The organism is Moraxella sp. K02 (assembly GCF_041154755.1).
Taxonomy (GTDB): Bacteria; Pseudomonadota; Gammaproteobacteria; order Pseudomonadales; family Moraxellaceae; genus Faucicola.
In genome coordinates this window covers 403700-519042 of record NZ_AP031590.1, presented here as the reverse complement: position 1 = coordinate 519042, position 115343 = coordinate 403700, and the positions used below count along the sequence as shown (strand labels likewise).

Genomic DNA, 115343 nt, shown 5'->3' with positions numbered 1-115343 from the left:
TTTTTCATTTTTGCACAATGCGTAGCAACCGTGCTAGTAAGGAAAAATCCATGTCAAAAGCCATTCAGCAAAATCCCCCCAGTTCTCAATCTTTACCACAATCCTTGCCGCAACTGCTGACCCGTGCTGCTAGTCATGCAGGGCGCAAAGCGGAAAACCAAGACACCTTGACAATGCAAACATTGGTGCCAACAGGGGATAGCAGCGTCGCTCATCTTGCATGGCAAGTCACTGCTTTAGCTGATGGGGTCAGCAGCTGCGGACAGCCAAAGCTCGCTAGTCAATGGGTGATTGATACGCTGATCGACCAATTAAGCATGCACCAAGCTGACATGGTGACAACCCCTGTTACTAGCCCTATTACTAGCCCTGTTACTAGTGATTCATTGAATAACAACAGTGCCGAAACGCTGGCCCAAATGCTCACCAAAAGCGTGCATATTATCAATGATTTTTTGTATTTTAGTGATCACCATGACAGCTTTGATTCAGCCTCACAGCGGTATTTGCCCAAATTACTCTCAACCTTATCTGGGCTGCTGTTTACCGAGCCTTTATTATCCGAGCACTCGGCAATGTTATTCCACACGGGCGATAGCCGTATCTATCGGCTACGACACAACAAACTGCGCGTACTCACCCAAGACCACAGACACAAACGAGGGCGAGACAAAGGCGCCTTAGCCGCCGCACTTGGCGCAGATGCCCAAGTAGAATTACAACTTGCCCAAATTGATGTGTTGCCCGAAGATGTGTTTTTGATAATGACCGATGGCGTGTATGAATTTATCGGTGACGATGAATTATTGCTACTCACCCAATCGGCATTGGGCAAATTGTTGGCGCTGGATAATTCCACCACCCTAGACTTAGAAAATTTGCCAGAAACCTTGTGTCAGGTGGCATTGGAAAATGGCAGTAATGACAATGTCAGTTGCGTGATGATAGCCGTCTTGCCAAAAGTTGCGAGAATTTTGGCGAATGCAGATTTTGACAAAGCTGACCTTGCCGAACATACAGACAGTCGTCATGCGGTTACCCGTTTACGTATTCCGCCTGTGCTGACTGCCGGCGACAAGCTTGATCATTTTATCATTGACAAAGTGGTGCAAAACACGCCACGCAGTAGCGTGTATTTGGCAACCGACAGCACCGCTGACACAGCCGATAATCAGCGTATTATCAAAGTGCCATCTGCCTATTATGAAGACGATAGCGGATTTTTACGGCTGTTTTTAAAAGAAGAAAAAATAGGGTTAAGCCTCAATCACCCAAGCTTACTAAAATTTTACCCCAAGCCGATAAATAGCCAGTATCTGTACCATGTCACCGAATTTTTGCAAGGCATGAGCTTGCGTGAATTTATCGACATCCAGCCGCCGTTATCGGTTGCCCAAACTTTTGCTATTGTCAATCAAATCGGTATGGCGCTGCGAGCGCTGCACCGTAATTATCTGCTCCATCAAGATATCAAGCCCGAAAATATCATGCTTCTGCCATCGGGTCATATCAAGCTCATTGATTTTGGTTCGGTTGGCTCGTTGCTGTTAAGAACAGGACATACACCGCCTGTGGGCGATTTACATTATATTGCCCCCGAATATTTTAGCGATGCACCAAAAGGGGTGTATTCCGATATTTTCTCGCTGGGAGTGGTGACTTATGAGATGCTGACAGGGCTACAGCCGTTTGATGTCGATACCTTGACCACTGCGATGACCGCACAAACCACCCAAAAACTGGCGTTCAAAAACGTGCGACAATTGCGCACGGATTTGCCATTTTGGGTCAATGACGTGCTGATTCGTGCGCTGCAAGCAGATAGCAACCGCCGCTATCAGAGTATTGGCGATTTTCTCACCGACCTTGACCCCAAAAGCCATGCCGACGATAAAGCCAAGCAGCCGCTGATTGACAAACATCCTGTGCTATTTTGGCAACTGGTCAGTGGCATATTAACGGCGCTGTTGCTCATCACTTGGTTACTGGTTGCGTTAAATCACTAATAATGTGAGTTATTTTTCTTAATAGACAATTAACCTATATATTTTAACCCATTGAAATTTATAGTTAATTTAAATATTGGCATAAATTTTGCTTACATAGCAGTATAGAAAAACTTAGGATAATACACGCCAAAAGCCAGTCATTATCCTAGTCAAGAAGCCAATGTTTCGTTAGAAGGGATAAATACATGAAAAATCTCATTGTCATCGGTAACGGTATGGTCGGTCATCACTTTATCGAAAAAGCGATTGAAAAAAACTTGCACCAAATTTATCAGATTCATGTATTTAGTGCAGAAAAACGCCCAGCATATGATCGGGTGTATTTGTCCAGTTACTTTGAACATAGAGATGCCAGTCAATTAAACTTGGTGGATTTGGCGCACTATAAGCAAGCTGGGATTACCTTGCATTTAGGCGAAGCGGTTAACCACATTGATGCGCAAAGTAAAATCGTCACAACAATCAAGGGTAATGCGCTTGAGTTTGACAAATTGGTACTCGCCACTGGTTCTTATCCTTTTGTCCCGCCTGTTAAAGGCAATCAACATGCGCACTGTCATGTCTATCGCACCATTGAAGACTTAGATGCGATTTTAGCAACTGCGGACAATCCACGTGTTCAACGTGGTGTAGTGGTTGGCGGTGGCTTATTGGGATTAGAAGCCGCCAAAGCCTTGGTAACACTGGGTTTAACCACTTATGTAGTCGAGTTCGCACCCCAACTTATGGGCGTACAGCTAGATGCCGCAGGCGGAGAGTTGCTAAAGAAAAAAATCGAAGACTTGGGCGTTACGGTACTAACCGGTAAAAATACTCAGCAAATCATCGATAACCATGACGATGACGCTAGTTTTTTAACCATGCAATTTGCTGACGGCACTTTGCTTGATACCGATTTGATTCTATTTAGTGCTGGGATTCGCCCTGAAGATACTATGGCACGAGATTCTGGGCTAAAACTTGGCGAACGTGGCGGTATCGTCATTGATGACACATGTCAAACAAGCGAGCCAGATATTTATGCGATTGGAGAATGTGCCTTGTGGGATAACAAAATCTACGGGCTGGTTGCTCCAGGCTACACCATGGCAAGCGTGTGCGCCTCGCAACTGTCAGGCGAGCATGACAGCCTATTTGACGGTGCGGACATGAGCACCAAACTCAAACTGATGGGGGTGGATGTCGGCAGTATTGGCGATGCGCATGGTAAAATCAAAGACAGCCAAAGCTATGTCTACCAAAACCCCAAAACAGGCGTGTACAAAAAGTTGGTTACTACCCCAGACAGCAAACGCTTGCTCGGTGCGGTACTTGTCGGTGATACGGAAGATTACAGCAACTTGCTCCAGTTATTTTTAAATGGTATTGATTTACCATTACACCCAGAAAGCTTGATTTTACCAAATGTCGAAAAGCCCGTTATGGGCGTTGAAAATCTGCCCGATACCGCTACCCTATGCTCATGTTATAACGTCAGCAAAGGTCAAATCTGCGCAGCCGTGGACAATGGGGCCATGACTTATGAAGACATCAAGAGCTGCACCAAGGCCAGTACAGGCTGTGGCGGTTGTGCCCAAATCGTCAAAGATACCTTAGTGTCAGAACTCAAAAAGCGCGGTATCGAAGTTAAAAACCATATCTGCGAGCATTTTGCTTACTCTCGCCAAGAGTTGTATCACTTGGTACGAGTCGGTAATATCCACACCTTTGAAGAGATGATTGAAAGACACGGACACGGTGATGGCTGTGAAATCTGTAAACCAACGATTGGCTCGATTTTGGCGTCTTGCTGGAATGACTATATCTTAGATAAACCCCTGGTTGCGCTACAAGATACCAATGATGCTTTCTTGGGGAATATCCAAAAAGATGGTACTTACTCAGTCGTGCCGCGTATTGCGGGCGGTGAAATTACTGCCGAAAAACTCATCGTACTGGGCGAAGTGGCTCGGGATTTTGGACTTTACACCAAAATCACTGGTGGGCAACGTGTGGATTTATTTGGTGCACGTAGTGACCAATTGCCCGATATTTGGGAACGCTTAATCAACGCAGGTTTTGAAACAGGGCATGCCTATGGCAAGTCTTTGCGTACGGTCAAATCTTGCGTCGGTAGCACATGGTGTCGCTATGGGGTTGATGATAGTGTGGGACTAGCAATTAAACTGGAAAACCGCTACAAAGGCTTACGCTCACCGCATAAAATCAAATTTGGGGTGTCAGGCTGTACCCGTGAATGCGCTGAAGCCCAAGGCAAAGATATCGGTATTATCGCCACCGAAAACGGCTGGAACCTTTATGTCTGTGGCAACGGCGGTATGCGGCCTCGTCACGCTGAACTATTTGCCAGTGACTTGGACACAGCCACGCTGGTTAAATATATAGACCGTTTCTTAATGTTCTACATAAAAACAGGCGACCGCTTACAACGCACGTCAGTCTGGCGTGAAAAAATGGAAGGTGGTCTTGAGTATATTCAAGACGTGGTCATCAATGATAGCTTGGGCATTGCTCATGAGCTTGAAACCCAAATGCAAGCGGACATTGACGCTTACCAGTGCGAATGGAAAACCACCCTCTCTGACCCCGAGCGCCTTAAACGCTTTAAGCACTTTATCAATAGTGACAAAGTCGATGACAACGTGGTGTTTGTTGAAGAGCGGAGCCAAATTCGCCCTGCGACTGCGGAAGAAAAGTTAGTGCTTGGCTATGATGCAACTAAATTCTCAGCCGACACTGCAACACCTGCCTAACTTTAGTAAAATTCACCAAAGTGGGATGCTCAATGGGCATCTCATCGGGTAAAAATATGGAATCAAACCATGAATGAAATCTGTAAACTAGACGATATCATCCCAGAAACAGGCGTGTGTGCGTTGGTAAACGGTGAGCAAGTGGCTATCTTTCGTACCCAAAATGATGACGTTTTTGCCATGCACAACTTTGACCCATTTAGCAAGGCTAACGTCATTTCTAGGGGGCTACTTGGTAGCTGTGAAATTGACGGGCAAAAGGTGCGTTATGTCGCGTCACCTATGTATAAACAACGGTTTGACTTGGCAACAGGTAAGTGTCTTGATGATGAGCGAGTTTCGTTAAGATCGTATCCAGTTAAGGTCAATCATGGCGTGGTGTTTATTTAACTAAATGCCGACAATATATAAAGGGGTATAGAAATCATGCCCCTTTATCTTTACCCCAATCAAACTACACCACTAATTGTTGATAATATTGCCGACTGGCATTTAACTCATTATATAGTGATACGACTTCGCCCATGATCATCACTGCAGGGGAAGGCAGTTTGGCAATATTTTGTAGCGTTTGAATGGTATCAAGTGTCCCGATTAATACCTGTTCATTCTCTCGGCTGACATTGGAAATAATGGCAAATGGAGTATCGGCTGATTTACCTGCTTGCAACAAGCCTTGTGTCAGCGATGGCAAGGTATTTAACCCCATATAAAAAATCACCGTTTGATTATCCGCTAACAACTCAGCATATTGCTCATTCGGCGTATCCGTCTTTAAAAACCCTGTCACAAACTTAACGGATTGGGCATAGTCGCGGTGGGTCAATGGGATATTAACGCTATTGGCAACCGCTAATGCTGTGGTAATGCCTGCAATTGACTCACATGCAATGCCGGCGCTCACTACGGTCTGCATTTCTTCGCCACCACGACCAAAGATAAACGGATCGCCTGATTTTAGCCGAATGACGATTTTACCTTGCTTAGCAAGCGTTACTAACAAGCCATTAATATCTTGTTGTGGCATACTGTGCTTTGCACATTTTTTTCCAACGTAAATTTTCTCTGCTGTTGGGTTAATCGCCAAAATCTCATCACTAACCAAATTGTCGTAACAAATAACATCTGCTTGCAAGATGGTTTTATAGGCTTTGATGGTCAAGAGTTCGGCATCGCCTGTACCTGCACCAACCAGATACACTTTGCCCTGATTTTTTACAGATTTTGCATGTTTGGGGGCTGTAAGAAGGTCAAAACGATTTTCTTTCACGCTGTCATTGGGAAAAAATTCAACACTCACAGGGCTACTGATTGAAGGCATAGCAGTTTTCCAACATAATCAAACAAGATAATTTAAAAATGCAATTACCATGCCTAAATTTTAACTCATACCCTTAATTGATGAAATTATTTTATATCCTGTTAATGTGAATAATTTCCCAAAATTTAACCTATTTATCCTATATCATTGAGTGAGTTCAACGCCAAATCAAATTCATTTTTGGTATTAAAATTTGCTAAAGTTATCCATTCATTCGGCAATGCAGCGGTTTGTATTTTTTTATCCGCCAAAAACTTCATCACTGCGCGCTGCCCCTTATCCAAATAATCGTATAATTTTATTAATAAATCCGTACGATACAAACCCAACAATGGATAATCCTTGTCAGCTTTTAAATAAATCACCGCTTCATTATCGGTTACCGCATAATGCAACTTATCAAAAACTTGATGGGCATGAACCAAACTATCACAGCTTATCACCAGTAAATAATGGTAAGGAGACATGACTTGATTCATGGCACTTGCCATGGCTGATAACGCCCCTGCTCCTTTGCCATCTTGTTGATTTGGCACATAATCATCAATGATTTTGACGGTTGCATCATGACATAAGCGCTTACCATTATCCGCCACCATGACAGGGACATTTAAGCGTTTGGCATGACGAATATGAAAATCAAGCAAAGTTTCGCCATTTGGCAAGCTTAATAACGCCTTGGGCGAACCCATCCGAGATGATTCACCCCCCGCCAAAATCACCACCCCTGCCAATTTAATGGTCATGTTTTGGATTTTCACGCATCAGATGCGGCACAAAGTTACACGGACGGGTACGGTTGTCGAGCTGTTCTTTGATGATGCCTTCCCAGCCTGTGCGACAGGCACCCGAAGAGCCAGGTAAACAAAAAATCACCGTATTATTCGCCATGCCTGCTAGGGCACGAGATTGCAAGGTCGACATGCCGATTTCATCACGAGATAGCGCGCGGAACATCTCACCAAAACCTTGTACTTCTTTATCAAACAGCGGGCTTAGGGCTTCAGGGATTTGGTCACGGATATAAAAACCTGTCCCACCAGTGGTAATGATAGCGTGAATCGCAGGGTCAGCAATCCATTGACTCACGATCGCACGGATTTGATAAATATCATCGGTGCGTATGGCTCGCTCTGCCAGGGTATGCCCTGATTCGACAAGGCTATCGGCTAGGTATTGACCAGAGGTATCTTCTTCTAAACTGCGGGTGTCTGATACAGTTAAGATTTCGATATTAAGCGCAATAAAAGGTTTTTCAGGCTTGCTCATTGGGGTTTCCTCATTATTTGATGGGCATACAATTTTATGGGCATATCAAATATTGCCATACATTAGGCATTTGTTATAGCATTTTTGTTTGTAACGCATGTCTAGGCTGTGAATTAAGCCCATTGGTTGACTGCCTAGACGGGCATCAGCTTTGCGACGCTTGCACCCGTCTATTTATGTTAATCAAGAAAAACAATATTAGTCATCCTTAACCACCACGGGCGGACCGAGCAATAAATGCTCATCAATAAACTCATTTGCTGAATTATGCTCAGCAGACTCTGCCGTGATATACCATTGTTGATTACGGTACAAGGTCAATCTATCACGTGTCAGCCCTCGCCATAGACAATACATCATCACAAACACCACGATGGCAAACGGAAAGCCTGCAATAATCGCGACCGCTTGCAACGCAGATAACCCCCCTGCCACCAATAATACCGCAGCAATTACGCCTTGGCTCAATGCCCAAAATAACCGCTGGATTTTTGGCGGATTGGTATCGCCGCCTGCCGTGAGCATATCAATCACAAGGCTTGCCGAATCTGACGAAGTGACAAACCACAACATAATCATCGCCACAATCACCAGCGTCAAAGGCTTGGTTAAAGGATAATATTCAATCAGTTTAAAAATCGCACTACCATAATCAGCTTTGACTGCTTCAATAAGCCCATAATTGCCCATCAATTCCATATGTACCGCGCTGCCGCCAAAGGTGGTAAACCAAAAGAACAACAACAGCATCGGGATAAATAACACCCCAAAAATAAACTCTCTGATAGTCCGACCCCGAGAAATACGCGCCACAAAAATTCCCACAAATGGCGACCAACTCACCCACCATGCCCAATAAAAAATCGTCCAATTTGCCTGCCAATCCGTATTGCTATACGCCTCACTCCAAAATCCTAGTGGAATAAGTTGACTGACATAATTGCCGATATTTTCAATAAAACTATCGATGATAAACTGGGTCGGACCAAAAAATAACATAAAGCCAAGCAGCAACACAGTCAGCACAATATTGATATCGCTTAAGCGTTTAATCCCTTTATCTAGCCCCATCATCACGGATAACGTCGCCATCGCGGTAATAATCGCAATCAGACAAAGCTGTACCGGGATATTATTGGGAATACCAAATACATTGCTAAAGCCTGCATTGATTTGCATCGCACCCAGCCCCAAGGAGGTCACCACCCCAAACATCGTGCCAAACACCGCAAGCGTATCGACCACATGCCCCCATTTGCCATAGATTTTTTGACCAATCAACGGGTATAGCACCGAGCGAATCGACAACGGCAAGCCACGGCGATAATGAAAATACGCCAATGACAACGCTACGACACAATACAACGCCCACGCATGAATCCCCCAATGCAAAAACGAAATACTCATCGCTTGTTTAGCCGCTTCTACGGTTTCGGCTTGCCCCATCGGAGGCGACATAAAATGATATAACGGCTCTGCCGTCCCCCAATACAACAGACCTATCCCAATCCCCGCACTAAACAGCATCCCAAACCATGATAGTAAGCTATACTCAGGATGCTCTGTCTGATGCCCAAGCCGAATATCGCCATAACGACTCAAGGCAATATATAGGCTAAACACCACAGTAACATTCATCAAAATAATAAAAAGCCAACGAAAACGGTGGGTAATAAAAGACTGCAGTTGGTTAAAAACCTCACCTGCCAACTCACCAAATAATGAACCAAAAAGAATAAATCCGACAATCAGCAATGCGGAGGTAATAAAAACAGGACGATTAACCCGAGGGAAAGGGCCAAATTTTTCGACTTTCACAGAACTCATAAAGATATCTTTTCATTAGATTAACTGGAAAGCAACCTTAACAAATTATTTACAATATTTCAAATTACAGCAAGATTTCACAAGGCTTATATATTACAAAAACAAAACTAAGTTTTTGATTATAAATGATATATATCTTAACATACTGTAACATTTTAATAGCGTATACAAAATAGGATTAATTAATTTTGTTTAATAACTCAATATCATTATGAAGGGGTTAATCCAACATTCGTTACCTATTTATCTACTCTAATTTGGTTAATTGACTTCCTCGTCTAGGTTGCTACCCCCTTAGATAATCAGGATGCTTTCAATGACAAGCTTAGGGGAAAACGCATTGGCAAGTTGGTAGTGGAGCGATGAGGATATTGCGGCATAGCTCATGCAATAAAATCCGAGACTTTGTTGTTCGATTGCATGAATTTTGGTTGCCTGACAGCTTGTAATGAAATCCGCCTTTTAATTTTTACTGTACTTTTTCTATTTTAATCATTGGCTTTAATAATTGGCGGGTGACCCTAACAGACCGTCAGCCAAAATTTTTGCTCACAAAATCGTCATGTTTTGGTCACAAGCTTTTGGTCACGTTAGTTTTACTTAAATATTAAAAATAGATATCTTTTTAACTTAACAATCCAAACCAATTTTCAAAATAATATGAACAAAAAAATGTATAAAATAATATATTTTTTAAAATCAATAACTTGGTATAAAATTTAAGCGAAAAAAAACCTCAAATCAGGGGAGATTTGAGGCATAAAACTTAAAAAATTTTGTTTTTTAACACTTATCTTTTTATCAAAGAAAAAGTGGCGCAGCGGACGGGACTCGAACCCGCGACCCCCGGCGTGACAGGCCGGTATTCTAACCAACTGAACTACCACTGCACGGTAGCTGATGACGATGACCCAAACTTGTCAAATTGGTGGGTCGTGACGGATTCGAACCGCCGACATTCTGCGTGTAAGGCAGACGCTCTACCAACTGAGCTAACGACCCATCGTCTGTGGTGGGTATTATAGAGAATTTATTTTTGCTGTCAACGATTTTTTTTGGCAAATATTAAAATTTTTTAAAAATTTTACTGAGTATGTCATGTGGTTGTCACATAAAAACCCTATCATACCTACATGGCCAGCAAGGTCATAGCTAACAATAAGAATAATAAGATAACAATAATAACAATGTCTCTATCGCTTGTCACCCAAAGGATTTAATTCCCCCAATTAAATCCTTTTTATTTTTCTCTCTCCCGCCTTTTCTCACTTCTGCTCCAGTAGTGCTTTGATATCCGTCTCAAGGTCTTGGGGGGCTTTGGTGGGTGCAAAACGATCTACCACTCTGCCGTGTGTGTCAACTAAAAACTTGGTAAAGTTCCATTTGATGGCGTCGCCCAACATACCCTTGCCTTGTGGCTGTGATTTTAAAAACTGATACACAGGATGGGTGTCTTTACCATTGACGTCAACTTTCGCCATCATCGGAAAGGTGACGCCATAATTGATTTGGCAAAACTCACTAATTTGCGCTTCATCGCCGGGATCTTGCTGACCAAATTGGTTGCAAGGAAACCCCAATACCACCAACCCTTGGTCTTTGTAAGCTTGGTATAGCTTTTCTAAGCCCTCAAACTGTGGGGTGAAGCCGCATTTGCTCGCGGTATTCACAATCAATACGACTTTACCTCTAAGGGTGTCAAAATCAAATAGCTGACCCCGAATATCGGTTGCGGACAATTGGTAAAAATCTTCCATAGTAAATCTCCTTGTTGTTAGTTAAAAAATTGTAAGTTTTTCTTGCATTATTATGTTGACAAGCGTAATTTATTTGTTGGCAGTTATCTGCAGTATTTATACTTTAATTTTGTCAGTATTTCTGACAAAATATTGATAAAATTCATTAATATTCAACCGGAATTCCCCCGCTATGCTCACTGACGCTAAACTATCGGCTGGACAACGCTTGACGCAGCTGCGTAAAAGCAAAGGTTTGACCACTGCCGAACTCGCCGATTTAATGACCCAAGCTGGTGCTAAAGTTAGCCGTGCCGCCATTTCTAATTGGGAGCGCGGTTCCAATGGCATCGTGTCCAATAAACTGCCTGTGCTTGCCAGCCTGTTAGGGTGTAGCGAAAGCTATTTGCTATCGGGTACTGGGGTGGAAAGTCAAAGCGTCAGCACCCAAGCATTCGCACCGCATATGCTCAATGACACTACTGTAGCACAAGCATCGAGCGATGCCAATCAAGCGAACCCGTGGCAGGGTCAAACGGCTCAACCGATGACGCCTGCTGCTACCAATTTTCAACCCAACCATTCTAAACCTAATCCCGAACCCAATCCCAAACCTAGTAGTGATGTATCTACCATGAAAACTTTGAACAAATCCAACAAACTGCAAAACGTGTGCTATGACATTCGCGGTCCTTTGCTACAAACTGCCAACCGCATGGAGACACAAGGTCATAAAATCATCAAACTTAATGTCGGCAACCCTGCCCCATTTGGGTTTGAAGCACCGCAAGAGATTTTATCAGATGTGGCAATGAATTTGCCCAATGCGATTGGCTATTCAGACTCTCAAGGGATTTTTGCCGCGCGTAAAGCGATTTTGCAGTATTACCAAGCCAAAGGATTGTTAGAAGCGGTAGACGTTGCCGATGTGTATTTGGGCAACGGCGTCTCTGAACTGATTGTGATGACTATGCAAGCGTTACTGGATGATGGCGATGAAGTGCTGATTCCAATGCCTGACTACCCGCTTTGGACAGCGGCAACGAATTTGGCAGGGGGTAAAGCAGTTCATTATCTGTGTAATGAAGCCGACAACTGGCAGCCAGATATTGCCGATATCGAAAGCAAAATCAATGAGCGCACCAAAGGCATTGTGGTCATCAACCCAAACAACCCAACAGGCGCGCTTTATTCTACCGAAAATTTAAAAAAAATCGTGGCACTGGCAGAAAAACACGGGCTTGTGCTGATGGCAGATGAGATTTATGACCGCGTGCTGTATGATGATGCCGTGCATGTACCGATGTGCACCCTTGCCAAAAACTGCTTGGTTATCTCTTACAACGGCTTGTCAAAGTCGCACCGTATCGCAGGTTTTCGCTCAGGCTGGATGATGTTATCGGGTAAAAAACACCATGCGGCTGATTTTATTGAAGGGTTAACCATGCTATCATCGATGCGGCTGTGTGCCAACGTCCCCTCACAATACGCGATTCAAACGGCGATGGGTGGCTATCAAAGTATGCAAGCCTTGACCGCACCAACCGGTCGCCTGTATCAGCAGCGCAACATCGCTATCGAGCGCCTAAATGCCATTAAAGGTATCTCATGCACCATGCCACAAGGGGCATTTTATTGTTTCCCAAAAATTGACCGTGACATTTATCCAATCGAAGATGATATGCAGTTTATGATGGAATTGTTACTGCAAGAAAAAGTATTGATGGTACAAGGTACGGGCTTTAACTGGCATGCGCCTGACCATTTTCGTGTGGTATTTTTGCCCAATGCATCAGATTTGCATGAAGCGATGGATCGACTTGAGCGCTTTTTTGCCACAAAACGCCAAGAATATGGCACCGATTAATGTTTCAGTGAAAGAAAAAAACCCCGACAATTCGGGGTTTTTTTATTAGTCATGATGCTCTTCAGGGATATTTTCGAGTGGAAGGTCTGGGTTTTTCAGTAAGTGTAATGAAGACCAAATTAACCCCCCCCAAATAAATGCCATCGCAAACACCATCAAAATCATTGCTGAACCATTCATGATTTGTTCCTTATATCGTCAATCGATTTGTTAGTTACTTATGTTTCATGCTGCTCAATAGCATTGCACCCACAGCAAATATTGCAACTACGCCCCAACCAAAAATGGCTTGGGTCATCATCGGATATTCACCATAACCTTCAGTAAGCAAAGACTTTAAGGTCAAAATCAACGCCGCAATCAACGCAACTGGCGTGATTACAGTCAATGTAAATACCCACCCTTTACCCACTTTAAAACTTGAGATGCGGTTGATATGGTTGGTTAAAACAGGAATTAATGAGCGATTAAGCCAGAAAACCCAAATAATTGACAAGATTGCACCCAATACAATACCGATGTTATTGGCGAAATTATCAATGATATCGACAAAAGTAATTGCATTTTGAGTTGAGAACATCAAAATAGAAATCACAGCAGACACACCTCCGACAATACTCACTGCCTTGTTTCGAGACCAACCAAACTTGTCACGAAACGCCGAAATCGGTACTTCTAGAATACTAACCATTGAGGTTAAGCCTGCCACGGTCAACGACGCATAGAATAAGAAACCAATAATATTTCCCAAATCACCCATACTTGAGATAATTTTAGGATAGGCAATAAACGCCAAGCCGATACCACCACTTACGACTTCAGCAACTGGTTTACCTGATGCTTGTGCCATAAAACCTAACGCCGAGAAAATACCAATACCTGCAAGCAATTCAAATGATGAATTAGCGAAGCCAACTACCAAGCCAGAACCTGTCAAATTCGCATTACGTTTAAGGTAAGAGGCATACGTCACCATGATACCAAAGCCAATCGACATTGAGAAAAAGACATGTCCAAATGCCGCCAACCAAACTTTCGGGTCTGCCATTGCCGACCAATTTGGGGTAAAGAACGCATTAAGACCCTCTGTTGCGCCTGGTAAGCGTAACGACTGCACTACGAGAATAGTGAACATGACAACCAAAAGGGGAATAAAAATACGATTAGATAATTCAATACCTTTTTTTACCCCAGCGAACATAATAAACAATGCAACTAACCATACTAACACCAATGACCATAAGAGATTTGGCACGAAAGTAAAGTTCAATGTGTCTGCATTTTGCAAGAAAGTTTTGAAGAAAAACGCTTCTGTATCAGCACCCCATTGTTGTCCAAATGAGAAGAATACATAGCTGCCCGCCCATCCCAAAACACTAGCGTAATAAATGCCAATGATGGCACACACTAGCACCTGCCACCAACCAATTGGTTCAGCAGACTTGACCATACGTTTATATGCCGTTGGTGGCGCGCCGCGATATTTTTGACCGACCACATAATCCAAAAATAGCAAAGGAAATCCAGCTGCTATTAATGCTATTAGATAAGGCACCATAAATGCCCCACCGCCATTCTCATAAGCCACATAAGGGAAGCGCCATATGTTGCCTAACCCTACAGCCGACCCAATAGCAGCCAGAATAAATCCTGAGCGAGCCGACCAATTTTCACGCTGTTGAGTCATTTTTACCTCGAACGTATAAAGAGAAAAATATTTGTAAAAAATTGCAACGAGAATCTTGCAGTGTGTAGATTTTTCATGAATCAATAGTTAATGTCAAACTTTCTTTTCACAAAACCTAACCAAAAGTTATACAAGTAAGTTATTATTTTTTTTAATTTACATAAAAAATAATAAAATCAAATATTTATAGTGTCTATTTTTAAAATTCATTAAACGCAAATTATTTTTATACTAAATATTACTTTTTGGAATCAATAATTTTTTTAGCTATTTTATGGCGAATTGCTGGCAAAACCAAGCGGTTAATGTCAACGGTTTAAACTCGCACAATTGTAGGGATTTTGATAGCAATTTTTTGCTATTGAAGGTAAAATCTCATTTTCAAAAATTGCACGCCCAAACGTGCTGACCGTTCGCAGAATGATGACAAGGGACTTATTGATGACGCAGCCTTATAACGTGTTATTCCTATGCAAGCACAATGCTAGCCGTAGCCTAATGGCAGAAGCCATTTTGAATAAAATTGGCGGTGACCGTTTTGTAGCCTATAGCGCAGGCGTTGAGCCATCCCCTAGCGCGCATCCATTCACGCTTGAGGTATTAAAACAAGAAGGTTATGACGTCACAGGCTTAGCGCCTAAATCCGTCAAGCAGTTTTTACAAGACAACGCGCCAAAGATTGATTTGGTGATTGGGCTGTGCAATTCTTTACAGCAACATGCGGACATTGATGGCAAATTTCCGCTGACCGCACATTGGCATATCAATGATACTGACAGTGTATCAGCGGATAGTGAGGTGGAAAAAGCTGCCTTTAGTCAAGTATTACGCCAACTCTCTCAGCGTATTCATTTATTGACAAACTTGCCCGAAGATAAAATCGAACATTTGGCACATCCATCAGCGGATGCCTAACATCCCGATGAACGATTGACCACAAAAAAAGCCCAACTGTATTGGGCTTTTCTTTTTTCTATTTTTTTTCTTTGCCTCTATATATAGATGTGCCTCTATCAATCTATCTATGAATCAACTTTTTGCTGCATTAGCGCTTCAATCGCGTCCGTTGTTTTTGGTACGTCACGGGTGAGAACCAGCGGCTCACCTTCAGTAATGACCACATCATCCTCAATCCGAATACCAATACCCCGATATTTCTTGGGTATCAATGCATTGTCATGCGCAAAATACAAGCCTGGCTCTACGGTAATTACCATGCCTTTTTCAAGCTTTCTGGGTTTACCGTCGTCGCCAGTATAGCGCCCTGCATCGTGCACATCTAAGCCAAGCCAATGCCCTGTACCGTGCATATAAAACGGCAAGTAGGCTTTATCAGCAATCAACTCATCGACGTCGCCTGTCAAAATGCCCAACTCTATCAGACCTTGGGTCAGTACTTTGAGCGCAGTTTCATGATGAATTTTGCCATGTTCGCCTGCTTTTAGGCTGTTGATGGCGGCGATATTGGCATTTAGCACAATATCATACACCTGTTTTTGCACGTCGCTGAACTTGCCACTCACAGGAAAAGTACGGCTGATATCGCCGGCATAATGTTGGTATTCGGCGCCCGCATCTATCATCACCAAGTCGCCATCGTGCAGCGGTTGGTCGTTTTCGACATAATGCAAAATATTGGCATTGTCCCCGCCCGCCACGATACTATTGTAAGAGGGTACGCAGCCGTATTGGGCAAAAGCATAGTTAACTTCAGCTTCCAGCCGGCTTTCATTGCCCTGATTTTTCTGCATCAAAGGTGCCACGCTTTGCATGGCGCGAATATGCCCGTAAGCACTGATTTGGGCGGCGACTTTCATGCGTGCAATTTCACACTCATCTTTTATCAGCCGCATTTCATTGATAAGGCTGTCAATATTGGTGACGGTATCGACTACACCTTCGCCGCGCTGCAGCTGCTTGGCTTGATTAAGCCAGCCAATCAGCTCATTATTAAAGCGGGCAAACACGTGTTTTTTACCAAAAATCAGGGTCGGCATCACCTCATCAATTTTGCCAATGGCAATCGCTTTATCCGCGCCAAAATCTGCGGTTGCCCCCTCAAGCCCTACCCGTTTACCATCCCAAATCTCACGTAGTTTGTCTTTCTCACGTAAAAATAACGTGTAGTTGACGGCATGGTCAGTTTTTTCCAAAACCATAACGGATTCTGGCTCGGCAAAGCCAGTCAGGTAGAAAAAACTGCTGTCGGCGCGGTATTTATACTCAGCATCGTTGTTGCGGATATGCGCGGGAGCCGTTTGCAAAATCGCAATGCTATTGTTTGGCAAGGCTTCAGCAAGTTTGGCACGGCGTTTGGCAAATTGGCTTTGGGGGAGCTTGGGTAACAACTGTATGGTTAATTGATTTGACATGATATTTCCAAAAATTTTTAATGGCTGTCACAGCATTGTTGAAGAATTTGCTGTAAGAAGCTTTCGCATTTTGCCAATTGGTTTAGACTGACAAACTCATTGGCTTTATGGGCATTGCCAATATCGCCAGGTCCGCAAATCACCGTCGGAATACCTGCATTGGTAAACTGCCCGCCTTCGGTGGCATACGCCACTTTGTGACGCTGTTGTTCATCCACCAAATTTTCAATGAGCTGTTGCAAGGCTTGGCTATCTTTATCGGTCATCGCAGGGACATTTTCGTTGCGAGTTAGCTCAATGCCTGTGTCGCTGTCAATGGCGTGCATCTTAGGCTCAAGGGTTTTGATAAAGGCGCGAATCGGCTCAATCACTTGGCTTTCATTCATGTGCGGCAAATTACGGTAATCAAAGGTGAATTCGCACAGGTTAGGCACGATATTGGTTGCTGTACCGCCGCTAATAGTGCCCACTGACAAGGTCGAAAATGGTACGTCAAACGCCATATCTTGGTCGTTACGTTGTTGCAATTGTTCGGCAAGTGTATCAATAAAATTGATAATTTTGCTAGCATAGCTGATGGCATTGACGCCTTGCGGGGTCAGCGATGAATGTACTGATTTGCCATGCACGCGGCAGCGATACACTTGGATGCCTTTATGCGCGGTGACCATTTTCATCATGGTCGGCTCACCGACGATACAGTAATCAGGCTTAATCCCTTGGGCTTTTAAATCTGCAAGCAGTAATGGCGCACCCAAACAACCCACTTCTTCATCATACGACAGTGCCAGATGAATCGGTTTGCCCAGCCTCTTATCGCGGCTTGCTTGCACCACAGTGGGCAACAGGGTTAAGGCGCAAGCAATAAAGCCTTTCATATCACAAGCCCCACGCCCGTATAGCTTATCTTCCATAATGGTCGCCACAAACGGATCGGTATCCCATGCCTGCCCATCAACGGGCACCACATCGGTATGCCCGGAAAACACAAATCCCCCTGTCAGGACGCTATCACCCTTACCCATCGCAGGTACAGTCACAAAGAGGTTGGCTTTGGTACTATCAGCATTAAAAGTCAAACGTGGCGACAATCCCAACTGCTCACAATAGCCCGCCACATACTCAATCAATTGCAAATTGGAGTAGCGGCTGACAGTATTAAAACCAATCAGCTTTGTTAACCAGTCTACGGCGTTAGATGGATAGCCCATAGTCGTTCCATTTTTCTCAAATTTTAAACCATTAAAACAGCCTATCAGGGTAAATCTAGTCGAAATAGGGTGTTAGCATCAATTCGGCTTTTTACCGGTCATGGCATCTATGACCATATGGGTAACAAAATCATCATTGGTATCTTTTTCTGCTTCCCAATCGAGTTCATCATCACGTAGCTGCTCAATAAAATCCAAATGCGCCTCATCAACCTCTTGGGCTTTGCCTACAGGGCGATTCATGGCAAATCCTGCGATAAGCGGCAACTTGGCGACTGATTTACGCACTCGCCCTTGTGACACACTCACAGGAATCATGCGCACAAACTCAAGTAGCTCCATATATTCAACTTCGCCTTCAGCATTGTCTGTCCCTTGCAGCGCCTCATCATACACATCAACCCGCAGCGCGCCGATTTTTGCCAAGTCATTAAATAGGGTATTTTCTTCCGGGCGTAGCGCACTATCAGTGATGCCAAAGCCTGTCAAAAAGCCATTTGCCCAGTTCTTAAGTGCCATCAAACGCTCATACAGTGGATGGTCATCATCGGGCAAAAGCGGCATAAACTGATAGCTATCGGCATCATCGGTTAACACCGCCACCATATCCTCGCCCTCTTCGGTCACTATCTCTAACGCTTTTGGCTCAAGCTCGGTAAAGCTCAGCTCAGTCAGTAGCAGTTGCCACTCTTGCTCGGTTGGCGCATCACACACACTGAGCACCCCTGAAATTAGCCCATGTAACTCACTAATTGTGACGTCATGCCAATCCTCAAATGCTTGTGTCCAATCCTGCCAACCCGAAATATAATCATCCATCGCTTTACCCTTTTTTCACAAAAAATTATATCAACATTGAGATAATACTAGCCTTAATGCGGTCAACTATGGCATTATTAAAGTGGTAAAATAATATAAGTATCACTCAAATTTTAAGCCTTCACGCTATAGTTATACTAAAAAAACCTTTTGCTATTCATGTCAACGAGCGCCCATCATATCGCTCTTGATGATTCACTTGATTATTCACTTGATTATTCACTCGATTACTGACTAGACATCATATCATGAGCACCCTAATTGACCAACTGACCCAGCTACAAACCGCATTGACTAAGCTTCGCGATAAATATCAATTCGCCAGTAGCGAGCTAACCCGTATTAAAGCACAGCCAACCATTACCGCAGACCAACTGCAAGCGGTACAAGCTGAGCTCGATGCCAGCAAAGAACTGCAGCAAAATTTGCAACAACAACTTGCCAGACAAGCCGAAGAGTATCAAGCACTTGAGCAGCGGTATCAGTCACTTGCCGAATCTCACAACATGCTAAGTACCGAATACGAACAAACCCAAAACCAATTACAGATTTTTACCGCACAAAATCAAAAATTGATTGAAAAAAATCGCGTTGCGGCAGAGCATACCAAGCTTGTGTTAGAGCGCTTGGCAAAAATTGACAGCGAAAACTAACCCGCCCCCATAGCCAGCCTTAGTGATGTTTAAAACATTTGAATACGTTAGGAAAACCTTATGGCATCTGCCCAAAGCATTAAAAAAGTTGATATCCTGATCAATGGTCGTAGCTATACCATCAACTGCCCAGAATCTGAAGAGCCTGCGTTGCAGCGTGCGGCAAGCTATATTAACCAGTTTATGCAAGAGGTACGCCGCCAAGCGCCTCAGCTACCACAAGAACAATTATTGGTACTGTGCGCGCTGACCTTGTTTGAAAAATCAGAAAACTTACAACGCTATCAAGAAAACGAAAGCCAAGCGCAAGACCTGGTGAGTAAAATGTTAGAAGACGTTGCCCGTTTTGCCTAACGTCTTTAGTGTAAAATAAGTGTAAAATATAATTCGACTAATTTTGCGCGCGCTGGTATTGTTTGCCAGCATGAAAATCCGCTTGGTGTTGTTGATTACAAAAGAACTTATCCCCTTCTACAATCCCTCGCCACTCTGCTAAGGTATGATGGCAAAAATCACACGCTCGCAGCTCGGTACTCTCGCCTGGCTGCGGTCGCAAGTAGCCTTGCGGTGGTCGCGGATACATCCATTTCATCCCAACCCAGCTAAGCCCCATAATCACCAAAACCACAAAAATTGCGCTAAACATCGCTTCACCTCATTGTCTAATGAAAGTCTAATGAACGAATCATCGTTGCCAATTAACAATTATGACTGCCTGTTAATTAGCATTCTAAGGTTTGATTATACTGCAAAAAATCGCGCATTGATGGGTTATTCATGCTATGTTTAAGCTAATTTTACCAGTTGCAGCGTTTTTCGGTGGTAGCGTCTAAAGATTGCAATTGTAAACACATCATAAAGCGATATAATGTAGAATAATTTTATCTTGTAATGCCATCGCTGTTGCCACCCATAATTATAATAGCGGCATGATGCTTGCATACCGTTTTAGACGGATATGACTAAAGGGACGACCCCATAACAAATTTTTACTGAAGGATTTTTCATGTCACACCTTGATTTAACCCCAGATGATAGCGTACCAACGCAGCTGCCGAGTGAGTCAATGACCGCCGAAGCTACTACGCCAAGCCAAACAGCAAACCCACAGCCAGTTTCTCACAAACCTGCTCAGCCAACTTCTCAATCAGTTTCTCAGTCAAATTCTCAGCCATCAAGCCAACCGACTAGCCAACAGATTAGCCAAGCAGATTCTATGGTAGGGCTAAAAATTGCGGTGGCACAGCAGCAATTTATTGTTGGTGATGTCATCAACAATGCCAAAAAAATGGTAGAACTGGCTAAAGACGCCCGTGACAAGGGGGCTAATATCATTGTCTTCCCTGAATTATCACTGCTGGGTTATCCGCCTGAAGATTTGTTATTACGTCCAAGTCTTGCCTCACGCGTGAAACTTGCTTTTGAATTGCTCTACACGGTCAAAGACATCGTCATGCTAGTGGGTTATCCGCACATTGACCCCAATGGCACGTTTAACTCAGTGGCTATCATTCACAATGGTCAGCAAAAAGGCTTTTATCACAAACAATGCCTGCCAAATTATGGCGTATTTGATGAACGCCGCTATTTTAATACCGGTCACAACCAAGTGTTATTTGACTATCAAGGGCTGACCATTGGACTACTTATCTGCGAAGACTTATGGCAAGACGCTCCCATTCGCGCACTGAAAGAAAAAGGTGCAGAAATCATCATCAGCCTCAATGCCTCACCCTTTGAGCAAAATAAGCAAGAACAACGTAAGGCTTTATTAAAAAGTCGTGCGACTGAATACAATATCCCGATTGTGTATGCCAATAGCGTGGGCGGTCAAGATGACTTGGTGTTTGATGGCGGCTCGATGGTCGTCAACGCTCAAGGTAAAATCGTGCAAGAAGCACCAAGATTTTTGCAGCATACCCTGTATGTGGTTGCTCGTCACGATGCCCAAAGCGGTCAAGTGATATTATCAGAACAGCGCAAATCACCGCTTGCATTGAGCCAAATCGCTGAAACTTATCAAGCGCTGGTTGTCGGCTTGCGTGATTATGTCAATCATTCTGGCTTTAAAGGCGTATTGGTTGGGTTGTCAGGCGGGATAGACTCGGCGCTCACGCTATGTATCGCCGTTGATGCGCTGGGTGCAGATAAAGTTTATGCGGTCATGATGCCCTATGAGTACACCTCGCAAATCAGCCTACAAGATGCGCAGGCGCAGGCGCACCGACTCAACGTGTCTTATACCGTGTGCCCGATTCATGCCGCTGTTGAAGGCATGCGTCATACGCTAGAGCCGATGTTTAGCAACACCACCGCCGACACCACGGAAGAAAATATCCAAGCCCGTGCGCGTGGCATGATTTTGATGGCATTGTCCAATAAATTTGGTCATCTAGTCATCACCACTGGCAACAAATCAGAGATGGCCGTGGGCTATGCGACATTGTATGGGGATATGGCAGGCGGATTTGATGTCTTAAAAGATGTGTATAAAACCCAAGTGTATGCCCTCGCCAACTATCGCAACCGACTAGAAGAAACGCCGGTGATTCCTGAGCGTGTGATTACGCGTCCGCCTTCTGCCGAGCTTCGCCCTGACCAAAAAGACCAAGACAGTCTGCCTGATTATGATACCCTCGATAAAATGCTGGAGCTGTATATCGATCGCGACTTTGGCTATGATGCGATTGTAGAAGCCGGTTATGATAAAGACGTGGTGAAAAAAGTACTCAGTATGGTAGACCGCAATGAGTACAAACGTCGTCAAGCGGCGATTGGCACCAAGATTACCCACCGCGCTTTTGGGCGTGAGCGTCGCTATCCACTCGTCAACCACTGGTCGCTAGAGTTTCCAAAACTCTAATTTCCAAAGCTCTAAGACGGGACAATATAAAAAGACTGCGATTTGGCAGTCTTTTTTTTCATCTGTCGCAAAGCAGGTATCACAAAGCATATATAGTAAAACTTGCACGACAGTTAGGTCATTGTCACATCCAAATGCAAGCTTTCTTTAATCTCTTCCATCACAATCAAACTGTGGGTTTCTACCGCGGCTGGCAATTGTTTTAAGATATTGCCCAGTAACTTACGGTAAGAACTCATCTCTTTTAGGCGCGCTTTGACCAAAAAATCAAACTCACCCGAAATCAAATGACATTCCAGTATCTCTGGAATTTCTGACAGTTTTTTGCTCACTTGCTCAAAGACATCGCCCGACTTGGTAGATAGCTTTATCTCCAAAAACACCAACAAGCTTTTATTGACCAAATTTGGGTTTAACCGCGCATGATAACCTGTGATAATACCTTCACGCTCCAAGCGCTTAACCCTGTCTGAGCAAGGCGTGGTTGATAGGTTAACTTTGGCAGCCAATTCGCTGATAGAAATTCGGGCTTGCTGTTGCAAGATTTCAAGGATTAAACGGTCGGTACGGTCTAAATTACGCATAGCAAAATGAAAATCCTATTTTTTGATGATTGACATGATAAAACCGACAATATCAGCAAAATTCTAGCATAAAAACAGCAAAATTTACTGCAAAACTTTGCTTATACTAGCAAAATTAACTGATAATTAAGCAGATGTTTGGGGGTGAGTATGCGCGTATTGGTACTGGGTAGTGGCGTGATTGGGGTGACAAGTGCCTATTATTTAGCCAAGCAAGGCATAGAAGTCACGGTGATTGACCGCCAAGCGGGTGCCGCACAAGAAACCAGTTTTGGCAATGCTGGGCAAATCTCCCCTGGCTACTCTACCCCTTGGGCAGCCCCTGGTATCCCATTGAAGGCGGTTAAATGGTTATTCCAACAACACGCCCCTTTAGCCATCAAATTAGATGGTAGTTTGTGGCAGTTACAATGCATGCTACAAATGCTCAAAAACTGCAATGCCAAGCGCTATGCCATCAACAAAGAGCGTATGGTACGAGTGGCTGAATACAGCCGCGACTGTCTGCAGCAGTTGCGTCAAGACACCGGCATTCACTACGAAAACCGCTCACAAGGCACCTTACAAGTTTTTCGTAAACCCGCCCAGCTAGAGGCTGTACAGCAAGATATTAAGGTGTTGCAAGATTCAGGCGTGCCTTTTAAGCTGATTGACAACAGCAAGGCGTTGGCTGATATTGAGCCCGCGTTGGCAAATGCCACTGATAAGCTGGTTGGTGGATTGCATTTGCCGCATGATGAAACAGGCGATTGCTTTTTGTTTTGCCAAGCATTAGAGCAACAAGCCAAAGCGCTGGGGGTGAAATTTTTATACAATCAAACCATCGAAAAACTGGTAGTCGACGCTGGGGCGATTAAAGGGGTGGTGGTAAATGATGAGTTATTAACCGCAGACCAGTATGTATTGGCGTTGGGCAGTTACTCGCGGGCGCTTTTGCAACCGCTACAGCTTAATCTGCCTGTATACCCTGTCAAAGGCTATTCGCTGACTGTACCGATTATCAATGCTGATTTAGCGCCCCAATCAACGGTGCTGGATGAAACCTATAAAATCGCCATTACTCGCTTTGACAACCGTATTCGCGTGGGCGGTATGGCAGAATTAAGTGGTTTTGATGTAACGCTAAATCCCCAGCGCCGTGCTACACTCGAAATGGTCACGCAGGACTTATTCGCAGGCGGTGATTTGCCAAACGCAAGTTTTTGGACAGGACTACGTCCGATGACCCCAGATAGCACCCCTATCATTGGCGCGACTCGGTATCGCAATTTATTTTTGAACACAGGACATGGCACATTGGGTTGGACAATGGCATGTGGATCTGGCAAATTAATCAGCGATTTGGTGCTCGGCAGAACGCCTGATATTCGCATTGACGGCTTATCATTACAGCGTTATGCCTAGTATCTATTTGCTATTAGAAATCTCTGTAAATTGTTTCTGTAAATAGTATTTGTAAAAAATATGCATAAATAACATCTATCCGTTCACGAGGAAAACACCATGACCGCACAAATTCAACAATTTGATAGCAATGACTATCTAAGTGAAATTACCATTTTTAACCACGTGGTGTATCTCGCAGGACAAGTGCCCAATACCGACACTGCCGATATTCACAAACAAACCCAAGAGGTACTAGACAATATCGACACCATGCTCGCCAAAGCCAATAGCGACAAATCACGTCTGCTAACCGCTCAGATTTTTATCAAGGATTTGGCGGATTTTGCGGTGGTGAATAGCATGTGGGGCGACTGGTTAGCCGATTGTCCAAAGCCTACCCGTGCGACAGTCAAAGCTGAATTGGTTAATCCATTGTGGAAATTAGAAATTGTCGTAGTCGCAGCGCAAAATACCATAGACTAAATGGACCCATAACCGCTCAAAACGTTAAATAAAAAAGGTACCTGAATCGCACCTTTTTTTATTTGTTTAACCTCTACATTAATAGCTCACGTTTACCACTTTTCGTCATGCCGCTCACCAAGCCCGCCTCTTCCATGGCATCAACGATACGTGCTGCGCGGTTATAGCCGATACTAAATTTGCGCTGGATGCTTGATGCAGAGACTTTACGGGTTTCGAGCAAAAACGCCACTACATCATCATACAGCGGGTCTTCTTCACCATTGCTAGACCCACTAGCATCGCCACCACTTGGCGCTGAGCTTAACTCAAAATTATCAAACATATTATCAATATAATTAGGTGCGCCACGCTCGCGCCATGCATCACACACACGGTTGACTTCCGCATCGCTAATAAAAGCACCATGTACACGGTTTGGCTCGATTTGACCAGGCCCTAAAAACAGCATATCACCATGCCCAAGCATATCCTCTGCCCCACCGGCATCCAAAATGGTACGCGAGTCGACTTTTGAGTTGACGCGAAGTGCGGCACGGACGGGAATATTGGCTTTAATCAAACCAGTAATCACATCCACTGAGGGGCGCTGGGTCGCCAAAATCAAATGAATACCTGCAGCACGCGATTTTTGCGCCAAACGGGTAATCAATTCCTCCGCTTGTTTGCCTACCTGCATAATCATGTCAGCAAACTCATCCGCCACAATCACAATTTGCGGTAACGGTTTTAACTTTGGCGCTCTATCTTGGCTGACGCTGTCATTGGGTCGCCACAGTGGATCTAGTAACGGTTCACCACTTTGTTCGGCTGCCATGATTTTTTTGTTGAATTCATCAAGCTTACGCACTTTGAATAATGACATCAGCTGATAACGACGTTCCATCTCCGCCACACTCCATGCTAAAGCACTGGCTGCTTCGGTCATATCGGTGACTACAGGGGTGAGCAAATGCGGAATATCGCCATAGTTGGCAAGCTCGAGCTGTTTGGGGTCAATCAAAATCAATCGCAGCTGCTCTGGTGTGTATTTGAGCAGCATTGACAATAACAGCGAATTCACCAACACGGATTTACCCGAACCTGTGGTACCTGCGACTAGCATGTGTGGCGCTTTCGCCAAATCCGCAATAATCGGTCTACCTGCAATATCTTTGCCCATTGCCATACTGATTAAGCCATCGGGGTCTTGATAAGCTTCTGTTTTCAGCAGTTCGATGAGGCGTACCATTTGGCGCTGCGGATTAGGCACTTCAATACCGATATAAGGTTTTCCTGGAATGACTTCCACCACACGCACCGATGCCATAGATAGCGACCGAGCCAAGTCTTTGGCAATACCTGTCACCTTGCTTGCTTTAAGTCCTGGTGCTAGAGAGACTTCAAAGCGCGTCACCACTGGACCCATTTGCGCATTGACCACTTCTGCTTTGATATTAAATTCTTGTAGCTTGATTTCTAACAGTGCTGATAGCTGCTGCAACTGTTCGCGGCTGTAGCTTGGCTTGCGGTCGGGGTCTGGCAAATCAAGCAGCGATAACTCAGGTAACGGGCTTAAATTGGCACGATAAGCTGCGGTTTGCATGGCACGCGATTTATGACTAAACAGGCTATCGTCATTGATATCGAGCGGCTGGTTGACCTGAGTCGCTGCGGGCTGTTCGATTTGGTCGAGTAACTCAGATTCCACCGAACGACTATGGGTCGGTATTGAAGACGTTATCTGGTCGGTATCAATCTCGTTGCCAGCCATTTGGGTGACGGCTTGCGCTGGACGTGCTATTTGGGTTGGCATCGGACTTGCGGCAGGGGTTGAAAATTCCGCTACAACCGGTGCGGTGGCACTGTCATCTGATGGATTAGCCCTAGCTTGTGGTGGGACTTGTCGCATACCTAATAGCGATGCGACTGAGGTGGGCGGTGTTTCAATGCCTTCTACTTCAATACTTTTTGCTTCAAAGCCCTCTGTCTTAATGCCCTCGAATGGTGACTCTAGCACAGGATTTTGTGATAATTGATATCCAGTATTTATGCTATCCGCTAAATCATCCGAATTTGACAACCCAATAGCCGTGTCCTGTGCAGCCATCTCTACATCCGTCATCGGCTCAGAAATGTGTTTATCCGCTAACTCCCCTGTGCCTACGGCAGACATCCTAGATGCTTCATCCATAGTTGGCATAGCTTGCGATACATCTACACTATCTACACTAGGCTGCTTTGTCTGAGTTGGCTCAGTGAGTTGCGAGTCTACCTGTATCGAATGGGGTCTGTTCAAGGTAGGCATTTTAAACGGTTTTTTAATGATTTCACTTTGCAGTTTTTCATCGAGTTTTTTGGTCAGCTTGGTATTTGCCACATAGGTTGAGCTGACGGGTTTAAATGGATTAGTGGCATCGTTTTCTTCGAGCCATTCATAATCTTTGATTTCACTAAAGCCCGTTTCATCCAAAAACGCATCGAGTGGACTACCGACAAACGCCTCATTGTCCGCTAGATGACTACTGTCATAAGCGGTTTGTTCAGTGTCATGGGAGGCTAATGGCAAAGGCAGTTGCGCGGTGTCGTTTGGTTTTGCTTGGCTTGCTTCCTGAGCAGTTGCCTTGAATTCAGTATTGGTTTCTTCATCATCTGCGGCTTCAGCCTGTAGGCGGCTGCGAATAGCTTGACCTGATAAAATCTCATGCCAATGTAAATCAAAGGTAAACGTCACGGTGATGGCAATAAACACCAATAAAAACAACAAAGTCCCCCAGTAGGTTAATAAACTACTAAGTCCATTGCCGACGATTTGCCCGATCATGCCTTGCGCCAACCAGCCAAACGATAACACGCCTGTCAGCCCTGCGGTGGCAATGATTAAAAAAATATAACCCAAAAAACGTAACAAGCCATTAGGCTCTACGTCATGGCGCCATACATTCCAAGCTTCATAACAGGCAATGACGATGAGCCACCAGCTTGCCGCACCCAAAAACGCATACAAAATATCAGCCAGCCACGCACCACCCGTGCCTGCCAAGTTACTGACTTCATTTGCCGCACTACTGATATGCGACCAACTGGGATCATTGGCAGAATAACTGATGAGGGACATGACTAACAACAATGCCACGATTAGCCAGATAATCGTAAGCACACTTTGACGAATATAATAAGACAACGCAATTTACCTTTGAATTTGAACCTGCTTTGGATAAGCCGTAAGCCAACGCTTTGCTCAGCCATGACTGACTGATAATGATTGTGAAAAAACAATGATTTTGGGGAAACGTTGATTAAAATCACCCTTTTAATCGACTATCATATCAAATCTCAGTGGTGCGTTGCTGAGCTTTTTTTGCGAAAAATTGCTTTGTTAAATCAGTCAATTCAAGCCCTATGATAAATGCAGTTTGAGCCAACAAAGCCGAATGTTAGGGTATTTTTTTGATAACAAGCTAACGCCATTTTTGAGCGTTGCTTGAGCTTTGATTGCGCGATGAATCTGTTATAAAAATAACATTTACTTGCTATTTTCGATGTTAGCCCCTATCTTACTTATGAATCAAAAATTAGCCTATTTTATTATTTAGTTTATTATTCAGCGATTGTTAGGAAAGACGTATGTCAGAAATTATCCATCACCAGCTTATTATTTTAGGTTCAGGTCCAGCGGGTTATTCTGCCGCCGTGTATGCGGCGCGCGCCAATTTAAAACCGGTCATTATCACCGGTATGCAGACTGGCGGGCAGTTGACTACCACCACTGAAGTTGATAACTGGCCGGGCGATCCACAAGGCTTGACGGGACCTGACTTGATGGTACGCATGCAAGCCCATGCCGAGCGTTTTGGTACCCAGTTGGTGTATGACCATATCAACCAAGTGAACCTAACTCAGCGACCCTTCACCTTAGTGGGCAATAGTGCCACTTACACGTGTGACGCGCTCATTGTAGCGACAGGGGCATCAGCGCAATACTTGGGTCTGGCCTCTGAACAAAAATTTATGGGGCTTGGCGTCTCTGCCTGTGCGACCTGTGATGGGTTCTTCTATCGCGGCAAACCTGTGGTGGTGATTGGCGGTGGCAACACAGCGGTTGAAGAAGCTTTGTATCTATCAAATATCGCAAGCCACGTCACCCTAGTGCATCGCCGTGATAAATTAAAATCAGAAAAAATTCTGCAAGACCAATTATTTGAAAAACAAAAAAATGGCAATGTGACCATCGAATGGAACAGCCAAGTCAAAGAAGTGGTGGGTGATGATGCAGGCGTGACAGGTGTGGTGATTGAAAACCTGCAAGACCAGTCTACCAAAACCATCAACGCGCCTGGTATGTTCGTGGCGATTGGGCACAAACCCAACACCGATATTTTCCAAGATCAGCTTGAGATGAATAATGGCTATATCGTGGTCAAAAGCGGTCTAGATGGCAATGCCACGGCGACAAGTGTCGAAGGCGTGTTTGCCTGTGGGGATGTGGCAGACCATATCTATCGCCAAGCGATTACCTCAGCAGCTACGGGTTGTATGGCGGCGTTGGATGCAGAAAAATATTTAGATATCGTTAATCTAGCGAATGCCAATACCACGGTATCAGCCAATACCTCTGCTGTTTAGCTAATGCCTTGAACGATGCCATTGCCAAATCACCATCCCTTACAACGCCCTTTCGGTTGCCGTTATCAATTTCCCGACCCGATGGTGGCAGACCCTGACGGTGAAGGGCTGATTGCGTTGGGGGGTGATTTGGCAGCTGACACCTTAGTGTGTGCTTATCGCCAAGGCATGTTCCCTTGGTTTAATGAAGGCGAGCCCATTGCTTGGTGGTCGCCTGATCCGCGCTGTATTATTTATCCTAGCGATTTTTGCGCCAGTAAAACCTTAAAACGGCGTATCAAAAATGCAGGTTGGACATTTTCCCTCAATCTTGCCTTTGCTGAGGTCATTGCCGCCTGTGCTGATACCCGCACCTATGCCCAAGCTTCTGCATCAGCCACTTGGATCAGTCCCGCTATGATTGAAGCGTATAAGGCGCTCCATACCGAGCAAGTCGCTTACAGTGTCGAGATTTGGGATGATGATGAGCTGATTGGTGGTCTCTATGGGCTAAAGCTAGGACAAGCTTTTTTTGGTGAAAGTATGTTTCACCGAGTGACAGATGCGTCTAAAGCGGCTTTTTTTGTGTTAATGCAGCTGTGTGCACATTCCCAATTTGCTTGGGTGGACTGTCAGTTGCCTAACCCACATTTGCTGCGTTTAGGGGCATCCATCGTACCCAGAGCGGAATTTTTAGCTGGGCTCGCGCAACAATTATCGCTACCGAGTATTGATTGGTCATCGATTTGCGGTCAAAAATTGCCACTTAATCAACTGTTAAATGAGGATTTTATGACTTATTATCTATCTCCATCTGCTCGAATTTAGGTAAGTTAAGGGTATTTAAAAGCACCAATGACGTTAAAACCACCCCATCCTCTTACCAGTCTGGCACTGACCAGCCAATTGACGCCGCTACATCAATGTAGTTATTTGCCCGATCGTGCAGCACGTTTAGAACTGATTGAATTAGCAAAGGATGAACGTTTAGATACGCCTATTTTTTCTCAGTTCTCTCGGCTCGGGTATCGGCGTAGTGGACAACATTTATATCGCCCTGTATGCTTCCATTGTCAACGCTGTATCTCTACACGTTTAGTAGTTAACGAGTTTGAACCCAATCGTACCCAGCGCAAACTATGGCAAAAATCGCACGAGATGGATGTGGTAATTACTGCTTGTGATGATGCTGATGAATCGCATTTTATGCTATATGCTCGCTATATCTGCACTCGCCATAGTGATGGCGATATGTACCCGCCAAATCTGCAAGGGTTTAAACAGTTTCTACAATATAGCTTTACCCAGTCATTTTTTATGGAGTTTTGGCTTCATGACGAATTAGTCATGGTAGCAGTTTGCGACCAATTAGATGACGGCATATCCGCGGTCTATACTTTCTATGATCCCGATGCAACCATAAATAGTTTGGGCACCCTTGCGATACTTACCCAAATTGATTATGTTAAACGTCTTGGATTACCTTATTTATATTTTGGTTTTTGGGTACCAGATTCGGATAAGATGGCGTATAAATCGCGTTTTTATCCCAGTGAGTTGTTAATCAATCAACAGTGGCATCGCTTCGATGAGGCTGTCACAGCGGCGCAAGTTGAGCCACTGCTTCAACAGGCGATAAAAGCGCATTATCTAAACATGTGGAATACTACTTAGCGTTTAATGTAGCATTGAATTTGCGCTGCATAATTAACGCATGGGTTTTGGTCATGTCATGATTGTCGTAGTAATTTTTGCGAACGGCAATCTGTTCAAATCCATGTTTTTGATAAAATGCAATGGCAGCATGATTATCTTCTCTTACCTCTAATAGCACCCGCTCAGCACCCGCTACTTGGCACATTTGCGCCATAGCCGTTAACAATTGGCTTGCAATACCTTGCTGTTGATAATCAAGACAAGTTCCGATTCTTAAAATTTCACTATCTTCAAATATGTGGCTGTAAAAACAATAGCCGACCAATCGCTGATTTAGCTCGTCTGTCGCATAAATTATATGGTTAAATGGCTGCGCGAGCAGTGAATTGATTTGCGCAGCTGACCAAGCATCGTGGACAAAAAGCTCAGATTCAATTTGTGCCAGCTGCGCCATTACTTGCTGCGAAGCATTATCTTGTGTACTCGTTTTATCTAACTTATATGTTGATATCATCGTCATAATTTATTTCCTTGACTTCCTCCCCTCTCTATCATTCGGGGATTCCTGCTCCCAGACGGTCAAGCCCCACCGCAAGAATGTTCTGACTGGCATTGATATCTCTATCATGCCATGTGCCACACGAAGCACAAGTCCATTCTCTTATTCGCAAACCTGCTCTACCGCTCAAGCTACTGGACATAACGCCACAGCGCGAGCAAGTTTGGGTCGTGTATTTCTCATTCACGATTTCGAAACGGCAACCTGCGTTCTCGCATTTATAGGTCAGTTGTCGTTTGAGTTCAAACCAACCTGCATCATAGACGCTTTTGGCTAGTTTGCCTTTTTTACTGTTAAATTGTGTGGTTTTAACATCGCCAACCACGATTAAGGCATTGTCTTTGACTAAGTGGTTGGTGAATTTGTGTATGAGGTCTTGGCGTGTGTTTTTGATTTTGGCATGGATAGCTTTTACACGTTGCTTGTTTTTGGCACGTTGAGCAATGCCCAATTTTTTAGCCCATGCCTGTGTTTGCTTGATTTGTAATTTATCGCCATTTGAGGTGGTAGCACTATCTTTTAAACCTAAATCTATGCCTATGCTACCTGTACCACATGATTGTTTGGGGCAGTCTTTGACGGTGATACAGGCATACCAACGGTTACGGCTGTCTTGTACCAACTCGCAAGTATTTATTTGATATAGCGAAAGGTTGTAGCTGTCCCATAGGTCAATGATTAGCTTTTGTCCTTTGGCTAGACTAAGCTGCAAGGTTGATTTTAAGCCCTTTTTGCCTGTGGTATGAGTAGCGATGTGTTTGATGGCAGATTGTTTAAACGGTAGCCAACCTAAGTTTTTACGCTTTGATTTTGGGTTGTTGGTTCGCCATGACAGTTTAGCCTTTTTGAATTGTTTTCGGCTTTTGGCGTGGGTTTCATTAATGGCTTGAATGGTTTGAGAATGTAAACCAAGTAATTCACCACTACCTTTGGTATATTCGTTTAGGTCATAAGCTGAAAAGAATTTGCCGGTTTTTTGTAGGTGTTTATAACTCAAGTCATTGACATAGTTCCATACGAAATTGACCGAACCGCTTAACTTATTAAGCTTTGCTATTTGCTTATCTCGTATGCGTAACTTGAGTGTTTTCATGGGTTTATTCTAGCATGTTTTATATTCTTTGTGCGTGAATATGGTTGCTTAAGCTGCCTTATATCCACCGCCTGAAGTCGGTGGTTTTACGGCAACGAAGCATAAAAAAAGAGCCACCGAAGTGACTCTTTTGTATGCTTATTAACGATTAGTCGTTAACTTTAGCAACAACACCCGCACCTACAGTACGGCCACCTTCACGGATTGCAAAGCGTAAGCCTTGGTCCATTGCGATTGGGTGGATAAGCTCTACGTTCATTTCAACGTTATCGCCAGGCATTACCATCTCTGTACCTTCTGGTAATTGGATTGCGCCAGTTACGTCAGTGGTACGGAAGTAGAATTGTGGACGATAACCATTTAAGAATGGGGTGTGACGACCACCTTCTTCTTTTGATAGTACGTATACTTCTGCGTCAAATTTGGTGTGTGGTTTGATTGAACCTGGTTTAGCCAATACTTGACCACGTTGTACGTCTTCACGTTTGGTACCACGAAGTAGTACACCACAGTTCTCGCCTGCACGACCTTCGTCTAGCAGTTTACGGAACATTTCAACACCAGTACAGGTGGTTTTTGAGGTTGGTTTGATACCAACGATTTCAATTTCTTCACCAACTTTGATGATGCCTGATTCTACACGGCCTGTTACGACTGTACCACGACCAGAGATTGAGAATACGTCTTCGATTGGCATCAAGAATGGTTTGTCAATTGCACGTTCTGGTTCTGGGATGTAGCTGTCTAGGGTGTCAAGTAGTTCTAGTACGGCTGGTTCACCGTATTTGCCTTCGCCGCCGTTTAGGGCTTCTAGGGCAGAACCTTTGATGATTGGGGTGTCATCGCCAGGGAAGTCGTAGCTTGATAGTAGTTCACGTACTTCCATTTCGACGAGTTCTAGTAGTTCTTCGTCATCAACCATGTCACATTTGTTCATGAATACCATGATGTATGGTACACCTACTTGGCGTGATAGTAGGATGTGTTCACGGGTTTGTGGCATTGGGCCGTCAGTGGCTGATACAACTAGGATAGCGCCGTCCATCTGTGCTGCACCGGTGATCATGTTTTTAACATAGTCAGCATGGCCAGGACAGTCTACGTGTGCGTAGTGACGTGCTTGGGTGTCATATTCAATGTGTGAGGTGTTGATGGTGATACCACGGGCTTTTTCTTCAGGGGCTGAGTCAATTGACGCGTAGTCTTTAGCTTCACCACCGTTGTGTTTTGCTGCTACAGTTGCAATCGCAGCTGTTAGGGTTGTTTTACCATGGTCAACGTGTCCAATGGTGCCTACGTTAACGTGTGGTTTAGTACGTTCAAACTTGGCCTTTGCCATAATTTAATCCTCTGATCATTGTTAAACTGTTAGCAATACCCTAGCTCAAAGCTATAAACCAACTGGTGTATCTGTCTTGCCAGTGCTGGTGTTGCCAATGTGAGTGTTGCTAGGTCACTAAAATAGCAAATTTAACATAAATTTCAAGTTTTTTCCATAGCCTTCATCTTTATGGTCAAACTTTTTTGTTATTGCTAAAACAAAAGGCAACACATCTGTGCTGCCTCAACTATTTTTTGGTTTCTATCAATGTATTTTCTATAAAACTGGAGCTCATACCGAGAGTTGAACTCGGGACCTCTCCCTTACCAAGGGAGTGCTCTACCTCTGAGCTATATGAGCAAAACTTTGGTTTAGAATAATGGAGCGGGTGGCGGGAATCGAACCCGCACCATCAGCTTGGAAGGCTGAGGTTCTACCACTAAACTACACCCGCAATGCGACCCGCCCAAGCATACTGGACTTACTGTTAACGTGATTAGGGAATATTCAGATAACAATAGCAGGCAAATGGTGGTGGGGGAAGGATTCGAACCTTCGAAGCTCTCGCAACGGATTTACAGTCCGTCCCCTTTGACCGCTCGGGAACCCCACCATAGTTGTTTTTCAAGGTACGCTTAACACGATGTGTTAAAGGATGGTGCCGGCTGCCGGAGTCGAACTGGCGACCTACTGATTACAAGTCAGTTGCTCTACCAACTGAGCTAAGCCGGCGTATCGCTTGAAAGTGGTGAGCATTTTAGCAAATATTTTTAATCTTGCAAGCGTTTTTTTAGTTTTTTTTCATTTTTTTTGCTAAAACGTAAATTTAATGATTCAAATCCGCATTTTAGGCGCTTTGCACCGCTTATTTGCTACCTAAACCCTAATACATTAACAACACTGATGCAATAATCAGCGCAATAATTACCACGATTATTATCGCGACTGTGGCATTTTTCTTTGCCGCGGGTTTGATTGCATCAGTGTCTACTGTACTCACAGGCGATGGTTGCGCTGGCTGAACGGCTGAGACCTGAACCGATGGGACAACGGGCTGTGATGATACTGCTACTGCCTCAGTGACGACAGGCGTCTGAGCTGGTGTACTAAGTAGCGGTGGTGTGGGATTATCAACGCTTGCTACATTCATTGTTGTCGGTGTAGCGGGTACGGATTGTTCGACGTGAGTGTTGCTCAGCTGCTCGCTAGGTAAAAAATCTTGCGTGGTAACGACATCTATCACAGGCGCGGCGTTGGATGCAGCGTTCGGTGATATGGGCTCAACCGATGCAGTCGATTCAGTTTGGGTATGAATGTCAGTGGTGGGTGTGAAATTCTCAATATCTTGTAAACTATTGAGAAAACTATCATCATCCAGTGCGTCGACTGGGGCATCTACCACCAAAAATACCAGGTCAGCAAAGGCAAGTTCATCAGTGGCTTGCAAAGCATGCGCGTCTGTACTGATGCGCTCACCATTGACAAAGGTGCCATTGCTTGAGCCTAGGTCTTGCACATACAGCTGCTCACCAATACGGTTAATTTTGGCGTGTTGGCGAGAGATTTGTGAAGTTGCTAATACAAAATCATTGCTATCACTGCGTCCGATGCTTAAGCTTTTATCAATATCAATGGTTAAATCCGCCAACGCTGGTGACAGTCCAATGAGTTGCCATGAAGTGCCTTGTGAGTTGTCAGTAAGGTTCATCGTATCCACTGTATTAGTTTGATGATTGTCCATGCAAGTCTCCTACTCCTAAGGGGTATTTAATAGTATCATTATGCTTGGCATTATGGGACATTTTTAGGGATTTGTCACGGTGATGGTCTGCACCGCAGGCGGGGTCGCAATCACAACAGGCGTTTGCGCCATTTTTGCGCCTTGCCCTGTCTGCCCTGTAGATTGGGTGACGGTAGATTGGGTAATGGGCGCTTGGGTGACGGTGTTGCTCGCTGGACGACTCACGGTTGTGGCGGCTGCATTGCTTTGGCGAGACACGTTTGATGAGACGGGCGTGACGATATCGACACCATTGGCATACACTCTTGGGGTGTTTGATAAGCTTTGCTCGGCTGGGGTAACCAAGTCGTCTGTTGGCAATTTAACGCCATTTTGCACCGTATTGGTATTGGGGAACATGGCGCTGATATTAAGTGGGATTTGTTTGAGCGTACCGTTTTTATCAATGACCAGTTGCATGGTACGAATACCGTCTAAGCTTTTTTCGGTCACGCTTGCCACCGCGCTACCATTACGCAAAATCGTCGGCTGTAAAAATACAATCAGATTGGTTTTGTCCGAGTTTTTGCTTTTTGAGCGAAATAAATTACCAAGAATCGGCGCATCACCCAATCCTGGGACTTTTTGCTGACCATAGGTACTGTTATCGCGCATTAAGCCCCCTAGCGCGACGGTTTGTTGGTTATCCGCTAAAATGGTAGTTTTGATTAAATTCTTGTTGGTGACGACACCGCTCACGTTATTGAGGGTACCGTCGACAATGGATGATACTTCCTGCGAAATCTCAAGTCGCACTGAACCATTATCACCAATATGCGGAATGACATTAAGATTGATACCGACATCTTGACGGCTCACGGTCTGAAACGGCGTGGTTGATGAGTTACTTGCGGTGGTATAAGAGCCGGTCACAAATGGCACGTTCTGCCCTACCAAAATATTGGCTTTTTCGTTATCCAACGTCAAAATAGAGGGCATGGATAACAGATTGGCATTGTTGGTTTTATTGATGGCTTGCAAAATCGCGCCATAAAACTCACGATTACCGCTACTATCGGTTTTACTAGTACCAATCCCCAACAGCGCGCCTGCCACAGAGGCTGCCGCCGTACCTGGGGTTTTTCTTAATATCTCAGATGCTAGCCCTACTGCGGATGTACCGATGTTATTAAAGTTAATCACCCCTACGCCGCTGTTGGCGTTGCCCATTGCCCATTGTACGCCAAGTTGCTGGGTATCATTGCCGGAGATTTCCATAATCGCTGCTTGAATCAATACTTGGTCACGGCGGGTATCTAGCTCATTAATAGCGTTTTCGATTTCTACCATTAACTCTGGGTTGGCATTGACGATGACGGAATTTTGGGTTTGGTCAGCGATAATGCTAAAAGGTCGACCTTGATAGCCGTTGTTTTGCGTAGTCGTTGTGTTGCTAGTGGAGGCGGTATTAAGCGGCGAGCCTGTCGGTGACGCTGCGGTATTGCTAGTCGCTGCGCTATTATTACTGGTATCGCTGGTAGATTGAAACATTGAGCTTGCTTGCAAGGTAGTTTGGTCACCTGAGCTATTGATGGATTGATAAGCAAGCAGTCCGCGTAGCATTTCTGCAATATGGGTGGCACTGGCATATTTTAAACGAAACACACGCAGCCCACTGAGACGTTGCGTCGGCACGGTATCTAGCTGCTCTACCATTCGCTGTACTTTGGCTGTCATCTCGGCACTACCTTTGACAAGCAGCCTATCAGAAATCGGGTCGGCAATGATATTGATCAGGCTGCCACCGGTTGATGCCACAGTAGGTTGTCCTGATTGACCCGCAGCAGCTGGCGCTGTACCACCGCCCGTACCTGTCAGTGAGCTTAATAAATCCATCATGCGCTTGGCATCGACATGACGCAGCGGAATAATGGTCAGCTTGTCATTCATATTGCTATCAAGATCGCTAATCAATTTTGCGTATTGATTGAGGCTGTCGGCGCGGTCAGATAGGATAATCGCATTGACATTTGGCACCACAGCGGCATTGGCATACGGCGGCATCATTGGACGGATGACGTTTAAGATATCATTGGCATTGGTGTTGGTGAGATAATAGATGCGGGTCGCCATTTGGCTACCTGCGGTATTACCCCGCAAGTCCACATCCACCCCTGCTTGTTTGGCAACGGTATCAGGGACCAGCTCTGTGGTCAGCCCGCGATCAATCGCTACAATGCCATTGACTTTCATCACGGCTAAAAACAAGTCATACACTTCTTGACGGGATAAGGGTTTGTTTGAAATCACCGTCACATTGCCATTAATGCGTGGGTCGAGCACAAAGTTCTTTTGCGTGATGGTGGCAATTTGGTCGATAAACGCCTTGATATCGGCGTCTTGCAAATGCACTTTATAGCCAGTGGCTGCATGCGCAGCTGACAGACCACTGCTAAGCAAACTGATACTCATAGCCAGTGTCGTGCTCAAAAATAGTGGCTTTAGCATGGTTGGGTATTTCATAATGTACCTTATCAATTTTTAACGCATATCACCGACTTGTGTCTCACGTAGCGATGACGTCTGTAACTTTTTACTATCTTTTATCAAAATGACTGGCGTACTGTCACGACTTGGTCGCCGCGCTGAACTTGGATTTGCGCTTGCCCTGCTTGTTGCACTTGCCGTAGTAGCTGGGCATCTTGCGTTGGATTTTGACCCACGTTTTGTCCATTGACGGAGAGGACCTTATCCCCTGTTTGTAGCCCCAGTCGATTTTTTAGTCCTGCGGACATCGCATCGGTCACCAAATAGCCTTGCCCTGTCGCTGCCACACCCATTTGGCTTAGATACCCTGAGGCATTTTGCTGTAGCCCTTGAATCGCCCCACCAATGGCCGACGATGCACCGTTTGGCGAGGTATTGGGACCATTTGACGTAGCCATAGTGGGCGCAGAATCCTCTCGATCATGGGGATCGCCTGTAGCCACTGGCGCGCCGCTAATCGCTTGTGGCGCAGCGCCGCCTAAGCTCGGTGTGGGGGTTTGTGCCATAGTTGAGCCACTACCCACGCCTGCAGCACCGTTGGCTTGAGCTTTGGCTCTGATAGCCTCGCTTTGGTCAAGAAAAAACGGTTGCCCAAATGGCACTTTACTGGTTTGACCACTGGCATCTGCCACCATTACAAAATCGGCTGCGACTTTAACCAATTTATAACCACTGCCATCAATCATGTCGTTGATACGATAGCTTAAGGTTTTACCATTAGCGGTCAAAATTGCATACGATTGACTTTCTGGGGTGGCAATGGTCACGCCCACCACTTTAATATCTGGGGGTGTCGCTGCCGGCGCTTGCGGGGCAGTTGGCTGAGCAAAAAAATCTAACGCATTGCTATTGGCAGATTGCGCGACCAAGTTCGTCTGCATGGGCACTGGGGTGAGTGCCGGGGCTTTGGGCGGTGCAACCACCAGCCAAATCGCTTGGCTTAATTGCCACACCAACCAAAAAATAGCTGCTAATAGCAACCAAGGATACAGTTTTTCTACCACCGCCATCGGCACAAATTTACCACTCGTTGTTTTACGGCTCAACGAGGGGCGCTGGGTGGCTTTTATCATATCTGCTATCATCGCTACGTCTCTAATTACCCATACTGGTCAAAGGTTGGCGAATGGACACCACCACACTGTCATCAGCCCCTTTGCCTTGGTACGCTGGCATATTTTTGAGCAGCCGCTGGGTCAATGACACATCTATCATATTATCTTGGTCAAGATAAAAATCCCCCAATCGCTCGGCTTGCGGTGTAGTAAGGGCTAAATGCAAGCTTTTACCTTGCGCTGTCTTGTTGCTATTATTAATACCATTGGCGTTGGCTATTGGCTGGACACTTGCTTTATCTGCGCTTAAGTTGCCTTGCATGGTGGGGAGTTTGATCAGGTAGGTTTTGCCGCCTGTGGGATACCCCAAATCACCGCCTGCCCAATTCATGCTGCCTTTGGCGGTTTGATAGCCTTGCTTATTTTTTTCAATCGACATTTCTTTGATGGTAATCGGTGCGTCGGGTAATTGCCAGCTGACCAACTGCGCTAATGTGTCAGGGCTAATTTTGCCGTTGAAATCATTGGCTTGCCAGCTGGTTTTATTGAATTTGACCACGCCTTGCAAGTCGGTTTTACCAGAGCGGATATCGACTGCCATACCCAGTTTGCCCATCAATAAATGCCACGGCTGCCAGCGCCAATCGACACTGCCCGCTAGCGGCGTATTGGGGCGCGCATTGATTTGCCAATTGGCTTGACCTTGCCAAAGGTTGCCCGATATTTGCTGCAAGTACGGGTTGTTTGGGGCAAATTTTTGTAGCAACCACGCTGCAGGTAGCTGAATCAACAAGCTTAAGCAAAGCAAAACCAGACCTACCAGCCACCATAGTTTTGTCGGACGTAATGAATTGACACTTGCCAAACTTGAATACCTTTTTACAATGATTTTTGACACCGATATTTTTGACATCAATAAAGTGACGCAATCCACAAGCAGATTAATCAACAATCAAATAATTCATGCAGAATAAAAATTGCCATTAGCGCAAAATTTTGAACCCACTCTGCGCCAACACTCGAATATTTTTCTAACTAAAATGAAACGCTTTATCATAACTGATTTTTATGGCGTTGTAATGTCAATCCATAAAAAATCAAAATTTTGTCAGACTTATTTTGGGCACACTGTTTATTGCGGCTACCTGCCATACTCACTACAATTTGCAACCGACTTTATCACCATGAGTTTGCTACAATCACCTCATCAAGCTGGTTAAAACTATAATGCAAAATACAAGGAAAATAGCATGCAATTTGATACATTGCCTCAACTGGGCGATAGCGTCTCCAAAATTTGCTTAGGCACCATGACCTGGGGGCAGCAAAACAGCGAGCAGGATGCCCATGAACAAATGGATTATGCCCTTGCGCACGGTGTCAACTTTTGGGATACCGCAGAGATGTATCCGTCACCCCCTGATAAAGACAAACAGGGTGATACGGAGCGCTTTATGGGTAGCTGGTTTGCCAAGACAGGTAAGCGAAATGAGGTGGTATTGGCGAGTAAAATCTCTCGCAATGACTTTTTGCGCGGTGGCAATACCAAGTTTGATAAAAAAACCATTCGTGCGGCATTAGATAGCAATCTACAGCGCTTGCAAACCGACCATATCGATATTTATCAGCTACACTGGCCAGAGCGTCAGACCAACTTTTTTGGTCAACGCGGTTATACAGAAAGTATGGCGCAGCAAGACACCAAAGAATTGACGCCATTTTTGGAAACCATCGAAGCACTCAATGATGAAATCACCAAAGGTCGCATCCGCGCTTATGGGTTATCCAATGATACCCCTTGGGGCGTCATGCGCTACTTAGCAGAAGCCGATAAACATGGGCTTGCTAGACCTATCACCATACAAAATCCATATAGTTTACTCAATCGCTTGTATGAAGTGGGACTGGCAGAAATCAGTCACCGCGAGCAAATTGGGTTACTTGCTTATTCACCGCTAGCCTTTGGGGTGTTATCAGGCAAATATTTGGGCGGTAACAAGCCTACCAACAGTCGCTTGAGCCTTTATAGCCATTTTACCCGTTATTTGAATGAGCAAGCGCAACAAGCCACCCAAGCCTATGCCGAGTTCGCCAAAAAACATAATCTAGATATGGCACAAATGGCACTGGCGTTTGTCAATAGCCGCTCGTTTGTGACTGCCAACATCATTGGGGCAACCACCACTCAGCAACTAGCCAGCAATATCGCGTCTGTAGACTTGGTATTGTCCCAAGCGGTATTGGCTGATATCGAAGCGGTGCAGACCTTATACCCGAACCCTGCGCCTTAAACCTTGTAACCCTTAAAACTTGTAACTTAAATCTGCATCTTAGACCCTGCACCTTACTAGCAGGCTACGATCAGAAAAAACGGCATAAAAAATCCTTGCGACAGTGTGACTGTGCAAGGATTTTTTTAAATCTAATAAAATTTAAAGTCTAGAACGGGATATCATCATCAACTGCGCCTGGTTTTGGCATTGCCATGGCTGGGTTTTGTTGGGGATTTTGGGCAGGCGGATTATTTGCTGTATTTGCCCCTTGTGGCGCTTGGTTGCCATTCATAAATGGGTTATTGCCAAATCCTGCATTTTGACCCGCTTGTGGCGCAGCTTGGTTATTAGTTTGGGCATTATTTTGGTTTGGATAGCCGCCAAAATGATTGGGCGCTTGGTTACCACCTTGGTTGTAGCCAACTTGATTATAACCACCTTGGGGCTGGTTTTGGTAGGTTGTGCTTGCAGTATTGTTATTAGCAATACCGCCTTGAGCGCCGCCAAGCATTTGCATTTGGTCAGCACGAATCTCTGTGGCATAACGCTCTACGCCATTTTGGTCGGTGTATTTACTGGTGCGAAGGCTACCTTCGATATAGACTTGGCTACCTTTACGCAGGTATTGCGCTGCAATTTCACCGAGTTTATTAAACAATGAAATACGGTGCCATTCGGTTTGCTCACGGCGCTCACCTGTTTGTTTGTCGTTCCACTGCTCACTTGTCGCCACGGCGATACGCGTCACGCTACCGCCATTGGCAAATTGTTTGACTTCAGGATCTGAACCAAGGTTGCCTACAATGATTACTTTATTTACGCCGCGCATAGAATTTCCTTGATAACTTTTTTGATGAATTTCTTAATAGTTTTCTAGTATTTTTAGCCAAATCTTTGCAGATTTAGCGCAAGTACAATGCCATTACTTTACTAGACTTTGCATCAAATTGCTAGCGTCTGACCGGTAAGATGTGACAAATGCTGTCGCGTGTCATCGGTCAATTTTTCTTTATCCAGTTTGAGATAAGCAATGTTTTCTTTTGGCATCATCACTATCTCATCCACGCCGTCAATCGCCAAAATTTGTTGTGACCAAGCATTCGTGTCAATACCTGTTGGCAGGGTAATCGTTAGGCTGGTTAAATACGGTGGGGCGGCAATCGGCAAGATAAACAATAACGCAATGACGGTCACAATGGCGAGCACCGTCCACGACAACCACATCGGTTTGGTCAGCAAAATACCGCCCATGGCACCGCCCACAAAAGCACCCAAAAACTGTGCAGATGAGTTAATACCCATCGCCGTCGCTTTGTTGGCAACGGGCGCGCGTTTGGAAATCCAAGACGGAATGGTCGCCTCAAGGCTGTTAAAGCCGATGTAATAAACTGCAAGCCCAACAATCAAACCCACGATGGTCTGACTCGCCACCGCCAAAAATACCAATCCCGCCACCAAGGTCGCTAAAGACGCCAAAAACACGGCGCGCATTTGCCGTTTTTTTTCTGCGATGATAATCAGTGGAACCGCAATGATAAAGCCCAATAACAGTAGCGGCAAATACACAAAACCTTGCTGCGCCACCGTCAAGCCGAGCACATCATGAAACTGGTGCGGCAATAAGGTAAACATCGCTGTCATTGACAAATGCAGCGCAAAAATCGCCAAATGCAACCGGTTAATATCGGCAATTTTTAATACTTCAGCAAACTGTGCTTTAACTGATTGATTATTGAGATTGTGCTTTAGTACCCAATTTGGGGTGGGCACAATCCACAGTAAGCCAATAGCGAAAATAGCGGACGCCACTGTCACCCAAAACAAGCCTGAAATATCGAGCACATGGGTCAAAATCGGACCGAGCCCAAATGCGACCATCACCGACATGGCAATGGTCAGCCCCATGGTTGCCATCGCTTTGGTGCGATGCTCTTCACGGGTCACATCCGCGAGTAGTGCCATTACTACCGCTGAAACCGCGCCACTGCCTGCAATCAAACGCCCCAATATCACCATATAAATATCTGTTGATAAGGCGCAAATCGCTCCCCCAAGCGCAAATACCAATAACCCTGCAATGATAATCGGTTTACGGGGATATTTGTCCGCCAAAAAACTCATGGGAATCTGAAAAATCGCCTGCCCTAAACCATAGATACCAATCGCCAATCCAATCAAAAACGGCGTGGCGTGTGCATATTGCGTGCCATACACTGCAAACACAGGCACAATCATAAATAGTCCGAGCATTCGCAAGGCAAAGATACCGCCCAACCCTACAATCGCTTTCTTTTCGGATGCATTCATGGAGGAGTTGTGACTTATATTTCTCGACGCTGATTTTACTGACGTTGATTTTACTGACATGGTGGCTCACAAAATTTTGCCAAAAACGGCTTATTATATGCCTAATTTTTATCACAGAGAATTTATTGGCAATAAAAATTATTTTAGCCTTATTTTTTTGGCTTTATCGTTTCAGCCCCATTATTTTAGCATTGCGTAAGCGGTTACCATGATGGCTAAAATCACCGCGATAGCAATCATCAGCCACATCACATTTTTTTGGTTGTCAAAAAATCCTTGCGGTGACTGTTTGATAGATGATGATTTTGGGTTAGCCACTAGCGCGCCCTCTAACGGGCTATGCTTCACTTGGGTGGCGATTTTTTGCTGTTTTTGCGCTTTTTTAGCTTCAAGTTGCTGTTGGCGTTGTTGCTTTTGTGCCAATTTTTGCTGTTGGGCTTGTTGTTGTAGTTGGCGCTGTTCTTCAAGCTTAGCCTGTTTTTGTCGCGCTTGTTCGGCAAGTTCTGCTTGTTTACGCGCTGCCTCTTCCATCGCTAACTGCTCAGTTTGCTGCTGCTCGCGAAGTTGTTTATCGCTATAGCGTGCGTGAAAATCGTCCATCACGGCGTTATCAATTTCGCTTAGGGTAAAAGGCATTTCATTAATTACTTCAAGCGCGTCATGCACATCGACGTCGTACACGCCCGAGGCTTTAGTGGTTTTGCCATCGGCAGTGAGTTTTCTGGGTACTTGGTAATCGGCAAGGCGCTGCTGCAAGTGGTTTTCCATTTGTCCGATGGAGTCGGAGTGACCTATCATCGCTAATGCCCAATCGTTGATTTCGGCATGATTTTCGCTATTTAATTGCTGGATGATATCGCTTGCGTTTTCAACGAGGCTGATTTTGGCAAGCAGCTGACTGGGTGAGACGGCGATATAGACCTCACCTGGGGTGGCTTGGCGTTTGAGTGATGCAATGGCTTGGGGGTTGCATTGTAGGCAGTTGGCTTGTTTGTTTTTGAGGGTATGACCTTTTGGGCAGGGCGGTACACCGTAAGCAACGAGCGCGCCATTTTCTTTCATTTTGGCTTTGTATTCTTTGCTCGATAGTCCGCTGGCGTCAAAGGTTTTGTCCGTTGGGATATGGTGGCTTTTTAAGAAGTCGGTTTGTTCGGGAGTTAGGGTTGCCATTTTAAATACCTCATTGGTAAATTTTATAAAGCTTTTAAATTACGAAGTTTCTGCAACCATAATTTAAAGTGTGGGCATTGTTCTTCAATTTTTTCTAAAGTTATATTTTGTGCAACAATTACCCCATGGCTAGTTTTCTTAAATTTTGGACACAATATATTTAATCTCTTAGATGGTGCAGTTTCATATCCATCATTGATGTATTCGGGATTCTCATAAGCATTTCTTATAATTTCAAGATTCTCTAGATAAAGAATCCAATTCGGTTCGACATTAACAAACTTTTCTACATCTGAAAACAATAAACCCTCATATTCATGAGGTTGAATGTAAGGTATAAATCGTTCTAGCCTAAATTCAATATTTTTAGACATTTCTTCTTTTAATGCAGATTCAACGCATTCAACTCGCTCATATAAATTATTAAATTTTTTAGACTCTTCGAATTGTGGGAAGCTATTATCTAATGCGTATAAATCAAAAAAAGTCGTGATATAAGTATCTTGTCGCTGTTTTAATACATTTCTCAAATGAAATTTTAATCTGTCAAAATTTATTGCTCCTCCTTTTCCAGAAGAAGAAGTACTCATCAACATCGGCATCAAAAATATATTTAATTGATAGAAACTAGGTGCGACTACTTTATTTATGAAATTTTCTTCTGTTTGTCCTTCTACTAGAACATTAACTGTGACTACCATTAGGGTCTACCCCCAAATACATTTTTTTTCCAAAGTTCACCTAATGTATACTCTTCTAACCATCCTTCTAAACTTTCATTATCAAGTCGCTCAAACGTAGACACCCCTTCATTCTGATTTACGACAATAATATCATTTGGGTCAAATTGATTTACTAATTCAACAGACTGAGTAGAAATAATCAACTGTCTATTTTCACTTGCTTGCGTAACTATATCAGCAAGAATCGTAATAGCTGATGGATGTAAGCCCAATTCTGGTTCATCTATAAGTACAGTATCTGAGAGTAGTGTTTCAGGCTGAAGTAATAAGGTTGCTAAACAAATAAATCTTAAACTCCCATCTGATAATAAATGTGCTTTCAATGGAGTATCAGAACTATTTTTATGAAGCCATTCTAACTGTATATTCCCATTAGATTCTCTTAAAAGAAAATCATCAAAAAAAGGTAAGACTAAACGTATATGTTGTACAATTCTCAGATAATATGTATTGTAATTTTCCTTGAGCATTAGTAAATATGCAGCAAGATTTGCTGCATCAGGTTTCAAAATCAAGTTATCGTTTACTGAATGTATCTGCTTAACTTTTGCTGTTTCACTGGTATCATGGAAATGATAGACACGCCAAGCTTTGATAGAATCTCTAACATAAGGTGAATACTTATCTTTAGCGTCTTTTAAATTTGACTCGGCATTTCCCATCCCAATTACTGCACTAGGTGAACTATCAAAAAAAACACCCCTAAACCAACTAACTTCTCGGTCAAAAACTAATCGATTATCATTAGTAGGAATTAAGTCAAATTTATATCCATTTCTATAAAAGTAGAATTCTGCATGTATATTTTCTGTAGATTGCCTTCCAAAATGCAAAAGAGCATCTGGTCCACCTTGTTTTTGGACATATACTTGTAATCGTTGCTCATAAATTTCATTTAAAAGTTTAAATATTCCAATAAAGTTACTTTTACCAGCTCCATTTGCACCAATTAAAACATTTAAATTATTTAATGGAAACTCTTCAAGTAATTTTATAGATTTATAACCTTTAATAGTTAGTTTATTAATTTGTGACATTTTTTCTTTAATTTTTAAAACAAGAATAAATTTTATTATATAACTAAATTACGCTATGCATAAATGCATTTAGACTAAATAGCTTTACTTTTAGAAAATCTACGTCATTCAATGTCGGTTATTATGAAAAATATTATTTTAAAATTTGTTGAAACCCCCACCCAATTCCCCCATTAAAACCCCATCTTTTTACCCAAATTTCCCACTCAAAAACACACAATAAGAAGCTCAATATGGCACAGCACGACGCAATCAAAATTCGTGGCGCACGCACCCACAATCTCAAAAACATCGACATCGACATCCCACGCGACAAACTCGTCGTCATCACAGGTTTATCAGGCTCGGGCAAGTCTAGCCTAGCCTTTGATACCCTATACGCCGAAGGACAACGCCGCTACGTCGAGAGTTTATCGGCTTATGCTCGCCAATTTTTATCACAAATGGAAAAGCCCGAAGTCGATAGCATCGAAGGGCTGTCACCTGCCATCGCCATCGAGCAAAAATCCACCAACCATAACCCCCGCTCTACAGTGGGTACGATTACCGAGATTTATGACTATTTGCGTCTGCTGTACGCCCGTGTCGGCACGCCCATGTGCCCTGAACACCACCTGCCGATGGTCGCGCAAACCGTCACCGAAATGGTCGATACCGTCATGGCATTGCCTGAAGATACCAAGTTGATGATTCTCGCGCGTGTCGTCGATGACCGCAAAGGCGAGCATATCCAGCTCATGGAACAGCTAAAAGGGCAAGGCTTTGTGCGGCTACGAGTCGATGGCGAAATTTATGACATTGACGATGTGCCACCGCTTGCCAAAACCTTTAAACACACCATTGATGTGGTGGTTGACCGCTTCAAAGTGCGCGATGACTTGGGTAATCGGGTTGCCGAAAGTTTGGAGACCGCCTTACGACTCGGTAGCGATATTGCTATCTTGCATGACATGGATGCCAAGTTTGAGGATAAAATTTTGTCCGCCAAACATAGCTGCCCTGTCTGCGATCGCTCGGTTGCTGAACTTGAACCAAAATTGTTTAGTTTTAACAACCCCTATGGCGCGTGTCCCGTGTGTGATGGCTTGGGCAAACGCCAATATTTCGCTGCCGAAAAAATCATCGGGCATCCTGAAAAATCGCTCAACCAAGGGGCGATTCAAGGCTGGGATAAACGCCACGCCTACTATTTTGGCTTGCTGACCACCGTTGCCGAGCATTATGGCATTGATATGGAAGCGCCTTGGCAACAACTGGATAAAAAGCACAAAGATGTCATCTTACATGGCTCTGGTAAAGACAAAATGACTTTTAACTTTGTCGATGAACGGGGGCGCAAATCCACTAAAACCGTGCCATTTGAAGGGGTGTTGCCGTATATGGAACGCCGTTACCGCACCACGCAAAGCAGCATCGTGCGAGACGAGCTTGCCAAATACCTTGCCGATGCCACCTGTGATGCCTGTCACGGCTCACGCCTAAACGAAATCGCTCGCCATGTCGAAGTCAGCGACCGTACCGTTGCCGAAATGGTCAAGCTATCGATTGGCGAAGCGATGGCGTATTACGAGCAATTAAAACTTGAGGGCGCAAAAGGCGAAATCGCCGCCAAAATCATCAAAGAAATCCGTGAGCGGTTGGAATTTTTGGTGAGTGTGGGCTTGGATTATCTCACCCTTGCCCGCTCTGCCGAAACCCTATCGGGCGGTGAAGCGCAGCGCATACGCCTTGCTAGCCAAATCGGGGCGGGCTTGATGGGCGTGATGTATGTACTCGATGAGCCATCAATCGGCTTGCACCAACGTGACAATGATAGACTTTTGCAAACGCTCACTCGCTTGCGTGATTTGGGCAATACCGTGATTGTCGTTGAGCATGACGAAGATGCGATTCGCCTTGCCGACCATATCATCGATGTGGGCGTGGGTGCTGGTGTGCATGGTGGCAGTATTATTGCAGAAGGGACGGCAGAAGACATTGCCAAAAATCCTGAGTCATTGACGGGGCAATATTTATCAGGCAAAAAGAAAATCGCCGTGCCAACCGTGCGTCACCGACCCAAAACTGCCAATGAGGATAAATATGAAAAAATGCAAGACTCCGCCATTCCCTTAACCAAAAACCAAGCTAAAAAAGCGGAAAGCGAGAAGAAAGAAAAAGCCAAAAAAGGTAAAGTCGAAGCCAAACCCTTGATGCTGACCTTAACAGGGGCAAAAGGTAACAACCTTAAAAACGTGACCTTAAACTTGCCGATTGGTGTGTTTACTGCCATCACAGGCGTGTCGGGTTCGGGTAAATCGACCTTAATCAACCGCACCTTATTGCCACTAGCGACCACGCAGCTCAATAACGCCACCACCCATGTTGCCGAAGCGTTTGATAGTATCACTGGGCTAGAACATTTAGATAAAGTTGTTGATATCGACCAAAGCCCAATTGGGCGTACCCCACGCTCCAATCCTGCGACTTACACGGGGGTATTTAGTCCGATTCGTGACCTATTCGCCCAAGTGCCTGAGTCCAAGGCTCGTGGCTATCAAGCAGGGCGATTTAGCTTCAACGTGAAAGGCGGTCGCTGTGAAACCTGCCAAGGCGATGGCTTGATCAAGGTTGAGATGCACTTTTTGCCTGATATGTATGTGCCTTGCGATGCGTGTCAAGGCAAACGCTACAACCGTGAAACCCTTGAAATCACCTATAAGGGCAAAAATATCAATGACGTGCTCAATATGACGGTAGAAGATGCGGCAGAATTTTTTGAGGCGATTCCGGCAATTTACCGCCGTTTGCAAGCCCTACAAGAAGTCGGCTTGGGTTATATTCGTTTGGGTCAGTCTGCGCCAACCTTATCGGGCGGTGAGGCGCAACGGGTGAAACTTGCCAAAGAGCTGTCCAAACGTGATACCGGTCAGACCTTGTATGTGCTCGATGAGCCGACGACAGGTTTGCATTTCCATGATATCGCCAAGCTCCTAGACATCTTGCATACGCTACGCGACCGAGGCAATACCGTGGTGGTGATTGAGCATAATCTCGATGTGATTAAGACAGCCGACTGGATTGTCGATTTGGGTCCTGAAGGCGGTTCTGGCGGTGGTGAGATTATCGCTGAGGGCACGCCAGAGGAGGTAGCGCAAAACGCCCGCTCGCACACAGGGCGGTTTTTGAAGCCGATGTTGCAAGCCTAAGTTTGTTACCAGTATAAGTCTGTTACAGGCATAAGGTTAGCGGTGAGGGTTAGTACGTTGTCGTCTAACCCTTTTTTTAACCAATCATCGCTCTATGACTTGTTGTTCATTGATAATACTTTACATTTCGCCCCAATATTCACACAATGAAGCGAGATAAGGATATTGCTACATTATCCAGGGACAAAAAAACGTCAAGGAACGATAAGGATGCTAGGATGATTTTATTTAAAGGAAAAACCAACGATCTTGAAACCCTATTTCCCCCTACCCTAAAACTAGATGGTCAAATCTGCGTGCGAAATGGTATTAGCGCTCGCAGTAAATTTATGATTGGTATCTATGATATTGCCCTATACTTGGGTGAAATGACTGAAGATGCCGAAACAGCCATTACTTCACGTTATGCCAAGCAATTGCGCATGGTGTCTCGCCGCAATATCAAAGGCTCGTTACTAGAAAATGCCTTTAAAGACGGCATCAGAGCGAATAGTAGCGCAGAAGAATATCAAAAAATTGCCTCAGTAATTGATGACGTGTTTGGTGAGTTGTTCAAAACCAACACCATCAAAGAGGGGGCGATGTTTACGATTGAATTTTCGCCAGAGCATGGCGTTCGCTTAAATTATGATGAGGTTGGCGATCTTCCTTATATCAAAGAAGAAGGCTTTGACCAAGCTATTCTTCGTGCTTGGCTAGGCGATAATCCCATATCACTTGAGATGAAAAAGGATTTGCTGGGTCAGCACTAAGGTTACACTGATTATTTTTAGACTTCCCATATTTTTAGACTTCCCATCAAGCATCGGAAGTTAATCTAGCCAATTGATAGTGCCAGTCAATTTATTGTTAGGTTTACTAGGGTTGTATTGATTGCAACCCTATTTTAAAGATGAATAGCGGCGTTATTGATATGTTTGGCATCATTCATTACCATAAATCAGTGTTCATCCCTTACCTGTCTAGCTTTCTTTTATCCGATAACAAGTAAGTTGGCTTTTTTCATTTTTATCCCAACTTTGTATCCCAATAGTGGCATTCTTGGTTTGAGCCTTTTATCCTGTCGTCCATTAGGGGTTACTACAATACTATGTTTCTTTTTGAATGGGTATGCTAGTCTAAAGCAAAAAAATTAGGCAGCTTATGAAACCACTTGCGCAAAAGCCCACTAAACCAATCATATCAGCCCGTAACACCCCACAAACCTTTATCCTCAATAAGCTTGCTAAACCTATCGTGCGCGATGATATTTTTTCGTTGCCGCCTGCTGTGTATGGCACTATTTATTTGACGCTGATTCCGCTATTTGGCTTTTTATATAGTACCTTGCCAAATATGCAGTTTAACCATGAAAACGTGGGCTTTCTGGAAGCCATGTATTTTAGTACCATCACGGTCACTACCACAGGGTTTGGTGATATTACCCCAACCAATACCTTTACGCGGGCGTTTGTGATGATTGAAGCGACCATTGGGGTGGTGTCCGCAGGTTTGTTTTTAAATGCGATTACTTATCAGCGTGAAGAAAACATGAGCAATCTGATGGACGCCTATGAAGCGAGAAAAGAAATCTCTTATGCCTTTGCGCGCCTGCACAGTCATGATAGTTTGATTACGCTTAATATGAATACTTATCTAAACCGGGTTAATCAACTTTTGGGCATAGAATCAGAGCAAACTCCGGTGGCGCAATCTGACCGTGAGGGTCGCGCTAATTTAAACCGCTCACCTGATTTGCCTGCGGCGCCTGATGCCAAAGTCCCTCAGCAGCTTATTGGTATTCATGAGCCTATCCCCGAAACGCTAGCATTTACTAATTTACAGCATTTATTTAATGCCTCGGCACGCTTGACCGATGACCCGCACAAGCCGTTGATTTGGTACTATTATCAAGCCTTGGATGAATTGGTCAATAGTATTGAAAATTTGGTGCGTGAAACCGAAACTTATCGCTGGGCAGATTTGGAATCGATTTGTATTCAATACTTAAGTGATATCAAATCCTATGACTCTAGCAGCTATATTTTGGCAGAGCCGAATTTTGAAAAGCAGCTTGCGGATATCCAAGCCCAGCGCCAGCAAGACATGTTACTTATCAGTGAATATCCAAGTGATAAAGTGGTTGAGCTGTCGAACGAAAATAGTTTAAACCCGTATATTATTTTGTTTATGGGTATTCAAACTACCATTGATTTTATCAAAAAATTCCAACTTCGCTATCAAGAAATTATGCAGACCATTTAATTTTATCCGCTCATAAAAAAACACCCCACATGCCGTGAGGTGTTTTTGTTACTCAATCAATCTATGATGAATTAGTGACCAAATTGGTTGGCAGTGTTTTTGGCGCCGCCCGCTTTAAGTGCCATTTCACCTGAGAAGATTTCTTTGTGATCATCACCGATGTCAGAACCTGCCATAGCTTGGTGCTTAACCGCCGCAACGCCTTCGCGAAGTTCTTTACGTTGTACTTCTTCAACGTAAGCTAACATACCTTTATCACCGAAGTAACCTTTTGCCAACTGGTGCGTACTTAATGCCGCCGTGTGGAAAGTAGGTAGGGTAATCAAATGGTGGAATACACAGGCTTCACGTGATGCATCAGCTTGGAAAGTACGCGCTAGTTCATCAGCAGCGGTATTCAACTCAGTGTTGTCGTAGTCAGCAGACATTAAGTTTGCTTTGTCATAAGCTGAGATGTCTTTGCCTTCTTTTTCCCATTTTGCAATAACTTGTTTACGGAAGTTAAGCGTCCAGTTGAATGATGGGCTGTTGTTGTAAACAAGCTTAGCGTCTGGCACTTGCGCAACGATACGGTCAGTCATTGATTTGATGTGAGCGACGTCTGGCGTTGGTGTTTCAATCCATAGTAGATCGGCACCGTTTTCAAGGGCAGTCACACAGTCAAGTACCACGCGGTCGATATTGGTGCCTTCGCGGAATGAGTACAAGCCGTTTGGCATACGAGTTGGGCGAACCAATTTGCCATCACGTTTTAATAGCACATCGTACTCGTTTGCATTTTCTAAAGTCACTTCTTCAACTTCTAAAAAGTCTAAATATTGTGAAGCAAGGTCGCCTGGCTCACGTGACACAGGAAGTTTTTGCGTTAATGACGCACCTTCAGAGTCAGTACGGGCAACGATGATACCGTTGTCAATGCCAAGCTCTAAGAACGCATAACGAATCGCGTTGAGTTTTGAGATGAAGTCTTCGTGTGGTACGGTAACTTTACCATCTTGGTGACCACATTGTTTAGCATCTGATACTTGGTTTTCAACTTGGATAGCACAAGCACCTGCTTGGATCATTTTTTTGGTGAGTAAGTAAGTCGCTTCTTCGTTACCAAAACCTGCGTCGATGTCAGCGATGATTGGCACAACGTGTGATTCAAAATTGTTGATTTTGTCTAAGATGGCTTTAGTGTCTTGACCTGCTTCTTGCGCCGCTTTTAATTCACGGAAGTAATCATTTAATACTTTTTCGTCCGCTTGACGTAAGAAAGTGTAGATTTCTTCGATTAATTTTGGCACAGCGGTTTTTTCGTGCATAGATTGGTCAGGTAGTGGACCAAATTCTGAGCGAAGCGCAGCAACCATCCAACCTGAAAGGTAGATATATTTACGTTCAGTAGTACCAAAGTATTTTTTAACCGCATACATGGTTTGTTGACCGATAAAGCCATGCCATGCACCAAGAGATTGGGTGTATTTTGATTTGTCAGCATCATAAGCTGCCATATCACGACGCATGATGTCGGCAGTGTATTGAGCGATTTCTAAACCTGTTTTAAAACGGTTTTGGATAACCAAACGCGCAGCATCATTTTCGCTGATGTTTTTCCAGTTACCATATTTGGCTTTTAGTTCGCGGATATGGTCAATCGCTGAAACGTAAGTTGACATAGCAGTCTCCTGTTGAGGACGGTGGGATAAAAAAACTTAGGATGATTGTTGTGTTGTGATAAAAGTAAAAGTCTTAATAAGCCAATATTTAGTGAGCGTTAAACACCGAAAATATAAATAATGTTTAAGAGACAAACTAAATATCCAAAATAATCTAACAATTTTTTTTAACAAAATACGTGATATTTCTTACAGTGATATTAAATAGTCTGTTAAAATTAAGAATTCTATTTTGGCACTAATAAAGCTTTAAGTTGGCTTAAATAATGGAATGAATGCACTATACCCTTTAATTCATAATTTAGCTATTTAATGATTCGTATCTTTAGTATTTATTTAAAATATAGTATAATATAATCAATAACTTAAGTTTTATTGCTAGGTTTTAGCCCTGTTAAAACTAGCTGTTTTAGCCTCTTTTTCTTAACTTTTAACTAGACAAACAGTAATTTATGGATTTACAACGTGTGGATTTGAACCTTTTGGTGCATCTTGATGTGTTACTTCGAGAAAAAAACGTCACCAGAGCCTCTGAGCAACTCGGCATTACCCAGCCAGCCATGAGTAATATCTTACGTCGTTTGCGTAAGTTGTTTAATGATCCCTTGTTGATTCGCTCATCTGAAGGCATGACGCCGACGGAGCGGGCGCTTGAATTACAGCCGCGCGTACGCGAATTGTTAGCGGATTTAACCCAGCTATTAGAGCCGCGTACTGAGTTTCGTCCTTATACCTCAAGTCGTGTGTTTCGGATTATGACGTCAGATTATGCCGAAGCAACGCTGGTGCCTAGGCTAGTTAAAGCGCTGCGCAGTGAAGCCCCAAACGTGATTTTGGACTTTTTGACGCCTTCGGACGTATCGTATCGAGATATGGAGCAAGGTCGGGTTGATTTGGCGATTAATCGTTTTAACGAGGTACCGCAAAGCTTTCACCAAGTGCTGATTTGGCGTGATACTTTTAGTTGTTTGTTGTCGGCTGATAGTCCGTATGTCAATCGCTTTAACCTAAAAAATTATCTTAAAGCTCAGCACGTTTGGGTCTCTAAAACAGGCATGGGGGTGGGTTTTGGCGTCAATCCCGAAAAATCTGGTGGACTTGGCTCGATTGATGCGGCGTTACAACGTCTCGGTCAAAAACGTCAAATCAGTGTCTTTACCCGTCATTATCAGATGCCTGCCATGCTCACCGCTAATAAAGACTTAATTGCTACGCTGCCGACTCGGGTGGCGCGCATGCAGGCAAATAATGATGATATCGTAATTAAAGAGCCGCCATTTTTTATTCCAGAGTTTGAATTGACAATGGCGTGGTCGCCGCTATTACAGCATCACCCTGCGCATCGTTGGTTACGTCAGTTGATTCAACATGTGTCGCGACAAATCATCGCCGAAGATCGCATCAAGTATCCGCTACAAACCGCGATTCAAGACGGTTCGCTGCATACCCAGCCTATTGATTTGGTTGAAATTGATCCTGATCGTCAATAATTGAGGGTCAGACAAGCGGCTTATCTAGGCCTGGTCTAGGACTGGCAAATTTTATCCACCCACAGCTCATACGGATATTTTCCTAAATGTCCGTAACGTCCTTTTTCAGTCACTCGCCCTTCAATGCAGACAGGTAAACTAATCGATACGCCCGTTTGACCTTGCGCTTTGGCATACTCGGCTAACAGGTTGTTTGGGTCAAATACGTGGTATTTGGTGGTACCGTCATTAAATTCAGATTGCTCTAAGCTTTGGGTAAAAGTGCCTTTTAGGGTCAGCGTTTTTTTGGGTACACTCTCAATGCTTTCTTTGATATCGCTTAACTTACCATTTTGCAGCGATTGGTACGCTATGCTAGCGCAACTTGCCAATAGACCAATTATCGCCACACCACCGCCCAACCATGCGGCTTTTTTACCCATTATCTTGTTAGTTAGCATGGTATTATCCTTATTATTGATAAAAAAAATGATAGCAATATTCGTTGCTATCATTTGTAGAGTTTATTTATCGTTACAATGCCCTTGGGTAACCAGTTTAGCGAATATAGGTATGGTCCTCAGGATTAGTCACCGGCTGTGTCAGCGCTTGGGTTGGTAAGACATTCTTGAGGTAAAAATACCCCAACATACCTGCCAATAATGACCCTAAAATAATGCCGAGCCGCTCATCAAACGGCTTGACTTCAAGCCCCGCAAAGGCAAGCCCACCTATAAACAAACTCATGGTAAAGCCAATACCACATAGAATCGCCACGCCAAATACTTGTCGCCAATCAACATTGCTAGGCAAGCTAGCTAACCCAAGCTTGACGCCAAGCCAACTAAATAGCATCACCCCAATCGGTTTGCCCAGCAGCAGTCCTAGTGCGATACCGAGCGGTACCGTATGAAGCAGCGAGGACAGCCCCGTACCACCGAGATAAATGCCCGCATTGGCAAACGCAAAAATCGGTAAAATAATAAAGCTGACTGTGTCTTGCAAATCATGTTCAATCGCTTCGAGGGGTGAATGCTCAGGGTGCTTGTTGTCTGTCATTGGGATAAACAGCGCAAGCAGCACACCGGCAAGCGTCGCATGTATCCCCGACTTGAGCATCGCTGCCCACAGCAAAACGCCAATCATTATATAAGCGGTGGTGCGCGTGACGTTAAAGCGATTCATGAGCCACAATATCACCAAACATACCCCGACCCAAGCCAGTGCCGCCATCGACAAACCCGATGAGTAAAATAACGCAATAATGATAATCGCACCGATATCATCAAAAATAGCAATCGATGCCAAGAATACTTTGAGCGCGGCGGGCACGCGATTGCCCAGTAAAGTCAGCACGCCTAAGGCAAACGCAATATCTGTCGCCGCCGGAATCGCCCAACCTTTCATCAAATCTGCATGCTGATAATTGAATGCGGCATAAAAAATCGCAGGTACCATCATGCCACCGACCGCAGCAATCGCAGGTAAGACGACTTTTTTGACCTCTGATAGCTCACCCACCAGCATTTCCCGCTTGAGCTCAAGTCCCACTAAAAAGAAAAACACCACCATCAAGCCATCGTTAATCCAATGTAATAAATGATAGTCAATACTAAATGAGCCGATTTTTATCGAAATAGGCAGATGCAAAAAATGCTCGTATATGTCACTCATCGGAGAGTTTGCTACCACCATCGCCAACACAGCGGCAAACGCCAATACGATACCCGCAGCCATATCGTGTGCCAAAAATTTTTTAAATTGGTTAAATACTATCATCCGTCTAAAACTCTTTTTAATACCATTTTTTATTTATGAAACATACCACATTTAAAGTAAGTAAAATAGCCTACAGTACCATCATACCATATATTTATTATATCATAAAATCTATTTTTATGATAAATAATTTCATAATTTTACTTTAATAGAAAATTTTATTCATTTATTGGCTATTTTAGATAAATTAATTTTTTAGCCGTATGATTTACTAGCGTCGATAGTTAAGATTCTAAACATGAATGATTAATAAAGTTGTTAACACCCCATCGCTATTTTGTATTATTATTTTATCAATACTTGCCTACCGATTTAGAATCAGCCTTTCAACAGTGTGGATATTTTGCCAACTTCTCTTACCGATCTTGATTTAACCCCGCTCAAACGTTTTTCTCATAACGTCATCGCCAATATCCGTGCCACGTGTCACATGCTAATAGGTTCAAAACGCGCGTTTTATTGGGTCAAGCCCACCGTATGGCAATTTTTGTTGTTTGGATTGACGGCACTGGCGAGTAATTTGCTGTTTTCGTGGTTGGTGGCGGAAGATGCCACCCATTTTAATCCACAAGGGCTGATTAGTTATTTGGTGTGGCCGATGGTGATGCTGGTGGCGGGATTGATTCTTGCCAAACGGCATTTTAATGCCATGCTAATTTTTGTGCCGGCGATTTTGTGGCTGTGTGCTGACACCTTTATGATGCTAGTGCAAAGTCTGATTCAGTTTATATCAGACTTGGGCTGGCTGCCTGAATGGACGTTTGATACGATTAGTATTGTGTTCGTATTGGCGTTTGTCTGGCAGTCGTTATCGCTGCTATGGATTTTTGGCAATCAATTACGCTGGTCATGGATTGAGCGTGTCCTGATTATGCTGGGTGCGTTTGCCGTACTCAGTGTGTGGCAAAAAAACGTGCAATCTGAGCCGATTTTTCAATCCGACCCCGTCGAACCTATAGTCACTGAAGCGGCATTTTATGCTCAGCCTGAGCTTCTGGCCGATATGCTAAATAACTTGCAGCCACAACGCCCGACTGTACATGATTGGTACTTTATGGGTGTCGCAGGCCATGGCGAGCAAGATGTGTTCCGTTCAGAAATTGCGCTGACCAAAGATTACTTTGACCATCAATTTGGCACAGCAGGACGCTCGGTGGCACTCATTAACAACGCCAATACCCTGTCTGCGCTGCCGATTGCCAGTAAAACCAGTATTGAACGCGCTTTGCAAAGTATCGCCAAAAAAATGGATGTCAATGAAGACGTGCTATTTTTGACCTTGACCTCGCATGGGGGTGACAAGGTGATTGAGATGTCCAACCCACCGCTAGCGCTCGATAATGTCGATGCCAAATGGCTACGCCAATCATTGGATAAATCTGGCATTAAATGGCGCATTATTGTAGTATCAGCCTGTTATTCTGGCTCATTTATCAATGAGTTAAAATCGCCAGACACCCTCGTGATTACTGCCTCAGCGGCGAACAAATCATCGTTTGGCTGCTCTAATGAAGCCGAATATACTTACTTTGGACAAGCATTTTTTGCTGAAAGCTTACCCAAGCTTCGCCGTTTTCGACCTGCGTTTGAAGCCGCCAGCAAACGCATTGCTGAACGGGAAAAAATGATGGGCTTTGAACCTTCTGAGCCGCAATTGGTGATGGGTGAGTCTATTCAAGCGAGATTGCCAGAGTTTGAAAACAGTCTCAAACCCTTACCTGCGGTTGTGATAGCGCCATCGACTGCCGCCAGTTCTACTAGCGATGCCAATAGCTTAAGTAGCCACCAACTGCTCAAGTAACATAGACCGTTTCGTCTGTTTTAGCTGCCAAGACGCCTTAGCCCCTATCTTACCGTCCATCACGGTAGCGATTTTATAATTTTTGTGCATAAAAAAAGTGGGTTAACCTAAGTTACCCACTTTTTTATCAAATAGCGCGTCAAATAGACTGTGGCAGTCAATTATTTGATTTTAGCTTCTTTGAATAAAACATGTTGACGTACCACTGGATCAAATTTTTTGATTTCCATTTTGTTTGGCATGGTACGTTTGTTTTTGGTCGTGGTATAAAAATAACCCGTACCTGCAGTTGAAACTAATTTGATTTTATCACGCATCGCAATTGCTCCCTAAGAATATGAAAAGGCAAAAATTAGATTTTTTCGCCACGAGCACGCATATCAGTTAAAACTTGGTCAATACCAACTTTATCAATGATACGCATACCTTTGGTAGTCAAGCGAAGCTTAACAAAGCGGTTTTCGCTCTCTACCCAAAAACGATGGGTGTGTAGATTTGGTAGAAAACGACGGCGGGTTTTGTTGTTTGCGTGAGAAACATTGTTACCTACCGCTGGGCGTTTTCCAGTCACTTGGCATACTCGAGACATGGCTTACTCCTAATCGGTGTGCATGAGGGCTGCTCATGCCTGTCACAACTGATACTCGCACATCTCGCATATCATTGAAGCTAAAAAAAGCTAGGGTTTCAACGATTCTAGTGTTGAGTATCTCAGTTTGAATCAATAATTAATCTTTTGGCGGCGCACTTAAAATTAGCTACTCACGGCTAGTCACTTGACTTGCGTCAATCAAAACCATTTTAAGCAAGCGTCAAAAAATCGCTAGTAAATTTAAAGCCGCTATTTATACCATAACTTATGCCAAAATGCAATGTGATTGGATAAAAATTTAATGGGTTAAAACGCCTTGTTTGACCATCAAGGGTGGCGGGTTCTGATGCCCAGCAGACTGGCGTAAAATTTGCTGGCTTAACCAGTCAATTTGCGCATCGACAAACGGCGTGTCGGTCTGTAATTGGTTAAAAATAACCACAGCGACTTTTAGCCCTGCTTGCCAAATTGCTTGTAGGGTTAGCATGGCATGATTAAGGCTGCCAAGCTTGATACCGACGACCATAATCACAGGGTGTTTGAGCGCCGCTGCCACATCAGCAAGCGTTTCTTGCTCGTTAATAGGGGTAAACCAGCCGCCTGCCCCTTCAACCAAAATCACATCGGCAGGATAGGCTGCGATGGCGTTATTGATGGTATCGACTAATTGGGTGTTGGTGAGTGTCACGCCATCAATTTGGGCGGCGATATGTGGTGAGCAAGGAGTCACTAGCTGGATAGGCGCAATGGCAGACAGCGGTGGTTTGACATTGGCAAATTGATTGATGCGCCTTGCATCATCGCTATATGTTTGCCCGTTGTCATCGGTTTCTAGACCTGCGGTGACTGGCTTGATGGCATAGACACTTTTGCCTTGCTGAGCCAGACTTTTGACCAATTGCGCGGTAGTGGTGGTTTTACCGATTTCGGTGTCGGTACCTGTGACAAAATATGCGCCGTTTAGTGCACATGAAGCGTCGTTAATATTGAATAGATTCATTATTTCTTACTTGCTTTATGGTTAATGGTTTGGGTGGTTTTTTGAGCTGATTGGGTAATTTTTTCAATTTTTTGCTCAAACGCTGGCATTAGTTCTTGCAAAGTTTGTTGCTGATTTTTCATAAGCAGGTCATAAACAACCCATAAGCACAGCCATTTTTAATAATTTCATTGTGATTCCTTTTTTAAAATACGTGCAAAAATCTGCTAAACTTTATCACAACTCTAATCAATGTCGCAAAATAACAGGAAAAAAGATGAACGATTTACCGATTATTGCCATTGTTGGATTTGGTTCATTAGGGGCGTTATTTGCCAGTCTATTAGCCCCAAATATGCCTTTTGAAAACTTGCGTATCGTCGCCGATAGTGAGCGTGTCAACCGCTACCAACAGCAAGGTTTATTGGTGAATGGCGAGCCATTAACACTCAACTATGTCACACCAAACGAAAGCCCTCCTTCAAACCTAAGTCCTGCCGATTTGGTGATGGTGTGTACCAAATTTTATCAGTTAAACGAGGTGTTACCGCTCATCAAAAGTCAACTTGGCGACAATACGCTGCTAGTTTCTGCCCTCAACGGCATCGCCAGCGAAAAAGTGTTGGCAAACGCCTTTGGTGACGAGCGCATTGTGTATTGTGTGGCGCAGCAAATGGACGCTATGAAAAATGAGCCGCATGAAAAAAATGGGAAAAATGGTAGCCAACTGATTTATCGCGATCATGGACAATTGGTCATTGGCGCGATGACAACTGATAGCGCTGAACGCGCACGCGTGCAACAAGTCGATGCCCTCTTTAATCAAGTCAATTTCCCGCACTCAGTAAGCGATGATATGCCGCGCCAGCTGTGGGGCAAATTGATGCTAAATACCGGCGTCAATCAAACTGTGGCATTGTATCAAGGCACCTTTGATACCGTGCAACAAGCGGGTGAAGCGCGCGAGATGTTCAAAGCCGCCATGCGTGAAGTGATGGCAGTGGCACACGCTGAAGGCGTACCCTTGACCGAAGAAGATTTCAAAAAATGGCTGGCGATTATGGATGCGCTGGATCCCAAAGGCATGCCATCAATGCGGCAGGATTTAAAAGCAGGGCGACGCTGTGAGCTTGATTTGTTTGCAGGGACAATTCGCGAATTGGGGGATAAGCATGGCATTGACACGCCGGTCAATGACATCCTATATGATGGCATTAGTGCATTAATGGCTAACAATCAGTCGGGATGGCAACCCTAGCGCGATTGAAAAAAGCGCTACATAGAAGCAATGAATAATCCCTACAAATAAAAAAAGGGCATCTAGCTTGCCCTTTTTTATGTCAACAACCGTTATTTTTTAACAAAACGCTCATTCATTTGCGCATAAAAACGTGCCACATGGTCACCCACCACACTGGCATCTTTTGGATTAAACTTCATCACCCGCCCAAAATCCAAGCCAACATACAACACGATATCAGCGAAAGTGAGTCGATCACCGAGCAAGTATTTATGACCCGATAATAGCTTGTCAAAGTACGGCAAGGCTTTTTTGACACGGTTGATGCTCTCTTCTGCCATACCAGGCACTTGGTTGCCCACCGACGCGCGAGATGGATGCCCATGCTGGAAAGCCAGCATCATGTTATACAGCACATGAAACTCCGCATTGCGTGACATTGCGGTGATTTTGGCGCGCTGTATAGGGTCTGAGCCCATCACTTGCTTACCATTGCCTGCGAGTCGAATATCAAGGTATTCACAAATGGCATGTGAATCGTTGAGCACAGTGCCATCATCAAGCACTAATACAGGCAATAACCCCAATGGATTGACCGCCAAAAACTCCGGCGAGTTTTGCTCGTTTTTGCCAATATCCACGTTGATGACTTGTAAATTATGAATATCATTGATATCAAGCTCTTTGACTTTTAACAATAAGTCGACCTTGCGCGGGTTTGGCGGGGCATTCATGGTATATAGTTTCATCACTTATTCCTTATGATGTGTGATTTTAGCTTTAATATACTTGAAACCACCATTTTACGAAATAGGGTTTTTAGGCACAAAGGAAATTTTTCTGATAAAAAATCCTCCTAACGGCAGGAGGATTTTTCGGTTTGAGGACAAAAGTATATTAAAGCTTATTCTTTATCCCGCGCTTTTTGCTCATCTTTTTGCCCTTCTTTATGCCAAAAGGCTTTGACTACTTCAAATTGCTCGGCAAGCGTCTGCATCAACGAGCTGTCTTTGGGCGCTTTTTTGGCGACGGGTGGCAAGATATGCTCATAATAGGTATTGGCGAGTACTCGGCGCAGTATGCCCTCCCCGATGAAGCCTTGGTCATCGTTGAGTGTACTGGCAGAGCGGAGTATGTTGCGAATATCGTATTGGGTTGGCACGATATCAGGCACTTGCTTATTGCTATCTGTGAGGGTGTACACCGCGACCCGCGCCGAGCGTACCGAAGTTTCAACGGTGAACACCACATCATTGTTGGTTTCAACAAATTGACCGATGAGACCTAAATTGGTGCAGCCTTCGGGTACAATTTGTGGACGGTCACCTTTGGCACGTGGCATAAACATCGAAGTGATATACGGCATATAGGCGGTGTTAGCGATAGTATTGGCTAAAATATCATCTTTTTGCTCAAGCAAATCTAGGTGGTATAGTAGCTCCGTCACAATTTCATGCCCCGTACATTCTGGCATGGTTTTTGGCACATAGTTGCCTTTTTTATCCATCAATAGCCCATACACCCATATCACCACCACGTCTTTGGGTTGGTCAGGGAATTGCGGTTGGCGGTTAATAGTAAAACTCATAAGCCAGTTGGAATCGGTGATGGTAACAATACCGCCTGTGACTGTTTTGCCTGATAGCGGCGGATTGACACAGTATTTTTCGCTGATTTTGCGTAAAAACGCCGAGTCTTTGCAAGTTAATGTTGCTGACATCCAGGCAGATTTGGGCACATGGCGGTTAAATTTTTCTGGACGACCAAACACAGCAGATTGTTTGGCAAGGTCATTCCATAGTACCCAGCCTTTCGTTTTTCCCATTGTATCATCAGCGAAACGGATATCAGGCGCAGTGTCACTGGTGCCATAGCGCGTATCTTCCGTCATTGATCCTGTGGTAATAATCACAAAATCATTGTCTGTTACAGGGATATAGACTTGTTGACCATGTTGGGTGGTTGTCAGCCCTTTCACCACTTTTTTGTCGCCTTGCTGCTCAAAATCTACCGCGGTCACTAACGTGTCACTTTGTAGGTTGACGCCTTTATTGATTAAAAATTTTTGCGCAGGTACCACAAAGCTGTCATATTGGTTATATTTGGCAAATAACAGGGTCGACATATCTTTGATGCCATCTAAGGCTTCCAAAAACCGATGCATGTAAAGCTTGCACTCAAGTAAGCTGTGCCAATTTTCAAAAGCAAACATACTACGCCATAGCGTCCAAAAATTACTGTCCAAAAAACTTTGGCTAAAGTAATCTTCAATGGTGAGATTATCGAGTTCGTCTTGATTTTTTAGTAATAAGCGGACGATGGCAAGTTGGTCGGCTTTATTGAGATTAAACTTGTGAAAATCTTTGATTTCGCCTTTGTTATGAATCAACCGTGCTTTAGAATAGTTGGGGTCATTGTCATTGATCAGGCGGTATTCATCAAGCACTGAATAAGGCTCTGGTAACTCTAGCGCAGGTATATCTTGGAACATATCCCAAAAATTCTCGTAGGTGGTAATCATCTCACGACCACCGCGCATGATATAACCGTCTTTGGCATTACCAGCGCCATCGAGTGAGCCGCCTTGCACCGCTAATTCTTCTAAAAAGGTAATGTTCTCGCCTGGGATATGGGCATCTCGGATAAAATAATACGCCGCTGCCAACCCGCCAATACCGCCGCCGACGATATAGACTTTACTGTCTTTAAAACGTCCCGTATCAAAACCGATATTACGCTGATAGTTACCACGGGCATCGCTAAACGGCATCGAATTGCCAGGTTGGTTAGATTGATAATCCGCCCGCTGTGGTTGGTGATCGACCTCTTTAAAAGCCATATTTTTCAAAAATTCACTGTTGTTCTTAGCGTTAGTTGTCATAATGAAGTGCCCTATTTTGAATAAAACTAGTGTTGAATAACATTAGCGTTAGCTAACTCTTTAAACCGCGCTGCTACCTTTTGACATTGACCTTAACTGCTCATTCTTAATTGCCCATTAAGACTACTACACAATAACCAAAGACAACGACGCGGTTATAATAATTATGATTGATAGTCATTATTTATAATTGATAAACTCACTTAGATTTTTAACTAAGCAATTTTATTATAACCACATTATATAACCTCGCTAAAGCGACTTTGTGTCGACTAAGCTTTGATTAAATATACAGTTATTTGCGCTTTTGTAATCAAACGTAACCAGTCATCGCCCCTCTTTAGTTTTTTAAAGGGATAAAAATCGATTGAGTTCAGTTGCTAAACCCCGTAAAATGTATCATTATACTAGAACACTGAAATGCTTTATTTGTTATTTTTTACTCAAAAAAAACCTACTATGCCGCACACTTCGCCATCATCCCTACCCGCCTATGATTATTTGGTTGAGCTACTGAGCCAAACCGATGATAGTGACTTTATCCGCGAAATTTTGGCAGCGCTACTGACTGAAAAAGAACAAAAAGAAATCGCCAATCGCATTCAGATTTTTGCCTTGTTTCAGCAAGCGCTACCACAACGCGAAATCGCTGAGCGCTTGGGGGTGGGCATTGCGACGGTATCACGGGGCGCCAAAGCGTATGGTCAACATGATATCAATCAATTATTGCCAAATCTGAGTCATTTGAACCTATAAATTTGTGATAATGGCTTCGAGGGTGAATAAGCCCATCACAGTAGCATACTTTGGGGTGACATACTTTGGGGTGAGTAGAAGGGTGATGAAAATCCGTGAGAAAATAACTGGCATGCCATAAAAGAGTTGCAAGCAGGGGTTAATCTGATTACAATGTATCATCATACTAGAACACTGAAACATTGATTAAAATTTAAAATACTGTAAATTTAGCATACTATAAATTTAAAACACTATAAATTTAAGACACTATGATGACTACACACGCCAAACCGCCCAAAATCGCCCTTGCCAGCAAACCAAACCTGATTAAACTTGCACAAGACATTGATTTTTTTGAACTCTTTAAACGCATCGAAGCCAAATACGCTACCTGTTTTTTACTAGAATCGTTGGGCGAAGAAAGCTATATCTCACGTCATCATGCCATCGGCTTTGACCCTGCGATGACGGTGTTGGCAAAAGATCGCCATACCTTGACTATCACCAACAATCGCACGGGGGAAAGCACGGATTATATCTGTGACAATCCTTACCAACTACTGCGCGAAATCACCCCACAACATGTGATTTCACGTAGCCATACCGGTGGATTGGTCGGTTTTTTGGGATTTGATAGTGTCAATTTTTTTGAGCCGACCCTTAATATTCAAACCAGTGATGATTTCGAGCCGTTTAAATTCGGGGTCTACTTAGATGGGTTAAGCCTTGATAAGATGACCGGTGAAATTTTTTATTATTATTACGATACCGACCACCAAAGCAATCGTATTGACGAAATCAAGTCATTATTGACCGCTATTTCGCCTGACTATACGCAGCCCACTGCTGAGCATTTGGGCGATGGGATGAACCGCGAGCAACATGCGGCAGCGGTGATGAAAGTCAAAGAAGACATTAAAGCTGGGCTGATTTTTCAGTGTGAAGTGGGTTTCAAGTCGCATTATCGCATCCAAGGCGATAGCATGCCAATTTATAGTAAACTGCGCGAAGTCAACCCGTCACCGCATATGTACTATGTCAAATTTGGCGCCCAAAAAATTATTGGCGCATCGCCTGAGTTGTTGTTCCGATTGCGCAATGGTGAGATGGAAACCTTCCCACTGGCAGGCACCACCAAGCGCGGCAAGGATGAGACCGAAGATCGCCAATTAGCGCGCGCCTTGCTCAATGACCCCAAAGAAATCGCCGAACATAATATGTTGGTGGACTTACATCGTAATGATATCGGGCGGGTGGCACGCTTTGGGACGGTTAAAGTGCGTAACTTAATGGATATCAAGCGCTTTTCACATGTCCAGCATATCTCCAGTGAAATCGTCGGTATTCTTGACCCTAATCATGATATGTTCACCGCGCTTGCCAGTAATTTTCCCGCAGGCACGCTATCGGGCGCACCCAAAATTGAAGCGATGAAAATTATAAATACGCTAGAGCCCGATGGTCGCGGTGCTTACGGTGGCGCACTCGGTCAGTTTTGTTTTAATGGGGATTGTATTTTTGCTATTCCGATTCGCTCGCTGTTTATCAATGGCGAAAAAGCGTATGCGCAAACTTGCGGTGGCAATGTATATGATTCCAATCCTGAAGACGAATATGAAGAAATCGTACGAAAATTGTCTGCGATGAAAGTTGTACTGTCCAATTTTGCGCCAGTGTCGTAAGCTAGTTTTTAATCATAACGATAGCTTAAGACAGACAAGGGTTATGATGAATTGGTATGATAGCAAGGTACATCAGCAGTATTTTAAACGTTTAGAATAACCGCCAAACCTATTTTTAGAGTTGACTATGCAAGTGTTAATTATTGATAACTACGATTCTTTTACCTTTAACCTATACCAATATATTGGTGAGATTTTAGCCGCAGACAATCAGCCTTTTAACGTGGTTGTCAAACGCAATAATGAGATTAGCTTAGCGGATATCCAAGCCATGAATCCTGACCGCATTATCATCTCACCCGGTCCAGGTTCCCCCGATGACCCTGCGTATTTTGGCGTGTGTGGTGAGGTCATTACTGAGCTTGGCAAAACCATACCGCTGCTAGGCGTGTGTCTTGGCATGCAGGGCATTGCGCATTTTTTTGGTGGTCAAGTGGTGCGAGCCAATGTGCCCATGCATGGCAAGACGTCACCGATTCGCCACGATGGTCAAGGCATGTATCAAGGTTTACCACAGCAGCTTGACATCATGCGTTATCATTCACTGATGGTCGACGCCGCCTCACTCCCCGATTGTTTGCTAGTGACCAGTGTGGTATCTAGTGAGCAACATAGTGATAAAAACCTCAAAGATGCCAGTCTAGCAGGCGATGAAATTATGGGCATTCGCCACCGTGACTATCCGATTCAAGGGGTGCAATATCACCCAGAATCCTTCGCCACCGAAGGCGCGAAAACCTTGCTAAAAAACTTTTTGTGGCAAAACTGAAGTAAATCCATCTCGGTGAATCCATCTCGGTGAATCGATGGCAGCGTAGCTATTACGCCCAATATTACACCAATATGAAAATCGGGTTTATGCCATAAGGCGCTACCCTACCAAATTTGTTAGTAGATTTATTTACAACAGCAGCAAAATCACCGACATGATCGCTCCCACCGCCACAAATGCCAAGCCACGCTTAAAAATTTTGGAGCTTGGGGTGAATAAAAACAAACTCGACAGCACAAAAAATAATAAACTCAAGCCAAACAATACATTCAGCCCACCCATACTACCTTTAGAGGGCGCTTTATGAAAATTCACCATTTTATCTAATACCACAGGCAGTTTTTTGCTAGTATAAGTCACCTCACCGGTTTTGGTATTGTACTGCCCATCTTTAAAAAGCTGTATATCACCCTGCTGCCCCCTAAAATCGATGTTTTTCATCTTTAGGGTTTTGGCTAGATTTTTCTCATCAAGATTGGTTGCCACGACTTGGTTGACAGTTTTTGAAGATTTTAAAAAATCAGTATCGCGAAATACCAGCAACATGCCACTTAGCGAATAGACCAGCATAATGCCAACCATAAAGAATCCAACATAGCGGTGCCCAAGCCTCATGTAGAGACGAAAATCTTTCATTGTCATTGTTTGACTGCCTCTTAAAAAATTGAGCCGTCATTATCCAATAATAGATTGAGAATGTAAATAATAATGATTATCATTTAATTAAATAACATCGCGCCTATCTATACAGAGCAATCTATACAGACCAAATTTTGCGCCATTGGTTACTGCTGCAAACGCGCCAAATATAGACTTCACCGAGAAAGCCTATGAATCAAAAACCGTCAATCAAATTTGGTGAGGCTGTTTTAAAACATAGGCATAGGCAACCTTTTTACCTTGATCGTCATACTCCCAGTACACGCCCTGCACCTCTGGCTCAAAGCCTGGCAAGCGATTAACCCCTTCTTGCAGTGCCAAGAAGTAATCAAGCACTGCACCATCCCACACTTCGCCAGGTACGATACAGTACACCCCTGGTGGATACGGTAGCGCGCCTTCCATGGCGATTCTGCCTTTGATGTCGTGCAGCGATACCAGCTCGACCTCATTACGGATAAAGGCGTTATGCGCATCAAACGCGCTTATAGCAACCTTGGGACGATGTTCGCGCTCGAACATTTGTTTTTGTCGTTTGTTCAGCTGATGCTTGGCATAGAAGTTATGCATCAGTTGGCACAGCTCATTGATGCTCAGTTTGCGGTACTGCGGGTATGCCTTAGCCAGTGTCGGCAACACTTGGGTAACGGGGCTGTTTTCGCGGATGTGTTTTTCAAAACGGACGATACGGGCGACCAAGTGCTGGAATTTTGCCAAGGTTTCGGCAGGCGTCAACAAAAATAAAATCGAGTTTAAATCGGCTTTTTCTGGAATGACCGAGCTTTCACGCAGATAATGCGCCAAAATCGCGGCAGGAATCCCTGTTGCTTCATACTCACCGGTTTGCATATCAATACCTGGTGTGGTCAGTAGCAATTTGCACGGGTCGATAAAGTATTGGTCATCGGCATAATGCTGAAAATCATGCCAGCGCGCGCCTGCCTCAAAGCGGAAGAAACGAATATCATGGGCAATGGTTTCGGTATCGTAGTCTTGCCAAGCTTGCCCATCTACTGTAGGCGGAACAAATGGCAAAATCATGGTACAAGTGTCTAGCAGCATTTTACGTGCTTCGATACCGCCGATGACACACTCATGCCACATGCGATGACCGGCTTTTCCTTCATGCATTTTGGCATTGACATCAAGTGAGGCAAACAACGGGTAAAACGGCGAGGTCGACACGTGCATCATAAACGAGTTGTTAAAGCGTTTATGATTGACATAACGGGCTTGCCCGCTGATATGGTTATCTTTTTTATGGATTTGTGAGGCTTGAGAAAAGCCCGCTTGTTGCTTGTGTACCGATTGGGTCACCAAAATTCCCGGATCATTTTCACCTAGCTCAAGTAGCAGGGGCGAGCAATCACGCATCATCGGGATAAACTGCTCATAACCCACCCAAGCACTGTCAAACAAAATATAGTCACACAGATGCCCGATGCGATCGACCACTTGGCGGGCGTTATAAATAGTGCCATCATACGTGCCCAGCTGAATTACCGCCAAGCGAAATGGGCGGGCATCAGCCGCTTTGTCGGGCGCAACTTCACGAATACGCGCGCGTATTTCGGCTTCTTCAAAACAATGGGCGGGAATGCCGCCAATCAAACCATAAGCATTGCGGTCGGTCTCTAAATACACAGGCGTACCACCTGCCATGGTTAAGGCGCCTTGGTACACAGATTTGTGATTGTTACGGTCAAACAGCACCAAATCACCATGCGCTACTAACGCACCAATGGCAATTTTATTGGAAGAGGAAGTACCGTTGAGCACAAAGTAGGTTTTATCGGCATTAAAAACTTTCGCTGCATGCGCTTGTGCTTCATACGCTGGCCCTTCATGAATTAGCAAATCGCCAAGACGGACATCGGCATTACAAGAGTCGGCACGAAACAGCGTTTCCCCAAAGTATAAATAAAAGCGTCTGCCCGAAGGATGCTTACGAAAAAACTGTCCGCCTTGGTGCCCAGGACAGTCAAACGCCGCATTGCCATAGTCGGTGTAGTCCATCAAGGCTTGGAAAAAAGGCGGATCGAGCGTGGCGATATAATCCGCCGCTGCCGCATTGACCAATTGTCCGTTATAAAACTTTTGATCATCTGCCAACTCTAGCACACCATACACATTGGGTAGCCATTCATCAGGCACTACATCACCATATTCAATCGCCACAAATATCGGAATGGCAAACCCCAAATCTTCAATATCTTGATACACGCGCGGCAAGTCCGTCATCGTGACCACAATCGCTGCAATATTGGTATAGTCGGTCGATTCAATATCGATGGTACGATAATTAAGATTTAGGGCGTATTCGATGCCATCACTGATGACTACTTTCATAATTATTTTCCTTGCTGCAACCGTGTCAGTTGCCGAAGCGTTTTTTAGACAATTATATTAACGTAAAAATATGAAAAAGTGCAGAAAAGTGCTTTTGCAGACGCTTAGCACAGTGTTTGAAAATAGTTCGGTAACATGGCTACCACACATCATTACGTGAATGACGTAAAATAGCTGTTAAGACCTGTTACACTAATGCTAACAATAATAAAAAGGACTCTTTCATGGGCGTAGATAACAGTATTTGGACTACTATTATTATGTATATGATTGCTGCCGTAATCTTAGGCATATTAACATATTTATGGCTAACGTTCCGACTCAAGAAAAAACAGCGCGATGATGCGATTCGCAATCAAACAATGGCAGCTAATCAAAGTATTGATAGCCAGCGCATCGATAATCAGCGTTAACTTAGATTGTCTCACAAGGATCAAGTATGCAAGTGGATAGTAAAATCTGGATGACTATTTTGGGTTTTATCAGTTTATCGATTGTGATTAGCATCGTAACCCATTGTTGGATTCGCTATCATTTAAAAAATAAAGCCGCTAATCTGCCGCCGCAATCTCATACAACGCATGCTCATACGACATCTGAGTCGCATCGAAATGATCACTCATAAGCATGGCGCTAAATTTTTAGACCACACTTTTTAGAAAACACTGTAATTAAGCGCATTAGTTGGCTAATGCGCTTGTCCTGCCGCTCTATCAACTATCTTGAGCCACCCTATTGTGGACTAATTTTTAAAAATATAAAAAAATACATAAAAAACAGTTGACGGCAAAAATAAAAATATATATTATACGCTCCACTTCGACATTAACGGTGAAAGCGGTCGAGGTCGCGCTATAAACTAAGCGTGCTAGTGTCCCCATCGTCTAGAGGCCTAGGACATCGCCCTTTCACGGCGGTAACCGGGGTTCGAATCCCCGTGGGGACGCCACTCATATTTATTAAGCCAGTTTAGCCATAAACTGGCTTTTTCTTTGTCTGTTTCTTCTTTGCATAATAAGATTACTTCAATTGGGTTTAGTCCTACATATTCCGCCAATTCTCCTAGCATTGCATCACTTGGTTTTAATCCTTTTCCTTTATAGTTTTTGAATGTGCTAACTCTTTGTTGAGTTATTCCTAGTTTTTCTGCTAGTTTCTCTTGGCTACCAGCTTTTGAAATTGCCTTATCAAATAACTGCTTAATCATTATTTGCTCCTATTGATTTACACCATAATATGGTGTATATTGAAATAATACCGCAAGGTATTTTTTAACTCCTTCTTTACACCATAATATGGTGTACACCATAAAGGGGTTTAACTTTAAATCATATCACTTCTTTCTAAATAAAAGAAAGTAAATGATTGATAAAAAAATTAATCCAATCGCTATCACATGGTAACCATTAGCGAATTGGTCACTAAATTCATTAACTGTCATGGCTTAGAACTCTTTGCGGTTATTGAATAGGCTAATAACTGTTAGCGCAGTTATTAGCCACCTTTAAATTATCACTACTCCGAGGTGTTAACAATGCAAGATTACATTAATAAAAAACCTAAACCTAAAATTTATAAGTGTTGGGATTGTTCTGCTATTTTAGAAAATCCTAATATCCCTTACTGTTTAAAATGTTCTGAGAAACATGAAAGTAATATTTTAAACAATACTTTGGCGTCTGACTTATCGGAGCAAGCTAACAATGCTCCTAGTGACTTTGTAGCTTGTGAGTCAGGCGTCAATCCTCCCCCCGTCGCTGTGTTGTCCCCAGCCGCCAGCGACACCCCTTATAAAAATATGCAGTCTCAAAGATTGGGGGCTGCTCTATGACTTACACATCACTTTTGCATGATAACGTTCTCTTGTCTCAAAGAGTCATAACTTATATTGCTATGACGTTTTGGCAACTGGTTTTTATTGCGTGTTTTGCGCTGCTTTTCTACCTGTTTTATACGGTTACGTTACCTGATAACCGACGCTTTTAATGTTTTATAGGCGTTAACGGGTGGTAGGGTTAGTGACGACAGCGTTAACGTCTTGATTTTCAGTCCGCTACTGGGGGATCTAGACAAAGCGGACAACCGTAGGAGTGACCAAAACAGACTTGGTTTGCCGTGTGTACCGTTGCGCTATATTGGGTGTAAACCCTTGGCGTTGTAGGTCAGTGCGAAGCGTGGGGGATATAACGGCTTTAACCGCCCTCAGCCAAGTTTTTGGGAGTCGTGGCGGTGTCTAGGCGGTGCATTGTGCCGTAACCACGACAGCAAGGGGCGACAATCCGCGCCCTTGACCGATTGCGACGGTGCGACGCTAGACGCATAAAACGCCTCGGACTCACTCAAAACCAACGGTTTTTTTAAAAAACCTAGGTTTTGGGGGAGTATTTTACCGAACTGCTCAAATGCTCAACTTCCGCATTTAGCCAGTTCGGAGCGAATTACAACACACTAAGCGGACTTATCCACGGTTGCCCCGTCCTGCTTCTTCGGTTGGCGGTGGGGCTCACCCCAATGCCCCCTTGAGCCAACCGAAGAAGCAGGACGGGGCATACGGTGGGTAAGTCCAAGGGTTCAAACTTAAAAAGAAACATCAGGGCAAGGGTTCAAACACACACCTAAACCCAAAAAGATACAAGGCAAGCCGATAAGCGGCGCGGCTTGGAGCACCGCCCAACTGGACGGAGCGCACGACTAAGCGACGCAGGCGCAGCCAAAAAAACAAACGGGCAAAGCCCCCCACTAATAACATGGGGGTAAAGTACATAAGGTGAGAAATGCACGATTTTACGCAAAACGGTAAGCAATATCAGGAGCTTATTAAAAAGCACCTTGCTAAGACTTTGCCTCAAAAAGATGTGGATATTCCATTTTTTAGCTTACCTAATACAAATAGACAGGTTTTGTTAAACCCAGCTTTAGAACCTAATTTTATTAACCCGCATATTGCTACTGATGCCGATTATTCTGCCTATCCTTTGATAGAAACTGATGCGGTTATTACTGCTGGTGGTTTAAGAACTTTACTTGCTGAACGTTTAGCAACTAATGAAATAGTAAGAATAGATTACTTAACTGTCACCATGCACGACACTACTTTTGATAACTACAACACGAAATTAAATGACCCTATTCAGCGTCAATCTGAAATTATTAAAAATGTCAGTTCTGTTCTATCCGACATAATCGGTTTTGGTGTTGATTATGAACGTCCAAGTGGTATGAATTTCTATGATCGCACTTTTATGCTTGAGCATAAAGCTGGCATTGTTTGTATTGGCGGTCAAAAAGATACTGTCTTAATTACTATTTATGGTACTGGTTGCACCTTTGGCAAAATTGGTTGGGAGGGTCATTTACATGCTTGGTTGGATATGTTTGCCCGTAATCCACGTATTACCCGTGTTGACCTAGCTTATGATGATTTTGATGGAAAACTCGATATAGATTTTTTTGATAAGCAAGACAGCATTGGCGGTTTTGCTAGTCAAGGTCGTAAACCTGATATTCAAAAATATGGAAATTGGAAACGTCCTAACGGTAAAGGTAGATCTATTTATATTGGTTCGTCTCAATCCTCTAAATTAACTAGGATTTATGAAAAGGGTAAGCAATTAGGCGATAAAGATAGTCTTTGGTTGCGTGTAGAAGTTCAATATAGATACAATCAATTTCATATTACTCCTGATGTCTTGATTTCACCTACTAAGCGTTTTTTAGCTAGTTACCCATGTTTTCATGTATTTGATAGTGCTAAAACCCCTGAAAAATTTGATGTAGTTGAGCGTCAGCAGTTAATTACTTTTGAACATGCTCTTTCAATTACTAAAAAACAATTTGGACGTTATATACATTTTTTTCGTACTGTCTATGGTGATGATAAGTTCACTTTAGACATGTTAACTGACATCAGCAACAAAGATGTACCTGAGCGTATTGATGTGCTCACAATTCCCAAAATGCAACATGCTAACTAACTAGGAGTATAGCAACTTATGGCAAAACTAGATTTAACACAAACTATTACGGTCAATGATGTTACTTATGATCCATCTGACTTTTATCAACGTAAATTGTTAGTTCAGGGTGTTCAACCCACTAACTATGAAAGTCATGTTTTCATTGATGTATTAGTCAGTCATAAAAATACTAAAACAACTCAAAACGGTGAAAAAGCTGGTGGTATTGCACAAGCAATTTATCGTTATCAAGAAATTGACGATATTCATAAATTTAATGAGCATCAATACCCGTTTTATTTAGATGTTGTTATGACGGATATTGTTGATAAAAAAGGTGAAACTGTTCAACTTATCCTACACGCTGATTTTGATACTATCCAAGAAATGCAGCTTGTACCACGCAACCAAAAACCAACTAACGCGGCTTCAGCCATTCCAGCTAAGCCATAAGGTCTAACCAATGAAAAAATCATTTGTTTTGCCTGATTTAGATAGTAATAACGACAATGAAATTTACTGGCGTTTGGTACGCTGGACAGCTTTTGTTTTTGCTATCTTTTTGCCTACTTACTTGCTAACGGCTGTTGCTAAGACTGCTCCAGCATTACCAAGTAATTTAGATCAGGCAATGACTTATGATTTTTTCATTAAGTTTTTTCAATCTGATATTTTTCTGTTTGTTTTGTTTGGCGTCATGATCGCTTATACGATTTTTGTATATCGTTTATTGATTGAACTTTTTTTATTTATTGTTTTTATCACTGATTTATTCAAATTATTGAAAAATCGTCCAGCACATTTGAAAGGTCGTAAAAAATGATTACTCTAATTACTGGCGGTCAATCAATCCAGCGCAAAGCATTAATGAGTAGCCTAACGGCTGCTTTGCCTAATTACTGTACCTCACAATATACTTATTTTGGTGAGGATTTGTATAAAAAAATTATCGAATGGTGTTTTGAAGATAATAACGACGTGTATTTTTTACTTGATGATAAAGACAAATATTTTTTTGATTTGTCTGCACATACTAGATCTGATTTTAAATTCATAGACAAGCATTTTCACATTGTTGAAACCTTTGATAATTTGTTTGTCTATGAGTTTGACCAGCTAACAAAAGATTTAAGCAACGCCCAAACGATCCGTAACGCTAAAAAATATGTGTTTAACCCTAACTATGCTCATGTTGCCTTACAACCCTATGTTAACAATAAACTATTCAAAAGTTTTAAGGCACTTTGCTTCTTTGCCTATGTTGGTGCGATTGCTTATTCTATTTTTGCCATCATTTTTTATAAAGATGTTTCTAGAATTCATCAAGCTATAGATTGGGCATTAGTTCAGGCGTTTATTTCTGCTACGTTTTTATTAGCCTTTACCACATTTCAACGGGTGGCTTATGAGTAATGTGGTCTTGGTTACTGGCGTCATGGGTTCGGGCAAAACTTTAAAAGTTGTTGCTGACTTGGTCAATGACATTGAAAAAAATGAGACTCGCCCAGTTGAGGAAAAACGCACTTATTACGCAGACATTACGGGTCTAAAAATTGAGGGTGTCTTGCCCAGTCCTGACGATTGGAGAACCACACCTGACCATAGCTATATCATTTATGACGAGGCACAATTAAACCCTAGATTTGCCCGTAAACGTGGCTTGTCTCATATATCCGTGCAGGAATTAACCCTTGCTCGTAAACGTGGGCACACCATTATTTTTATCACTCAAGCACCCAACCGATTACACCAAGACATTTTAGACGTGATCCAAGAACATTATCATTTGGCTAGACCTTACGGGGCAAAACTTGCTACTTGCTATATGTGGCGAAATAAAGCTGAAAAAAACCCAATGGGACGTGAAGCCCAACGCACTGTAGAAACAAAGTTTTTATTTACTTATCCAAAAAAATGTTATGACTATTACGACTCTGCACAAGTCAAAAACGACGGTTTAAAAATTAAGATACCGCCTAAAACTGCCGCGTTTGTCCTGTTGCCCTTGGCTCTTTTTGCTTATGCTGGTTATGGCTGGTTTGATCCAAAAGTACAAAAACTCGCTAACCCTGCTTCGGCTAAAAAATCCGCCTCGGCTACTGCGTCAACGTCTGCGCCCACGGTTTTAGCTTCTGCGCCCCAAACTGCTTCGGCTGTCTCTGCTATGTCCTCGCCTTCAGCTTCGACACCGCAACCGCCAATAGACGCATACGCACAAAAATTACAGTCAATGCCCGTTAATGTTATTAACTTTGGTGGCAAGTGTACGGCATACAATAAAGACGGTTTACCGCTTGAATTAACTTATAAAGATTGTCTCGCATACGCACATGGCAAAAAACCAATCATGCGGATATTGCAAAATAATCAAGTAGCTGCGTCTGTGCAACCAATACCACAAACGCAAATACCCGCGACAAATAATGTCGCTCAAACTATAGCAAGTGCTGGGGGTGTGTAATGGCTAGTGAAGTCGCTGCAACCATACCGCCAAATATACTTGAAACAAAAATCGGTCTCGTTTGTATTGATGTTGATACAACTAACGGGGCTTGTAAAACTTGGGCAGTAATGAAACAACCTGAGCCATTACTTCCTAAGTTGTCCAAGGCTGAAATGGGGCAAATAACCATGTCAACATTGGGCGTTATTATCCTAGCTTGGGTATTCACTGTACTAAAAAAAGCGATCAACTAAAGGAGACTAAAATGTCTAAATTCGCTCAAATGAAAAAACGCCTAGCAACCACTAAACAAGCTATCAATAACAAAACTTTGGCTAAAGTGGTTATTCCTGCAACTTTAACCCTTGGCGCAATGTCTGCTCATGCTGATTTGACTGGTACAAGTGGCGTTGACGTAAATGATATCGCTGGTGAAGTTGCAGACGCTAAAACCCCAGTCGCTAAAATTGCTTCTGCTTCTCTTGGTGTTTATGTTGCCTTGCGTGTTTGGAAACTTGTACGTCGTGCTATCTAATCACTTCGTATAACTTGGCTGTAGTTGACTGACTCCGACAGTCAATTTTTAATTAATCTACTAATATGATTTAAGAGGCTAGATTATGTTATTAGATTATTTACCTTATGTTTTAATCATTGTTTGTTCTTATCTCGTTTTGTTCAAATAGGATTGCTAATCATGCGCCAACTATTTAAAAAAATAATGGTTTGTTTTTTAGCGATCCAATTAGCTTTTTTTTCGCCTGTTTCTGCTAACGCTGCTAGTCCTGCTGGTTGGACTTTTTCGGGCTTTGATGCCGTTGCTGGTGTTGTTTCTGCTGTCAAAAATGGTGCTAGAGCAACTGCTACCGTTGCAAAAAGTCCCGTTACTTCAAAGATTGCCAAGGGTATTTTAGGCGGTGTTATTGCTGGTGCTGCTATACCCTTGGCTATTAATCAAATTACTGGTATTGCGTTTGATGCTATTGATTGGGTTCTTGATCCTGCAAATAACGCTATCAAATATAGGGACAAAAACGCTGTCACGGGTGAGTATTCTTTTACTGACCCAATTTGCACTGTTGGTTATGCTAAGGGTTATCGCGCCTCTGAAACTGGTGTTGCGGCTTGGACTTATTATGGTATTCATAATGCTACGGGTTATGCTACTTTTACAAATTCTGATGGTGGGCATCCTGTTTCTCAACAATGTTTACCTGCTGTCCCTGTCGCCTCGAATGACTGGAAATCTATTCCTATCCCTACGGTTTCAGATAAAATCTACGACAATGCAAAAACGGGTCATGCTGATAGTGTCGCTGCTGTAACAACTGCCGTTGCTGACCTCACAAAAGAAGGTGAGTATGACAAGCCCCTTGATTTAGCTAAGCCAGAAGAAAAAACCTGTGAAGCGGGTTATGTAAAAAACTCTGCTGGTGAATGTGTAAAAAAAGATGAACCCAAAACTTGCCCTGCTGGTTCTTTTAAAGTTGGTGACATTTGTATTGAACCGCCAGTACCAAAAGATGACGGTTCATGTGGTGAATGTTGTGAGCAGTTATTACAAGCTATTTCTGCCCTTGCTAAATTACAAACTGAACTTAATCAAAAATTACTTGATAGTGATGATAAAACTAGAGAAGAAATTAAAAAAATTCAAGATAAAATTGACTTGTTAGCTACTGATTTAAAAGATGTTAACAGTAATATTATTAAGTTGGTTGATGAGGCTAAGAAGTTAAATACTACGGTTGAGCAGTTAGATAAAAACCAAGAATTACGTTTTAAAAATCTTACTGATACTATTAAGCAAGCGAATAAAGAATTGCTTGATAGTGACAAAATTACTCAAGAAAAACTTGATAAAATAGACCAACTTTTAACTCAATCATTAGATGAATTTAAAAAAACGAATGAAAAGCTGGATAAAGTGAATGAAAATTTAGAGAAAATGCATAAATGTAATGAGACCGAATTTAATAAAAAAATGTGTGATATGTCCGATTGGTTTCAACAGAAATTTGATAAACCTGATGAAAATGGCAAAGTTGATATAAAAGATTTTGAGTTGCCCAGTATCGATACAAACAAAGTTAAGTTTGATAATCAGTGTCCTGCACCAACGCCACTTGATATAAGTATATCCTCGCTTATGGTGAATTTTCATGATGAATTAAATTATCAGCCGCTTTGTGATTTTATGACTAAATTACGCCCCTTTGTCGTTGGCTTTGGCTATGTCTCAGGTGCGTTTATTGTGGCAGGGGTAGGGCGTAAAAATGGGTAATATGTTCTATCAAATTGGCTTGGCACTCATGCAAGTAGGCATAAAGCGGCTGTTGCTTGGTGCTGGTCTTGGTCTTGTCTCATATACGGCATTATCTAAAATATTTGATAATATGATATCTAACGCCATTGCGAATATGCAAGGCGGATCAGATATTGCATTGTCTTTTCTAGGTCTATCGGGTATGGATACCGCTTTATCTATTGTTATTAGTGCTGCCTTGGTGCGTGTGACTATTGCGTCAAGTCAATTACATTTAACAAGGTCTTAGTCTGTTGCTGGGTAATTTCGCCTTGTAACGAGATTTAAAAATGAACTTTTTAGCAATACTTGACTATTATAGTCGTAATGGTCTTTATCAATCTAATCATGATTACCTTGATAAGTTTAATCATTTGATGTTTTTTGCTGGTAAGGATTCTATCAAGATAGATGATATTCATGATTATTGTAGTTTACGTACCTTGTCGGGTGTCAAAAATGCTACGGTTAATCGTGAATTGAATATTGCTAGGAGCGCAATTAACTATTACAACAAACACAATGACATAAACATAAAAAATCCGTTTAACGGGTTTAATCTTTTTGAGTCGGATTTTATACCCAAGTACTTAAATGCTGGTGAGTGTTCGTTGCTCTTGGAGACTTGCAAGCAATACTCTAACCCGCTTTTTCGTTCTTATATATCATTATTATTAAATACGGGTTCGCGCTCGGGTGAGCTATTAACTCTCCAATGGGACAATGTTTTTCTTGATGATCGTTATTTGATTGTTCGCAATTCTTTATCTAAGAATAAAAAGACTGTTTATAAACCTTTGAATAATCAGGCTATTATTGCTTTTTCTGAGCTTTCCCCGCTCGATACTGGCTTTGTTTTTTTGAATACCAGGACAAATGATCGTTATAAAAGTTTTCGTAAAGCTTGGCTTTGGGCTAAAGAACGTTCAGGCATTGATTGCCGTATTCATGATTTAAGGCACACTTTCGCTAGTTTGCTGGTGTCAAGCGGTGTACCCCTTTATCATGTCTCGCAGTTACTCGGTCATTCTGACACGCGAATAACGCAGCGTTACGCACATTTAAGCCCAGATAACTTATTATATGTGGTAGAATCTTTGCCACAATTTGGCTAATGTGGAACATCGCCCTTTCACGGCGGTAACCGGGGTTCGAATCCCCGTGGGGACGCCAATTTTTTTAGTGGTAACGCTAAAAAATACAGTTAAAAAGCCATGCTAATTAAGTATGGCTTTTTTGTTTTTGTAGCTTTATAAATTCTCTTTCCTGTTTTTTGCTCGTGCGCTTTTTTTGTTATGGGCTTCTTTTCTTATGCACTTTTAGCGGTAACCTCAATTTGTTGCCAAGCCATTTTTGCTAAGGTTTTGCCAGATACACCTGCGCAAACTGCAAATCCTCTGGAAAAGTCAGTTTGATATTGCTATGACTGCCTTCCACCAATAACGGCTGTTTGCCAAAATGCTCAAATAAACTGGCTTCATCGGTAAACGCAATCGTTTGCTCAATCGCTTGGGTTAGATAATAATACAGTGTTGCCAATGGGAAAATCTGCGGGGTTTGTGCTAGCCACAACTGGCTGCGATCAAGCGTTTTTTGTGCCAACACTTGGTCTTGTGCATGGATGATTTGTTTGACCGTATCGCGCACCGGTACTGCTAATAAGCCACCCGCTGACTCCTGCCCTTGCTTTTGCTGTGACTGTTGCAAAAATTGCTGCGTGGTCTGTGTGATCAATTTTTCTATATCGCTTGGATTGACACAAGGACGCGCAGCATCATGAATCAGCACCCAATGATTATCATACGTATGATGACTAGCTTTTTCACTGAAGGCTTTGTCACGGAGGGGATTTTGATATTGTTGCCAAATCGTTTGCACGGCGTTAAACACCGAATTCATTCGCTCCTTGCCACCTATCACCCACTCGATTGGCATGCTAAAGTCCAGTGTTTTGGCAATCGTATCTTCTTCAGAAATTACCAAATAGCAAGTATTTAGCTGGTGGACTTTGCTTAGCGCCGCTATGCTGTGTTGTAGCACCGTCTGACCGCCAATATGGGTGTACTGTTTTGGCATCTGGCTCCCAAAGCGTTTGCCAACGCCTGCAGCGACGACCACAGTGTCAATCGTAAAGTTGTTAGATAAATTGGCAGGTATCGCGTTAAGTTCTGACATGGCGTCTTTTCAACAATAAAGTAAACAGTTGACAGTAAAAATTGAGACAAATATAACTTTGGCAGTTTGTATACATTTTATGGGTGAGGCGTGGCGGTGTTGTGGGCGGTCGGTGTGACCACATCGGTACTGTAGACACTGCTAGCGGTCGACATTTGCACAAATGTTTCGCCTTGCTTGATTAAACCTAAATCAGAGCGAGCGTGTTCTTCCACCGCTTCAAGTCCGCTTTTTAAGTCTTTGACATCGGCAAGCAATACCTCATTGGCTTTTTGCTGATCACTATTGACGGATTGCTGTTCGCTGATTTGTTTATTTAACGCTGCCAAATCGCCACGACCATTGGTGCCAAACCAATACTGGTATTGTAGACATACCAACACAATCACCGCAAAAATAATCATAAACAGTTGACGCAAATAAATCATGACAGCACTCAATAATAAAAACTTTTGGCATAAAAAAACCTTACCCCACGCATTGTAGCAAATTCAATGTCATGGGTTAAGGTTTTTATCACTTCAATGCTTTATCAAGCTTTAATATTTAAGCTTTTGAAGTTAGGCTTTTGGCGCTAAGCTTTTAAAGTTAGGCTTTTAAAGTTAGGCTTTTGGGTTGCGTAAACCGATAAACTCGTCAGCACCGTGGTAGCTTGCGGTGACCATCTGCTCGATACGAAGTAGTTGGTTGTATTTGGCAACACGGTCAGAACGGCACAGTGAGCCTGTTTTGATTTGACCTGCAGCTGTCCCCACGGCTAAGTCAGCGATGGTGCTGTCTTCAGTCTCACCTGAGCGGTGTGAGATGACGGTGGCATAGCCATTTTTCTTCGCTAGATAAATGGCATCTAAGGTTTCTGATAACGTGCCGATTTGGTTAAATTTAATCAAAATCGCATTGGCAATGTGTTTGTCGATACCTTCTTGTAGGATTTTTGGGTTGGTCACAAACAAATCGTCACCCACGAGCTGTACTTTGTCGCCCAATTTTTGCGTTAAGTACGCCCAGCCATCCCAATCGCTTTCATCTAGACCATCTTCAATCGAGATAATTGGGTATTGGCTCACAAGACTGGCTAAATAATCCGCAAAACCTTCTGAACTAAAGGCTTTATTGCCTTCGCCTTCAAGTACGTATTGACCATTTTTGTAAAACTCTGATGAGGCACAATCAAGCGCTAAGTAAATGTCTTTACCTGCGGTATACCCTGCTTGCTCAATCGCTTGCATGATGACAGTAATCGCTTCTTCGTTTGAGCGTAAGTTCGGTGCAAAGCCACCTTCATCACCGACTGCGGTGTTTAGACCTTGTTTTTTTAGCACAGATTTTAGGCTGTGGAACACTTCTGTACCTGCACGCAACGCTTCACCGAAGCTGGTAAAATTAACAGGCTCAATCATAAACTCTTGGATATCAACGGTGTTGTCCGCGTGGGCACCGCCATTTAGGATGTTCATCATCGGCACAGGCATTGATAGTGATGTTTGCCCACGTAGGTTGGCAATGTACTGGTGAAGTGGCAGTTTTTGTGATTGTGCGGCGGCACGGGCTGCTGCTAAAGATACTGCTAAGGTCGCATTGGCGCCCAATTTTTCTTTGTTTTCTGTGCCATCAAGCGCTAATAATTTGTTGTCAATGTCTTGTTGTTTGGATACGTCCATATCAACCAGTGATGAACGAATTTCACTGTTGACGTTGGCAACGGCTTTTTTGACCCCTTTACCCAGATAGCGTGATGCATCACCATCACGCAGCTCAAGCGCTTCACGTGAACCTGTCGATGCCCCCGATGGTGCTGCTGCACGACCGATAGTACCATCCGCTAAAATCACATCGGCTTCAATGGTTGGGTTGCCGCGTGAGTCTAAAATTTCGCGCGCAATGATATCTTTGATTTGGTTATTGGTGGTGGTTTCTTCAGCGTACATGGCGTTTTCCTTGGCTGTCACAATCAACAATGGGAGTGTTAAAATACAAATGAGGTGGGTTTATCATAGCATATTTTAACAAATTTTAGCAGCTTATCACTATCGCCTATAGGTCATGCATAGTCATACGCAGCCAAGTAAAACCAGCCCCAACGGGTTGTCAAAACAACCATAAGCCGTTAGGAAATGACTTTCATGCGGGTGAGTCGCAAGGCATTAAGTAATACAGAAATCGAGCTCAGCGCCATCGCCGCTGCCGCAATCATCGGATTGAGTAGCCCAAATGCTGCTAACGGTATACCAAGACAGTTATAGATAAACGCAAAAAATAGGTTTTGCTTAATATTACGCAGGGTTGCGCGGGCAATTGTGACCGCATAATCGACATGTTTGAGCGACTCGCCCATCAGCCTAGCCGTGGCGCTATGCTTGGCAATATCGGTTGCGCCTTCTACTGCAAAACTTACGGTCGCTGTTGCCATCGCGGGGGCATCATTCACCCCATCGCCCACCATTGCTACTTTTTTACCTTGTTGTTGTAGGCTATCAATTTTTTGCGCTTTATCACGGGGTGACAGCTCACCAAAGGCTTGGTTTGCTTTGACTTGTTGGGCGATAAAGTCAACTACCGACTGCTTGTCACCACTCATCACTATCACCTCTAGATGATGGGCTTGCAGCGACGCAATCACCTTAACACTGTCTGGTTTGATCTCATCGGCTAGCGCAAAGGCTGCCACAGGGGTGTCATTGATACTTACCGCCACTTGACTGGCAATCTGCCAAACAGGATTGGCTTGGATAATCGATGCAGGTAACTGAAGATTGGCAAAACTTGGCGTGCCGATTTTCACCCGCCCAATCGTGGCTACCTGTGCCTGTATCCCCTGCCCGAGCACTGTCTCTACATGGCTTATGGTAAATGCTGCTGGACTTTGAGGCGTATCAGTTTGCTTAGTGTAGGATTTGGCATAGTTCACTAGCGTGGTCGCAAGCGGGTGGTTCGCATGACGTTCGACACTGGCAACGAGCTGCAGCAGAGCTGCTTTATCTAAGTTAAACAGCTTTAGATTGTCATCTATCAGGTACGATGCAGATAATTGGGGTTTACCTTGGGTGATGGTGCCTGTCTTATCGAATACTACCGTATCAATTGCACCTGCCGCTTCTAAGGCTTGCGCATCTTTAAACCAAACCCCTGAGCGTGCTGCCACACCCATGCCCGCCATGATGGCTGCCGGCGTCGCCAGTCCCAATGCACAGGGGCAAGCAATCACGAGCACCGCCACCGCGCGCATGAGTGCCGTGTCAAACGCGCCTAAGAACCAATAATTGGCAAAAAAAGTCAACAAAGCGATGGCAACCACCACCGGCACAAAAATCCCCGCGACTTTATCGGCGATACGGGCGATATGGGCTTTACTGCCTTGGGCGTCGTTGAGCGCTTGTATCATATCGCCAAGCCGTGTTTGACTGCCTTTGGCGGTGACTTGGTATTCAAAGCTGCCGTTTTCTACCATGGCACCTGCCAGCACCGTACTGCCAATATGTTTAGACAGGGGCACTGATTCACCCGTCAAATGGCTTTCATCACACCAGCCTTCGCCAGCGGTGACGATGCCATCCGTGGCAATGCGAGACCCTGCTTTAGCACGTAAAATTTGACCGGCCGTGACTTGCTCAAGGGGCAGGGTTTGCCACTGCTCATCTTGGCTTTGTGGATTGGGGTTTTTAACTTCCACTTGCTCAGGGGTGAGCGCTAATAGCAAATTGATGCTATTTAGGCTGTGTTTTTTGGTACGGGCTTCTAGGTATTTCCCCATTTTGACAAAGGCAATTACCATCACGCTAGCTTCAAAATACACATGGGGCATGCTATGCGCCATCCCATCATGCCCCATTTGGGCTATGGTTTGCAGATAGCTCAACCAACTATAGGTCGAATACGCCCAAATTGTCAGTGTGCCAAGCACCACCAACACGTCCATATTGGCAAGACCGCCTTTGATACTCGCCCAGGCACTTTTGTAAAACGCTGTCGCCAAGCCAAACTGTACGATAGTTGCCAACACAAATTGTAGCCATAGCGGCGGCATCAGCGCGTGACTGCCCATCATCATGCCCGCCATGCCAATCAAAAAAGGCAGCAAGCAAATCCAAACCGCAATCAAGTTGTAGGGCACTTTCTGCTCATGGGCTTCATGCGCAAATAGCGCGTTCTGCGGCTGTACTTTTGCCTCATAGCCTGTCTTTTTCACCCATTCTACAATCTGCTCGGCGTTGGTTTGTGAGGCATCAAACTGCACCTGCGCTACTTCATTGGCATAGTTGACATTGGCTTGCACTATCGCAGGCTTTTTATTGAGCACTTTTTCGATGCGGCTGGCACAGGCTTGACAAGTCATGCCATCGATATCAAGAATGATTTGCTCGGTATGGGCGTTGTCTGACGCGTGTATCGATTGGGTAGTCATGATAGTGTCTGTCTTATGGTGTCTTTGCGTGGCGTCGTTATACTACGTCAAAGCCAGCGTCTTCAATCGCTTCTTTAAGCGTGCTTTGTTGTACTTGGCTGTCATCAAAGCTGATGGTTGCGTTGTTATGGTCAAGGCTGACATCGACAGATTGCACCCCTGCCACTTGATTGAGGGCATTGGTTACGCTTTTGACGCAGCCGCCACAAGTCATGCCTTGGATATTTAAGGTGATGGTTTGGGTTGTCATACTACGCTCCTTTTTTACGTTCTTTAAAAAAAAAGATTGATTTATCACACTGTGGTATTACTATAAACCTTAACATTAGGTCAAGGTCAAGCAAAAAATGAATATTAATGAAGTCGCTAAATTGACTGAGTTATCACCTAGACAAATTCGTGATTACGAAAAACTCGGTTTATTACAAACTATCCAGCGCACCGACAGCGGTTATCGTGTCTTTAGCGATACCCAATTACAGCGTCTAAAATTTATCAAACATGCCCGTGATGTGGGATTTTCATTAGCACAAATTGAAGCGTTATTGGCTCTACAAGACAACAAAGAGCGTAGCAACGCCCAAGTCAAAGCATTAACGCGCAATCACATCGATGAACTAAGTGATAAAATACAGCGGTTACAATCAATGAAAGCCACCCTGCAAGCCTGGCATGACAGTTGTTTGGGAGATGGCTCGCCTAACTGTAGTATTCTAAAGGGCTTGCAAGATGGCGTACAATATGGCGTACAATATGGCGTACAAAATGACTCAGTGATCAAGCACGCTTGCCGCACCGAGTGTAGCCACTGAACAAGCGATTTAGGAAAGTCTACCGTCTTTTGCCAAATCACCCATTAAAGTGCGATTATTGGCAGGGTTGGCAGGTGCCTCAATAGGGAAAGGCTCGGTGATATAGTCGACATTGGTCAGTGCAGCTTTGAAGGCAAAAACTGATGTCTGGGTATCATCAAAGCTGACAATCACGCGATGATTTTCAGGTTCAAGATGCACCGCCTGCACCCCGCCGATGGTGGTTAACGCTTTCATGACTGCCTCATAGCCTGCTGGGTCATGAATGCCTTTTAAATCATACGCGACTGTTTGAATTGCCATAGTCATTCCTGTATTTATGCGGTGGGTTATCAAATATTGTTTTAGTCCTATAACCTAGCACTATACCATAGCCAAAAAAAAGCCTCGTTATCTATTGATAACATTTTAATAACAAGGCGTTGCAAATTTGTGTTAAAAACTTGCGTAAAAATTAATGGGTATCTAACACCTCAAACCCTTTGACTAAGGTATCAAGCTGTTTTAACTGGGCTAAAAACGGCTCAAGCTGACTCAGCCGCAGCGCACAAGGACCATCGCATTTGGCAACATCAGGATTTGGATGCGCTTCCAAAAATAACCCTGCCAATCCTGTTGCCATGCCAGCGCGTGCTAACGTGGTAATCTGTTCTCGGCGACCGCCTGCACTATCTGCACGCGCACCCGGCTGCTGAAGGCTATGGGTCACATCAAAAAACACGGGAACCTGCATTTTTTTCATAGTGTCAAAGCCAAGCATATCGACAACGAGATTGTTATAACCAAACGCACTGCCACGCTCGCACAAAATGATTTTATCATTACCGGCTTCAAGGCATTTATTGATGATATGCTTCATCTCATGGGGTGCCAAAAACTGTGCTTTTTTGACATTAATAATCGCACCGGTTTTTGCCATCGCTGCTACCAAGTCAGTTTGGCGGCTCAAAAACGCGGGCAACTGGATAATATCCGCCACGGCTGCCACAGGCTCAGCTTGGTACGGTTCGTGTACGTCAGTGATAATGGGCACATTGAAGGTTTTTTTGATATCGTGTAGCCATTCGATACCTTTTTCCAAACCTGGACCGCGAAATGAGTACAAGCTTGAGCGATTGGCTTTATCAAAACTTGCCTTAAACACATAGCCAATATTTAAGCGCTTACAGATGTCAATATAGCTTTCAGCAATTTCAAATGCCAAATCTTTACTTTCTAGTACATTCATGCCGCCAAACAGCACAAACGGTTGATCATTGCCGATGGTGATATCATTGAGCTGAATATGGGATTGTGGTGTCGGTAAGTTAGTGGTCATAGGGCTCTCAGTATGTTGTCAAAGTTTTTATTGATTGTCACTATAGCATAATTGGCTAGATACGAAGCTGGCTAAAAAAAACCACCTGTAGCAGATGGTTTTGTTGTGCATCATAAATACTATTTTTTGGTTTGTTTCGCCGCTGCAACAAAGCTATTGAACAATGGATGACCACCGCGTGGCTGGCTGGTAAATTCTGGATGGAATTGTACCGCCACATACCAAGGATGATTGGCAATCTCTACCGACTCGACCAAATGCTGTTTGGCTGAATAACCAGAAATTTTCATACCAGCATTTTCCAGCTGTTCGATATAGCGACCATTCATTTCATAGCGGTGACGATGGCGCTCAGTAATCACAGGGCTGCCATAGATTTGGCGCAGTTTGCTGTCTTCCACAAGCTCGGCTTTTTGGGCACCCAAACGCATGGTACCGCCCAAATCTGAGGCGTCACTACGTACTTGTAGTTCACCTTTTTCATCAAACCATTCTGTAATCAAACCAATCAATGGCGCTTTGGTTTTTTTATCAAACTCTGTTGAGTTGGCATCTAAACCCAATACATTGCGCGCAAACTCAATGACGGCTAATTGCATGCCCAAACAAATCCCTAAATAAGGCACATTGTTTTCGCGGGCATAGCGAATCGCTTTCATTTTACCCAGGGTGCCGCGCTCACCGAATCCACCAGGAACAAGCACCGCATCGGCAGCTTTAATATACTCAAACAGGCTGTCATCATTTTCAAGTTTTTCGGCATCCACATAGTCAATCTTGACTTTGACATTGTTTGCCACACCCGCATGTAGCAAGGCTTCATTGATTGACTTATAAGCATCAGGCAGTTCGACGTATTTACCCACCATCGCCACAGTTACGGTTTCTTGGGTATTTAACAACGCTTGGGTAAACTGGTGCCAATCACTCAAGTCCGCCTCTGGGGTATCTAAACCAAAGCGTTCACAAATCAAATCATCTAAATGCTGGGCATGCAGGATACTTGGAATTTGATAAATGGATTTGGCATCTGGGCAAAGGATAACGGCACGTTGCTCAACATTGGTAAACGATGCAATTTTTAGGCGATTATCATCGCTAATCGCGTGTTCACTACGACAAATTAATACATCAGGCTGCAAGCCAATGCTGCGTAATTCTTTGACTGAGTGCTGGGTTGGTTTGGTTTTGCTCTCGCCTGCACTCGCGATATAAGGCACGAGGGTTAAATGCATTAGCATCGCATTGTTGCGGCCAAGTTCAACTTGCATTTGACGCACCGCTTCCATGAATGGCAAGCTTTCAATATCACCGACAGTACCACCGATTTCAATCATGGCAATATCGTAGCCTTCGCCGCTGGCACGAATACGCGCTTTGATTTCATCGGTAATATGTGGAATGACCTGTACCGTACCGCCCAAATAATCACCGCGACGTTCTCTCTCAATCACCGTTGAATAAATACGCCCACTGGTAAAGTTGTTGCGTTGTGTCATTTTTGAGTGGCGCAAAAAACGCTCGTAATAACCCAAATCAAGGTCAGTCTCTGCGCCATCTTCGGTAACAAATACTTCACCATGCTGAAACGGGCTCATTGTACCTGGATCAATATTGATATAAGGGTCCATTTTGGTCATGGTGACTTTCAGACCACGTGCCTCAAGAATCGCGGCTACCGATGCAGCGGTGATACCTTTGCCAAGTGAAGAAACGACACCGCCAGTTACAAAGATGAATTTTGTCATGTTATCTATTTCGCTCGTTGGTAAAAAAGAATTTTACTCGAAAATGCCTAGGTTTAGCAAAAAATTATTTTTATCAATAAATCACTCACTCATAAAAAAAATCCACTCATCGCTGAGTGGATTTTTTGATAGCAAATTCTAGAGAAGATTAGAATTTGTATTCGATACCTGCACCCAGACCAAAACCACTTGCATCTAGATCATAACCATCTTCGCTAGCTTCAATTTTGCTGTAACCGGTATATAGGTGACCAGTTGTTGCAGCATTAAAACCATATTTACCACCAACTACAAAACGTGAACCATCTAAGCCATCAACACCACTCATGTTTTTTACCATATCGCCTTGTGCGTAAGCTTCCCATTTTGTAGCAGGAATCGCGTATGAGCCGCTTAGAGTAAATAAGTTCTCATTTTTATCTTTATCTAAATCTGTAACTTGATATAGTGCGCCTAATGTAGTAGCAGCATTTACATCAAATGCTCCACTTACGCGCGCAGTGCTGAAGTCGCTAGATTTGATATAAGTAGCACCTGCACGGAAAGGTTGGTTAGTTGGCTCATATTTTAAGCCTGCACCGAATGCTTCTGATTCAGTCCATAAATCAGTTGAATTTTTTTCTTCCATAACATACATGCCCATGAACTGAAGACCATTGTATGATGGAGAGAAGTAAGTAAGGGCATTGTTAGCGCGATTACCGTCCCAAAATGCCAAGAATTTTACTGTCTCGCCTTCGTCAACACCTAAAATATCTGCTGTTTCTTTATCAGCAGCTTCGACGCTGAAACCTGTGCTATAGGTGTCATATAGACTTACAGTTTGACCTGCGTAATTGATATTATCATCGATTGCAGACAAACGACCAGCAACTAAAGTACCATATTGTTTGTTTGATAGACCAATATAAGTATCGCGTGAACGGAAGTTTCGACCTTTGTCCGCATCAACATCAATACCATATTCTAATTGATACACTAGGTCAGTATTGGCTGTTAATGCTTCCGCACCTTTAAAACCGATACGTGAACCTGTAAGATTACTTGAACCTGCAGAATTTAGTTGAGTGGTACTATAATCTTCATCGATTAATTTATTACCATCTTTCTTTACTGTTAAGTTACCATCAACATAGTCAGTAGTTAACAGAATTTTACCGTAAACTGTTGGAGCAGCATGGGCAGCAGAAACTGAAAGTGCAGCGACGGCTGTGGCTAAAAGTAATTTTTTCATAGGTCATCTCTATCAGTAAAAACAAATTTTAGATAACTGGTGACTTGTCAGCACCACTACCTCTCCGAATAACCAAAGCAAGAAAACTATTACTTTGGTTACTATTAATAGCGTCAACTATTAATTGTATAAATCTAGCAATAAAGTTTGAATATATTTACAATTTATTCTTACTAATTACTAAAATCATACTTCTAACTACTAGGATAACAATTTTGAAATATTTTGCAATATTTTGCAATAGTTTTTACACTTTTTATATCACTTGTGATTTATTTTTAATCAAATTGATAATTGTTGATTCTGTTCAACATAATAGCGAACGTCATTTTTCCAATAAAAAAGCTAACTAAAGAATTAGTTAGCTTTTACAGCAATCTAAAAGTTAGATATATTAGAATTTGTATTCAATACCCGTACCTACGATAGTGTCATCTTTATAGTTGTCACGGCTGATTTGACCCGCGTAAATGTGACCCGTGGTCGCTTTATTGAATGCGTATTCGCCGCCTACCGCAACTTCTGAGATATCATTATTACCAAAATCAGTGTTGATATATTGCGCTTTGGCAGTCCATGGTGTATTAGCAATAGCATATTTACCCGAGATTAACCAAGTTTTAGCATCATCATTCTCGTTGAATAAATCAGCATTTTGGTATAACGCACCCAAGGTCAGACCCTGCACCATGTTCATTTTGCCCATGTCTACGGTGCCCGCTAAACGCCATGCTGTATCTTCAACACCCATGTTATTGTCATAACCTGCGGCTAAATAAACACCATTTTGATCATAAACCAATGAAGCAGAATAACCGTTCGCACCTTCATCTTTTTCGGTAGTAGGACTGTCAGTATCTTTATCAACTTCAGACAAGCTAACAGCCGCTGTAAAAGTCACTGGCATACCAACAATGGTCGGTGATTTATAAGCCACCATATTGTTAGCACGGTATTCACCTAGGTTGGTATACCCACGTGGACCGGGATTATAAATACTCAAAGTATCAACATTAGCATTGAATACGTCGGCATTGCCTTTAGCCAATTTAAATGGGGTGTCATGACGACCCGCAATTAAAGTACCTAAAGTGTTGTGGGCTAAGCCGATATAAGTATCACGTGAAGTAAACTGGGTACGGTCATCATCTGGGCTTACACCGTATTCTAATTGATAAACCAAGTTAACAGTGTCAGTTAACTCCTCGCTACCTTTAAACCCAATACGTGATGCGTTTGAGTTTAGTTTGACTGTACTTTCGTCATTAGGTGCTGAAGTTGCAGTAGCATTGGCACGGTAGTTATCATCGTAATTCGTATCAGTGTAGTCAGCTGTCAAAAATACTTTACCATAAACAGTTGGAGCAGCATGGGCAGCAGAAACTGAAAGTGCAGCGACGGCTGTGGCTAAAAGTAATTTTTTCATAGGTCCCTCTATCAGTAAAAACAAATTTTAGATAACTGGTGACTTGTCAGCACCACTATCTCTCCGAATAACCAAAGCAAGAAAACTATTACTTTGATTACTATTAATAGCGTCAACTATTAATTGTATAAATCTAGCAACAATCCTAGCAATAAATTACATTACCATCATTTTTGTTACTAAATTCATACTTCTCCCTTATAGAATATCAATTCTGAAATATTTTGCAATAGTTTTTTTAATTTTTACGTGATTGTAAGTTTATTTTTAATCTTAGTGACATAATATTCTTTCTAGTATTAAATCATATTTTTTTTAATTAATTTTTTAGCGTTAATGAAAATAAAAAAGCTAACTAAATAATTAGTTAGCTTTTACGATAAACTAAGAGCTAGATATATTAGAACTTGTATTCAATACCCGTACCTACGATAGTGTCATCTTTGTTATTGTCACGGCTGATTTGCCCTGCATAGATGTGACCGGTTGTGGCTTTATTGAATGCATATTCTCCACCAACTGCGATTTCATTTACATCAGCATCTTTTACGCCTTTTTCGTCAGTGGTATTAACATATTGTGCTTTAACTGCCCAAGGTGTTGCACCAACTTTATATTTACCACTAATAAGCCAAGATTTTTCATCTTCACTGGCTTTGTTAACGCGGTTGTTGTTAACGATGCTATAATTATCGTAGTATTGGCTTTGTTGGTATAGAGCACCTAAAGTTAAGCCCGAAACCATATTCATTTTGCCCATGTCTAAACCAGCAACCAAACGCCAAGTATTATCAATAACGCCAGTATTTACATTATTAGCACCCATGTCTTTATCGTAAGCGCCTGCTAAATAAATACCATTTTGGTCATAGGCTAATGAGGCAGAATAACCATTGTCTTTTACTTTTCTATCGCGGTAGACTGCAGGTTTTCCAGGAGTTTTAATTGTACCGTCAGCATTTTTAACAGCCTCAGTCGCAGCGGTTACTAAAACGTCACCATCTGCATCAGTTTCTGATAATGCGGTAGCTGCCATAAAACTCACTGGCATACCAATAATAACAGGTGATTGATAGGCTAACGTATTGTTAGAACGATTTTCACCTGAAACACCCGCATTTTTCATATCAAGTAAGGTAGAATTAAACACGTCAACTTTGTTTTGTGCAAGTTTCAATGGGGTATCATGACGTCCCGCTAGTACAGTACCTAAAGTGTTGTGGGCTAAGCCTACATAAGTATTACGTGATCTAAACTGTTGGCTATCGTCATCAGGGTTGATTTGATATTCTAATTGGTAAATAAGTTTAGTGGTGTCAGTTAAATCGTCGTCACCTTTAAAACCGATACGTGATGAATTAGAGGTAAGTTTAAATGTATCTTCATCTGTCTTGTTAGCTGCATCGTAGTCTGTACTAACATAATCTAAGGTTAAAAATGCTTTACCATATACAGTTGGCGCAGCATGGGCAGCAGTGATTGAAGCTAAAGCGATGGCTGAAGCGATTGCGATTTTTTTCATAAGGATTTCTCCACAGTATCCTAGGTGAAACTACACAGATGCGTAGCAATTCTTTTGTATAGATAGATTTTGCCAACAATTTGTTACAAAACAATGAAACAGTTAACAGAATCTAAATTTAATTGTGAAATTAGAGTAATTCACTCTGAAACATTTTGCAATATTTTTATGCCATAAAAAAACCACCAGTTACAAATCTGATGGTTTTTTGAATGATTGATATGTTTGAATGGCTAAAATCTAGTTAGCTTTGAGATTAAGACGGGCTTGATGTAACAATGGCTCAGTATATCCGCTCGGTTGTACTGTACCTTTAAAGATAAGATCGCGAGCCGCATTGTATGCCCAAGTATTGTAGTCATTTGCCATTGGGATATAGGCTAGATCGTCTTTGCTTTGCTCATCAACCATTTTTGCCATACGTTTGAGTACGTCATCCACTTGTTGTGGCGTCACAACCCCATGCGCTAGCCAGTTGGCAACGTGCTGGCTAGAAATACGTAAGGTAGCACGGTCTTCCATCAAGGCAACGTCGTCAATGTCGAGCACTTTTGAGCAGCCCACACCTTGGTCGACCCAGCGCGCTACATATCCTAAGATACCTTGAATGTTGTTTTCAAGCTCGGCAGTTTTTTGCTCATCTGTCCAGTTGGTATCCGTAGCAAGTGGCACGGTCAAAATGTCATCTAGCTTGGCAGGCTCGCGGTCTTTGATATTATCTAACACGTCCATGACGTTGGTTTCATGGTAGTGCATGGCGTGAAGCGTAGCACCTGTGGGTGATGGTACCCAAGCACAAGTCGCGCCTGATTTTGGATGATTGGACTTGGTGGCAACCATTTCTTTCATGTTGTCAGGTTTTGCCCACATGCCTTTACCGATTTGCGCTTTACCAGGTAAGCCCAATTTGACGCCCATGTCTACGTTCCAACGCTCATAAGCATTGAGCCAATCGGTATTTTTCATGTCGTTTTTACGGACAAAGGGACCCGCTTTCATACTGGTATGCATCTCATCACCGGTACGATCCATAAAGCCTGTGTTAATAAAGATAACGCGGTCTTTGGCAACGCGGATACATTCTTTTAAGTTAACGGTCGTGCGGCGCTCTTCATCCATGATACCGACTTTTAAGGTATTCTCGGGTAGGTCTAACGCTTTTTCAACCGCGGCAAACAAGTCAACTGTAAATTGTACTTCTTCAGGGCCATGCATTTTTGGTTTTACGATATACATTGAACCTGTACGTGAATTGCTTAAGCTGTTTTTACCCAAGATATCTGGCAGGCTACACAGTGGTGTGATTAGCGCATCCATAATACCTTCATAAATTTCTTCTTGTTGGCCGTCAAAATCGACTAAAATCGCGGGGTTGGTCATCAAATGCCCCACGTTACGAATCAGCATCACTGAACGGCCGTGCAAGGTGATTTTACCACCATCTGGCGCGGTGTATTCACGGTCAGGGTTCATGGTACGGGTGGTTTGTTTGCCATTTTTTTCAAAGGTGTCTTTCAGGTCGCCTTTCATCAAGCCAAACCAGTTGCGATATACTTCTACTTTCTCTTCAGCGTCAACGGCAGCGACTGAGTCTTCACAGTCTTGAATGGTGGTAACCGCAGCTTCCATCAAGACATCTTTGATGCCTGCAGGGTCATCTTTACCCACATGGCTTGATGGGTCGATTTGGATTTCGACATGTAGGCCGTTATTTTTTAATAAAATGCCTGTTGGATTTGCCGCATCGCCTAGGAAACCCACGAATTTTTCTGGCTGGGCTAATGAGGTGGTTTTATCGCCTTGGAGTATCACTAATTTACCGTCTTCAACCTTAAAACCAGTAACGTCAGCATATTTACCTTCAGCTAAGGCAAAGTTGGCATCCAAGAAGTTTTTGGCGTATTTTACAACTTCGCCGCCACGAACAGGGTTGTAGCCTTTGCCTTTTTCTGCGCCATTGGTCTCATCGATGACATCAGTACCGTATAGCGCATCATACAAGCTGCCCCAACGCGCATTTGCTGCGTTTAGCGCATAACGGGCATTGCGTACGGGTACCACTAACTGTGGGCCTGCGATATGGGCGATTTCGTCATCCACGTTTTGGGTTTCCACCAAAAAGTCATCGCCTTCTGGGACGATATAATTGATGTCTTTTAAAAATTGGGTATAAGCGGCTTTGTCGATTTGACCGTTGCTAGCGGGGTTTTTGGCATGCCAGTCATCGATTTGGGTTTGAATTTCGTCACGTTTTGCCAACAATGCTTTATTACGGGGTTGGAATGTTTGGACAATTTTTTCAAATTCTTGCCAATATTTTTCGTTATCGATGCCCACGACTGGCGTAACTTCATTGGCAATGAAGTTATAAAGCTCTTTATCAATCGCTAGACTACCCTTTTGAACGCGTTCTGACATGGCATTTTTCCTTATGTTTTGACCTAAAATAGCAAAAAATTCACATTTGATTATACGAACATCATTTATAAAAATAAAGAAATAAAAACTATTTATTTTTTAAATAATCGTTATATATAAATTTTTGTGCTAAGGGTTTTATCGCTGATTTTTGGTAAAATATTACTTCATTAACGTGCCAATAAGTGAGTAATCCCTTGTCAAATTCCGCTCTTATCAATAACCCACTACAAACGGACAGCAGTTTTGATGAATTAGCCGTCATCGACTTGGATAACGGTAACTCTGTCTATCAGCCAAAACCCATTGATATCACCCCTGTTTTGGCGTTTTTGGGTTGTACGACGTCGGATAAATGGCTCAAAGCCGCGATGGCAGATTTGCCGACCATCATCCAAGATCATGCTAATTGTGAAAAAAAAGCCGCAGGTACTGCGATGAATTTGATTTTTCGCTATATGTCGCATACCGAGCTGCAATTAAAGCTTGCTCAGCTGATTCGAGAAGAAATGCTCCATTATGAGCAAGTGATGGGATTGATGGCGGAGCGTGGACAAGCGTGGCAACATATTGCTGCAGGTCGCTACGCCGCAGGTATGCTTAAACATAAACGCACTTATGAGCCGCAGGCGATGATAGACACTTTAATTATTGGTGCTTTCATCGAAGCCCGATCGTGTGAACGTTTTTGGGCACTGTCACAAGTGATTGAGGATGAGCGTTTGGCAAAATATTATCGCTATTTGCTAAAATCAGAAAGTCGTCATTTTGAAGATTATTTGGCATTGGCGCAAAGTATCAGTGACGAGCCGATTGATGCGCGGGTGGCGTTTTTTCGTCAAATAGAAACGCAGCTCATCAATGAACCCGATGATGAATTGCGCTTTCATAGTGGGGTACCCAGTTGGATTGCGTGAGGTTGGATTGCGTGAGGTTTTTGTAGACTGTAACGATAAAAAAAGCTAACCATCAAATGGGGGTGGATGGTTAGCTATTACAATTTAATCCTTAAACTGACTCACTTCCACTTACTCTCACTCACTACCAACGCTTGGAATAGAGCCATCAGGATTAATAGTGCGTTTTTGGGCATTTTCTGGGGTAGTATAAAGATTGCGCTCATTAATGGTGTCGCTTTTTAGCTGTTCGTTACCAACCGCGTCCCTGCCAATGGTATGTTCATTGACATTATCATCAAATGCTTGTCCCGGTTGGTCACGACGATCGACGAACTCAGCAGACTTGTCGCCTAAATTAACGTGTTTGGTTTGTGCTTCTGGTGAATTCATGGTCATTCCTTTTTCGGTATCAACCCAATAAAACGCTTAAACTTAACTTAGTGATATCGAAAATTAGTGGTCTCGGTCGATATCTACACTACCATCTGATAACGTATGAAGTGAATTTTCTGCATTAAGATTAGCTTGCGCAGTCTGCTGTAATTTCTGCGCTTCTTCATCAGAAATACGTGCCACATTTTCGTCCGATAATTCGCCATTCTCCACGTCTTCTGCAGATTGGATTTTTACCGCCGCTTGTGGGGTATTATCAAAAATATCGGGCGTTTCCATTGACGGCGACATGCCTGTGGTTAATCCATCACCCGATTGGTGAGTGACACTGTCCTCTACTATAACGGCTTGCGGGGTTACAGCAACACCTGTTTTTGGATCTACAATTTCTACATTATTTTGATTCTGCATTTTTTATTCCTTTAATTAATTGTTATCGCTTAATAAGTTATTATTTTTATAGGTCGAGCTGTATAAATTAGTCAATCAAAACTGAATGATTAAAAGCTTAGTATTCAAAAGTTTAACAATTAAAATTCTAGTGGTTATCGGTACGCAATGACTCGTCAATAAAAGGGGTGTTTTCACTTTTGTCTAAGTTTTGTGGCTCCCCTTTCACGCTATTTTGTTTATCCAAGTTTTCTGATAATTGACTGGGATTCACATTTTCTGTGGCTTTTTGAATCTCGGTCTGATTGCTTGGCTGATTCTGTTCTTGGTTTTGTGCTTGATTCTGTGACATGGTAATTTTTCCTATGATTTTTATTAGTATCAATTCAAGTCAAAGATTTTAATCAAAGACTTCTAAATAGAGTGCGATTAAATTTTTATGTAAAAAAGTAGCCAATTCAATCGCTTTCATACTTTTGCTTTTATATGTTCGATAGTAGCAAATAAAGCCAGTTTATGATAAGTGTTCGCGTAACAAGCTGTTATCACTATGTGATAAGTGTTTAGCTGTGTGAAATTTTGGCAGATTTGTTACTATTCGGTAAATTTCGGACATTGGGTTTACGTCAGCGCATTCATCAACAAAAAAAACACTTATCTCCTGTAGATAGCAGTACAATTAACTCAAAACCTATGACTAGTAAAATTAGCTTTTTCTGGTGATTTTGGTCAATAAATAATCTTGCGCCGAGAATGCTGCTTCATCTTCACGAGGGGTAATCGCTCGCCATGTACCTTTGGCATCAAGCTCCCATGCATTGACATTGTCTTTTAGGTAATTGTGCAAATCTTCCATAATGCGTTTGAAGACGACGGGGTCTTCAATGGGGAAAGCCACTTCAACACGGCTAAATAAATTGCGATCCATCCAGTCTGCACTGGCGCAATATAAACGGTGAGTACGTTTGCCATTAGCATTGGGATTTTGATGCCCATTGGCAAAATAATACACGCGGGTATGCTCCAAAAAACGCCCAACGATAGAGCGCACGGTGATGTTGTCGGATATGCCGGGTAATTGCGGACGAATACAGCACATCGAACGAATAATCAGATTGATTTTAACGCCTGCTTGCGATGCTTCATATAGCTTGTCAATCAGTAATTTTTCGGTCATTGCGTTGACCTTGATGATGATGTGCGCCTCTTTGCCTGCTTTGGCATGGGCAATTTCGTTGTCAATAAAGCCCATGAGTCTGTCATGCAAGGTGAAGGGTGCATGCAGTAGTTTTTGCACTTTGGCTGGCTTGCCCATGCCTGTGAGTTCGTTAAATATTTTATGCACATCTTCGGTGATTGCCTCATTGGCGGTAAATAGACCGTAGTCGGTATAAGCTTTGGCATTGCCCGCATGGTAGTTGCCTGTGCCCAAATGCACATAGCGGCGGATTTTATCTTCCTCACGGCGCACAATCATCATCAGCTTGGCGTGGGTCTTGTAGCCTACGATGCCATACACCACCACTGCCCCAGCCTGCTGCAGAAAGTTTGCTACTTCAATGTTGGATTTTTCATCAAAGCGCGCACGCAGCTCAATCACGGCGGTGACTTCTTTGCCTTTACGCGCAGCTTCAGCCAGCGCTTGAACAATTTCAGAGTTTGTCCCTGAGCGATAAAGGGTCTGTTTGATGGCTAATACATGGGGGTCATTGGCGGCTTGGCGCAAAATGTTGACCACAGGTGAAAACGAATGAAACGGGTGATGCACCAATACATCTTGCTTACGAATGGCATGAAATACGTTTTCATTTTTATCCAAGCTATCACGGCGAAACGCTTTGGGAATGGCATGATTAAACGACTGATAACGCAAATTTGGGATTTTAAAATCAAACAACAAACGCGTCAAATTGACAGGACCATTGACACGGTATAGTTGCTCTTGGCTTAAACCAAACTCTTCAAGCAGATAATCTACCATCGGCTGTGGGCAATAGGTCGTCACTTCTAAGCGCACTTTGGCACCAAATCGGCGGTTCTCTAACTCACCTTCCAACGCTTTCGCCAAGTCTTCGACATCATCGGATAAATCTAAATCGGCGTTACGCGTCAAACGAAATTGGTGGCAGCCAGTGACCGTCATGCCAGGGAATAAGTCTTCGATATGCCCGTGAATCACTGCGGTGAGCATGATGTGATGTTCTTTCCCGCCTGTCAGTTCATTGGGTAAGCGAATAACCCGCGGTAAGCTTCGGGGTGCAGGGACAATCGCCATGTTAATATCTCGACCAAAGCCATCTTTGCCCTCTAAGCCCACCATAAAATTCAAGCTTTTATTGACCAATCTAGGAAAAGGATGCGCAGGGTCAATACTAATTGGCGTCAGCACGGGCGCGACTTGTTCGGCAAAGTATTTTTTTACCCATGCGGCTTGCTCTGGGGTCAATTCATCACGTTTTAGGTAGCGAATGTCTTGCTCCGCCAGTGCAGGCAGAATTTCATCGTTTAAAATACGGTATTGCTCATCCACCGCATGATGGGCGATTTCAGAGATATATGACAAAACCTTACTGGGACGCATACCATCGATACTGCTCACCACATCGCCCATTTGTACTTTTTGCATCAAGCCTGCGACACGGATTTCAAAGAATTCATCTAAATTGGATGAAAAAATGATCAAGAAAAACAGTCGTTCAAGCAGTGGGTGGCGGGGATTAGTGGCTTGGGCAAGTACCCGCTGATGAAACTGTAACAGTGACAATTCACGATTAAAGTACAGCTCACTATCGTCTTGTTGGGATTCAAACACGTTTGGGTAGCAAATGCTGTTAAATCCTAGTATCGGATTGATTTGTGATACATGCTCTTCGCTGGGTTTATCTTGTTTGGCAGTGTTTGGCATAGCACAGTCCTTTTATGGTCAAGCATTTTTAACAGTGTAAAGTTAACAATGTAATGATAAGCGTGTAATGATACATGAGTTTCTTGACTATTCCGTGTCGGGCAAATCTGCCGCACCCATGCGCCGTAAAATAATTTGGGTTTTGTTAAGCAGGCGGCGGTCGTTACGGTTGTCTTCAAAATATTTGGGATTAGGTAGCATGGCAATCAAAGATGCGGCTTGTCGCTTGGTCAAATGCGCTGCCGACTTATGGTAGTAGTGCTGAGCGGCTGCTTCAATGCCATAGACGCCTTTGCCAAACTCTGCGACATTGAGGTAAGCAAGCAAAATCCGCTCTTTGGTCCACAGGTTTTCAATCATCAAGGTAATTAACGCTTCTTCGCCTTTGCGAAAATACGAGCGGTTGGGGTATAAAAATAAATTCTTGGCAAGCTGTTGGCTAATGGTTGAGCCGCCTGCGCTGATAGCTCCCGCTTTTTCATTTTTCTTAATCGCATTCTCAATGCCCTGCACATCAAAGCCAGCGTGATTGACAAAGTTGGCATCTTCGCTGGCAATCGCCGCCCGTTTTACATTCACCGAAATTTGATTATCATCCACCCACGTCTGACTGACAGGGGCAAAATTGCCCAAGCGATACAGTATCATGAACATACTGTTATTGATAGGCTGGGTTTTCCAGACAACCAATAAGGCTGCAACTATTACATGAAACGCAACAAAGCAGGCAATGACAATGAGCAAAATACGCTTGAACCAGCCGCCAAACCCGATACCGCGGTTGGTGGGTGGTAAAGCTGTGTTGACAGGTTTGGGCTTTAACGACATTTTGGTGGCAGGTTTCTTGGTAACGGATTTGGTCACGGTGTATTCCTAGCGGCGGGGGCAAAAGCAGCGATGGCTTAAGCTAAAAATATAACGTATTATGGCATTTTTGGCTATATGCTAAGGCAGAATATGTCCGACTTCGACACGCAAAACATCACAAACATCCACGAGCAAATTATGGCTGACCCAACTACTTGGCGGTTATATGGCACACTGGGTTGTCATCTGTGTGAAATCGCTGAAAGCTTATTGCTGCAAGCACAAGCCGTTGCCGATATACGCTGGCAGTCGGTTGATATTGCCGAGTTACCAGAACAAGAAATGCTGGAATTTGCTGATAAAATACCTGTGCTAGTCACCGCTACCAAGACGTTATATTATCCTTTTTCCATCATGGATATTATGGCGTTGACGTAAAAGTCTGAAAAGCCAATATAGATTATTGGCATACTATTAAAAATTTAATTCATCATGTCTTGGCAAATTTTTTTATCATCAACGCCACGCCACTAGCTGCGAGATTTTCTTAGACAGTGGCGTGCGCTCAGGTCAAGAGGCGCTCAAAGCCATTAATTTCCCGCGATTCAAAACACGGTTTCTTTCCCACCTGCTTCATCGTCAAAGAAATGGTAAGGTAATGAGTAGTAGTTTAATGATTATTAGTTTAACGCTTAGGGGATACCTGCGTTCTGTACGTTCTTTTGGCTCAGGATAAAAAATAATTCGCTACCCTGTCTGGGCTTAATCGAATTATAGCAAGGCGCCAGTGTATCAATGGTGAAAAACTGCTGAAATAATGTTTCATATTCTTGCTTGTCGCCACCAAACGGTGGACTGCTTTCAAAATGCTTATCGAGCAACAAGCCCACCAATTTACCCGTAGGTTTGAGGAGCTTTTGCATTTGCTTGGCATAATCGCTGCGTCTACTAGGGTCAATCGCGCAAAAAAACGTCTGCTCAATAATATAATCAAACTGATACTGCGCAGGGTCTAAGCCAAAAAAATCCGCTTGTAGCAGGTGCGTTTTGGGAAAACTGTGATAGCGCTTGGCAAAATTATCCAAAGGCAGCCTAGCAAAATCCACCACATAAACATGGCTAAAACCTTGTTCATGAAGATAGCCTGCTTCGTAGGCGTTGCCCGCCCCCGGAATTAAAATCTGTACCGATTTACTCACGCCGCTATCGAGTAAATGCTCGATATAGGCTTGCAGCGGTGGCGAAACTTTACCGATGTCCCACCCAGTATAGCCATCATCATAGCGTTTTTGCCAAAATTCGGCGTCGTTGACCGAGTGTTCAGTTAGTGTGTTGTTATCTTCCATGATTGCTGCTCCTGATAGTTTTTTAGGCTTTTCGAATGGTTAAAATTTGCTCGCTTCGACCAAATGCGCCGTGTGCGTCATGTAGCACGCTACTGGTCAGACCCACGCCATCGCCCCCAAATTGTTGCACGGTCTCAAGTCCCAACCAACGCCCAACGGGCATACGGTGCAGATGGATTTGCAAATCTAAATTGGGGAAAAACCATTCAATGGTATTGGGTTGGTGAATACGCGGTACCACGCCATTGGCGGTATCGACCATGCCCATCAAATGCACAAAGTCGGATGTGGGCTTTGCTTGACCGTTTTCTTCGACCATGTCGATATCGGTATTGATCCACACGATGCCATCGCCTTGGCGGTTGTCGGGGTCGGCTTTGAGATAAATACTGTCAATATAGCCACCGCCCCAATGCTTCATGCCGTCCCAGTTCGGGTAGCTTTCTGGATGACCGATTCGCTCATCTTCCAGCCCAGCAATCTCTGATGTGTCGGTGGTTTGCATACGCCACGCGCGGGCAACGATACAGGTTTTGCCATTGGCTGCCATGGTGGTTTCGATCAGTTCGATAGTGCGACCCGGGCGGATGATGTGGGTAGTCACGCTAACATCGCCAAAATGAATCAGCCCAAAAATATCTAGACTGATGCGCCCGATACGCATATCACTGCGCCGTTTGAATTGTTCAAGCTCGTAAGCCAACAGTCCTGTTGCTGCCGCCATGTGTTGTTCGTTGTCATTCCATGCGCCTTGGCAATGGATATTACAGCGGTAGTTTGATGTGGTGATATCATCGGTTATCGTGCGGTCAAGCAGTGTGTAATAGGTATTGCCCATAAAGTTCCCTTTTATGCCTAAAAATTGCTTATGCATAGAAATTGGTTGTGCCTAAAAATTGGTAAAACGCCTAAAATTGCTAAAAAATTGTAGCACATTGGCTATCGGCTATTGGTGGAATTTTTGCAAAGTTGCCGCTATGACAAGCCGCCAAACTTCGCACTTGCTTAGCATACACCCGATTTGCATCCGTCAAAATCTAGCCGCCTTCTGCTAATCGATGAATTTGAAATGCTTAACGATTAGCCGTAAAAAGCCAGTATAATACGCGGATAATATAAAATTTTTCCCTATATTTTGACACTGTCTTATATTTTTATACTAGCCTGTATTTTGACAGCCTATTTTAACAACATAAAGATAAGTAATCCTATGACTGCAACTGCCCTACTTGATACCGATCACATCAACACCGAAAAGCCGCCGTTTATCTTGGTGGACGGCTCGTATTATATGTTCCGCAATTTTCACGCCTTGCCTGTCACCATGCAAACCACCCAAGGCTTGCACACCAACTCCATCCGCGGCACGCTCAACGCCCTCAAAAAACTGATGGAAAAATACCGCCCAACCCACATGGCAGTGGCGTTTGATACCAAAGCGCCCACCTTTCGCCACAAGCTTTCCCCCATTTATAAAGGCGACCGCCCAGAAATGCCCGCCGAACTTGCCGAGCAAATCCCTTACATCCACAAAATGATACAAGCGATGGGCATACCGCTTCTCGCCATTGAAGGCGTAGAAGCTGACGACATCATCGGCACACTCGCCCATCGTGCTTGCTTAGAAGGTCATCATGTCATCATCTCCACAGGCGACAAAGATATGTGCCAACTGGTCAATCCCTGCATCATCGTGGAAAACAGCTTTGATGACAAACGCTATGACATCGCAGGGGTCAAAGAAAAATTTGGCATCGAGCCGCGTCAAATCATCGACTATCTCACCCTCATGGGAGACGCGTCTGATGGTATCAAAGGTGTCGCAGGCATCGGTGCAAAAACCGCGCAAAAACTGCTTGAGCAATACGACAGCATTGACAATATCCTTGCCAATGTTGACCAATTAAAAGGCAAGCAACAACAAACCTTTTTGCAAAGCACCGACAGCATTGCGCTGGATAAACGCTTGGCGACCATTATCACCGACCTTGATATTGTGCCTGACTGGGAGACGTTGCGGCTACCGACAGACCCAAGTTTTAACATAGCAGAAAAACGCGCAATTTTTACCGAACTGGAATTTAAAAGCGAAATAGCGTCGCTCAATCATCCGTTTCACCCGTCCAATAACGGCAATTTTAAAGCCGCTGAGTCTGCTCAAAATGCTGTGGTGGAAGCGATTAAAACTAGCCAAGATAGCAAAAATCCGGTCAACAAGCAGTGGCACACAGTCACCAGCCAAGCCGATTTTGATAAATTAATCCAGCGCCTTGGCGCAGCAAAGCATTTTGTCATTGATACTGAAACCACCGATGTGAATTGGCAACATGCCGAGCTTGTCGGCTTGTCGTTTGCGCTGCAATCGCATGAAGCCTATTATGTGCCTGTTGCCCACGTTGATGAGATGGGCAATCGGATTGAACAACTTGCCCGTGAGGATGTTTTAGCCCAGTTAAAACCGATTTTGCAAAATCCACAAATCGGCAAAATCGGTCAGCATTTAAAATATGACGCGCATATTTTGGCAAATTATGATATCGACTTAATCAATGAGCCGAGCAATTGGGCAATGGATACCATGCTTGCCAGTTATGTGATTAATGCTGTTGCCACCCGTCACGGTATGGACGACTTGGCGCGCCACTATCTACATACCCAAACCATCACTTTTGAAGATGTGGCAGGCAAAGGCGCCAAGCAAATCACCTTTGACAAAGTCCCTTTAACCGTGGCAAGTGACTACGCCTGTGAAGACGCCGATATCACCTATCAGCTATTTGAACTGTTTAGCGAAAAACTCAACGCCGAACCGAACAACGCCAAGCTACTGCATGAACTGGAAATCCCCGTTGCCCAAATCCTGTGCCAAATGGAGCATGACGGGATTTTGCTCAATAAAGCGTTTTTGGGGGAACTATCCGCGCGCTTTGATGAAAAAATCCAAGCACTTGAAACAGTCGCCTTTGCGCAAGCGGGCGAAACCTTTAACCTTGCCAGTCCAAAGCAGTTGGGTGAAGTGCTGTTTGACCGCTTAGGCATTACAGGCGGTAAAAAAACCAAAACCGGGCAATACTCCACCAGTGAAGCGGTGCTTGCCACCATCGACCATCCGCTAATTGAAACCGTGCTTGAGCATCGCAGTCTGTCCAAGCTTAAAAGCACCTATACAGACGCGTTAGCAAACGTGGCAGACAGCAACGACCGTGTGCATACCAGTTACCATCAAGCCTTGACCACCACAGGGCGACTGTCATCGACTGAGCCGAATTTGCAAAACATTCCGATTCGCACCGATACAGGGCGGTTGATTCGCCAAGCGTTTATTGCCCCCAAAGGTAGAAAGGTATTGTCAGCCGACTACTCGCAAATCGAGCTTCGGCTGATGGCGCACTTTGCCAATGACCCTGTGCTCATCCGCGCGTTTCAAGAAGGGCATGACATTCACCGCGCCACCGCCGCTGAGATTTTGGGCAAGGCGTTTGATGATGTGACGAGCGAAGAACGCCGCCAAGCCAAAGCGGTGAACTTTGGGCTACTCTATGGCATGAGTGAATTTGGGCTTGCCAAGCAGTTGGGCTTCACTCGCCAGCAAGCGCAAGACTATATCAAGCTGTACTTTGCCCGCTACCCTACGGTACGTGCCTATATGCAAGCCACCCGTACGGCTGCGCAAAACCAAGGCTATATCACCACGATTTTGGGGCGTAAGCTATTCACCCCCGATATGCAGCACCCCAACCGCAGTGTGCGCCAAGCGGCAGAACGCGCGGCGATTAATGCGCCACTACAAGGCAGTGCTGCCGATATCATCAAACTTGCCATGATTGCGGTGAATGAGGTATTGCCCCAAGACCATGCTAAAATGCTACTACAGGTGCATGATGAATTGGTGTTTGAAGCCGATGAGGATAAAGCCGAGGCGATTGCCGAGTTGATAAAAAACGCCATGCAAGAGGTGCTATCTAAGACAGCCAAAGACAAAGGCTGGGATGTGGATTTTGCCGTGCCGCTTGTGGTAGAAGTGGGCATCGGTGATAACTGGGATGAGGCGCATTAAAACTAAAACTTTTAACATTTTGGATTAGAATTACAAACATGATAAACATTAAAATACTAAAGTTCCCTTTTCGAAATTCCATTGACTCATATTACCAATGTCCAACTTGCAATAATGGTCAGTTAAAAATAAAAGGAGATACATTCTGTAGTAATGAGACTCGTAAATCTATAACTTCTCATAGTCATCCAGATTTTGATGCTGATTATGTAAGCTATGTTTACAGCTGTCTCTTTGAATGTACTAATAGTGCTTGTAAAGAGATTGTTGCTAGCTCAGGCTACGGCTTTGTAGATTGGGATATAGAAGTTAATGATGAAGGATATCAGGAACAAATATATTCTGATTACTTTAGACCATTACACTTTCATCCAGCTTTAAAAATAATAGATATTCCAAAAAATGTTCCAGATGAAGTTAAATCTATAATTGAAAACTCTTTTACTGTTTTCTTTATTTCTCCAAGTAGCTGTGTTAATCACATAAGGACATCACTCGAAGCTGTACTTACAGATCTAAAAATACCTAAATTCACAATCGGTAAAAATAAAAAACGCCAATTATTAAGTTTGCATTCTAGGATTAGTAAACTACCTACTAAATATGATTATTTAAAAGAAATACTATTTGCTTTAAAGTGGCTAGGTAATAGCGGAAGTCATACCGACTCTAATAAGGTCTCTATGAGTGATGCCATAGATGCCTATGAATTTCTGGATTACTTACTTTCAGAAGTTTATGAAGAAAAATCAGAAAAAATTAAAAAGAAAGCTAAAAAAATAAACAAAACAAAAGGAATAAAATAAAAATATGACTAATGAATCAAACTTTCTCTTTGATGCAATTGTAACGGCTTCGCCTTCTAGTGAAATTGGTCTAGGGTTAGCATATTGAGCAAGTCCACCTGCACGAGAAAGTTTTTTATCTCTTAAGGCTAATTCTGAAAATGCCGAAAGTTCATTAATTGATTAAGCAAAAGCAGATTGTTCTGACTGTTGAAGTCGTTTTTCTAACTCATCTGCTGGTGTCGATTTAATCTCTTGAACAACGGCATTTAAGATTTCTTGATTAATCGTCATTGTATTCAATGCGTGATGCTAATTAGCAATGTTATTAATTCACGATTCCATGTTTATTTTATGGCTTGTTTGATCAAACTCATAATATATTCTAAATCTCTTGTATCTTGGACAAATATTTCGTAATCGCCATTTCCCCAATGACCAATATTTGATACATCCTTCGCAAGATTTTTAGAATCATCTAGCTCACCTGCTTTAAGATTAATCCACATTTTTAGTGATTTTTTCTGAATATGGATATCTACAAAGTTATACTTTTTCTTAAAAGCAATGTAAAGTTTTCGATAATCGACAATGATGTCATCAGATAAATTTAAAATTGCCGTTTTAAAAGCTTCATAAAGCTCCTGAATATCATCTGATTTATCAGCTAAGTGGTAATCTTCATCATAGGTTACAATTTCTTTAGTAACTTTAGCTATATTACTATCAGATTCAACTGCTTTTATTTGCTTGATACTTGGTGCAGAATTTGATTTTTTGATTGGATTCAACACAACTACATCATTTTCAAACCGTTTTATTTCCCAAAGTTCAATGGCTAAATCTTTAAAGTTTGATGATTGTTTCTGGAATTGAGTAAAAGAAGGCGATACAAACATGACTCTACTTTGTGACCAATCCACCTCATTTCTTTTTAATATGCTATTTTGAGTTTCGTTATATTCCACAATAAAATCGGATTTATACTCAAGCATTAGATTTAAATAAGAAACACCTTGATCAATCACACTGAAATTCTTATCTCTTTTATATTCAATAATCACAAATGCTTTAGTTTCATTGTCAAAAGCTAACGTATCAATGCGATTACTTTTAATCGTAAATTCCGATTTGATAAACTTTAGATTGGTAAGATTAGTTAAATTCTGCTCAAAAAGTGTCTGAATTTCCTTTTCTAAAGCGAAAGGTTTTTCGTTTAAATCGGTAAGCTTGCCAGAATTATCTTGATAAAGAAACATATATAGTTTTCCCGAAAATTAAAAAAGCTACCATTAGCCATGATAGCTTTTTTAAAATTACATTAAATCGCCTTTAATTGCTCAATTTGCTTATTCATTTCCGTCAGTTGGCTATCCATCTCAGCCAGTTTCGCTTTCTCGCTTTCCACCACATTGGCAGGCGCTTTACTTACAAATGATTCATTCGACAGCTTACTACGCAGGCTTTCCGCTTGTTTAGTAAGTTTTTCTTGCGCTTTGGCAATGCGATTAAGCTCTGCCGTTGGGTCAATCAAGCCTTTCATCGGCACGAGCACTTTTAACTGACCGACCATACTCGATGACGACAACGGTAACTCTTTATCAGAGCCGTCACCCGCATTCACAATAGTCAGCGTATCGACTTTGGCAAGCGATTTAAACTGATTTTCAATACGGCTTAGGCGCGCAGTTTCTTCATCGCTGATGTTATCAAGTAGCACAGGCAGACGCACCGCATTGCCAAGCTTCATCTCACCGCGGATGTTACGAATCGCCCCAATCAGTGCTTGTAGCCACGTCATGTCATGCTCGGTCTGTAGGCTGATTAGATTGTCATCCGCTGTTGGGAAGGCAGCAGTCATGATACTGTCGGTTGCTTTTTTATCGATGATAGGGGCAATGGTCTGCCAAATGCTCTCAGTGATATACGGCATAATCGGGTGGCTAAAGCGCATGGCGACTTCAAGGCAGTTGAGCAGCACATAGCGGATTTGGGCTTTACGCTCGGCACTCACCGATTCATCGTTTAGGCTTGATTTGGCAAGCTCGACATACCAGTCGCAGTATTCATTCCAGATAAACTCATAGATATCTTGGCTCACCAAGTCAAAACGGTACTGGCTCATGTGTTCATGGATGGCTTTCACCGTGGAGTTTAGACGGCTCATAATCCACTGCTCTGGCAATTCCCAAAGTGCAGTATTGGCGGTTTTATCGATGTTTAGCGCATTGCCTTCCTTATCGACACAGTTCATCAGCACAAAACGGGTGGCGTTCCAAATTTTATTACAAAAATTGCGATTGCCTTCAATGCGCTTGAGGTCAAAATTGATATCGCGTCCCGTACTTGCCAAGGAGGTAAAGGTAAAGCGCAGCGCGTCCGTGCCAAACGCAGGGATACCGTCGGCAAATTCTTTGCGCGTGGCTTTTTCGATTTTTTGCGCGTCTTTGGGGTTCATAAGACCTGTGGTGCGTTTGGCGACTAGGGTTTCTAAATCAATGCCGTCAATCAGGTCAATCGGGTCAAGTACGTTGCCTTTGGATTTGGACATTTTTTGCCCTTGTCCATCACGCACCAAGCCATGCACATACACCGTCTTAAACGGCACTTGCGGGTTGCCGTCTTTGTCTTTGATGAAGTACATGGTCATCATCATCATACGGGCAACCCAGAAGAAAATGATGTCAAAACCTGTGACCAACACGCTGGTTGGGTGGAAGGTTTTGAGTGCTTGGCTATAGTCGTCAAAGTTTAGCTCACCTGTCCAATCAAGGGTACTAAACGTCCACAATGCCGAGCTAAACCAAGTGTCTAGTACGTCACTATCTTGGCGCAGCGCTAGGCTATCAGCAAGGTGGTATTTTTGGCGGACTTCCGCTTCATCTCGCCCGACATAAATATTGCCCTCATCATCGTACCACGCAGGGATACGGTGTCCCCACCAAAGCTGACGGCTAATACACCAGTCTTGGATATCGCGCATCCACGCCATATACATATTTTTGTACTGGGCAGGGACAAACTCGGTGCGCCCGTCTTCCACCGCCTCGATGGCAGGTTTTGCCAGTTTTTCGATGGATACATACCATTGGTCAGTGAGCCACGGCTCAACGATGGTGTTACTGCGGTCGCCTTTGGGCACTTTTAAATCATGCGGTTTGATTTCTTCAAGCCAGCCTTCAGCCTCGCTTTGCTCAACCATTTTTTTACGCGCGGCAAACCGCTCAAGTCCTGCATACTCGCTAGGTGTGGTCTCAAGCTGTGGCTCTTTGGTTTGCAAATCAGTAAAAATCTGCATTTCTGGCAAGATATTTGCTGAATTATCAAAGATATTAATCATCAACAAATTGTGGCGTTTGCCTGTTTCGTAGTCATTAAAGTCATGGGCAGGGGTGATTTTTACACAGCCTGTGCCAAATTCCATGTCCACCGCTTTGTCATCGCCCACAATCGGTACAATGCGACCGGTAATCGGTAGCGTCACGGTTTGTCCGATAAGATGCTGGTAGCGTGCGTCTTCGGGGTTCACGGCAACGGCGGTATCACCGAGCAAGGTTTCGGGGCGGGTGGTGGCAACGACAAGGTAATTTTTACCGTCTTGGGTTTTGGCATTTTTGTCGGTCAAATAATAGCGAAAATGCCACAGTGAGCCTTTCTCGTCATGGTTTTCTACTTCAAGGTCGGATAACGCAGTTTGCAGCTTGGTATCCCAGTTGACTAGACGTTTACCGCGATAAATCAGCCCATCTTGGTACAGACGCACGAACACTTCTTTGACGGCATTGGACAAGCCATCATCCATGGTAAAACGCTCACGGCTCCAGTCCACCGAGCTACCTAGACGGCGGATTTGGCGGGTGATGTTGCCACCGCTCTCGGCTTTCCACTCCCAAATCTTTTCAAGGAATTTTTCACGACCTAAATCATGGCGTTTGATGCCTTGGGCGTTCAATTGACGCTCAACGACCATTTGCGTGGCAATCCCTGCGTGGTCGGTGCCTGGTTGCCAGAGGGTATTTTCGCCCAGCATTCGGTGATAGCGGGTTAGCGTGTCCATGATGGCATTGTTAAACCCATGTCCCATGTGCAGTGAGCCTGTGACATTGGGCGGTGGCAGCGCAATAGAAAACGATTGTTGTTTGTCATAGCTTGGCTGAAAGTAGCCTTTGTCTTCCCACACTTGGTACATGCCGTTTTCGACGTCGCTTGGGTTGTAAGCGTTTTCTAAAGACGTTAAGGCTTGGGCGATTTGATGTTGCGTGCTCATAGATGGTCAACTTTTACAATAAAAAAGAAAGGAATGTCAAAAAGGTAATTAACGGATTTTACCGTAACTAGGCAGTTTTATAAATGTTTGGTGATAAAAAAAGGCTTAACCCAACTGATTAAGCCTTGCTTCAAAATGGTAAAAATTAAAATAACGTTAATGTCTTGATTTCGCTCTTAATATTCTGCCTTGCTTGCTGCTCATACTGTGTAGAAAATCGTTGGGTAAAATACAGCCGCTTTCTATCCAAAAACCTTTTTAAGGCTTTTTTACGAGAAAAATTGTACAAGACCTTGGCAACGTGTTGATATTCAAGGCGAATTTGTTGGCAATAGGCTTGATAAACCAAGTCAGTCTGCCCCAAAATACGCAAATCCATATCCAAAAAATACGCCATATCGCTGTCGTTGGTGTCGGCAAGTTCGTGTTTTTCGGTGGCGATAATCAATTCAACAACCCGATTTTGCAAGTCTATTGGCAAAAAACCGCCCAATTCGGCGATAAAATACGCCGCGCTTTGGCGTTCGTTGCTCATGGCTGGTTTGTCTTGGGTTTGATAGATGACATCATGGTAAAAAATCGCCAATAGCACGCTTTCAGGTTGCTTTAGCTGATCTTTTATCCCGTCAAACTGTTCTAATAACGCCTCAATATGGTGAAGCGTGTGATAATGGCGATGAGGCTGCTGGTAGTGAGTGACTATGTTTTGCCAGCAGTCAGCAATAGTTTGATGATCAATTTCATAGACTTGTAACAGCTTGGCAAATGCGGTTTTCATCGCTTATTATCACATCACCCCAGGTATCGGATTATCCAAAATTGTTTGGGTTTGTTTGGCGCGAAAATCACTGATTTTTTGCGCGAGGGTGCTATCACCAATCGCCAAAATTTGCGCTGCCAGCAGCCCTGCATTTGCCGCACCCGCCGCCCCGATGGCAAGCGTACCCACCGCCACCCCTTTGGGCATTTGCACGATGGATAACAAACTATCCCAACCACTTAGGATGGAGGACTTGACAGGTACACCAAGTACAGGCAAATCCGTCTGAGACGCACACATTCCGGGCAGATGCGCCGCGCCGCCTGCCCCTGCGATAATCACAGACAGTCCGCGAGCTTTGGCAGTTTTGGCATAGTCAAACAATCTATCAGGGGTGCGATGTGCCGATACTACTTCACACTCAAATGGCACCCCAAAATCCGCTAGTACTTGCGCGGCGTTTTGCATGGTTTCCCAGTCAGATTGACTACCCATGATGATACCGACTTTGGCTTGACCTTGTGGCGATGGGATGGGTGGTGGTAGCTGGCGTGTCTGGGCGTTTGACTGACTTGCTGACATGGAAAATTCCTTTTGCCAAAAAATTGACGGACTAAAAATAAAAAAACGTGCATGAAATGCACGGTTAAAACTTAATATAGCATGATTTTTTACCCTTGAAAATCAAAATCTATGAGGTAACTATGTCACCACATTGGCGGGTACTCGCGGCTTTTGTTCAGGGGCAAATTGTTGCTGACTAAGCATGGCCAGCTGTGTCTCAATCGTATCGCACATCATCCCTAGGGGCAATTCGTTTTCCCCCGTACCAAACGGCTCGCTGATTTCATCGACGATTTCATTGAGCGCCATAAAGGTGTAGCCAACAAAACTGACTACAAATGGCGTTACCCAGCCAATGGTGTTGCCCAGTCCAAACGGCAACATAAAGCAATACAGATACACAGTGCGATGCAGCAGCACAAAATAGGCATACGGAATCGGTGTATTATTAATGCGTTCACAGCCCGCTTGGACATGGGCAATCTCCCCCAAGGTGGTATCCAAGCTTTGCCATTGCCAAACATCGATTTTTTGCTCGGCTTGCCAGTTGGCGAGCATCTGCCCCATGATTTGGGTCAAGCGTAAGGCGATAAAGTTTTGCCCAACCACGGCTTGCTGTTCTTCAACCGTTAATAGCCGCTGCAGATTTGCTGTATTATCCTCACCCCGCAGCTGTTGGCGTAGACTGTGCACAAAAGCGATTTGATGACGGATAAAGGCTTGTTTTTGCGCCATACTGACATTGGGGAGTGTCAGCACTTGACGGGCGATATTGCGGCTTAGCCAAACCAGCGTGCCCCACAGCTTGCGACCTTCCCAAAATCGATCATACGCTGCGTTATTACAAAACCCGTGGAAAATCGCAAGAGAGATACCGAGTATCGCAAACACCGAAGGATTGAGCGGTACAGGCTCGGTGGCGATATGGCTTTGATAAAAATAAATAAGAAAGGAGAAAATAAACAACAAAACTTGTGGCACAATCAGCCGTTTAAAGTACGAGCCTTGCAGCACAAATAGCATCTTTAGCGGCTCAATCGGACGTCGAATCATACCTAACTCATCTTAATCGTTTGCTCACTGGCTATCATTTTTAGCCGTAAGCTTTAAACAAATATTTTAATTTATGTTACACCCAGTTGACTGTTTAGCTTTGGGTTAATGCTGATATTGCACAAAATTCGCTGAGGTCAAAGCCGGATGATCGGTGTCAAATTGATAAGCCGTCAAAAACCCATCTTTGGCAGCAGAATAATCCACACAGACGACTTGATGACTAAGCAGTTCAGGCGTGCCATTGAGCCAATAATGCCCGACAAAAATAGGTTTGTCATGGTCAAGCCCAAACACAATCTCAGCGGTCAGCGTGTCTTTAGGGATATGAATCAAATCCTCTTGACTGGCGCGCGCGATCTGGTGAATCGGCTGAAACGACAAACTCGGTTGCCACCACTGTACCCGTACATTTTTA

Annotated in this window: 103 protein-coding genes, 7 tRNA genes and 1 pseudogene (1 of these 111 cut by a window edge); 42 read left to right on the top strand and 69 right to left on the bottom strand. The window is 43.5% G+C overall.

Features of this window, described 5'->3' with window-relative positions; all coding sequences use genetic code 11:
* Positions 1–50: 50 nt before the first annotated feature.
* The 3 genes from ACAM39_RS02390 (at position 51) to nirD (ending at position 5152) form a co-directional block, all read left to right on the top strand.
* Positions 51–2006, top strand: a complete 1956-nt coding sequence (locus ACAM39_RS02390; protein ID WP_369628097.1) for a bifunctional protein-serine/threonine kinase/phosphatase — start codon at positions 51–53, stop codon at positions 2004–2006.
* Positions 2007–2194: 188 nt separating this feature from the next.
* Entirely contained in the window at positions 2195–4762 is a 2568-nt protein-coding gene (gene nirB / locus ACAM39_RS02385) for a nitrite reductase large subunit NirB (protein ID WP_369628096.1), read from the top strand.
* 69 nt (positions 4763–4831) lie between these two features.
* Positions 4832–5152: a nitrite reductase small subunit NirD gene (gene nirD, locus ACAM39_RS02380; protein WP_369628095.1), complete on the top strand. Its 321-nt coding sequence runs from the start codon at positions 4832–4834 to the stop codon at positions 5150–5152.
* A gap of 64 nt (positions 5153–5216) precedes the next feature.
* On the opposite strand, the gene cobA is transcribed toward nirD, so the two are convergent.
* The 7 genes from cobA to ACAM39_RS02345 form a co-directional block, all read right to left on the bottom strand.
* Positions 5217–6083: a uroporphyrinogen-III C-methyltransferase gene (gene cobA / locus ACAM39_RS02375; RefSeq protein ID WP_369628094.1), complete on the bottom strand. Its 867-nt coding sequence runs from the start codon at positions 6081–6083 to the stop codon at positions 5217–5219.
* 134 nt (positions 6084–6217) lie between these two features.
* Positions 6218–6829, bottom strand: a complete 612-nt coding sequence (gene mobA / locus ACAM39_RS02370) for a molybdenum cofactor guanylyltransferase (protein WP_369628093.1) — start codon at positions 6827–6829, stop codon at positions 6218–6220.
* Positions 6819–7352: a molybdenum cofactor biosynthesis protein B gene (moaB, locus tag ACAM39_RS02365; RefSeq protein ID WP_369628092.1), complete on the bottom strand. Its 534-nt coding sequence runs from the start codon at positions 7350–7352 to the stop codon at positions 6819–6821. The genes mobA and moaB overlap by 11 nt, the downstream gene beginning before the upstream one ends.
* A 198-nt stretch (positions 7353–7550) precedes the next feature.
* Positions 7551–9179, bottom strand: a complete 1629-nt coding sequence (locus tag ACAM39_RS02360) for a BCCT family transporter (protein ID WP_369628091.1) — start codon at positions 9177–9179, stop codon at positions 7551–7553.
* Positions 9180–9992: 813 nt separating this feature from the next.
* Positions 9993–10069 (bottom strand) — tRNA-Asp (locus ACAM39_RS02355).
* Between the two features lie 36 nt (positions 10070–10105).
* Positions 10106–10181: transfer RNA gene (locus tag ACAM39_RS02350), tRNA-Val, on the bottom strand.
* Positions 10182–10444: 263 nt separating this feature from the next.
* Complete coding sequence (locus tag ACAM39_RS02345; RefSeq protein WP_369628090.1) at positions 10445–10936, bottom strand: glutathione peroxidase; 492 nt, start codon at positions 10934–10936, stop codon at positions 10445–10447.
* 172 nt (positions 10937–11108) lie between these two features.
* Here ACAM39_RS02345 and ACAM39_RS02340 point away from each other — a divergent pair, with 172 nt between their 5' ends.
* Positions 11109–12782: an aminotransferase class I/II-fold pyridoxal phosphate-dependent enzyme gene (locus ACAM39_RS02340; protein WP_369628089.1), complete on the top strand. Its 1674-nt coding sequence runs from the start codon at positions 11109–11111 to the stop codon at positions 12780–12782.
* 45 nt (positions 12783–12827) lie between these two features.
* Here the strand turns inward: ACAM39_RS02340 and ACAM39_RS02335 are convergent, their stop codons facing one another.
* Positions 12828–12962 (bottom strand): methionine/alanine import family NSS transporter small subunit, encoded by a 135-nt coding sequence (locus tag ACAM39_RS02335; protein ID WP_135888409.1) that lies wholly within the window; start codon positions 12960–12962, stop codon positions 12828–12830.
* A gap of 34 nt (positions 12963–12996) precedes the next feature.
* The gene (locus ACAM39_RS02330; RefSeq protein WP_060996069.1) at positions 12997–14469 is read right to left on the bottom strand and encodes a sodium-dependent transporter; all 1473 of its coding nucleotides are present in this window, start codon (positions 14467–14469) and stop codon (positions 12997–12999) included.
* Between the two features lie 441 nt (positions 14470–14910).
* Between ACAM39_RS02330 and ACAM39_RS02325 the strand changes: the two genes are divergently transcribed.
* Positions 14911–15384, top strand: a complete 474-nt coding sequence (locus ACAM39_RS02325) for an arsenate reductase ArsC (protein ID WP_369628088.1) — start codon at positions 14911–14913, stop codon at positions 15382–15384.
* 107 nt (positions 15385–15491) lie between these two features.
* Here the strand turns inward: ACAM39_RS02325 and ACAM39_RS02320 are convergent, their stop codons facing one another.
* The 3 genes from ACAM39_RS02320 to ACAM39_RS02310 all read right to left on the bottom strand — a co-directional run bounded on the left by ACAM39_RS02320 (position 15492) and on the right by ACAM39_RS02310 (position 18871).
* Positions 15492–16841 carry an aminopeptidase P N-terminal domain-containing protein gene (locus ACAM39_RS02320; RefSeq protein ID WP_369628087.1) on the bottom strand — a complete coding sequence of 450 codons (1350 nt, stop codon included), beginning with the start codon at positions 16839–16841 and terminating at the stop codon, positions 15492–15494.
* Positions 16842–16858: 17 nt separating this feature from the next.
* Entirely contained in the window at positions 16859–18052 is a 1194-nt protein-coding gene (gene argE, locus ACAM39_RS02315) for an acetylornithine deacetylase (protein WP_369628086.1), read from the bottom strand.
* Positions 18053–18130: 78 nt separating this feature from the next.
* Complete coding sequence (locus tag ACAM39_RS02310; RefSeq protein ID WP_369628085.1) at positions 18131–18871, bottom strand: UPF0149 family protein; 741 nt, start codon at positions 18869–18871, stop codon at positions 18131–18133.
* Positions 18872–19119: 248 nt separating this feature from the next.
* Here ACAM39_RS02310 and ACAM39_RS02305 point away from each other — a divergent pair, with 248 nt between their 5' ends.
* Both ACAM39_RS02305 and ACAM39_RS02300 read left to right on the top strand, forming a co-directional pair.
* On the top strand, positions 19120–19524 hold the full coding sequence (locus ACAM39_RS02305) for a hypothetical protein (protein ID WP_248148354.1): 405 nt from the start codon (positions 19120–19122) through the stop codon (positions 19522–19524).
* Between the two features lie 60 nt (positions 19525–19584).
* Positions 19585–19878 (top strand): cell division protein ZapA, encoded by a 294-nt coding sequence (locus ACAM39_RS02300; protein WP_248108559.1) that lies wholly within the window; start codon positions 19585–19587, stop codon positions 19876–19878.
* Positions 19879–19915: 37 nt separating this feature from the next.
* Here ACAM39_RS02300 and ACAM39_RS02295 read toward each other — a convergent pair whose 3' ends face one another.
* Positions 19916–20170 carry a hypothetical protein gene (locus ACAM39_RS02295; protein WP_248108562.1) on the bottom strand — a complete coding sequence of 85 codons (255 nt, stop codon included), beginning with the start codon at positions 20168–20170 and terminating at the stop codon, positions 19916–19918.
* A 570-nt stretch (positions 20171–20740) separates the two neighbouring features.
* Between ACAM39_RS02295 and ACAM39_RS02290 the strand changes: the two genes are divergently transcribed.
* Positions 20741–22387, top strand: coding sequence for an NAD+ synthase (locus ACAM39_RS02290; protein ID WP_186303417.1), 1647 nt, complete (start codon positions 20741–20743; stop codon positions 22385–22387).
* Between the two features lie 113 nt (positions 22388–22500).
* Here the strand turns inward: ACAM39_RS02290 and ACAM39_RS02285 are convergent, their stop codons facing one another.
* Entirely contained in the window at positions 22501–22971 is a 471-nt protein-coding gene (locus ACAM39_RS02285; RefSeq protein ID WP_159375654.1) for a winged helix-turn-helix transcriptional regulator, read from the bottom strand.
* A gap of 150 nt (positions 22972–23121) precedes the next feature.
* On the opposite strand from ACAM39_RS02285, the gene ACAM39_RS02280 reads away from it, so the two are divergent.
* Together ACAM39_RS02280 and ACAM39_RS02275 are read left to right on the top strand one after the other, a co-directional pair.
* Positions 23122–24375, top strand: coding sequence for a D-amino acid dehydrogenase (locus tag ACAM39_RS02280; protein WP_369628084.1), 1254 nt, complete (start codon positions 23122–23124; stop codon positions 24373–24375).
* Positions 24376–24474: 99 nt separating this feature from the next.
* Entirely contained in the window at positions 24475–24840 is a 366-nt protein-coding gene (locus ACAM39_RS02275; RefSeq protein WP_369628083.1) for a RidA family protein, read from the top strand.
* A 73-nt stretch (positions 24841–24913) separates the two neighbouring features.
* Here the strand turns inward: ACAM39_RS02275 and ACAM39_RS02270 are convergent, their stop codons facing one another.
* Entirely contained in the window at positions 24914–28003 is a 3090-nt protein-coding gene (locus ACAM39_RS02270; protein ID WP_369628082.1) for a DNA translocase FtsK, read from the bottom strand.
* A 443-nt stretch (positions 28004–28446) separates the two neighbouring features.
* Here ACAM39_RS02270 and trxB point away from each other — a divergent pair, with 443 nt between their 5' ends.
* Genes trxB through ACAM39_RS02255 form a run of 3 tightly spaced genes read left to right on the top strand, consistent with a single transcriptional unit; the run spans position 28447 to position 31098 of the window.
* Positions 28447–29445: a thioredoxin-disulfide reductase gene (gene trxB / locus ACAM39_RS02265; RefSeq protein WP_312523728.1), complete on the top strand. Its 999-nt coding sequence runs from the start codon at positions 28447–28449 to the stop codon at positions 29443–29445.
* A gap of 15 nt (positions 29446–29460) precedes the next feature.
* Entirely contained in the window at positions 29461–30252 is a 792-nt protein-coding gene (gene aat, locus ACAM39_RS02260; RefSeq protein ID WP_369628081.1) for a leucyl/phenylalanyl-tRNA--protein transferase, read from the top strand.
* Between the two features lie 27 nt (positions 30253–30279).
* Positions 30280–31098: an arginyltransferase gene (locus tag ACAM39_RS02255; RefSeq protein WP_369628080.1), complete on the top strand. Its 819-nt coding sequence runs from the start codon at positions 30280–30282 to the stop codon at positions 31096–31098.
* Here ACAM39_RS02255 and rimI read toward each other — a convergent pair.
* The 11 genes from rimI to gspN form a co-directional block, all read right to left on the bottom strand.
* Positions 31091–31600, bottom strand: coding sequence for a ribosomal protein S18-alanine N-acetyltransferase (gene rimI, locus ACAM39_RS02250; RefSeq protein ID WP_369628079.1), 510 nt, complete (start codon positions 31598–31600; stop codon positions 31091–31093). The genes ACAM39_RS02255 and rimI overlap by 8 nt on opposite strands.
* A 31-nt stretch (positions 31601–31631) precedes the next feature.
* The gene (locus ACAM39_RS02245; protein ID WP_036601255.1) at positions 31632–32732 is read right to left on the bottom strand and encodes an RNA-guided endonuclease InsQ/TnpB family protein; all 1101 of its coding nucleotides are present in this window, start codon (positions 32730–32732) and stop codon (positions 31632–31634) included.
* A gap of 148 nt (positions 32733–32880) precedes the next feature.
* Positions 32881–34071: an elongation factor Tu gene (gene tuf / locus ACAM39_RS02240; RefSeq protein ID WP_369627261.1), complete on the bottom strand. Its 1191-nt coding sequence runs from the start codon at positions 34069–34071 to the stop codon at positions 32881–32883.
* 267 nt (positions 34072–34338) lie between these two features.
* Positions 34339–34413: transfer RNA gene (locus ACAM39_RS02235), tRNA-Thr, on the bottom strand.
* Positions 34414–34433: 20 nt separating this feature from the next.
* A tRNA-Gly gene (locus ACAM39_RS02230) sits at positions 34434–34507 on the bottom strand.
* A 75-nt stretch (positions 34508–34582) separates the two neighbouring features.
* Positions 34583–34666 (bottom strand) — tRNA-Tyr (locus tag ACAM39_RS02225).
* 43 nt (positions 34667–34709) lie between these two features.
* Positions 34710–34785: transfer RNA gene (locus ACAM39_RS02220), tRNA-Thr, on the bottom strand.
* A 151-nt stretch (positions 34786–34936) separates the two neighbouring features.
* A complete protein-coding gene (locus ACAM39_RS02215; protein WP_369628078.1) occupies positions 34937–35794 on the bottom strand; it encodes an FHA domain-containing protein in 858 nt (285 codons plus the stop codon).
* A 63-nt stretch (positions 35795–35857) separates the two neighbouring features.
* Entirely contained in the window at positions 35858–38296 is a 2439-nt protein-coding gene (gspD, locus tag ACAM39_RS02210; RefSeq protein ID WP_369628077.1) for a type II secretion system secretin GspD, read from the bottom strand.
* An 83-nt stretch (positions 38297–38379) separates the two neighbouring features.
* Positions 38380–39393 (bottom strand): type II secretion system protein N, encoded by a 1014-nt coding sequence (locus ACAM39_RS02205; protein WP_369628076.1) that lies wholly within the window; start codon positions 39391–39393, stop codon positions 38380–38382.
* Between the two features lie 22 nt (positions 39394–39415).
* Complete coding sequence (gspN, locus tag ACAM39_RS02200; RefSeq protein ID WP_369628075.1) at positions 39416–40240, bottom strand: type II secretion system protein N; 825 nt, start codon at positions 40238–40240, stop codon at positions 39416–39418.
* Between the two features lie 385 nt (positions 40241–40625).
* Here gspN and ACAM39_RS02195 point away from each other — a divergent pair, with 385 nt between their 5' ends.
* Positions 40626–41666 carry an NADP(H)-dependent aldo-keto reductase gene (locus ACAM39_RS02195; protein WP_369628074.1) on the top strand — a complete coding sequence of 347 codons (1041 nt, stop codon included), beginning with the start codon at positions 40626–40628 and terminating at the stop codon, positions 41664–41666.
* 148 nt (positions 41667–41814) lie between these two features.
* Here the strand turns inward: ACAM39_RS02195 and ssb are convergent, their stop codons facing one another.
* The 5 genes from ssb to ACAM39_RS02170 all read right to left on the bottom strand — a co-directional run bounded on the left by ssb (position 41815) and on the right by ACAM39_RS02170 (position 46905).
* Positions 41815–42477 (bottom strand): single-stranded DNA-binding protein, encoded by a 663-nt coding sequence (ssb, locus tag ACAM39_RS02190; RefSeq protein ID WP_369628073.1) that lies wholly within the window; start codon positions 42475–42477, stop codon positions 41815–41817.
* Positions 42478–42590: 113 nt separating this feature from the next.
* A complete protein-coding gene (locus tag ACAM39_RS02185; RefSeq protein ID WP_369628072.1) occupies positions 42591–43955 on the bottom strand; it encodes an MFS transporter in 1365 nt (454 codons plus the stop codon).
* A gap of 180 nt (positions 43956–44135) precedes the next feature.
* Positions 44136–45125 carry a hypothetical protein gene (locus tag ACAM39_RS02180; protein ID WP_369628071.1) on the bottom strand — a complete coding sequence of 330 codons (990 nt, stop codon included), beginning with the start codon at positions 45123–45125 and terminating at the stop codon, positions 44136–44138.
* Positions 45126–45148: 23 nt separating this feature from the next.
* Positions 45149–45826, bottom strand: a complete 678-nt coding sequence (locus ACAM39_RS02175) for a DUF4276 family protein (RefSeq protein ID WP_369628070.1) — start codon at positions 45824–45826, stop codon at positions 45149–45151.
* Positions 45826–46905 carry an AAA family ATPase gene (locus ACAM39_RS02170; RefSeq protein ID WP_369628069.1) on the bottom strand — a complete coding sequence of 360 codons (1080 nt, stop codon included), beginning with the start codon at positions 46903–46905 and terminating at the stop codon, positions 45826–45828. The genes ACAM39_RS02175 and ACAM39_RS02170 overlap by 1 nt, the downstream gene beginning before the upstream one ends.
* A gap of 233 nt (positions 46906–47138) precedes the next feature.
* On the opposite strand from ACAM39_RS02170, the gene uvrA reads away from it, so the two are divergent.
* From uvrA to ACAM39_RS02155, 3 genes are all read left to right on the top strand, one after another.
* Positions 47139–50093: an excinuclease ABC subunit UvrA gene (gene uvrA / locus ACAM39_RS02165; RefSeq protein ID WP_369628068.1), complete on the top strand. Its 2955-nt coding sequence runs from the start codon at positions 47139–47141 to the stop codon at positions 50091–50093.
* A gap of 218 nt (positions 50094–50311) precedes the next feature.
* Entirely contained in the window at positions 50312–50845 is a 534-nt protein-coding gene (locus ACAM39_RS02160) for a chalcone isomerase family protein (protein WP_128680916.1), read from the top strand.
* Positions 50846–51236: 391 nt separating this feature from the next.
* Entirely contained in the window at positions 51237–52337 is a 1101-nt protein-coding gene (locus ACAM39_RS02155; protein WP_369628067.1) for a potassium channel family protein, read from the top strand.
* A gap of 71 nt (positions 52338–52408) precedes the next feature.
* Here the strand turns inward: ACAM39_RS02155 and ACAM39_RS02150 are convergent, their stop codons facing one another.
* Positions 52409–53998 carry an isocitrate lyase gene (locus ACAM39_RS02150; protein WP_369628066.1) on the bottom strand — a complete coding sequence of 530 codons (1590 nt, stop codon included), beginning with the start codon at positions 53996–53998 and terminating at the stop codon, positions 52409–52411.
* A gap of 452 nt (positions 53999–54450) precedes the next feature.
* On the opposite strand from ACAM39_RS02150, the gene ACAM39_RS02145 reads away from it, so the two are divergent.
* A complete protein-coding gene (locus ACAM39_RS02145; protein ID WP_062333830.1) occupies positions 54451–55488 on the top strand; it encodes a LysR family transcriptional regulator in 1038 nt (345 codons plus the stop codon).
* Between the two features lie 35 nt (positions 55489–55523).
* Here ACAM39_RS02145 and ACAM39_RS02140 read toward each other — a convergent pair whose 3' ends face one another.
* Both ACAM39_RS02140 and nhaA read right to left on the bottom strand, forming a co-directional pair.
* On the bottom strand, positions 55524–55928 hold the full coding sequence (locus tag ACAM39_RS02140; RefSeq protein WP_369628065.1) for a hypothetical protein: 405 nt from the start codon (positions 55926–55928) through the stop codon (positions 55524–55526).
* A gap of 97 nt (positions 55929–56025) precedes the next feature.
* Positions 56026–57243: a Na+/H+ antiporter NhaA gene (gene nhaA, locus ACAM39_RS02135; protein WP_472828263.1), complete on the bottom strand. Its 1218-nt coding sequence runs from the start codon at positions 57241–57243 to the stop codon at positions 56026–56028.
* 346 nt (positions 57244–57589) lie between these two features.
* Between nhaA and ACAM39_RS02130 the strand changes: the two genes are divergently transcribed.
* A complete protein-coding gene (locus ACAM39_RS02130) occupies positions 57590–59047 on the top strand; it encodes a C13 family peptidase (RefSeq protein ID WP_369628063.1) in 1458 nt (485 codons plus the stop codon).
* Between the two features lie 161 nt (positions 59048–59208).
* Here the strand turns inward: ACAM39_RS02130 and rpmG are convergent, their stop codons facing one another.
* The 4 genes from rpmG to ACAM39_RS02110 all read right to left on the bottom strand — a co-directional run bounded on the left by rpmG (position 59209) and on the right by ACAM39_RS02110 (position 60761).
* On the bottom strand, positions 59209–59364 hold the full coding sequence (rpmG, locus tag ACAM39_RS02125) for a 50S ribosomal protein L33 (RefSeq protein ID WP_036587286.1): 156 nt from the start codon (positions 59362–59364) through the stop codon (positions 59209–59211).
* A gap of 35 nt (positions 59365–59399) precedes the next feature.
* Positions 59400–59636, bottom strand: a complete 237-nt coding sequence (rpmB, locus tag ACAM39_RS02120; protein ID WP_007116088.1) for a 50S ribosomal protein L28 — start codon at positions 59634–59636, stop codon at positions 59400–59402.
* Between the two features lie 301 nt (positions 59637–59937).
* Positions 59938–60639 (bottom strand): dethiobiotin synthase, encoded by a 702-nt coding sequence (bioD, locus tag ACAM39_RS02115; protein ID WP_369628062.1) that lies wholly within the window; start codon positions 60637–60639, stop codon positions 59938–59940.
* Positions 60639–60761, bottom strand: a complete 123-nt coding sequence (locus tag ACAM39_RS02110; RefSeq protein WP_257619932.1) for a hypothetical protein — start codon at positions 60759–60761, stop codon at positions 60639–60641. The genes bioD and ACAM39_RS02110 overlap by 1 nt, the downstream gene beginning before the upstream one ends.
* A 134-nt stretch (positions 60762–60895) precedes the next feature.
* Between ACAM39_RS02110 and ACAM39_RS02105 the strand changes: the two genes are divergently transcribed.
* Positions 60896–61876 carry a ketopantoate reductase family protein gene (locus ACAM39_RS02105; RefSeq protein WP_369628061.1) on the top strand — a complete coding sequence of 327 codons (981 nt, stop codon included), beginning with the start codon at positions 60896–60898 and terminating at the stop codon, positions 61874–61876.
* Positions 61877–61968: 92 nt separating this feature from the next.
* Here ACAM39_RS02105 and ACAM39_RS02100 read toward each other — a convergent pair whose 3' ends face one another.
* Positions 61969–62607 carry a glutathione S-transferase family protein gene (locus ACAM39_RS02100; RefSeq protein WP_369628060.1) on the bottom strand — a complete coding sequence of 213 codons (639 nt, stop codon included), beginning with the start codon at positions 62605–62607 and terminating at the stop codon, positions 61969–61971.
* A gap of 155 nt (positions 62608–62762) precedes the next feature.
* Positions 62763–64739 (bottom strand): oleate hydratase, encoded by a 1977-nt coding sequence (locus ACAM39_RS02095; protein ID WP_369628059.1) that lies wholly within the window; start codon positions 64737–64739, stop codon positions 62763–62765.
* 459 nt (positions 64740–65198) lie between these two features.
* On the opposite strand from ACAM39_RS02095, the gene ACAM39_RS02090 reads away from it, so the two are divergent.
* The 3 genes from ACAM39_RS02090 to ACAM39_RS02080 all read left to right on the top strand — a co-directional run bounded on the left by ACAM39_RS02090 (position 65199) and on the right by ACAM39_RS02080 (position 67928).
* Complete coding sequence (locus ACAM39_RS02090) at positions 65199–65495, top strand: Trp family transcriptional regulator (RefSeq protein ID WP_060996241.1); 297 nt, start codon at positions 65199–65201, stop codon at positions 65493–65495.
* A 254-nt stretch (positions 65496–65749) separates the two neighbouring features.
* Positions 65750–67159: an anthranilate synthase component I family protein gene (locus tag ACAM39_RS02085; RefSeq protein ID WP_369628058.1), complete on the top strand. Its 1410-nt coding sequence runs from the start codon at positions 65750–65752 to the stop codon at positions 67157–67159.
* A 127-nt stretch (positions 67160–67286) separates the two neighbouring features.
* Positions 67287–67928, top strand: coding sequence for an anthranilate synthase component II (locus ACAM39_RS02080; RefSeq protein ID WP_369628057.1), 642 nt, complete (start codon positions 67287–67289; stop codon positions 67926–67928).
* Positions 67929–68060: 132 nt separating this feature from the next.
* Here ACAM39_RS02080 and ACAM39_RS02075 read toward each other — a convergent pair whose 3' ends face one another.
* Both ACAM39_RS02075 and speC read right to left on the bottom strand, forming a co-directional pair.
* Entirely contained in the window at positions 68061–68573 is a 513-nt protein-coding gene (locus tag ACAM39_RS02075; protein ID WP_369628056.1) for a hypothetical protein, read from the bottom strand.
* A gap of 207 nt (positions 68574–68780) precedes the next feature.
* Positions 68781–70940: an ornithine decarboxylase gene (speC, locus tag ACAM39_RS02070; protein ID WP_369628055.1), complete on the bottom strand. Its 2160-nt coding sequence runs from the start codon at positions 70938–70940 to the stop codon at positions 68781–68783.
* A gap of 224 nt (positions 70941–71164) precedes the next feature.
* On the opposite strand from speC, the gene ACAM39_RS02065 reads away from it, so the two are divergent.
* From ACAM39_RS02065 to ACAM39_RS02055, 3 genes are all read left to right on the top strand, one after another.
* On the top strand, positions 71165–71353 hold the full coding sequence (locus ACAM39_RS02065; protein WP_159675893.1) for a hypothetical protein: 189 nt from the start codon (positions 71165–71167) through the stop codon (positions 71351–71353).
* 26 nt (positions 71354–71379) lie between these two features.
* Positions 71380–71565 (top strand): hypothetical protein, encoded by a 186-nt coding sequence (locus ACAM39_RS02060; protein WP_128680931.1) that lies wholly within the window; start codon positions 71380–71382, stop codon positions 71563–71565.
* A gap of 248 nt (positions 71566–71813) precedes the next feature.
* A tRNA-Glu gene (locus ACAM39_RS02055) sits at positions 71814–71889 on the top strand.
* A gap of 165 nt (positions 71890–72054) precedes the next feature.
* Here the strand turns inward: ACAM39_RS02055 and ACAM39_RS02050 are convergent.
* A pseudogene (locus ACAM39_RS02050) lies at positions 72055–72147 on the bottom strand (YdaS family helix-turn-helix protein); the annotation flags it as partial.
* 327 nt (positions 72148–72474) lie between these two features.
* On the opposite strand from ACAM39_RS02050, the gene ACAM39_RS02045 reads away from it, so the two are divergent.
* Complete coding sequence (locus ACAM39_RS02045; protein WP_369628054.1) at positions 72475–72771, top strand: hypothetical protein; 297 nt, start codon at positions 72475–72477, stop codon at positions 72769–72771.
* Between the two features lie 759 nt (positions 72772–73530).
* Here ACAM39_RS02045 and ACAM39_RS02040 read toward each other — a convergent pair.
* On the bottom strand, positions 73531–73689 hold the full coding sequence (locus tag ACAM39_RS02040; RefSeq protein WP_369628053.1) for a hypothetical protein: 159 nt from the start codon (positions 73687–73689) through the stop codon (positions 73531–73533).
* A 25-nt stretch (positions 73690–73714) separates the two neighbouring features.
* Here ACAM39_RS02040 and ACAM39_RS02035 point away from each other — a divergent pair, with 25 nt between their 5' ends.
* From ACAM39_RS02035 to ACAM39_RS01990, 10 genes are all read left to right on the top strand, one after another.
* Positions 73715–74914 carry a replication initiation factor domain-containing protein gene (locus tag ACAM39_RS02035; protein WP_369628052.1) on the top strand — a complete coding sequence of 400 codons (1200 nt, stop codon included), beginning with the start codon at positions 73715–73717 and terminating at the stop codon, positions 74912–74914.
* Positions 74915–74932: 18 nt separating this feature from the next.
* A complete protein-coding gene (locus ACAM39_RS02030; protein ID WP_369628051.1) occupies positions 74933–75349 on the top strand; it encodes a hypothetical protein in 417 nt (138 codons plus the stop codon).
* A gap of 10 nt (positions 75350–75359) precedes the next feature.
* Positions 75360–75719 carry a hypothetical protein gene (locus ACAM39_RS02025; RefSeq protein ID WP_369628050.1) on the top strand — a complete coding sequence of 120 codons (360 nt, stop codon included), beginning with the start codon at positions 75360–75362 and terminating at the stop codon, positions 75717–75719.
* Complete coding sequence (locus ACAM39_RS02020) at positions 75716–76309, top strand: hypothetical protein (RefSeq protein ID WP_369628049.1); 594 nt, start codon at positions 75716–75718, stop codon at positions 76307–76309. Before ACAM39_RS02025 ends, ACAM39_RS02020 begins: the two co-directional genes overlap by 4 nt.
* Positions 76302–77357: a zonular occludens toxin domain-containing protein gene (locus ACAM39_RS02015; RefSeq protein WP_369628048.1), complete on the top strand. Its 1056-nt coding sequence runs from the start codon at positions 76302–76304 to the stop codon at positions 77355–77357. Before ACAM39_RS02020 ends, ACAM39_RS02015 begins: the two co-directional genes overlap by 8 nt.
* Positions 77357–77593 carry a hypothetical protein gene (locus tag ACAM39_RS02010; RefSeq protein WP_369628047.1) on the top strand — a complete coding sequence of 79 codons (237 nt, stop codon included), beginning with the start codon at positions 77357–77359 and terminating at the stop codon, positions 77591–77593. Before ACAM39_RS02015 ends, ACAM39_RS02010 begins: the two co-directional genes overlap by 1 nt.
* 11 nt (positions 77594–77604) lie before the next feature.
* Positions 77605–77874 (top strand): major capsid protein, encoded by a 270-nt coding sequence (locus ACAM39_RS02005; RefSeq protein ID WP_369628046.1) that lies wholly within the window; start codon positions 77605–77607, stop codon positions 77872–77874.
* A 162-nt stretch (positions 77875–78036) separates the two neighbouring features.
* Positions 78037–79623, top strand: coding sequence for a virulence factor TspB C-terminal domain-related protein (locus ACAM39_RS02000; RefSeq protein WP_369628045.1), 1587 nt, complete (start codon positions 78037–78039; stop codon positions 79621–79623).
* Positions 79616–79894: a DUF2523 family protein gene (locus tag ACAM39_RS01995; RefSeq protein ID WP_369628044.1), complete on the top strand. Its 279-nt coding sequence runs from the start codon at positions 79616–79618 to the stop codon at positions 79892–79894. Before ACAM39_RS02000 ends, ACAM39_RS01995 begins: the two co-directional genes overlap by 8 nt.
* A gap of 40 nt (positions 79895–79934) precedes the next feature.
* Positions 79935–80759, top strand: coding sequence for a tyrosine-type recombinase/integrase (locus ACAM39_RS01990; protein WP_369628043.1), 825 nt, complete (start codon positions 79935–79937; stop codon positions 80757–80759).
* Between the two features lie 241 nt (positions 80760–81000).
* On the opposite strand, the gene ispD is transcribed toward ACAM39_RS01990, so the two are convergent.
* The 5 genes from ispD to ACAM39_RS01965 form a co-directional block, all read right to left on the bottom strand.
* Positions 81001–81819, bottom strand: coding sequence for a 2-C-methyl-D-erythritol 4-phosphate cytidylyltransferase (ispD, locus tag ACAM39_RS01985; RefSeq protein ID WP_369628042.1), 819 nt, complete (start codon positions 81817–81819; stop codon positions 81001–81003).
* A 77-nt stretch (positions 81820–81896) separates the two neighbouring features.
* Entirely contained in the window at positions 81897–82247 is a 351-nt protein-coding gene (locus tag ACAM39_RS01980) for a septum formation initiator family protein (RefSeq protein WP_369628041.1), read from the bottom strand.
* Positions 82248–82421: 174 nt separating this feature from the next.
* Positions 82422–83747: a phosphopyruvate hydratase gene (gene eno, locus ACAM39_RS01975; protein WP_007116104.1), complete on the bottom strand. Its 1326-nt coding sequence runs from the start codon at positions 83745–83747 to the stop codon at positions 82422–82424.
* A 179-nt stretch (positions 83748–83926) separates the two neighbouring features.
* Positions 83927–86221: a heavy metal translocating P-type ATPase gene (locus ACAM39_RS01970; protein WP_369628040.1), complete on the bottom strand. Its 2295-nt coding sequence runs from the start codon at positions 86219–86221 to the stop codon at positions 83927–83929.
* A 37-nt stretch (positions 86222–86258) separates the two neighbouring features.
* Complete coding sequence (locus tag ACAM39_RS01965) at positions 86259–86471, bottom strand: heavy-metal-associated domain-containing protein (RefSeq protein ID WP_062333783.1); 213 nt, start codon at positions 86469–86471, stop codon at positions 86259–86261.
* A 97-nt stretch (positions 86472–86568) separates the two neighbouring features.
* Here ACAM39_RS01965 and ACAM39_RS01960 point away from each other — a divergent pair, with 97 nt between their 5' ends.
* A complete protein-coding gene (locus ACAM39_RS01960) occupies positions 86569–87033 on the top strand; it encodes a MerR family DNA-binding protein (RefSeq protein ID WP_369628039.1) in 465 nt (154 codons plus the stop codon).
* Positions 87034–87042: 9 nt separating this feature from the next.
* Here ACAM39_RS01960 and ACAM39_RS01955 read toward each other — a convergent pair whose 3' ends face one another.
* The 7 genes from ACAM39_RS01955 to ACAM39_RS01925 all read right to left on the bottom strand — a co-directional run bounded on the left by ACAM39_RS01955 (position 87043) and on the right by ACAM39_RS01925 (position 96699).
* A complete protein-coding gene (locus ACAM39_RS01955; protein WP_369628038.1) occupies positions 87043–87336 on the bottom strand; it encodes a heavy-metal-associated domain-containing protein in 294 nt (97 codons plus the stop codon).
* Between the two features lie 151 nt (positions 87337–87487).
* Positions 87488–88351 carry a 3-deoxy-8-phosphooctulonate synthase gene (gene kdsA / locus ACAM39_RS01950; RefSeq protein WP_369628037.1) on the bottom strand — a complete coding sequence of 288 codons (864 nt, stop codon included), beginning with the start codon at positions 88349–88351 and terminating at the stop codon, positions 87488–87490.
* Between the two features lie 119 nt (positions 88352–88470).
* Complete coding sequence (locus ACAM39_RS01945) at positions 88471–90099, bottom strand: CTP synthase (protein ID WP_369628036.1); 1629 nt, start codon at positions 90097–90099, stop codon at positions 88471–88473.
* A gap of 148 nt (positions 90100–90247) precedes the next feature.
* Complete coding sequence (locus ACAM39_RS01940) at positions 90248–91333, bottom strand: porin (RefSeq protein WP_369628035.1); 1086 nt, start codon at positions 91331–91333, stop codon at positions 90248–90250.
* Positions 91334–91727: 394 nt separating this feature from the next.
* Positions 91728–92759 carry a porin gene (locus ACAM39_RS01935; protein ID WP_369628034.1) on the bottom strand — a complete coding sequence of 344 codons (1032 nt, stop codon included), beginning with the start codon at positions 92757–92759 and terminating at the stop codon, positions 91728–91730.
* 400 nt (positions 92760–93159) lie between these two features.
* The gene (locus ACAM39_RS01930) at positions 93160–94281 is read right to left on the bottom strand and encodes a porin (protein ID WP_369628033.1); all 1122 of its coding nucleotides are present in this window, start codon (positions 94279–94281) and stop codon (positions 93160–93162) included.
* A 240-nt stretch (positions 94282–94521) separates the two neighbouring features.
* Positions 94522–96699: a malate synthase G gene (locus ACAM39_RS01925; protein ID WP_369628032.1), complete on the bottom strand. Its 2178-nt coding sequence runs from the start codon at positions 96697–96699 to the stop codon at positions 94522–94524.
* Between the two features lie 269 nt (positions 96700–96968).
* Here ACAM39_RS01925 and ACAM39_RS01920 point away from each other — a divergent pair, with 269 nt between their 5' ends.
* Positions 96969–97616: a MiaE family protein gene (locus ACAM39_RS01920; protein ID WP_472828260.1), complete on the top strand. Its 648-nt coding sequence runs from the start codon at positions 96969–96971 to the stop codon at positions 97614–97616.
* A 117-nt stretch (positions 97617–97733) separates the two neighbouring features.
* On the opposite strand, the gene ACAM39_RS01915 is transcribed toward ACAM39_RS01920, so the two are convergent.
* From ACAM39_RS01915 to mtgA, 5 genes are all read right to left on the bottom strand, one after another.
* Positions 97734–97988 (bottom strand): hypothetical protein, encoded by a 255-nt coding sequence (locus ACAM39_RS01915; protein WP_128680947.1) that lies wholly within the window; start codon positions 97986–97988, stop codon positions 97734–97736.
* A 63-nt stretch (positions 97989–98051) separates the two neighbouring features.
* On the bottom strand, positions 98052–98402 hold the full coding sequence (locus ACAM39_RS01910; RefSeq protein WP_369628031.1) for a hypothetical protein: 351 nt from the start codon (positions 98400–98402) through the stop codon (positions 98052–98054).
* A 127-nt stretch (positions 98403–98529) separates the two neighbouring features.
* On the bottom strand, positions 98530–98733 hold the full coding sequence (locus ACAM39_RS01905) for a hypothetical protein (RefSeq protein ID WP_369628030.1): 204 nt from the start codon (positions 98731–98733) through the stop codon (positions 98530–98532).
* Between the two features lie 354 nt (positions 98734–99087).
* Entirely contained in the window at positions 99088–101286 is a 2199-nt protein-coding gene (gene ppk1 / locus ACAM39_RS01900; protein ID WP_369628029.1) for a polyphosphate kinase 1, read from the bottom strand.
* A gap of 87 nt (positions 101287–101373) precedes the next feature.
* Positions 101374–102114, bottom strand: a complete 741-nt coding sequence (gene mtgA, locus ACAM39_RS01895; RefSeq protein ID WP_472828259.1) for a monofunctional biosynthetic peptidoglycan transglycosylase — start codon at positions 102112–102114, stop codon at positions 101374–101376.
* Positions 102115–102243: 129 nt separating this feature from the next.
* On the opposite strand from mtgA, the gene ACAM39_RS01890 reads away from it, so the two are divergent.
* Positions 102244–102531 carry a glutaredoxin family protein gene (locus tag ACAM39_RS01890; RefSeq protein ID WP_369628027.1) on the top strand — a complete coding sequence of 96 codons (288 nt, stop codon included), beginning with the start codon at positions 102244–102246 and terminating at the stop codon, positions 102529–102531.
* Between the two features lie 254 nt (positions 102532–102785).
* Here ACAM39_RS01890 and ACAM39_RS01885 read toward each other — a convergent pair whose 3' ends face one another.
* Together ACAM39_RS01885 and ACAM39_RS01880 are read right to left on the bottom strand one after the other, a co-directional pair.
* A complete protein-coding gene (locus ACAM39_RS01885) occupies positions 102786–103439 on the bottom strand; it encodes a methyltransferase domain-containing protein (protein ID WP_369628026.1) in 654 nt (217 codons plus the stop codon).
* A gap of 22 nt (positions 103440–103461) precedes the next feature.
* Positions 103462–104277, bottom strand: coding sequence for a thioesterase family protein (locus ACAM39_RS01880; protein ID WP_369628025.1), 816 nt, complete (start codon positions 104275–104277; stop codon positions 103462–103464).
* Positions 104278–104649: 372 nt separating this feature from the next.
* Between ACAM39_RS01880 and polA the strand changes: the two genes are divergently transcribed.
* Together polA and ACAM39_RS01870 are read left to right on the top strand one after the other, a co-directional pair.
* Positions 104650–107496, top strand: coding sequence for a DNA polymerase I (gene polA / locus ACAM39_RS01875; RefSeq protein ID WP_369628024.1), 2847 nt, complete (start codon positions 104650–104652; stop codon positions 107494–107496).
* A 38-nt stretch (positions 107497–107534) separates the two neighbouring features.
* Positions 107535–108302 carry a DUF4145 domain-containing protein gene (locus ACAM39_RS01870; protein WP_369628023.1) on the top strand — a complete coding sequence of 256 codons (768 nt, stop codon included), beginning with the start codon at positions 107535–107537 and terminating at the stop codon, positions 108300–108302.
* Between the two features lie 326 nt (positions 108303–108628).
* Here ACAM39_RS01870 and ACAM39_RS01865 read toward each other — a convergent pair whose 3' ends face one another.
* The 6 genes from ACAM39_RS01865 to ACAM39_RS01840 form a co-directional block, all read right to left on the bottom strand.
* A complete protein-coding gene (locus ACAM39_RS01865) occupies positions 108629–109540 on the bottom strand; it encodes a DUF5655 domain-containing protein (protein ID WP_369628022.1) in 912 nt (303 codons plus the stop codon).
* A gap of 62 nt (positions 109541–109602) precedes the next feature.
* The gene (locus tag ACAM39_RS01860) at positions 109603–112548 is read right to left on the bottom strand and encodes a valine--tRNA ligase (protein ID WP_369628021.1); all 2946 of its coding nucleotides are present in this window, start codon (positions 112546–112548) and stop codon (positions 109603–109605) included.
* A 145-nt stretch (positions 112549–112693) separates the two neighbouring features.
* A complete protein-coding gene (locus ACAM39_RS01855; protein ID WP_160002485.1) occupies positions 112694–113326 on the bottom strand; it encodes an HD domain-containing protein in 633 nt (210 codons plus the stop codon).
* Between the two features lie 9 nt (positions 113327–113335).
* Positions 113336–113890, bottom strand: a complete 555-nt coding sequence (gene purE, locus ACAM39_RS01850) for a 5-(carboxyamino)imidazole ribonucleotide mutase (protein ID WP_369628020.1) — start codon at positions 113888–113890, stop codon at positions 113336–113338.
* A 120-nt stretch (positions 113891–114010) separates the two neighbouring features.
* The gene (locus tag ACAM39_RS01845) at positions 114011–114925 is read right to left on the bottom strand and encodes a bestrophin family protein (RefSeq protein ID WP_369628019.1); all 915 of its coding nucleotides are present in this window, start codon (positions 114923–114925) and stop codon (positions 114011–114013) included.
* A 105-nt stretch (positions 114926–115030) separates the two neighbouring features.
* Positions 115031–115343, bottom strand: partial view of a metallophosphoesterase gene (locus ACAM39_RS01840; protein WP_369628018.1) — the 3' portion only. Its footprint extends 623 nt past the window's final position; 313 of the gene's 936 nt are visible here — the last part of the coding sequence; its start codon lies off the right edge, out of view; its stop codon occupies positions 115031–115033.

Bases quoted from the DNA above. Each gene is read 5' to 3' on its own strand.
- ACAM39_RS02390 (WP_369628097.1), top strand. From the start codon at position 51: ATGTCAAAAGCCATTCAGCAAAATCCCCCCAGTTCTCAATCTTTACCA.
- nirB (WP_369628096.1), top strand. From the start codon at position 2,195: ATGAAAAATCTCATTGTCATCGGTAACGGTATGGTCGGTCATCACTTT.
- nirD (WP_369628095.1), top strand. From the start codon at position 4,832: ATGAATGAAATCTGTAAACTAGACGATATCATCCCAGAAACAGGCGTG.
- cobA (WP_369628094.1), bottom strand. From the start codon at position 6,083: ATGCCTTCAATCAGTAGCCCTGTGAGTGTTGAATTTTTTCCCAATGAC.
- mobA (WP_369628093.1), bottom strand. From the start codon at position 6,829: ATGACCATTAAATTGGCAGGGGTGGTGATTTTGGCGGGGGGTGAATCA.
- moaB (WP_369628092.1), bottom strand. From the start codon at position 7,352: ATGAGCAAGCCTGAAAAACCTTTTATTGCGCTTAATATCGAAATCTTA.
- ACAM39_RS02360 (WP_369628091.1), bottom strand. From the start codon at position 9,179: ATGAGTTCTGTGAAAGTCGAAAAATTTGGCCCTTTCCCTCGGGTTAAT.
- ACAM39_RS02345 (WP_369628090.1), bottom strand. From the start codon at position 10,936: ATGGAAGATTTTTACCAATTGTCCGCAACCGATATTCGGGGTCAGCTA.
- ACAM39_RS02340 (WP_369628089.1), top strand. From the start codon at position 11,109: ATGCTCACTGACGCTAAACTATCGGCTGGACAACGCTTGACGCAGCTG.
- ACAM39_RS02335 (WP_135888409.1), bottom strand. From the start codon at position 12,962: ATGAATGGTTCAGCAATGATTTTGATGGTGTTTGCGATGGCATTTATT.
- ACAM39_RS02330 (WP_060996069.1), bottom strand. From the start codon at position 14,469: ATGACTCAACAGCGTGAAAATTGGTCGGCTCGCTCAGGATTTATTCTG.
- ACAM39_RS02325 (WP_369628088.1), top strand. From the start codon at position 14,911: ATGACGCAGCCTTATAACGTGTTATTCCTATGCAAGCACAATGCTAGC.
- ACAM39_RS02320 (WP_369628087.1), bottom strand. From the start codon at position 16,841: ATGTCAAATCAATTAACCATACAGTTGTTACCCAAGCTCCCCCAAAGC.
- argE (WP_369628086.1), bottom strand. From the start codon at position 18,052: ATGGGCTATCCATCTAACGCCGTAGACTGGTTAACAAAGCTGATTGGT.
- ACAM39_RS02310 (WP_369628085.1), bottom strand. From the start codon at position 18,871: ATGGATGATTATATTTCGGGTTGGCAGGATTGGACACAAGCATTTGAG.
- ACAM39_RS02305 (WP_248148354.1), top strand. From the start codon at position 19,120: ATGAGCACCCTAATTGACCAACTGACCCAGCTACAAACCGCATTGACT.
- ACAM39_RS02300 (WP_248108559.1), top strand. From the start codon at position 19,585: ATGGCATCTGCCCAAAGCATTAAAAAAGTTGATATCCTGATCAATGGT.
- ACAM39_RS02295 (WP_248108562.1), bottom strand. From the start codon at position 20,170: ATGTTTAGCGCAATTTTTGTGGTTTTGGTGATTATGGGGCTTAGCTGG.
- ACAM39_RS02290 (WP_186303417.1), top strand. From the start codon at position 20,741: ATGGTAGGGCTAAAAATTGCGGTGGCACAGCAGCAATTTATTGTTGGT.
- ACAM39_RS02285 (WP_159375654.1), bottom strand. From the start codon at position 22,971: ATGCGTAATTTAGACCGTACCGACCGTTTAATCCTTGAAATCTTGCAA.
- ACAM39_RS02280 (WP_369628084.1), top strand. From the start codon at position 23,122: ATGCGCGTATTGGTACTGGGTAGTGGCGTGATTGGGGTGACAAGTGCC.
- ACAM39_RS02275 (WP_369628083.1), top strand. From the start codon at position 24,475: ATGACCGCACAAATTCAACAATTTGATAGCAATGACTATCTAAGTGAA.
- trxB (WP_312523728.1), top strand. From the start codon at position 28,447: ATGTCAGAAATTATCCATCACCAGCTTATTATTTTAGGTTCAGGTCCA.
- aat (WP_369628081.1), top strand. From the start codon at position 29,461: ATGCCATTGCCAAATCACCATCCCTTACAACGCCCTTTCGGTTGCCGT.
- ACAM39_RS02255 (WP_369628080.1), top strand. From the start codon at position 30,280: ATGACGTTAAAACCACCCCATCCTCTTACCAGTCTGGCACTGACCAGC.
- rimI (WP_369628079.1), bottom strand. From the start codon at position 31,600: ATGACGATGATATCAACATATAAGTTAGATAAAACGAGTACACAAGAT.
- ACAM39_RS02245 (WP_036601255.1), bottom strand. From the start codon at position 32,732: ATGAAAACACTCAAGTTACGCATACGAGATAAGCAAATAGCAAAGCTT.
- tuf (WP_369627261.1), bottom strand. From the start codon at position 34,071: ATGGCAAAGGCCAAGTTTGAACGTACTAAACCACACGTTAACGTAGGC.
- ACAM39_RS02215 (WP_369628078.1), bottom strand. From the start codon at position 35,794: ATGGACAATCATCAAACTAATACAGTGGATACGATGAACCTTACTGAC.
- gspD (WP_369628077.1), bottom strand. From the start codon at position 38,296: ATGAAATACCCAACCATGCTAAAGCCACTATTTTTGAGCACGACACTG.
- ACAM39_RS02205 (WP_369628076.1), bottom strand. From the start codon at position 39,393: ATGATAAAAGCCACCCAGCGCCCCTCGTTGAGCCGTAAAACAACGAGT.
- ACAM39_RS02195 (WP_369628074.1), top strand. From the start codon at position 40,626: ATGCAATTTGATACATTGCCTCAACTGGGCGATAGCGTCTCCAAAATT.
- ssb (WP_369628073.1), bottom strand. From the start codon at position 42,477: ATGCGCGGCGTAAATAAAGTAATCATTGTAGGCAACCTTGGTTCAGAT.
- ACAM39_RS02185 (WP_369628072.1), bottom strand. From the start codon at position 43,955: ATGAATGCATCCGAAAAGAAAGCGATTGTAGGGTTGGGCGGTATCTTT.
- ACAM39_RS02180 (WP_369628071.1), bottom strand. From the start codon at position 45,125: ATGGCAACCCTAACTCCCGAACAAACCGACTTCTTAAAAAGCCACCAT.
- ACAM39_RS02175 (WP_369628070.1), bottom strand. From the start codon at position 45,826: ATGGTAGTCACAGTTAATGTTCTAGTAGAAGGACAAACAGAAGAAAAT.
- ACAM39_RS02170 (WP_369628069.1), bottom strand. From the start codon at position 46,905: ATGTCACAAATTAATAAACTAACTATTAAAGGTTATAAATCTATAAAA.
- uvrA (WP_369628068.1), top strand. From the start codon at position 47,139: ATGGCACAGCACGACGCAATCAAAATTCGTGGCGCACGCACCCACAAT.
- ACAM39_RS02160 (WP_128680916.1), top strand. From the start codon at position 50,312: ATGATTTTATTTAAAGGAAAAACCAACGATCTTGAAACCCTATTTCCC.
- ACAM39_RS02155 (WP_369628067.1), top strand. From the start codon at position 51,237: ATGAAACCACTTGCGCAAAAGCCCACTAAACCAATCATATCAGCCCGT.
- ACAM39_RS02150 (WP_369628066.1), bottom strand. From the start codon at position 53,998: ATGTCAACTTACGTTTCAGCGATTGACCATATCCGCGAACTAAAAGCC.
- ACAM39_RS02145 (WP_062333830.1), top strand. From the start codon at position 54,451: ATGGATTTACAACGTGTGGATTTGAACCTTTTGGTGCATCTTGATGTG.
- ACAM39_RS02140 (WP_369628065.1), bottom strand. From the start codon at position 55,928: ATGCTAACTAACAAGATAATGGGTAAAAAAGCCGCATGGTTGGGCGGT.
- rpmG (WP_036587286.1), bottom strand. From the start codon at position 59,364: ATGCGTGATAAAATCAAATTAGTTTCAACTGCAGGTACGGGTTATTTT.
- rpmB (WP_007116088.1), bottom strand. From the start codon at position 59,636: ATGTCTCGAGTATGCCAAGTGACTGGAAAACGCCCAGCGGTAGGTAAC.
- bioD (WP_369628062.1), bottom strand. From the start codon at position 60,639: ATGAATCTATTCAATATTAACGACGCTTCATGTGCACTAAACGGCGCA.
- ACAM39_RS02110 (WP_257619932.1), bottom strand. From the start codon at position 60,761: ATGAAAAATCAGCAACAAACTTTGCAAGAACTAATGCCAGCGTTTGAG.
- ACAM39_RS02105 (WP_369628061.1), top strand. From the start codon at position 60,896: ATGAACGATTTACCGATTATTGCCATTGTTGGATTTGGTTCATTAGGG.
- ACAM39_RS02100 (WP_369628060.1), bottom strand. From the start codon at position 62,607: ATGAAACTATATACCATGAATGCCCCGCCAAACCCGCGCAAGGTCGAC.
- ACAM39_RS02095 (WP_369628059.1), bottom strand. From the start codon at position 64,739: ATGACAACTAACGCTAAGAACAACAGTGAATTTTTGAAAAATATGGCT.
- ACAM39_RS02090 (WP_060996241.1), top strand. From the start codon at position 65,199: ATGCCGCACACTTCGCCATCATCCCTACCCGCCTATGATTATTTGGTT.
- ACAM39_RS02085 (WP_369628058.1), top strand. From the start codon at position 65,750: ATGACTACACACGCCAAACCGCCCAAAATCGCCCTTGCCAGCAAACCA.
- ACAM39_RS02080 (WP_369628057.1), top strand. From the start codon at position 67,287: ATGCAAGTGTTAATTATTGATAACTACGATTCTTTTACCTTTAACCTA.
- ACAM39_RS02075 (WP_369628056.1), bottom strand. From the start codon at position 68,573: ATGACAATGAAAGATTTTCGTCTCTACATGAGGCTTGGGCACCGCTAT.
- speC (WP_369628055.1), bottom strand. From the start codon at position 70,940: ATGAAAGTAGTCATCAGTGATGGCATCGAATACGCCCTAAATCTTAAT.
- ACAM39_RS02065 (WP_159675893.1), top strand. From the start codon at position 71,165: ATGGGCGTAGATAACAGTATTTGGACTACTATTATTATGTATATGATT.
- ACAM39_RS02060 (WP_128680931.1), top strand. From the start codon at position 71,380: ATGCAAGTGGATAGTAAAATCTGGATGACTATTTTGGGTTTTATCAGT.
- ACAM39_RS02045 (WP_369628054.1), top strand. From the start codon at position 72,475: ATGCAAGATTACATTAATAAAAAACCTAAACCTAAAATTTATAAGTGT.
- ACAM39_RS02040 (WP_369628053.1), bottom strand. From the start codon at position 73,689: ATGTTATTAGTGGGGGGCTTTGCCCGTTTGTTTTTTTGGCTGCGCCTG.
- ACAM39_RS02035 (WP_369628052.1), top strand. From the start codon at position 73,715: ATGCACGATTTTACGCAAAACGGTAAGCAATATCAGGAGCTTATTAAA.
- ACAM39_RS02030 (WP_369628051.1), top strand. From the start codon at position 74,933: ATGGCAAAACTAGATTTAACACAAACTATTACGGTCAATGATGTTACT.
- ACAM39_RS02025 (WP_369628050.1), top strand. From the start codon at position 75,360: ATGAAAAAATCATTTGTTTTGCCTGATTTAGATAGTAATAACGACAAT.
- ACAM39_RS02020 (WP_369628049.1), top strand. From the start codon at position 75,716: ATGATTACTCTAATTACTGGCGGTCAATCAATCCAGCGCAAAGCATTA.
- ACAM39_RS02015 (WP_369628048.1), top strand. From the start codon at position 76,302: ATGAGTAATGTGGTCTTGGTTACTGGCGTCATGGGTTCGGGCAAAACT.
- ACAM39_RS02010 (WP_369628047.1), top strand. From the start codon at position 77,357: ATGGCTAGTGAAGTCGCTGCAACCATACCGCCAAATATACTTGAAACA.
- ACAM39_RS02005 (WP_369628046.1), top strand. From the start codon at position 77,605: ATGTCTAAATTCGCTCAAATGAAAAAACGCCTAGCAACCACTAAACAA.
- ACAM39_RS02000 (WP_369628045.1), top strand. From the start codon at position 78,037: ATGCGCCAACTATTTAAAAAAATAATGGTTTGTTTTTTAGCGATCCAA.
- ACAM39_RS01995 (WP_369628044.1), top strand. From the start codon at position 79,616: ATGGGTAATATGTTCTATCAAATTGGCTTGGCACTCATGCAAGTAGGC.
- ACAM39_RS01990 (WP_369628043.1), top strand. From the start codon at position 79,935: ATGAACTTTTTAGCAATACTTGACTATTATAGTCGTAATGGTCTTTAT.
- ispD (WP_369628042.1), bottom strand. From the start codon at position 81,819: ATGTCAGAACTTAACGCGATACCTGCCAATTTATCTAACAACTTTACG.
- ACAM39_RS01980 (WP_369628041.1), bottom strand. From the start codon at position 82,247: ATGATTTATTTGCGTCAACTGTTTATGATTATTTTTGCGGTGATTGTG.
- eno (WP_007116104.1), bottom strand. From the start codon at position 83,747: ATGTACGCTGAAGAAACCACCACCAATAACCAAATCAAAGATATCATT.
- ACAM39_RS01970 (WP_369628040.1), bottom strand. From the start codon at position 86,221: ATGACTACCCAATCGATACACGCGTCAGACAACGCCCATACCGAGCAA.
- ACAM39_RS01965 (WP_062333783.1), bottom strand. From the start codon at position 86,471: ATGACAACCCAAACCATCACCTTAAATATCCAAGGCATGACTTGTGGC.
- ACAM39_RS01960 (WP_369628039.1), top strand. From the start codon at position 86,569: ATGAATATTAATGAAGTCGCTAAATTGACTGAGTTATCACCTAGACAA.
- ACAM39_RS01955 (WP_369628038.1), bottom strand. From the start codon at position 87,336: ATGGCAATTCAAACAGTCGCGTATGATTTAAAAGGCATTCATGACCCA.
- kdsA (WP_369628037.1), bottom strand. From the start codon at position 88,351: ATGACCACTAACTTACCGACACCACAATCCCATATTCAGCTCAATGAT.
- ACAM39_RS01945 (WP_369628036.1), bottom strand. From the start codon at position 90,099: ATGACAAAATTCATCTTTGTAACTGGCGGTGTCGTTTCTTCACTTGGC.
- ACAM39_RS01940 (WP_369628035.1), bottom strand. From the start codon at position 91,333: ATGAAAAAATTACTTTTAGCCACAGCCGTCGCTGCACTTTCAGTTTCT.
- ACAM39_RS01935 (WP_369628034.1), bottom strand. From the start codon at position 92,759: ATGAAAAAATTACTTTTAGCCACAGCCGTCGCTGCACTTTCAGTTTCT.
- ACAM39_RS01930 (WP_369628033.1), bottom strand. From the start codon at position 94,281: ATGAAAAAAATCGCAATCGCTTCAGCCATCGCTTTAGCTTCAATCACT.
- ACAM39_RS01925 (WP_369628032.1), bottom strand. From the start codon at position 96,699: ATGTCAGAACGCGTTCAAAAGGGTAGTCTAGCGATTGATAAAGAGCTT.
- ACAM39_RS01915 (WP_128680947.1), bottom strand. From the start codon at position 97,988: ATGAATTCACCAGAAGCACAAACCAAACACGTTAATTTAGGCGACAAG.
- ACAM39_RS01910 (WP_369628031.1), bottom strand. From the start codon at position 98,402: ATGCAGAATCAAAATAATGTAGAAATTGTAGATCCAAAAACAGGTGTT.
- ACAM39_RS01905 (WP_369628030.1), bottom strand. From the start codon at position 98,733: ATGTCACAGAATCAAGCACAAAACCAAGAACAGAATCAGCCAAGCAAT.
- ppk1 (WP_369628029.1), bottom strand. From the start codon at position 101,286: ATGCCAAACACTGCCAAACAAGATAAACCCAGCGAAGAGCATGTATCA.
- mtgA (WP_472828259.1), bottom strand. From the start codon at position 102,114: ATGTCGTTAAAGCCCAAACCTGTCAACACAGCTTTACCACCCACCAAC.
- ACAM39_RS01890 (WP_369628027.1), top strand. From the start codon at position 102,244: ATGTCCGACTTCGACACGCAAAACATCACAAACATCCACGAGCAAATT.
- ACAM39_RS01885 (WP_369628026.1), bottom strand. From the start codon at position 103,439: ATGGAAGATAACAACACACTAACTGAACACTCGGTCAACGACGCCGAA.
- ACAM39_RS01880 (WP_369628025.1), bottom strand. From the start codon at position 104,277: ATGGGCAATACCTATTACACACTGCTTGACCGCACGATAACCGATGAT.
- polA (WP_369628024.1), top strand. From the start codon at position 104,650: ATGACTGCAACTGCCCTACTTGATACCGATCACATCAACACCGAAAAG.
- ACAM39_RS01870 (WP_369628023.1), top strand. From the start codon at position 107,535: ATGATAAACATTAAAATACTAAAGTTCCCTTTTCGAAATTCCATTGAC.
- ACAM39_RS01865 (WP_369628022.1), bottom strand. From the start codon at position 109,540: ATGTTTCTTTATCAAGATAATTCTGGCAAGCTTACCGATTTAAACGAA.
- ACAM39_RS01860 (WP_369628021.1), bottom strand. From the start codon at position 112,548: ATGAGCACGCAACATCAAATCGCCCAAGCCTTAACGTCTTTAGAAAAC.
- ACAM39_RS01855 (WP_160002485.1), bottom strand. From the start codon at position 113,326: ATGAAAACCGCATTTGCCAAGCTGTTACAAGTCTATGAAATTGATCAT.
- purE (WP_369628020.1), bottom strand. From the start codon at position 113,890: ATGTCAGCAAGTCAGTCAAACGCCCAGACACGCCAGCTACCACCACCC.
- ACAM39_RS01845 (WP_369628019.1), bottom strand. From the start codon at position 114,925: ATGATTCGACGTCCGATTGAGCCGCTAAAGATGCTATTTGTGCTGCAA.